The 112,489-nt window shown below is 67.7% G+C and carries 108 protein-coding genes and 2 pseudogenes (2 of these 110 running past the window's edge); 56 read left to right on the forward strand and 54 right to left on the reverse strand.

From position 1 onward, the window contains the following. The 5 genes from F3I62_RS08450 to F3I62_RS08470 all read right to left on the reverse strand — a co-directional run. Positions 1-727, reverse strand: the start of a protein-coding gene (locus F3I62_RS08450) for a sulfite reductase flavoprotein subunit alpha (protein ID WP_160489196.1). 1,646 nt of this gene lie to the left of the window's left edge; 727 of the gene's 2,373 nt are visible here — the first part of the coding sequence; the start codon lies at positions 725-727; its stop codon lies beyond the left edge, outside the window. Positions 728-832: 105 nt separating this feature from the next. Continuing rightward, entirely contained in the window at positions 833-1,939 is a 1,107-nt protein-coding gene (locus tag F3I62_RS08455; RefSeq protein WP_160489197.1) for an alpha-hydroxy acid oxidase, read from the reverse strand. 2 nt (positions 1,940-1,941) lie between these two features. Continuing rightward, positions 1,942-2,619, reverse strand: a complete 678-nt coding sequence (locus tag F3I62_RS08460) for a Fe2+-dependent dioxygenase (RefSeq protein WP_160489198.1) — start codon at positions 2,617-2,619, stop codon at positions 1,942-1,944. A 69-nt stretch (positions 2,620-2,688) separates the two neighbouring features. Further along, entirely contained in the window at positions 2,689-4,983 is a 2,295-nt protein-coding gene (locus F3I62_RS08465) for a catecholate siderophore receptor Fiu (protein WP_160489199.1), read from the reverse strand. A 242-nt stretch (positions 4,984-5,225) separates the two neighbouring features. Then, entirely contained in the window at positions 5,226-6,389 is a 1,164-nt protein-coding gene (locus tag F3I62_RS08470; RefSeq protein WP_160489200.1) for a type III PLP-dependent enzyme, read from the reverse strand. 436 nt (positions 6,390-6,825) lie between these two features. Here F3I62_RS08470 and F3I62_RS08475 point away from each other — a divergent pair, with 436 nt between their 5' ends. Together F3I62_RS08475 and F3I62_RS08480 are read left to right on the forward strand one after the other, a co-directional pair. Then, positions 6,826-8,409: a peptide chain release factor 3 gene (locus tag F3I62_RS08475; RefSeq protein ID WP_160489201.1), complete on the forward strand. Its 1,584-nt coding sequence runs from the start codon at positions 6,826-6,828 to the stop codon at positions 8,407-8,409. A gap of 200 nt (positions 8,410-8,609) precedes the next feature. Next, positions 8,610-9,839, forward strand: a complete 1,230-nt coding sequence (locus tag F3I62_RS08480) for a DUF3422 domain-containing protein (protein ID WP_160489202.1) — start codon at positions 8,610-8,612, stop codon at positions 9,837-9,839. A gap of 33 nt (positions 9,840-9,872) precedes the next feature. On the opposite strand, the gene F3I62_RS08485 is transcribed toward F3I62_RS08480, so the two are convergent. The 5 genes from F3I62_RS08485 to F3I62_RS08505 all read right to left on the reverse strand — a co-directional run bounded on the left by F3I62_RS08485 (position 9,873) and on the right by F3I62_RS08505 (position 15,695). Beyond that, positions 9,873-11,141 (reverse strand): cyanophycinase, encoded by a 1,269-nt coding sequence (locus F3I62_RS08485; RefSeq protein ID WP_178122500.1) that lies wholly within the window; start codon positions 11,139-11,141, stop codon positions 9,873-9,875. 82 nt (positions 11,142-11,223) lie between these two features. Continuing rightward, a complete protein-coding gene (locus F3I62_RS08490; RefSeq protein ID WP_256667714.1) occupies positions 11,224-11,925 on the reverse strand; it encodes a transporter substrate-binding domain-containing protein in 702 nt (233 codons plus the stop codon). Positions 11,926-12,158: 233 nt separating this feature from the next. Further along, complete coding sequence (locus F3I62_RS08495; RefSeq protein WP_160489204.1) at positions 12,159-13,454, reverse strand: OprD family porin; 1,296 nt, start codon at positions 13,452-13,454, stop codon at positions 12,159-12,161. Between the two features lie 63 nt (positions 13,455-13,517). Continuing rightward, positions 13,518-13,841 carry a hypothetical protein gene (locus F3I62_RS08500; protein WP_160489205.1) on the reverse strand — a complete coding sequence of 108 codons (324 nt, stop codon included), beginning with the start codon at positions 13,839-13,841 and terminating at the stop codon, positions 13,518-13,520. Between the two features lie 87 nt (positions 13,842-13,928). Then, positions 13,929-15,695, reverse strand: a complete 1,767-nt coding sequence (locus F3I62_RS08505) for a cyanophycinase (protein ID WP_256667715.1) — start codon at positions 15,693-15,695, stop codon at positions 13,929-13,931. Between the two features lie 553 nt (positions 15,696-16,248). Between F3I62_RS08505 and F3I62_RS08510 the strand changes: the two genes are divergently transcribed. From F3I62_RS08510 to F3I62_RS08525, 4 genes are all read left to right on the forward strand, one after another. After that, positions 16,249-17,025, forward strand: coding sequence for an ABC transporter substrate-binding protein (locus F3I62_RS08510; RefSeq protein ID WP_160489207.1), 777 nt, complete (start codon positions 16,249-16,251; stop codon positions 17,023-17,025). 155 nt (positions 17,026-17,180) lie between these two features. Next, on the forward strand, positions 17,181-18,293 hold the full coding sequence (locus F3I62_RS08515) for a succinylglutamate desuccinylase/aspartoacylase family protein (protein ID WP_160489208.1): 1,113 nt from the start codon (positions 17,181-17,183) through the stop codon (positions 18,291-18,293). A 155-nt stretch (positions 18,294-18,448) separates the two neighbouring features. Then, complete coding sequence (locus tag F3I62_RS08520) at positions 18,449-19,381, forward strand: MurR/RpiR family transcriptional regulator (RefSeq protein WP_160489209.1); 933 nt, start codon at positions 18,449-18,451, stop codon at positions 19,379-19,381. 106 nt (positions 19,382-19,487) lie between these two features. After that, positions 19,488-20,864, forward strand: a complete 1,377-nt coding sequence (locus F3I62_RS08525; protein WP_160489210.1) for an L-serine ammonia-lyase — start codon at positions 19,488-19,490, stop codon at positions 20,862-20,864. A 763-nt stretch (positions 20,865-21,627) separates the two neighbouring features. On the opposite strand, the gene F3I62_RS08530 is transcribed toward F3I62_RS08525, so the two are convergent. The 12 genes from F3I62_RS08530 to hutI form a co-directional block, all read right to left on the reverse strand. Then, on the reverse strand, positions 21,628-22,389 hold the full coding sequence (locus tag F3I62_RS08530; RefSeq protein ID WP_160489211.1) for an ABC transporter permease: 762 nt from the start codon (positions 22,387-22,389) through the stop codon (positions 21,628-21,630). Positions 22,390-22,531: 142 nt separating this feature from the next. Next, on the reverse strand, positions 22,532-23,455 hold the full coding sequence (locus tag F3I62_RS08535) for an ABC transporter ATP-binding protein (RefSeq protein WP_160489212.1): 924 nt from the start codon (positions 23,453-23,455) through the stop codon (positions 22,532-22,534). 239 nt (positions 23,456-23,694) lie between these two features. Then, positions 23,695-24,120 (reverse strand): nuclear transport factor 2 family protein, encoded by a 426-nt coding sequence (locus F3I62_RS08540; protein WP_160489213.1) that lies wholly within the window; start codon positions 24,118-24,120, stop codon positions 23,695-23,697. Positions 24,121-24,138: 18 nt separating this feature from the next. Further along, positions 24,139-24,912, reverse strand: a complete 774-nt coding sequence (locus F3I62_RS08545; RefSeq protein ID WP_160489214.1) for a DUF899 domain-containing protein — start codon at positions 24,910-24,912, stop codon at positions 24,139-24,141. A 74-nt stretch (positions 24,913-24,986) separates the two neighbouring features. Continuing rightward, positions 24,987-25,331: a YciI family protein gene (locus F3I62_RS08550; protein ID WP_160489215.1), complete on the reverse strand. Its 345-nt coding sequence runs from the start codon at positions 25,329-25,331 to the stop codon at positions 24,987-24,989. Between the two features lie 88 nt (positions 25,332-25,419). After that, positions 25,420-26,658, reverse strand: a complete 1,239-nt coding sequence (locus F3I62_RS08555) for an RNA polymerase sigma factor (protein ID WP_160489216.1) — start codon at positions 26,656-26,658, stop codon at positions 25,420-25,422. 92 nt (positions 26,659-26,750) lie between these two features. Continuing rightward, the gene (hutC, locus tag F3I62_RS08560; RefSeq protein WP_178122501.1) at positions 26,751-27,461 is read right to left on the reverse strand and encodes a histidine utilization repressor; all 711 of its coding nucleotides are present in this window, start codon (positions 27,459-27,461) and stop codon (positions 26,751-26,753) included. 91 nt (positions 27,462-27,552) lie between these two features. After that, entirely contained in the window at positions 27,553-28,893 is a 1,341-nt protein-coding gene (locus F3I62_RS08565; protein ID WP_160489218.1) for a Na+/H+ antiporter family protein, read from the reverse strand. Between the two features lie 88 nt (positions 28,894-28,981). Then, positions 28,982-30,517, reverse strand: a complete 1,536-nt coding sequence (gene hutH / locus F3I62_RS08570; RefSeq protein ID WP_160489219.1) for a histidine ammonia-lyase — start codon at positions 30,515-30,517, stop codon at positions 28,982-28,984. Then, positions 30,514-32,196: a urocanate hydratase gene (gene hutU, locus F3I62_RS08575; protein WP_160489220.1), complete on the reverse strand. Its 1,683-nt coding sequence runs from the start codon at positions 32,194-32,196 to the stop codon at positions 30,514-30,516. Before hutU ends, hutH begins: the two co-directional genes overlap by 4 nt. 25 nt (positions 32,197-32,221) lie before the next feature. Continuing rightward, complete coding sequence (gene hutG, locus F3I62_RS08580) at positions 32,222-33,163, reverse strand: formimidoylglutamase (protein WP_160489221.1); 942 nt, start codon at positions 33,161-33,163, stop codon at positions 32,222-32,224. Beyond that, positions 33,153-34,370 carry an imidazolonepropionase gene (hutI, locus tag F3I62_RS08585; protein ID WP_160489222.1) on the reverse strand — a complete coding sequence of 406 codons (1,218 nt, stop codon included), beginning with the start codon at positions 34,368-34,370 and terminating at the stop codon, positions 33,153-33,155. The genes hutG and hutI overlap by 11 nt, the downstream gene beginning before the upstream one ends. 185 nt (positions 34,371-34,555) lie before the next feature. On the opposite strand from hutI, the gene F3I62_RS08590 reads away from it, so the two are divergent. Next, entirely contained in the window at positions 34,556-35,143 is a 588-nt protein-coding gene (locus tag F3I62_RS08590) for a HutD family protein (RefSeq protein ID WP_160489223.1), read from the forward strand. 210 nt (positions 35,144-35,353) lie between these two features. On the opposite strand, the gene F3I62_RS08595 is transcribed toward F3I62_RS08590, so the two are convergent. Then, a complete protein-coding gene (locus F3I62_RS08595) occupies positions 35,354-36,793 on the reverse strand; it encodes a sodium:solute symporter family protein (protein ID WP_160489225.1) in 1,440 nt (479 codons plus the stop codon). A gap of 603 nt (positions 36,794-37,396) precedes the next feature. Between F3I62_RS08595 and F3I62_RS08600 the strand changes: the two genes are divergently transcribed. The 3 genes from F3I62_RS08600 (at position 37,397) to F3I62_RS08610 (ending at position 39,511) form a co-directional block, all read left to right on the forward strand. Further along, on the forward strand, positions 37,397-38,338 hold the full coding sequence (locus tag F3I62_RS08600) for a YbhN family protein (RefSeq protein WP_160489226.1): 942 nt from the start codon (positions 37,397-37,399) through the stop codon (positions 38,336-38,338). A gap of 150 nt (positions 38,339-38,488) precedes the next feature. Then, on the forward strand, positions 38,489-39,019 hold the full coding sequence (locus F3I62_RS08605; RefSeq protein ID WP_160489228.1) for a hypothetical protein: 531 nt from the start codon (positions 38,489-38,491) through the stop codon (positions 39,017-39,019). Between the two features lie 174 nt (positions 39,020-39,193). After that, positions 39,194-39,511, forward strand: a complete 318-nt coding sequence (locus F3I62_RS08610) for a hypothetical protein (protein WP_160489229.1) — start codon at positions 39,194-39,196, stop codon at positions 39,509-39,511. Here the strand turns inward: F3I62_RS08610 and F3I62_RS08615 are convergent. Both F3I62_RS08615 and F3I62_RS08620 read right to left on the reverse strand, forming a co-directional pair. Continuing rightward, entirely contained in the window at positions 39,508-40,590 is a 1,083-nt protein-coding gene (locus F3I62_RS08615; RefSeq protein WP_160489231.1) for a fatty acid desaturase, read from the reverse strand. The two genes, F3I62_RS08610 and F3I62_RS08615, sit on opposite strands and share 4 nt — an antisense overlap. Before the next feature lie 38 nt (positions 40,591-40,628). Beyond that, positions 40,629-41,717 (reverse strand): ferredoxin reductase, encoded by a 1,089-nt coding sequence (locus F3I62_RS08620; RefSeq protein WP_160489233.1) that lies wholly within the window; start codon positions 41,715-41,717, stop codon positions 40,629-40,631. Positions 41,718-41,867: 150 nt separating this feature from the next. Here F3I62_RS08620 and fabR point away from each other — a divergent pair, with 150 nt between their 5' ends. The 7 genes from fabR (at position 41,868) to F3I62_RS08655 (ending at position 46,807) form a co-directional block, all read left to right on the forward strand. Beyond that, on the forward strand, positions 41,868-42,515 hold the full coding sequence (gene fabR / locus F3I62_RS08625) for an HTH-type transcriptional repressor FabR (RefSeq protein ID WP_160489235.1): 648 nt from the start codon (positions 41,868-41,870) through the stop codon (positions 42,513-42,515). Between the two features lie 154 nt (positions 42,516-42,669). Further along, positions 42,670-43,170: an urease accessory protein UreE gene (ureE, locus tag F3I62_RS08630; protein ID WP_160489236.1), complete on the forward strand. Its 501-nt coding sequence runs from the start codon at positions 42,670-42,672 to the stop codon at positions 43,168-43,170. A 66-nt stretch (positions 43,171-43,236) separates the two neighbouring features. After that, positions 43,237-43,911: an urease accessory protein UreF gene (locus F3I62_RS08635; protein ID WP_160489237.1), complete on the forward strand. Its 675-nt coding sequence runs from the start codon at positions 43,237-43,239 to the stop codon at positions 43,909-43,911. Between the two features lie 13 nt (positions 43,912-43,924). Further along, complete coding sequence (gene ureG / locus F3I62_RS08640; protein WP_160489238.1) at positions 43,925-44,539, forward strand: urease accessory protein UreG; 615 nt, start codon at positions 43,925-43,927, stop codon at positions 44,537-44,539. Between the two features lie 20 nt (positions 44,540-44,559). Beyond that, on the forward strand, positions 44,560-45,132 hold the full coding sequence (locus F3I62_RS08645; RefSeq protein ID WP_160489239.1) for a HupE/UreJ family protein: 573 nt from the start codon (positions 44,560-44,562) through the stop codon (positions 45,130-45,132). A 240-nt stretch (positions 45,133-45,372) separates the two neighbouring features. Next, on the forward strand, positions 45,373-45,960 hold the full coding sequence (locus tag F3I62_RS08650) for a TIGR00730 family Rossman fold protein (RefSeq protein WP_160489240.1): 588 nt from the start codon (positions 45,373-45,375) through the stop codon (positions 45,958-45,960). A gap of 79 nt (positions 45,961-46,039) precedes the next feature. Next, positions 46,040-46,807: a tetratricopeptide repeat protein gene (locus F3I62_RS08655; RefSeq protein WP_160489241.1), complete on the forward strand. Its 768-nt coding sequence runs from the start codon at positions 46,040-46,042 to the stop codon at positions 46,805-46,807. Positions 46,808-46,828: 21 nt separating this feature from the next. Here the strand turns inward: F3I62_RS08655 and F3I62_RS08660 are convergent, their stop codons facing one another. Further along, complete coding sequence (locus tag F3I62_RS08660; RefSeq protein WP_160489242.1) at positions 46,829-47,683, reverse strand: mechanosensitive ion channel family protein; 855 nt, start codon at positions 47,681-47,683, stop codon at positions 46,829-46,831. A gap of 166 nt (positions 47,684-47,849) precedes the next feature. On the opposite strand from F3I62_RS08660, the gene F3I62_RS08665 reads away from it, so the two are divergent. The 4 genes from F3I62_RS08665 (at position 47,850) to F3I62_RS08680 (ending at position 52,124) form a co-directional block, all read left to right on the forward strand. Further along, a complete protein-coding gene (locus F3I62_RS08665; RefSeq protein WP_160489243.1) occupies positions 47,850-48,890 on the forward strand; it encodes an extracellular solute-binding protein in 1,041 nt (346 codons plus the stop codon). Further along, a complete protein-coding gene (locus F3I62_RS08670) occupies positions 48,887-50,614 on the forward strand; it encodes a diguanylate cyclase domain-containing protein (protein ID WP_160489244.1) in 1,728 nt (575 codons plus the stop codon). The genes F3I62_RS08665 and F3I62_RS08670 overlap by 4 nt, the downstream gene beginning before the upstream one ends. A gap of 65 nt (positions 50,615-50,679) precedes the next feature. Further along, positions 50,680-51,678 (forward strand): response regulator, encoded by a 999-nt coding sequence (locus F3I62_RS08675; protein ID WP_160489246.1) that lies wholly within the window; start codon positions 50,680-50,682, stop codon positions 51,676-51,678. A gap of 2 nt (positions 51,679-51,680) precedes the next feature. Beyond that, positions 51,681-52,124 (forward strand): PAS domain-containing protein, encoded by a 444-nt coding sequence (locus F3I62_RS08680; RefSeq protein ID WP_160489247.1) that lies wholly within the window; start codon positions 51,681-51,683, stop codon positions 52,122-52,124. 96 nt (positions 52,125-52,220) lie between these two features. On the opposite strand, the gene F3I62_RS08685 is transcribed toward F3I62_RS08680, so the two are convergent. The 3 genes from F3I62_RS08685 to F3I62_RS08695 form a co-directional block, all read right to left on the reverse strand. Continuing rightward, the gene (locus F3I62_RS08685) at positions 52,221-53,543 is read right to left on the reverse strand and encodes a DEAD/DEAH box helicase (protein WP_160489249.1); all 1,323 of its coding nucleotides are present in this window, start codon (positions 53,541-53,543) and stop codon (positions 52,221-52,223) included. A gap of 80 nt (positions 53,544-53,623) precedes the next feature. Further along, entirely contained in the window at positions 53,624-54,223 is a 600-nt protein-coding gene (locus F3I62_RS08690; RefSeq protein WP_160489250.1) for a PolC-type DNA polymerase III, read from the reverse strand. Positions 54,224-54,232: 9 nt separating this feature from the next. Beyond that, entirely contained in the window at positions 54,233-54,742 is a 510-nt protein-coding gene (locus F3I62_RS08695; protein WP_178122502.1) for an NYN domain-containing protein, read from the reverse strand. 89 nt (positions 54,743-54,831) lie between these two features. Here F3I62_RS08695 and F3I62_RS08700 point away from each other — a divergent pair, with 89 nt between their 5' ends. Both F3I62_RS08700 and F3I62_RS08705 read left to right on the forward strand, forming a co-directional pair. Next, complete coding sequence (locus F3I62_RS08700; RefSeq protein ID WP_160489253.1) at positions 54,832-55,506, forward strand: YciC family protein; 675 nt, start codon at positions 54,832-54,834, stop codon at positions 55,504-55,506. A 35-nt stretch (positions 55,507-55,541) separates the two neighbouring features. Beyond that, a complete protein-coding gene (locus F3I62_RS08705) occupies positions 55,542-55,976 on the forward strand; it encodes a VOC family protein (protein ID WP_160489255.1) in 435 nt (144 codons plus the stop codon). Positions 55,977-56,088: 112 nt separating this feature from the next. Here F3I62_RS08705 and F3I62_RS08710 read toward each other — a convergent pair whose 3' ends face one another. Both F3I62_RS08710 and F3I62_RS08715 read right to left on the reverse strand, forming a co-directional pair. After that, on the reverse strand, positions 56,089-56,928 hold the full coding sequence (locus F3I62_RS08710) for an SDR family oxidoreductase (protein WP_160489257.1): 840 nt from the start codon (positions 56,926-56,928) through the stop codon (positions 56,089-56,091). Positions 56,929-56,996: 68 nt separating this feature from the next. Further along, positions 56,997-57,236 (reverse strand): CDGSH iron-sulfur domain-containing protein, encoded by a 240-nt coding sequence (locus F3I62_RS08715; RefSeq protein ID WP_160489259.1) that lies wholly within the window; start codon positions 57,234-57,236, stop codon positions 56,997-56,999. A 92-nt stretch (positions 57,237-57,328) separates the two neighbouring features. Between F3I62_RS08715 and F3I62_RS08720 the strand changes: the two genes are divergently transcribed. Continuing rightward, positions 57,329-58,396, forward strand: coding sequence for an endonuclease/exonuclease/phosphatase family protein (locus F3I62_RS08720; RefSeq protein WP_178122505.1), 1,068 nt, complete (start codon positions 57,329-57,331; stop codon positions 58,394-58,396). 104 nt (positions 58,397-58,500) lie between these two features. Then, on the forward strand, positions 58,501-59,241 hold the full coding sequence (locus tag F3I62_RS08725) for an ABC transporter substrate-binding protein (protein WP_160489261.1): 741 nt from the start codon (positions 58,501-58,503) through the stop codon (positions 59,239-59,241). 3 nt (positions 59,242-59,244) lie between these two features. Here F3I62_RS08725 and hrpB read toward each other — a convergent pair whose 3' ends face one another. Then, on the reverse strand, positions 59,245-61,764 hold the full coding sequence (gene hrpB, locus F3I62_RS08730; RefSeq protein ID WP_160489262.1) for an ATP-dependent helicase HrpB: 2,520 nt from the start codon (positions 61,762-61,764) through the stop codon (positions 59,245-59,247). Positions 61,765-61,900: 136 nt separating this feature from the next. Between hrpB and F3I62_RS08735 the strand changes: the two genes are divergently transcribed. From F3I62_RS08735 to F3I62_RS08760, 6 genes are all read left to right on the forward strand, one after another. Then, positions 61,901-62,317, forward strand: coding sequence for a polyribonucleotide nucleotidyltransferase (locus F3I62_RS08735; RefSeq protein ID WP_160489263.1), 417 nt, complete (start codon positions 61,901-61,903; stop codon positions 62,315-62,317). Next, a complete protein-coding gene (locus tag F3I62_RS08740; RefSeq protein WP_160489264.1) occupies positions 62,317-62,823 on the forward strand; it encodes a DinB family protein in 507 nt (168 codons plus the stop codon). The genes F3I62_RS08735 and F3I62_RS08740 overlap by 1 nt, the downstream gene beginning before the upstream one ends. Beyond that, complete coding sequence (locus F3I62_RS08745; protein WP_160489265.1) at positions 62,820-63,704, forward strand: cation diffusion facilitator family transporter; 885 nt, start codon at positions 62,820-62,822, stop codon at positions 63,702-63,704. The genes F3I62_RS08740 and F3I62_RS08745 overlap by 4 nt, the downstream gene beginning before the upstream one ends. A 351-nt stretch (positions 63,705-64,055) precedes the next feature. Then, positions 64,056-64,535, forward strand: a complete 480-nt coding sequence (locus F3I62_RS08750; RefSeq protein WP_160489266.1) for an Lrp/AsnC family transcriptional regulator — start codon at positions 64,056-64,058, stop codon at positions 64,533-64,535. Between the two features lie 96 nt (positions 64,536-64,631). Next, a complete protein-coding gene (locus F3I62_RS08755) occupies positions 64,632-64,847 on the forward strand; it encodes a DUF2788 domain-containing protein (RefSeq protein WP_160078482.1) in 216 nt (71 codons plus the stop codon). A gap of 87 nt (positions 64,848-64,934) precedes the next feature. After that, the gene (locus F3I62_RS08760; RefSeq protein ID WP_160489267.1) at positions 64,935-65,327 is read left to right on the forward strand and encodes a globin; all 393 of its coding nucleotides are present in this window, start codon (positions 64,935-64,937) and stop codon (positions 65,325-65,327) included. Between the two features lie 21 nt (positions 65,328-65,348). Here F3I62_RS08760 and F3I62_RS08765 read toward each other — a convergent pair whose 3' ends face one another. Continuing rightward, entirely contained in the window at positions 65,349-65,918 is a 570-nt protein-coding gene (locus F3I62_RS08765; protein ID WP_160489470.1) for a pseudouridine synthase, read from the reverse strand. Positions 65,919-66,120: 202 nt separating this feature from the next. On the opposite strand from F3I62_RS08765, the gene F3I62_RS08770 reads away from it, so the two are divergent. Further along, positions 66,121-67,146 (forward strand): NAD(P)-dependent alcohol dehydrogenase, encoded by a 1,026-nt coding sequence (locus F3I62_RS08770; protein ID WP_160489268.1) that lies wholly within the window; start codon positions 66,121-66,123, stop codon positions 67,144-67,146. Between the two features lie 56 nt (positions 67,147-67,202). After that, positions 67,203-67,646: a GNAT family N-acetyltransferase gene (locus F3I62_RS08775; protein WP_160489269.1), complete on the forward strand. Its 444-nt coding sequence runs from the start codon at positions 67,203-67,205 to the stop codon at positions 67,644-67,646. 107 nt (positions 67,647-67,753) lie between these two features. On the opposite strand, the gene amn is transcribed toward F3I62_RS08775, so the two are convergent. From amn to F3I62_RS08795, 4 genes are all read right to left on the reverse strand, one after another. Beyond that, positions 67,754-69,229 (reverse strand): AMP nucleosidase, encoded by a 1,476-nt coding sequence (gene amn / locus F3I62_RS08780; protein ID WP_160489270.1) that lies wholly within the window; start codon positions 69,227-69,229, stop codon positions 67,754-67,756. Between the two features lie 235 nt (positions 69,230-69,464). Then, positions 69,465-71,114 carry an acyl-CoA dehydrogenase family protein gene (locus F3I62_RS08785; protein ID WP_160489271.1) on the reverse strand — a complete coding sequence of 550 codons (1,650 nt, stop codon included), beginning with the start codon at positions 71,112-71,114 and terminating at the stop codon, positions 69,465-69,467. Position 71,115: 1 nt separating this feature from the next. After that, on the reverse strand, positions 71,116-71,751 hold the full coding sequence (locus tag F3I62_RS08790) for a TetR/AcrR family transcriptional regulator (RefSeq protein WP_160489272.1): 636 nt from the start codon (positions 71,749-71,751) through the stop codon (positions 71,116-71,118). A 107-nt stretch (positions 71,752-71,858) separates the two neighbouring features. Beyond that, on the reverse strand, positions 71,859-74,261 hold the full coding sequence (locus tag F3I62_RS08795) for a hybrid sensor histidine kinase/response regulator (protein WP_160489273.1): 2,403 nt from the start codon (positions 74,259-74,261) through the stop codon (positions 71,859-71,861). Between the two features lie 201 nt (positions 74,262-74,462). Here F3I62_RS08795 and F3I62_RS08800 point away from each other — a divergent pair, with 201 nt between their 5' ends. From F3I62_RS08800 to F3I62_RS08815, 4 genes are all read left to right on the forward strand, one after another. Next, a complete protein-coding gene (locus tag F3I62_RS08800; protein ID WP_160489274.1) occupies positions 74,463-75,260 on the forward strand; it encodes a hydroxymethylpyrimidine/phosphomethylpyrimidine kinase in 798 nt (265 codons plus the stop codon). A 10-nt stretch (positions 75,261-75,270) separates the two neighbouring features. Beyond that, positions 75,271-75,906 (forward strand): thiamine phosphate synthase, encoded by a 636-nt coding sequence (gene thiE / locus F3I62_RS08805; RefSeq protein ID WP_160489275.1) that lies wholly within the window; start codon positions 75,271-75,273, stop codon positions 75,904-75,906. A gap of 19 nt (positions 75,907-75,925) precedes the next feature. Then, positions 75,926-77,209, forward strand: coding sequence for a glutamate-1-semialdehyde 2,1-aminomutase (gene hemL / locus F3I62_RS08810; protein WP_160489276.1), 1,284 nt, complete (start codon positions 75,926-75,928; stop codon positions 77,207-77,209). A gap of 153 nt (positions 77,210-77,362) precedes the next feature. Continuing rightward, a complete protein-coding gene (locus tag F3I62_RS08815; protein ID WP_160489277.1) occupies positions 77,363-77,938 on the forward strand; it encodes a tetratricopeptide repeat protein in 576 nt (191 codons plus the stop codon). A 25-nt stretch (positions 77,939-77,963) separates the two neighbouring features. On the opposite strand, the gene F3I62_RS08820 is transcribed toward F3I62_RS08815, so the two are convergent. Further along, positions 77,964-78,287: a DUF1820 family protein gene (locus F3I62_RS08820; RefSeq protein ID WP_160078470.1), complete on the reverse strand. Its 324-nt coding sequence runs from the start codon at positions 78,285-78,287 to the stop codon at positions 77,964-77,966. 133 nt (positions 78,288-78,420) lie between these two features. Here F3I62_RS08820 and miaB point away from each other — a divergent pair, with 133 nt between their 5' ends. From miaB to lnt, 5 genes are all read left to right on the forward strand, one after another. Next, positions 78,421-79,749, forward strand: coding sequence for a tRNA (N6-isopentenyl adenosine(37)-C2)-methylthiotransferase MiaB (gene miaB, locus F3I62_RS08825; protein WP_160489278.1), 1,329 nt, complete (start codon positions 78,421-78,423; stop codon positions 79,747-79,749). 97 nt (positions 79,750-79,846) lie between these two features. After that, on the forward strand, positions 79,847-80,854 hold the full coding sequence (locus tag F3I62_RS08830) for a PhoH family protein (protein WP_160489279.1): 1,008 nt from the start codon (positions 79,847-79,849) through the stop codon (positions 80,852-80,854). Continuing rightward, positions 80,847-81,305, forward strand: a complete 459-nt coding sequence (gene ybeY, locus F3I62_RS08835; RefSeq protein WP_160489280.1) for an rRNA maturation RNase YbeY — start codon at positions 80,847-80,849, stop codon at positions 81,303-81,305. The genes F3I62_RS08830 and ybeY overlap by 8 nt, the downstream gene beginning before the upstream one ends. 52 nt (positions 81,306-81,357) lie before the next feature. Continuing rightward, positions 81,358-82,197, forward strand: coding sequence for an HlyC/CorC family transporter (locus F3I62_RS08840; protein WP_160489281.1), 840 nt, complete (start codon positions 81,358-81,360; stop codon positions 82,195-82,197). Positions 82,198-82,414: 217 nt separating this feature from the next. Continuing rightward, the gene (gene lnt, locus F3I62_RS08845) at positions 82,415-83,953 is read left to right on the forward strand and encodes an apolipoprotein N-acyltransferase (protein ID WP_160489282.1); all 1,539 of its coding nucleotides are present in this window, start codon (positions 82,415-82,417) and stop codon (positions 83,951-83,953) included. 65 nt (positions 83,954-84,018) lie between these two features. On the opposite strand, the gene F3I62_RS08850 is transcribed toward lnt, so the two are convergent. Further along, positions 84,019-84,780, reverse strand: coding sequence for a YdcF family protein (locus tag F3I62_RS08850; RefSeq protein ID WP_160489283.1), 762 nt, complete (start codon positions 84,778-84,780; stop codon positions 84,019-84,021). Positions 84,781-84,825: 45 nt separating this feature from the next. Further along, complete coding sequence (locus F3I62_RS08855) at positions 84,826-85,281, reverse strand: hypothetical protein (protein WP_160489284.1); 456 nt, start codon at positions 85,279-85,281, stop codon at positions 84,826-84,828. A gap of 178 nt (positions 85,282-85,459) precedes the next feature. On the opposite strand from F3I62_RS08855, the gene leuS reads away from it, so the two are divergent. The 8 genes and pseudogenes from leuS to lipA all read left to right on the forward strand — a co-directional run bounded on the left by leuS (position 85,460) and on the right by lipA (position 94,117). Next, positions 85,460-88,072 (forward strand): leucine--tRNA ligase, encoded by a 2,613-nt coding sequence (gene leuS / locus F3I62_RS08860; RefSeq protein ID WP_160489285.1) that lies wholly within the window; start codon positions 85,460-85,462, stop codon positions 88,070-88,072. A gap of 56 nt (positions 88,073-88,128) precedes the next feature. Next, entirely contained in the window at positions 88,129-88,740 is a 612-nt protein-coding gene (gene lptE / locus F3I62_RS08865) for an LPS assembly lipoprotein LptE (protein WP_160489286.1), read from the forward strand. A gap of 37 nt (positions 88,741-88,777) precedes the next feature. Beyond that, a complete protein-coding gene (gene holA, locus F3I62_RS08870; protein WP_160489287.1) occupies positions 88,778-89,812 on the forward strand; it encodes a DNA polymerase III subunit delta in 1,035 nt (344 codons plus the stop codon). An 89-nt stretch (positions 89,813-89,901) separates the two neighbouring features. Beyond that, positions 89,902-90,057: an alternative ribosome rescue factor ArfA gene (gene arfA / locus F3I62_RS08875; RefSeq protein ID WP_160078460.1), complete on the forward strand. Its 156-nt coding sequence runs from the start codon at positions 89,902-89,904 to the stop codon at positions 90,055-90,057. A gap of 45 nt (positions 90,058-90,102) precedes the next feature. Next, on the forward strand, positions 90,103-91,386 hold the full coding sequence (locus F3I62_RS08880; RefSeq protein WP_160489288.1) for a lytic murein transglycosylase: 1,284 nt from the start codon (positions 90,103-90,105) through the stop codon (positions 91,384-91,386). A 238-nt stretch (positions 91,387-91,624) separates the two neighbouring features. Beyond that, positions 91,625-92,344 (forward strand): annotated as a pseudogene (locus tag F3I62_RS20500) (PAS domain-containing protein); the annotation flags it as partial. Positions 92,345-92,449: 105 nt separating this feature from the next. Continuing rightward, positions 92,450-92,884 (forward strand): annotated as a pseudogene (locus F3I62_RS20505) (methyl-accepting chemotaxis protein); the annotation flags it as partial. Positions 92,885-93,064: 180 nt separating this feature from the next. Then, on the forward strand, positions 93,065-94,117 hold the full coding sequence (gene lipA, locus F3I62_RS08890) for a lipoyl synthase (RefSeq protein WP_160489290.1): 1,053 nt from the start codon (positions 93,065-93,067) through the stop codon (positions 94,115-94,117). A gap of 81 nt (positions 94,118-94,198) precedes the next feature. Here the strand turns inward: lipA and lipB are convergent, their stop codons facing one another. The 11 genes from lipB to F3I62_RS08945 all read right to left on the reverse strand — a co-directional run bounded on the left by lipB (position 94,199) and on the right by F3I62_RS08945 (position 104,461). Then, a complete protein-coding gene (lipB, locus tag F3I62_RS08895; protein ID WP_160489291.1) occupies positions 94,199-94,816 on the reverse strand; it encodes a lipoyl(octanoyl) transferase LipB in 618 nt (205 codons plus the stop codon). Further along, the gene (locus F3I62_RS08900; protein WP_160489292.1) at positions 94,816-95,094 is read right to left on the reverse strand and encodes a DUF493 domain-containing protein; all 279 of its coding nucleotides are present in this window, start codon (positions 95,092-95,094) and stop codon (positions 94,816-94,818) included. Before F3I62_RS08900 ends, lipB begins: the two co-directional genes overlap by 1 nt. A gap of 163 nt (positions 95,095-95,257) precedes the next feature. Then, positions 95,258-96,436, reverse strand: coding sequence for a D-alanyl-D-alanine carboxypeptidase family protein (locus F3I62_RS08905; RefSeq protein ID WP_160489293.1), 1,179 nt, complete (start codon positions 96,434-96,436; stop codon positions 95,258-95,260). 102 nt (positions 96,437-96,538) lie between these two features. After that, positions 96,539-97,555, reverse strand: a complete 1,017-nt coding sequence (locus F3I62_RS08910; RefSeq protein WP_160489294.1) for a septal ring lytic transglycosylase RlpA family protein — start codon at positions 97,553-97,555, stop codon at positions 96,539-96,541. Next, positions 97,552-98,574, reverse strand: coding sequence for a lytic murein transglycosylase B (gene mltB, locus F3I62_RS08915; RefSeq protein WP_372240100.1), 1,023 nt, complete (start codon positions 98,572-98,574; stop codon positions 97,552-97,554). The genes F3I62_RS08910 and mltB overlap by 4 nt, the downstream gene beginning before the upstream one ends. A gap of 5 nt (positions 98,575-98,579) precedes the next feature. Next, entirely contained in the window at positions 98,580-99,725 is a 1,146-nt protein-coding gene (gene rodA, locus F3I62_RS08920) for a rod shape-determining protein RodA (protein WP_160489296.1), read from the reverse strand. Beyond that, positions 99,722-101,647, reverse strand: coding sequence for a penicillin-binding protein 2 (mrdA, locus tag F3I62_RS08925; RefSeq protein WP_160489297.1), 1,926 nt, complete (start codon positions 101,645-101,647; stop codon positions 99,722-99,724). The genes rodA and mrdA overlap by 4 nt, the downstream gene beginning before the upstream one ends. Positions 101,648-101,686: 39 nt before the next feature. Continuing rightward, a complete protein-coding gene (gene rlmH / locus F3I62_RS08930; protein WP_160489298.1) occupies positions 101,687-102,154 on the reverse strand; it encodes a 23S rRNA (pseudouridine(1915)-N(3))-methyltransferase RlmH in 468 nt (155 codons plus the stop codon). Between the two features lie 9 nt (positions 102,155-102,163). Beyond that, positions 102,164-102,523: a ribosome silencing factor gene (rsfS, locus tag F3I62_RS08935; RefSeq protein ID WP_160489299.1), complete on the reverse strand. Its 360-nt coding sequence runs from the start codon at positions 102,521-102,523 to the stop codon at positions 102,164-102,166. A 7-nt stretch (positions 102,524-102,530) separates the two neighbouring features. Beyond that, positions 102,531-103,196 (reverse strand): nicotinate-nucleotide adenylyltransferase, encoded by a 666-nt coding sequence (gene nadD / locus F3I62_RS08940; RefSeq protein WP_160489300.1) that lies wholly within the window; start codon positions 103,194-103,196, stop codon positions 102,531-102,533. Continuing rightward, complete coding sequence (locus F3I62_RS08945) at positions 103,196-104,461, reverse strand: glutamate-5-semialdehyde dehydrogenase (RefSeq protein ID WP_160489301.1); 1,266 nt, start codon at positions 104,459-104,461, stop codon at positions 103,196-103,198. Before F3I62_RS08945 ends, nadD begins: the two co-directional genes overlap by 1 nt. A gap of 157 nt (positions 104,462-104,618) precedes the next feature. On the opposite strand from F3I62_RS08945, the gene F3I62_RS08950 reads away from it, so the two are divergent. Together F3I62_RS08950 and F3I62_RS08955 are read left to right on the forward strand one after the other, a co-directional pair. Continuing rightward, on the forward strand, positions 104,619-105,332 hold the full coding sequence (locus F3I62_RS08950) for a DNA-3-methyladenine glycosylase (RefSeq protein ID WP_160489302.1): 714 nt from the start codon (positions 104,619-104,621) through the stop codon (positions 105,330-105,332). Next, positions 105,329-106,645, forward strand: a complete 1,317-nt coding sequence (locus F3I62_RS08955) for a bifunctional DedA family/phosphatase PAP2 family protein (protein ID WP_160489303.1) — start codon at positions 105,329-105,331, stop codon at positions 106,643-106,645. The genes F3I62_RS08950 and F3I62_RS08955 overlap by 4 nt, the downstream gene beginning before the upstream one ends. 18 nt (positions 106,646-106,663) lie before the next feature. Here the strand turns inward: F3I62_RS08955 and F3I62_RS08960 are convergent, their stop codons facing one another. Genes F3I62_RS08960 through F3I62_RS08970 form a run of 3 tightly spaced genes read right to left on the reverse strand, consistent with a single transcriptional unit; the run spans position 106,664 to position 108,340 of the window. Then, positions 106,664-107,254 carry an LON peptidase substrate-binding domain-containing protein gene (locus F3I62_RS08960; protein WP_160489304.1) on the reverse strand — a complete coding sequence of 197 codons (591 nt, stop codon included), beginning with the start codon at positions 107,252-107,254 and terminating at the stop codon, positions 106,664-106,666. Between the two features lie 10 nt (positions 107,255-107,264). Continuing rightward, complete coding sequence (locus tag F3I62_RS08965) at positions 107,265-107,981, reverse strand: LrgB family protein (protein ID WP_160489305.1); 717 nt, start codon at positions 107,979-107,981, stop codon at positions 107,265-107,267. Beyond that, complete coding sequence (locus tag F3I62_RS08970; RefSeq protein WP_160082621.1) at positions 107,978-108,340, reverse strand: CidA/LrgA family protein; 363 nt, start codon at positions 108,338-108,340, stop codon at positions 107,978-107,980. The genes F3I62_RS08965 and F3I62_RS08970 overlap by 4 nt, the downstream gene beginning before the upstream one ends. Before the next feature lie 161 nt (positions 108,341-108,501). Here F3I62_RS08970 and F3I62_RS08975 point away from each other — a divergent pair, with 161 nt between their 5' ends. From F3I62_RS08975 to F3I62_RS08990, 4 genes are all read left to right on the forward strand, one after another. Next, positions 108,502-108,957 (forward strand): MaoC family dehydratase, encoded by a 456-nt coding sequence (locus F3I62_RS08975; RefSeq protein ID WP_160489306.1) that lies wholly within the window; start codon positions 108,502-108,504, stop codon positions 108,955-108,957. A 108-nt stretch (positions 108,958-109,065) separates the two neighbouring features. Continuing rightward, the gene (locus F3I62_RS08980; protein WP_160489307.1) at positions 109,066-110,775 is read left to right on the forward strand and encodes a C13 family peptidase; all 1,710 of its coding nucleotides are present in this window, start codon (positions 109,066-109,068) and stop codon (positions 110,773-110,775) included. A 68-nt stretch (positions 110,776-110,843) separates the two neighbouring features. Continuing rightward, entirely contained in the window at positions 110,844-111,485 is a 642-nt protein-coding gene (locus tag F3I62_RS08985; RefSeq protein WP_160489308.1) for an oxidoreductase, read from the forward strand. A gap of 156 nt (positions 111,486-111,641) precedes the next feature. Then, positions 111,642-112,489: the 5' portion of an acetyl-CoA C-acetyltransferase gene (locus F3I62_RS08990; RefSeq protein ID WP_160489309.1), read on the forward strand. The gene runs 334 nt beyond the window's last position; the window shows 848 of its 1,182 coding nt (coding positions 1-848); the start codon lies at positions 111,642-111,644; the stop codon falls past the right edge of the window.

The raw sequence follows: 112,489 nt of genomic DNA on the forward strand, positions 1-112,489 counted from the left end.
CCTCGCCACGTCCGCCGCGCCGCTCGCCGGGCTTGCCGCCCTGCTGGCCGGCCGGGCTATCGGAGAGCAGGCGGGTCAGGCCGTCGCGGTACCAGTCATAGGACCAGTACAGGCCGGTCAGCGCCGCGCAGAGGTAGAACAGCAGGCACCAGGTACCGAATACCGCGTGCAGGTCCCAGTTGAAGGCACGGCCCTTTCTGGCCCAGTCGAGGGTCAGCCAGGCGCGCCAGTTCAGCGCCTGGCGCGGCCAGCGCAGGTACAGCCCGGACAGGCAGAAGAACAGCAGCGCCAGGGTGCTGGCGGCGGTGATCTGCTTGCCGGTGTCGCCCATGGCCAGGAAGCGGTGCAGCTGCAGCATCAGGCCGAAGAACGCCTGCCCGCTCGGCTCGCCGAGCAGCTCGCCGCTGTAGGGGTCGAAGAAGCGCATCGGGCCGCGGCGCTCGCCCGCTGGCGGGGTGAAGAATACCCGCGCGGCGCGGCCCTCACGCTGGTCGACCCACAGGCCGGAGACCGTCTTGCCCGCCTGCGCCTCGATCTTCGCCACCAGCTCGGCCGGCGCCAGCGGCCCGGTCTCGCGCACCTCGACCCTGAGCACCTCGGGGTTGAGCGCGCTCAGGATCTCGCCCTCGAAGGCGTACAGCGCACCGGTGACGCCCATCAGCGCCAGGACCAGACCGGCGGTGATGCCAAACAACCAGTGCAGTTGGAAAACGATCTTCTTGAACACGACAAATACCTTGATCAGCAGGCCACGCCCGTAACGGCGCACATTCTAGATAGGAACAATTTGCATCTGCTTGGGGTTTACCCAGCCTTTACCTTGGCCCCCGGCTCACAGGTCGCGCAGGCGCACCAGCAGCTCGGGGGATAGCTCCGCCAGCTCGCGACAACCGCACAGGGCCATGCTCACCTCCAGCTCCTCGCGCAGCAGCTTGAGCAGATGCGCCACCCCCAGCGCCCCGGCCGTGGCCAGCGCATAGACATAGGGCCGGCCGATCAGCACCGCGTTAGCGCCCAGGGCAATGGCCTTGAGCACGTCGCTGCCGCGCCGGATGCCGCCATCGACCAGCAGCAGGGCCTCGGTCCCCACGGCCTGGCGCATGGCCGGCAGCATCTTCACGGCCGGCAACTGGCTGTCCAGCACCCGCCCGCCATGGTTGGAGACGATCACCCCGGCGGCGCCGGACTGCATCGCCAGTTGGGCGTCCTGCGGATGCAGGATGCCCTTGAGCAGCACCGGCAGCGGGCTGTGCCGGCACAGCCAGGCCACTTCCTCCCAGCGCGGCGCCACGGCCAGCAGGCCGTCGAACACCGCGCTCTGCCCCGGCTGCAGCTCGGGCAGACGCAACGCCTCATCCACATTCACCGCGCGGACACCCTCCGGCAGGCGGAAGCCGGCGCGCTGCTCGCGGTTGCGTACGCCGCTGACCGGCGCATCCACGGTCAGCACCAGCGCCTGGTAGCCGGAGGCATCCGCCCGCTCGGCCAGCGCCAGGGTGCGCGCGCCATCGCCCTGCCAGTACAGCTGGAACCACAGCGGGCCCTGGGCCACCGCGGCGACCTCCTCCAGGCGGGTCGAGGCGAACGAGCTGAGCACCGCCGCGCCGCCCATCACCCCGGCGGCCATGGCCGTGGCCAGCTCGCCCTCGGCATGGAACAGCCGCTGGTAGGCCACCGGCGCCAGCAGGATCGGGTGCTGCAGCGCCTGCCCCAGCAGGCTGCAGCGGGTATGGCCGCCGCGCAGGTCACGCAGCATGCGCGGCAGCAGCGCCCAGTCCTGCCAGACCTGCAGGTTGGCCTGGCAAGTCAGCTCGTCCGCGGCGCCGCCCTCCAGATAGGCCAGGGCATTCTCGTCCAGCCGCTCCAGGGCATGGCGCCGGTAGTCCGCAGCCGACACCAGGTCGGCGGCAATCGCATTCAGGGGTGGCAGGCGCGCCATGCTCATTCCACCCACTGACGCAGCAGGTTGTGGTAGGTGCTGGTCAGGCCGAGCACTTCCTCCGTATCGCCCAACTGGCCGCGCAGCTTGAGGATGGTCATGTCCAGGTCGAACAGCATCTTGCGCTGCCAGGCATCGCGCACCAGGCTCTGGGTCCAGAGAAAGGCGGCGATGCGCGCCCCGGCGGTCACCGGCTCGACCCGGTGCAGGCTGGTGGAGGGGTAGACGATGGCATCGCCGGCGGCCAGCTTGACCTCGTGCTCGCCGTAGGTGTCCTCGACGATCAGCTCGCCGCCCTCATACTCCTCGGGCTCGCTGAGAAACACCGTGGTCGACACGTCGGTGCGCACCTGCAGGCCGCTGAAGCGATCGCGCTGCAGGGCGTTGTCGACGTGGTTGCCGTACTGCCCGCCGCCCCGGTAGCAATTGAACATCGGCGGCAGGATATGCCGCGGCAAGGCGGCCGAGACGAACAGCGGGTGCCGCGCCAGGGCATCGGCCACGCGCTGCGACAGGCCGGCAAAGGCCGGCGAGTCGGCCGGAAACTGCAGGTTGTGCTTGAGCTGGGCGGCCTGGGCGCCGGAGGTCTGCGCGCCATCGACCCAGTCATGGGCGGCCAGTTCGGCGCGCAGCGCGGCGACTTCCTGCTTGCTCAGTACCTGCGGGAGATGCAGCAACATCGAAAGGCTCCTCGCCCAACGCAAGAAGCCCGCGCAATGGCGCAGGCTCCTTGGCGGGCTTCAGCGGGTTTAGAAACTGAACTCGGTGGTCATCATCGCCGAGCGCGGCGTGCCCAGCACCGCCCGCGCCCCGCTGTTGTTGAGGGTGGCGATGTACTCCTCGTCGAACAGGTTGTAGACGTTCAGGCGCAGGTTGACGTTCTTGTTCAGACGGTAGGCGGCCATGGCGTCGGTCACCCAGTAGGACGGGATTTCCGGCATGTTGGTGGTGCTGCGATCGGCGCCCTCGGCGATCAGGCGATCCTGGTCGGAGACGTAGCGCGCCCCGCCGCCGAGGGTCAGGTCGCCCAGGGTGTAGGAGGTCCACAGGGTGGCGGTCAGGTCCGGCGACCAGCGCACGCCAGTGTTCTCGGTGACCACACCAGTCGTGCTATTGAAGCTGGCCTGGTCCAGCTGCTCGGTGTCCATGCTGGCGATACCGGCCGAGACCTGCCAGAAGTTGGTGATCTGCCCGACCATGCCCAGCTCGACGCCGGTCACGCGGATCTTGCCGTCCTGCTGATAGCTGTCGCTCAGCGCGTCGTAGGACACCTGGTTGGTGTTCTCGGTGCGGTAGACCGCGGCGGTCAGGTTCAGCCGCGCATCCAGCAGGTCCCACTTGGTGCCCAGCTCGACGTGCTCGGTTTCCTGCGGGTCCAGGTTCGGCTGGCTGTCGCTGGACTCGGAGGTGGACAGGGAGAAGTTGGCGCTGCCCGGCGGGGTCAGCGAGTTGGCGTAGGCCAGGTAGATGCTGCCGTTCTCGGCCGGCTTGTAGACGACGCCGGTGTTCCAGCTGGTCAGGTCGTCCGAGCTGTCCAGGTCATAGGGGGTCAGCAGGTAATCGTTGGTGACCGGGGTGCTGGCGATGGATACCAGCGAGGCGCCCTTGGTATCGGTGCGGTAGTGCTCGAAGCGCACGCCGGCATTGACCGACCACTGCTCGTTCAGGTGCAGGGTATCGAAGGCATAGAAGGCCGCGGTATCGGTGGTGCCGTCGCTGTACACCCCGGTCTTGTACGGCTTGCCCATCCCATCGTGGGCATTGGGGTCGTACAGGTCGGCATTCGGCAGCGTTACCGCGGCATAGGTCACCCCATCGATGACCTGCCGAGCCGTCGCGCCAGACTCGGTACGCTGGCTTTCGCGCATGAACTCGACGCCGGTGGCCAGGGTGTTGCGCAGGCCGAAGGTGAAGAACTCGGTGCTCAGGTTGGTCTGGTTGGCGGTGATCTCGTTTTCCTGGTCGGTCAGCTGCCGCGAGCGGCTCACCGTCCAGTCGGCCGGATCGCTCGAGCCGTTGGCCGACAGGGTATTGACCCCGGTGAGGATGCGGTCGGTGGTGGTCTTGCCGAAGCGCGAGGTGTTGCGCAGGGTGGTCACCTCGTTGAAGTCGTGCTCGAACTTGACGCTGAGCATGTCGGCCTCGACATCCTCGTAGTCGTTGTCGCTGCCGTAGTAGTTGTCTTCGTCGACCTTGCCCCCGCGATTCAGGCGCGCGTCGGCATTGTAGAAACCGCTCATGCCGATGGTCGGGATGCCGCCATCCGGCACATTCTCCTGGCGCACGTGCTGGCTGTAGAGGTACAGGCGGGTGTCGCCATCCAGGCCGAAGGCCAGGGCAGGCGCGACGGCGTAGCTGCTGTTCTCCACGTAGTCGCGGCCATCAACGCCGCCGTCGCGACGCATCAGGTTCAGGCGCAGCGCCGAACCCTGACTCATGGTCTGGTTGATGTCGGCGGTCATGGCCGCCTTGTCGGCGGTGCCGTAGCCCAGGGTGCCGCTGATGCTGTCTTCCAGGGTCGGCAGCTTGGACACCAGGTTGATGTAGCCGGACGAGGCGCCCCGGCCGATATCGGAGCCGGCCGCGCCCTTGACCACTTCCACCTGCTCGATGTTGAACACGTCGCGGCTGACCGCACCGAGGTCACGGATGCCGTCGACGAAGGTCGAGGTCTGGGTGGAGAAGCCGCGCATCATGAAGGTGTCGCCGGCGGCGGTGTTGCCGTTCTCGCCCAGCTGCATGGTGATCCCCGGGGTGTTGCGCAGCGCTTCCATCAGGCTGCTGGCGCCCTGCTCGCGGAGCATTTCCTTCTTGATCACCTGCACGGTCTTGGGGGTGTCCAGCAGCGCCTCGGTCATCTTGTCGTTGGCGCTGCGCGTGGCCTTGTACGGCACCTCGGCGGCTGAGGTCACACTGGTAGCCGGCAGGCTCAGTTCTTCCTGCACGCTGTCGCCCTGGGCAGCAAACGCCATGGCGGGAACGGCGGCGGCGATCAGCGCGGCGAGGTGGCTGCTCTTGTGATGCTTGCGGCTACGAATGGACATGGTCTCTCCCCAATTTGAAAGATGCCCCGACTCTCTGTAATGGCTGTTGGCGAGAGGGGGATGATCTAAAGCGGGCGAGATGATAATAATTTACATTTACTGTAGCAATACTTACATAGAATTATTCGCATTTATTTCTTTCGAAGCCCTCAGGCCCGAACAGGCCTGCACCGCGCCCTGGCGGTAAATCGCGGGCACAAAAAACCCCGCCGATGGGCGGGGTTCTTCAGCTGACACACTGCTTACAGATAGTAGGCCTTCAGCGGCGGGAAGCCGTTGAATTCCACCGCGCTGTAGCTGGTGGTGTAGGCGCCGGTGGACAGCCAGTACAGGCGGTCGCCGATCGACAGGTTGAGCGGCAGGCCGTACTTGTAGTTCTCGTACATGATGTCGGCGCTGTCGCAGGTCGGGCCGGCGATCACCACCTCTTCCATCTCGCCCTTCTTCTCGGTCCAGATCGGGAACTTGATCGACTCGTCCATGGTTTCGATCAGGCCGCTGAACTTGCCCACGTCCACATACACCCAGCGCTCCACGGCGGTGCGCGACTTGCGCGCGACCAGCACCACTTCGCTGACCAGGATGCCGGCGTTGGCGATCAGCGAGCGGCCCGGCTCGAGGATGATTTCCGGCAGGTCGTCGCCGAAGTCTTCCTTGAGGAAGCGGATGATTTCCTCGGCGTAGGTTTCCAGGCTGTTGGTGCGGGTGATGTAGTTGGCCGGGAAGCCGCCACCCATGTTGATCAGCTTGAGCTCGATGCCGTCTTCTTCCTTGAGGCGCTCGAAGATCACCTTGACCTTGGCGATGGCCGCGTCCCACACGGAGATGTCGCGCTGCTGCGAGCCGACGTGGAAGGACAGGCCGTAGGGCACCAGGCCCAGGTCGCGGGCGAGGATCAGCAGGTCCATGGCCATGTCGGTCTGGCAGCCGAACTTGCGCGACAGCGGCCAGTCGGCCGTGGTCGAGCCTTCGGTGAGGATGCGCACATAGACCTTCGAGCCCGGCGCGGCCTTGGCGATGTTGCGCAGGTCGGCCTCGGAGTCGGTGGCGTACAGACGCACGCCCTTCTCGTAGAAGTAGCGGATGTCCTTGGATTTCTTGATGGTGTTGCCGTAGCTGATGCGCTCCGGGCCGACGCCGGTGGCCAGCACCTTGTCCAGCTCATAGATGGAGGCGATGTCGAAGTTGGAACCCTTGTCGCGCAGCAGCTCGATGATCTCGACGGCCGGGTTGGCCTTGACCGCGTAGTACACCTTGGCGAACTCGAAACCGGCGCGCAGGTCGTCGTAGGCCTGGCCGATGATCGCGGTGTCGATCACCACGAAGGGGGTTTCGTGCTTGTCGGCGAAGGTCTTCATCTTCTGGAAGGTTTCGCGCGGGTAGTAGTCTTCGACCTTGATCGGCATGCAGGGAACTCCAAATGGGTAAGGCAAGCTATGGGTGCTTAACAGGGATGATGGCTCGTCGAAGAGCCGCGAACGTCTAATCCGTTTCCCCACTTTGGTTCGCCTACTTCCCAAGGCATGTCGCCGAGGATTGCGCCCGGGCGGGTCGGCAACCTCTCGTCGTCAGTACTTGAGCCGGATGGATCGTTTCCAGCATGGACGTTCGGGCGCGAACTTTAGGACCATGGGGCCGTGAGATCAATCAAAAATTGCCGCCGTTTTGCCCCCGATTGTCGCCTGACTGATTGACTGTTTCTAATCCTCAACAAAACGTCAGGAATGCTGCACAAAGCCGCGCCGGCCCTATGCGCCAGCCGGACGCCGCGCAACCCGCGTTTCCCGTTATAATCGCCGCCTTTTTTGACAGACCGACTATCAGTCGACGGGTTCCCCGAGCATGACTATCCAGGCCGCAGAAGTCGCCAAACGCCGTACGTTCGCCATCATTTCCCACCCCGACGCCGGCAAGACCACCATTACCGAGAAGCTCCTGCTGATGGGCAAGGCGATTGCCGTGGCCGGCACGGTGAAGTCGCGCAAGTCCGACCGCCACGCCACCTCCGACTGGATGGAGATGGAGAAGCAGCGCGGCATCTCCATCACCACCTCGGTGATGCAGTTCCCCTACCGCGAGCACATGATCAACCTGCTCGACACCCCCGGCCACGAAGACTTCTCGGAAGACACCTACCGCACCCTGACCGCAGTGGACAGCGCGCTGATGGTGCTCGACGGTGGCAAGGGCGTGGAACCGCGCACCATCGCCCTGATGGACGTGTGCCGCCTGCGCGATACTCCCATTGTGAGCTTCATCAACAAGCTCGACCGCGACATCCGCGACCCGATCGAACTGCTCGACGAGATCGAGGCGGTGCTGAAAATCAAGGCAGCGCCCATCACCTGGCCGATCGGCTGCTACCGCGACTTCAAGGGCGTCTACCACCTCAAGGACGACTACATCATCGTCTACACCCCGGGCCACGGTCACGAGCGCACCGAGGTCAAGATCATCCAGCACCTCGACTCCGACGAGGCCCGCGCCCACCTGGGCGACGAGTACGAGCGCTTCATCGAGCAGCTGGAACTGGTACAGGGCGCCTGCCACGAGTTCGACCAGGAGGAGTTCCTCGCCGGCCAGCTGACCCCGGTGTTCTTCGGCACCGCGCTGGGCAACTTCGGCGTCGACCACGTGCTCGACGCGGTGGTCGACTGGGCACCCAAGCCGCTGGCGCGGGTGGCCAACGAGCGCACCGTGGAGCCGGTGGAGGAGAAGTTCAGCGGCTTCGTGTTCAAGATCCAGGCGAACATGGACCCGAAGCACCGCGACCGCATCGCCTTCATGCGCATCTGCTCCGGCAAGTACGAGAAGGGCATGAAGATGCGCCACGTGCGGATCAAGAAGGACCTGCGCATCGCCGACGCCCTGACCTTCTTCTCCAGCGAGCGCGAGATGCTCGAGGAGGCCTATGCCGGCGACATCATCGGCCTGCACAACCACGGCACCATCCAGATCGGCGACACCTTCAGCGAAGGCGAGGTGCTCGGCTTCACCGGCATCCCGCACTTCGCCCCGGAACTGTTCCGCCGCGTGCGCCTGAAGGACCCGCTGAAATCCAAGCAGCTGCGCCAGGGCCTGCAGGAACTGGCCGAGGAAGGCGCCACCCAGGTGTTCTTCCCCGAGCGCAACAACGACATCATCCTCGGCGCCGTCGGTGTGCTGCAGTTCGACGTGGTCGCCAGCCGCCTCAAGGAGGAATACAAGGTCGAGTGCGCCTACGAGGCGATCAACGTCTGGTCGGCGCGCTGGATCGAGTGCGACGACAAGAAGAAGCTCGAGGAATTCAAGGACAAGGCCTACGAGAACCTGGCGGTCGACGGCGGTGGCCACCTCACCTACCTGGCGCCGACCCGGGTCAACCTGAGCCTGATGGAAGAGCGCTGGCCGGACGTGAAATTCCGCGCCACCCGCGAACACCACTAAGCGCTTCTCCGGGCGTTCCGCGCACCATGGCCCACGTACCGGCTTGCGGTGCGCGCGGCGCACCCTACGGAAAGGTCTGCGCCCCAGAAAGCCCCGCATTGCGGGGCTTTCGCCTTCTCATGCGCGGCACGCTGATGTGACCAGCCGGTCACGCAACGGCGTCATCCAGAAACCCTCTCTTTCTGGCCCGCCCCTTCACCATGCATCCACTGCGCAAAACCCTGCACAACGAACTGCACGCCCGGCCGTCGATCTATTTCCGCGAGCCGTCGCATGTCTACCACCTGGCCTTCGTCGATGCCGAGCAGGCCTGCGTCGAGCTGGTCAGCCAACTTGAACGACTGGCCAGCGAAGTGCTGCCGGCCAACGAGGTCCAGGGGCTGCTGCGCCTGGATGCCGCCACGCTCAAGTGGGAGCGCCACAGCGAGTTCTTCACCCTCACCCTGGTGCAGCCCCGCCCCGCCGGGGGCGAGCCCTGGCCACCGCTGCCCGAGCCGCTGGCCGGCCTGATCCAGCCGTTGCGGCCCCTGCTGATCAGCGCGGTACAGGTGCTGGTGGAAGCCGAGCGCGACTGGGCCGGCAGCGTCAGCGGCTACGGCTTCAAGGACCCCGCCGGCTCCAGCCTGGGCGACGGCGACGCCACCGTCTGGTCGGACTTTCGCCTCGACGCGCATGGCGTCAACCGCCTGCTGCTGGTCAACCGCCGCCTCAACGCCTACCGCCTGGGGCGCATGATCCGCCGCCTGCTGGAGATCGAGACCTACCGCATGATGGCCTCGCTGGCCCTGCCGGTGGCGCAGGACGTCAGCCGCCAGCTGAAGGACTATGACCGCGAACTGGCCGCGCTGTCCGACCGCAACGCCGAGGGCAGCGACAGCGCCAAGGTGCTCTCCGCCGCCATCGCCCAGCTGTCGGCGCGCATCGTCCGTTGCACCGCGCGCACCCGCCAGCGCTTCGGCGCCACCGAGGCCTACGCGCAGATCGTCGGCGAGCGCATCGCCGAACTGCGCGAAAGCCATGTCGACGACTGCCAGCGCCTCGGCGTGTTCATCGAACGACGCTTCCGCCCGACCGTGCGCTACTGCGCCGCCACCGACCAGCGCCTGGTGCGCCTCGGGCAGAGCGTGGCCAATCTCGGCGACCTGCTGCAGGCACGGGTTCAGGTGGAAGTGGAAGAACAGAACTCGGCCATCCTGCGCAGCCTGAACGCCCGCGCCGACACCCAGATCAAGATCCAGAAGGCCGTCGAAGGGCTCTCGATCATCGCCATCAGCTACTACCTGCTGAGCCTGTTCAAGCTGTCCTACGAGGGCCTGCACGGCCTCGGCCTGGCCATCCCGGCGAAGACCGCGATGCTCGCCATGGGCCCGCTGGCGCTGCTGATCCTGCTCGGCATCATGCTGCGCATCCGCCGGGCGCGACAGCACTGAGGACAGCAGAACCCGGCGGAGCAGGAGGAAACCTCAGTTGAGGCGCATATCCACCAGCAGGCGCAGGTAGGAGGTCAGGCTCTGCCCGCCCACGGTGCCCATATAGCCATGGCTGTCGAACTGGCTGCTCTTGATCAGGTCGACGCGGTAGCGCGGGTTGGTCTCATAGGTGCGCCCCAGGGTACTGGTGGAGCGGCTGTTGAACAGGTCGGCACTGACCTTGACGAACTCGCGCGGCTTGCGGCGACCATCGGCCCCGCTGTTGTTCGGGCTGCTGAAGATGTCGCCGGTGGCGGTCAGCGCCGTGCTGTACTGCTCGCGGCCACGCAGGCTGGTCTTGGCGCTGGCGATGACGAACTGGCCGGTCTGCGGCCGGTACTTGTCGCCACTGGTCAGGTAGCTGGCCAGCACATCGTACAGGGCCCAGGTACTGCCGCTGCCCAGCTCGGCATTGCGCAGGTCGAAGACGAACACGCCGCCGGCGCCGATGACTTGCATCTCGATCTGGCCGAGGCTGGCATTGTTCTGCACCAGCAGACCGGTGTTCTCGTCCACGCCGAAGGCGAACGGCACGCTGGTGTAGTCGGCCAGGCGCACGATGCGCCCCTGGCGACCGCGCTCGCTGAAGTGGGTATCCAGCAGGCCATAGGTGAAGAAGCCGAAGCCGCCCTGCGGGTCATACGACAGGTCGTCCCCCGACGGCGTGGTATACGGCCCGTAGCGCAACGCCTCGTAGCTCTCGCCGCCGGTCACCATCGGCCCGTCGACCATGATCGCGGTGCCGGCGCTGGTGCCGGCCAGGACCGCGCCCGCGGCATAGCGCGAGCGGATCGCCGCCAGCGCCGGGGTATCGGCGCGGTTGCTGGTCTGCAGCACCTGGGTCAGGCGCGACTGGTCGCCGCCACCGAAGAAGAAGCCGGTCATGCCATTGATCTGGCTGACCACCGTCGGGTTGCTGCTGTTGGCGATGTTGTCCAGGTCGATGGGAATCCACTGGGCATCGGCCGCGCCATAGGTGGTGCGCAACAGGTTGGCGTAGTACTCGCCATTGGCCCGCGAGTTGGCGGCAGCGGCGGTACCGGCATCCGGGTCCTGGCTTTCCGGAATGGAGGCGGCGGTGATCACGCCGATCCTGGCCTGGCCGGTGCCGCCGGCCAGCTGGATGAAACGCTGATAGATGGCGGCGTTGTCATCCTTGAGGCCGCCGCCGACCAGCAGCAGAGCACCGGCTGCCTGGCCGAGCCCGGGCAACAGGGCGATGAGTAGAACCGCGTAACGCCATACCTTCTTTCTTATCGTCATCGTGATTTCTCCGAGACGTGCAGTTGCCTGCACTGTTGTTGTGGGTTGTCGTAGAACGGAATTGCCTGCCAGGTCTGGCCGCTCAATAAACGCTGAACTGCTTGAAGTACTGCTTCTCGATGCGCGCATACACGCCGTTGTCGAGAATGGTCACCAGCGCCTGGTTCAAGCGGACCTTGAGCGCCTCCTCGCCTTTGCGCAGGGCAATGCCCTGGCCCTTGCCAAAAAACCTCGGTGCCACCACGGCATTGCCGACCCGCTCGAAGCCAGCGCCCTTGGCTGTATCGATGAAACCGAAGTAGCCGGACACCGCATCGTCCAGCACCAGGTCGACGCGCCCCTCGTAGAGCGCCTGGTAGGTGGCCGCCGCACTGTCGAAACGCTCGATCGCCACATGCCTGGCAAAGCGCTCGCTCAGGTAGCGGTCATAGGTGGTGCCGCGCTGCACGCCCAGGCGTTTGCTGCCGATGCGCCGCGGGGTGATGATGACTTCGTTGATGGCGCCTTCGCGGGCGAAAAAGAACGCCGGCGTCTGCGCATATTTCTGGGTGAAGTCCACCTGCTTGAGGCGTTCCTCGGTGATCGACATGGACGCCAGGATCAGGTCCGTGCGCCGTTCCTGCAGGGCCGGGATCAGGTCGTCCCAGGCGAACCGCTGCAACTGGCAGGCGGTTTTCATCTGCTCGCACAAGGCGTTGGCGATGTCGACATTGAAGCCCTTGAGCTGCCCGTTCTGATCGAGCTCCTCGAAGGGCGGAAACTGGCCCTCCATGGCAATTCGCAAGGGCTCCGCCTGGACCGTAAAGGCCAGTAATCCTGCCATTAACAATCCGTATAACAACCCGTACGCACGCATATCCACGCCTCCTTGTTGCAGGTCGGCCGGTACTGCCAGGTGCCCTCTACCGGAAAAAAACGGCGCCATACGGGCGCCGTAAGGTCAAAGGAGCAATCGGAGCAGACCTTAAGAAAAACGGCTGCAGCCCGTGGCTGCAGGGCCACGGGCTGGACGACGCGTTACAGAATGCTCAGCGGGTAGTCGACGATGACCCGGAACTCGTGGAGGTCGCCCTCGCCCTGATCGCCGTTGGCGTAGTGGAACGCCTGACGCAGGCGTACGGAGAGATCCTTGGCCGGGCCTTCCTGGATCACGTACTTGATGTCCAGGTCGGTTTCGCTGTGTTCACCGTCGGCGCCGTAGTAACCGACATAGCCGCCGTTGACGTCGGCGTCGGTGCCATCGATGTCGCTACCTTCGACATAGGTGACCTTGGTGGTCAGGCCCGGCACGCCCATTTCGCTCCAGTCGTAGGCATAACCGATGCGCCAGGACTTCTCGTTCGGCGCGTTGAAGTCGGAGTACTGCATGGAGTTGGCGAGGAAGATCGAGTCGCCGCCGACGTAGTCGAACGGGGTGTCGCCATCGACGGCCTGATAGGCCAGCAGCAGGCTGTGCGAACCCAGGCCGTAAGTAGCCGCCAGGCTCCAGGTGGTGTTGTCGATATCACCCTGCAGCGCCTCGCCGGTATCGCTGGTGCGGTACAAGTTGAAGTCGAAGTTCAGGCTCTGGCCTTCGCTGATCGCCAGGTTGTAGTTGAGGTTGCCGTAGTACTGGTTCCAGGTCTCGTCGAACTGCGAGGCATAGAAGCCGAGATTCAGGTCATCGTTGACGCTGTACCAGCCGCCGGCATAGTCGAGGGTCTTGCCGATCTCGCCGCTGCCATAGTTGAGGTTCAGCTCGTCGTCGCTGTTGGTCGAGTTGCGGTTGTTGTACGCGGTGAAGTGACCGGCTTCGAAAGCCAGGTTCTCGATCTCGCCACTGGCGACGTGGAAACCGGTGGCGGTTTCCGGCAGCAGGCGACTGTGGGCGGTGGCGAACACCGGCGCCTCGGTGCGCATGTCACCGTACTTCAGCACGGTGTCGGAGACGCGCAGCTTCACCGCACCACCGGCTTCGGAGTAATCGTCCTGGGCGCGGCCGTCATCGCCGATCGGCAGCAGGCCGGTGCCGGTGCGGCCACGACCGCTGTCCAGCTTCAGGCCCAGGTAGCCATGGGCGTCGACCCCGAAACCTGCAATGCCCTGGGTGAAGCCGGAAGCGAACTCGGCCATCACGCCGTGCGCCCACTCCTCGCGGTAGCTCTGGCTGTCCGGCTTGTTCTTGAAGTCGCGATTGAAGTAGTAGTTGCGGTTCAGCAGACTCAGCTCGCTGTCTTCGACAAAGCCCTTGGCATCGGCCTGACCAGCCAGTGCCAGCTGGGTGCTGGCGGCACTGATGGCCAGCGCGAGACAACTCAGTTTTACAAGGTTCATGACTTACTCCGTTTAGTGTTATTAGAAAGCCCCTCGCAGGGCTTCAGGTTTTTGCCGACCCGGTCAGACAAACAGTTCCGGTGTGAACACCGCTGGCCGTACGCCCCTGCTGATCACCGCCTCCAGGCACAACGTCGACTCGCCATCCAGCCAGCAGACGAAGTAACCCGCGCTTTTCAGGCGCTTGAGGCGAAACTTCCACTCGCGCTCCAGCAGCTCGCCGGCACTGGCCAGGCGCTGCTGCAGTTGGATCACCGAGTAGAAGCCGGCTGGCGTCTCGACCCGTTCGAGCACCGTGGCGACCGGGCTTTTCAGGGCCTCCACCGCGGGCTCGTGGTCGTGCAGCAGCTTGTCCAGGGCGAACAACTCCAGATTGGTTAATTGCATGAGCACCTTCTCGACTGGCTTTTCTCGGGCACAAAGGGCCCCGCTCGCCCTGCCGCAGCAGGGCGAAATCAACGGTGTTTCAGGGGGTCAGGACGGCTCGGCGAGACCGAGCAGGCGCGCCAGGCTGTAGGCCACCTCCTCGCGACTGACCGTGCGCTGGGGCTCGAAGCGGCCCTGCTCGGCACTCAGCCAGCCGGCGCCGACGGTCAGCGCGGCGGCATCCGCCACGGCCGGATCCAGGCCTTGCACATCCTTCAGTTCGGCACGCTGGACCAGGCTGGTCTTGGCGAAGCCCTCGACCAGCGCCTTGCAGGCCAGGGCCCAGTCCTGGCGAGTGACCGCGCGCTCGCCGTCGAAGCGGCCATCGGCCTGCAGCCAGCCATTGGAGAGCACCACCTCGATCTGCTCGCGCAGCGGATGCTCGGCCGGCACGTCGGCCAGCTTGGGCAGCTTGTCCAGCACCGGCTCGGCGGCCAGGGTCATCTGCAGGGCATTGGCCAGCTCGAAACGGGTCAGTGCGCGCTTGGGTTCGAACCGGTTGTTGGCATCGCTGGTCATCAGGCCGCGGAAGCTCACCGCGCGCACCGCCTCTGGCCAGCGGCTGCTGCCGACATCCTGCGGCGTGCTGCGCGCCGGGTCGCGCAGGGTTGCATCGACCGGGGTGATGTCCAGGCGCACGCCACTGACCGTGTAGTTGGTCAGGGAATCCTGGAAGCGGCTGTGGGCGCTGAAACCCTCGGTTTCGCTGAACTCGAAACGGTAACCGTAGTGGTAACCGTTGGCCGGGTTGTAGCGGGTCATCAGGCCGACCTGACGGGTGGCGGTGTTGTCGGCCAGGCCATAAAGCACGGCACGCGACATGGCCGAGACGGCGGAGAGATCGGTGAGCAGCTGGTTGCCGACCAGGTATTCGTTGCCGGCGGTGATCGCCGCCTTGCCCTCGGCCGGCTGCACCTTGCCGCTGTTCAGGTCGTAGCGATCACCATGGCCGAGCATGGCCAGGCGCACATTCTGCAGGCGCGTGCCGTAGACCCCGAAGTCCTTGCTGGCCTGGCTGGCATCCATCACCGTCAGGTAGCCCTCGCCGAGCACTTCCAGCTGGCCATCGGGCTTGACCCAGATCGCGGTGTTGGTATCCAGGCCGAAACCCTTGGCCGGCTGCTGGCCGACCAGGTAGCTGGCCATGCGCGCGGCACGCCCGCTGCTGGTTTCCTCAATCTGGTCGAAGTGCTGGTCGATGATGCCGGCCTTGAACAGCCCGGCGCCCTTGAGCAGGGCGGTACCGCGCTGGTCGGCCTGCTGCGCGACGCCGAAGTCGAGGGTATCCATGACCACCCCGTAGGCGGTCGGCATGGTCGCGCCGAGGATGCTCGCACCGGCACTGCTGCCCGCCACCACACCGCCCTTGGCGAACACCTGGCGCACCGCCTTGAGGGTCAGCGACTCGCTGCCATCGGGGTTGTACAGGGCGCGGGCGATGCGCGCCTGGTCGCCGCCGACGAACCATACGGCCGTCGCCTCGGTCAGCGGTTTGACCGCGGCCGGGTCGTTCATGCTGGTCTGGTAGTTCTGCTTGTCGATGCCGACGATGCTGATGTGCTCGGCCGGTACACCCAGGGCCTGCAGCTCGCCCTGGAAACGCTTGCTCGAACTGAGGCTGCCACTGGCGGTGGGCATGATGGCGATGCGGGCCTGCTCGGCACCACCGGCCAGCTCGATGAGCTTCTCGTACACCGCCGTGTTGCTGGCGCGCAGCATGCCGCCCACGGCCAGCAGGTTGCCATCGGCCAGGGCCGGCGCGGAAAAACCACAAAGGATCAGGGCGGCGACCAGGGCGCCACGTTTCGGCTGCATTGTCATTCTTGTTGCTCTTCTTGTTGTGAATACCACGGGCCCTGACGGCCCAGCCCAGCAGACCCAGCGCATCCTCCTGATACCCCGGCACGCCAACCGCGCACCGACCACTCCCTTGCCCCGAAACCTGCTCGGCGGGGCGTGACCGCACTGAATGTTTTTTTTCAAATAATCATATTTTTGAAATCTTGTATATCAACAAAAAGCAGCAAGCAACCCCCGACCCAGGTCATTTAACCGACCAATCGATCAGGAAATTACTAATAAAAACACTATTAAACAGCCACTTAATGGAAATTCGTCGGACCACTCAAACAATTCACGGACGAATCCTGATTGACACGTTTTTTTCTTATAAGTACCGTTAACGAACAAAAACGTGTCACTAATTTATCAATTACTGCTGGGCTTGCTGTACCGAGGCAGCCACGACAGGGCAGGCACCCACAAGGTTCCTGCTGCACCTTTTCGCCAGCGTGCGAAGCAGCACCGCCCGCCAGACGGCCACCGGCCGTTCAGGCGAGCTCAATCGCCACTTACAGGAGTCATCACAATGAAAAAAATCGCACTTCTCGGCGCCCTGGCGCTTAGCGCCTTCAGCGCCATGACCCAAGCGGCGGAAGCCGACCTGCGTATCGGTATCGAAGCGGCCTACCCGCCCTTCGCCTTCAAGACGCCGGACGGCAAGATCAGCGGCTTCGACTACGAGATCGGCAACGCCCTGTGCGCAGAGATGCAGGTCAAATGCGAGTGGGTCGAGCAGGCCTTCGACGGCCTGATCCCCTCCCTGAAAGTGCGCAAGGTCGACGCCGTGCTGTCGTCCATGTCGATCACCCCGGACCGCCTGAAGTCGGTCGACTTCACCAAGAAGTACTACCACACCCCCGGCAAGCTGGCGATGAAGGCCGGCAGCGTGGTCAATGACCCGCTGGTCGACCTCAAGGGTAAGAAAGTCGGCGTGCAGCGCGCCTCGACCTATGATCGCTACGCCAGCGACAAATTCGCCGAGGCGGGCATCGAGGTGGTGCGCTACGGCTCGCAGAACGAGGCCTTCCTCGACCTGGCCAACGGCCGTCTGGACGCCACCCTGGCCGACGTGGTCAACATCGGCGAAGGCTTCCTGAAAACCGACTCCGGCAAGGGCTTCGCCCTGGTCGGCCCGGACTTCAACGATCCGAAGTACTTCGGCAATGGCGCCGGTATCGCCGTACGCAAGGGCGACGCCGCTACCGCGGAGAAATTCAGCAACGCCATCGCCGCCCTGCGCAGCAATGGCAAGTACCAGGAAATCCAGGGCAAGTACTTCGCCTACGACATCTACGGCCAGTAACCGCCGCCCAGCACGTGCACCCGGCCCAGCGCCGGGTACACTGCATGCTAGTCCTCCCCATTCACTCGCCGAGCCTGCCCGCCCGCGCACCCGCCAAGTCCTCGCAGAAGGCCCGGCCGCGTCGCGCACAGAGGCACAGGCTCCAAGGAAGCAACATGCAACACCTTGAGTATTCCCTGCCCTGGAGCGGTCTCGGCACACAGCGCAACCTGTCGGTGTTCCGTTACGGCAGCGGTGCGCGCAAGGCCTATATCCAGGCGGCCCTGCATGCCGATGAGCTGCCGGGCATGCGCGTCGCAGTGGAACTCAAGCGGCGCCTGCAGGAGCTGGAAGACGCCGGCTGCCTGCGCGGGGTGATCGAGCTGGTCCCCGCCGCCAACCCCATCGGTCTGGCGCAGATGTTCCAGGCCACCCACCAGGGCCGCTTCGACTTCTCCAGCGGCAAGAATTTCAACCGCGACTTCCCCAACCTGGCCGCGCCACTGATCCACCACCTGCAAGGCCAGCTGGGTGCTGATGCGGACAGCAACATCGAGCTGATCCGCCAGGCCATGCGCCGCGCGATCAGCCAGCTGCCCGAGCCGCAATCGCAGCTCGACGGCCTGCAGCGCCTGCTGTTGCAACACGCCTGCGACGCCGACGTGGTGCTCGACCTGCATTGCGACTTCGAATCGGTGATGCTGCTCTACGCCCTGCCGCAGGCCTGGCCGCGCCTGCAGGGCCTGGCCGCGCGCCTGGAGGCCAAGGCGGTGCTGCTGGCCGAGGACTCCGGCGGCCAATCGTTCGACGAGGCCTGCGCCGCGCCCTGGCTGCAACTGGCCGCGGCCTTTCCCGGTGCCCCCGTGCCACTGGCCTGCCTGACCGCCACCGTCGAGCTGGGCGGCATGGCCGATACCGAACCGCAACGCGCCAGTCGTGACGCCGAGGCGATCCTGGCCTTCCTCGCCGACCAGGGGCTGCTCAGCGGCAACTGGCCGGCCATCCCCGCCAGCCCCTGCAGCGCCACGCCCTTCGCCGGCGCCCAGTACGCCTATGCGCCACACCCCGGCGTGGTCAGCTTCCTGCAACCGCTGGGGGCCCAGGTCAAGGTTGGCGACCCGCTGTTCGAGGTGCTCGATCCGATCAGCGACCGCCGCTCCCTGGTGCGCGCCACCACCGACGGCGTGCTCTACGCCCGCGAACGCCTGCGCTTCGCCCAGCCCGGCCTATGGCTGGCCAAGGTCGCCGGCGCCACGCCGATCCGCACGGGTCGCCTGCTCAGCGACTGACGCAGACGCCTCATGTTTCTGGCAGGGACGCCACCCTCTTCGACTGCGCTGGTGGCCAGCTACAGGCTGGCACTCGGCCACCGGCAACGCGCCTTCGGATACACTGCGGCCTTCTCGTTGTGGTTACCGCCCTTCCCGAACAGGCCTGCACACGCATGACATCCACGCCCAGCAACGTCACCGTCTACGCCTCGCCAGTCATGCGCAAGCTGGCGGCCATCACCCCGGACCTGCAACCCTCGCTGCGCAAGGTGGCCGACTTCATCCTGCGTCACCCGCTGAAAGCCGCGACCCTGACCATCGAAGAACTGGCCCAGGAAACCGCCACCTCCGCCGCCGCGGTCAACCGCCTGGCGCGCGCCATGCAACTGGGCGGCTACAGCGCCCTGAAGTCGGCACTGGTGGCGACCCTGCAGGAACTGGTGTCGCCGGTGGACAAGCTGCGCAACGAGCTGGCCCATCGCCCGGACGGCACCTTCGGCCTGCAGGAGCAGATGCAGATCGCCAGCAGCAACCTGGGCAGCACCGCCAACAGCAACAGCATCGCCGCCTTCGAGGGCTTCGTCGGCAGCCTGACCGCCGCCCGGCGCATCTACATCCTCGGCTTCGGCAACAGCGCCTACATGGCCGGCCTGGCCGCCGCCAACCTGGTGCCCTACTGCGCCGACGCGGTGGCCGTCAGCATGGAGGGCGGCAACGAGAACGCCGCCTATCGCCTGGCCAGCATCACCGAGCACGACGCCCTGCTCGCCATCTCCCTGCCCCGCTACTCGCTGGACACCCTGCAACTGGCGCGCTTCTCCCTCGAACGCGGGGCCAAGGTGCTGGCCATCACCGACTCGCCGGCCTCGCCGCTGGCCGCCATCGCCGACCACTGCCTGTTCGCCCCGGCCAGCCACCCGGTGCTGATCAGCTCCAACACCGCCGTGCTGGCGCTGATCGAAAGCCTGGTAGCGACCGTGATGACACGCAACAAGGAGGCAGTGAAGCTGGCCGCCGAGCTGACCGAAAGCGTGCTGTCCTACCTGCATGTGCCGAGCAGCGAGACGCCGGCACGCAAGCGCCTGCGCAAGCGCAAGGAACGCTGAGACCCTGCCGGGCCAGGCGAAGAAAGGTAACTGCTGGTCGCTTCCTCGACCTTGGAATCGCGCCAGCGGGTGTAAGCTTCTGACTGACCAGTCACAGGAGCACGGCATGGCCCTCAGCGTATTCGACCTGTTCAAGATCGGCATCGGCCCCTCCAGCTCGCACACGGTCGGGCCCATGCGCGCCGCCGCGCGCTTCGTCGAGGGGCTCAAGCGCGAGAGCCTGCTGGCCGCCACGGTCAGCCTCAAGGTCGAGCTGTACGGCTCGCTCGGCGCCACCGGCAAGGGCCACGGCAGCGACAAGGCAGTGCTGCTCGGCCTGGAAGGCGAACAGCCGGACAGCGTCGACACCGCCAGCATCGAGCCGCGCCTGGCGGCCATCCGCGCCAGCGGCGAGCTGAACCTGGGCGGCGAGCGGCGCCTCCGCTTCGTCGAGAAGGATCACCTGGCGCTGATCCGCAAGCCACTGGCCTACCACCCCAATGGCATGATCTTCCGCGCCTTCGACGCCGCCGGCCTGCAGATCCGCGCGCGCGAGTACTACTCGGTGGGCGGTGGCTTCGTGGTCGACGAGGAGGCCGCCGGCCTCGACCGCATCGTCGAGGACCAGACCGTGCTGGCCTACCCGTTCCACAGCGCCAAGCAGCTGCTGGCTCTGTGCGGCGAGCACGGCTTGTCGATCAGCCAGCTGATGCTGGCCAACGAGGCGGCCTGGCGCCCGGAGGCGCAGACCCGCGCCGGGCTGCTGAACATCTGGCAGGTGATGCAGGACTGCGTCGCCGCCGGCTGCCGCAACGAGGGCATCATGCCCGGCGGGCTCAAGGTGCGCCGGCGCGCCGCCGCCCTGCAGCGCCAGCTCAGCGAGCACCCGGAAGCCAGCCTGCGCGACCCGCTGACCGTGCTGGACTGGGTCAACCTCTACGCCCTGGCGGTCAACGAGGAAAACGCCAGCGGCGGCCGCGTGGTCACCGCGCCGACCAACGGCGCGGCCGGCATCGTGCCGGCGGTGCTGCACTACTACCGGCGCTTCGTGCCCGGTGCCAGCGACGACGGCGTGGTGCGCTTCCTGCTCACCGCCGCTGCCATCGGCATCCTGTACAAGGAAAATGCCTCGATCTCCGGCGCCGAAGTCGGCTGCCAGGGCGAGGTCGGCGTGGCCTGCTCGATGGCCGCCGGCGCGCTGTGCGAAGTGCTGGGCGGGACTATCGCCCAGGTGGAGAACGCCGCCGAGATCGGCATGGAGCACAACCTCGGCCTGACCTGCGACCCGGTCGGCGGCCTGGTCCAGGTACCCTGCATCGAGCGCAATGCGATGGGCTCGATCAAGGCGATCAATGCGGCGCGCATGGCCCTACGCGGCGATGGCCAGCACTTCATTTCCCTGGACCGGGTGATCCGCACCATGCGCGATACCGGGGCGGACATGAAGAGCAAGTACAAGGAGACGGCACGCGGCGGCCTGGCGGTGAACATCATCGAGTGCTGAAGCGCTCTCGTAGGGCGGGTGGAACCCGCGCTTATTGAGCGCCCACCCAGGCTGTAACCACCCATTCCAGCCACTTTCTGCGCTGGCAGAAACTTTTGGTTTCGCCCTCCCGGGCGAGTCACTTTCTCTTTGCTCGCGCAAAAGAGAAAGTAACCAAAGAGAAAGCGCGCCCGACATCCGGGTTTCGCTGCGCTCCACTGATTCGCTTCGCTCACCCTTCGGGCCAGCCTTCGGCTGTTACTCCGCTACGCTCCGTTTCCCTCCCTCCGGTGCTGCTCCGGGGGCCGCCTTACAAGGGCCATCCCTGGCCCTTTAAGCCTCTCGCCGCATCCATGCGGCTCGTCCCCCTACGCAACACCTACGCTCGGCCTCCTGACGGGGGATCGGGCTCCGAGCTGCTTGAAGGTTGTGCAATAACAGACGAAGCAACTATCAGGCAGCGCCAAACGCCCCTTCAGGAGGGTGAGCGGAATCGTCGTGGAAGGGGTTGAGCGGCAGGGATGTCGCGAGAGCCGCGATGGGCCAGGGATGGCCCTTCGTCGGGGTGCCGCCCAGGCCGGGCCTCTGGAGCGGCGATGGAGCGAAACGCAGTAACAGCCGAAGGCTGGTCACGAACCCCGCCGCAGGCGGGGCCGGATGCAGGGGCAAGCGTTTTTGCTTACTTTTTCCGCGTCTGGAAAAAGTGAGTCGCCCGGGAGGGCGAAACCAGAAGTATCAGCAAAACTCGATAATCAGCCCGGCCTAGAACCCCATCACCCCAAAGTCACTGCCGCAACCGATACCCGGTCTTGAACATCCAGCTGACGACAGCCACGCACAGCAGCAGAAAGCCCACCGTCATGCCCAGGCTGACCGCCACGTTGACATCGGACACCCCGTAGAAGCTCCAGCGAAACCCGCTGATCAGGTACACCACCGGATTGAACAGGGTCACCTGCTGCCACAGCGGCGGCAGCATGCTGATCGAGTAGAAGCTGCCGCCGAGGAAGGTCAGCGGCGTGACGATCAGCGCCGGCACCACCTGCAGCTTCTCCCAGCCATCGGCCCATACGCCGATGATGAAGCCGAACAGGCTGAAGGTGATCGCCGTCAGCACCAGGAACAGCGCCATGACCAAGGGATGGGCGATCTCGAAGTCGACGAACAGGCGTGCCGTGACCAGGATGATCAGGCCGAGGATCACCGACTTGGTGGCCGCCGCACCGACGAAGCCGATGAGGATTTCCAGGTAGGAAATCGGCGCCGAGAGCAGCTCGTAGATGGTCCCCGAATACTTCGGCATATAGATGCCGAACGAGGCGTTGGAAATGCTCTCGGTCAGCAGCGCCAGCATGATCAGCCCGGGCACGATGAAGGCGCCGTAGCTCACCCCCTGCACCTGGGTCATGCTCGAACCGATGGCCGAGCCGAACACCACGAAGTACAGCGAGGTGCTGATCACCGGGGTGGCGATGCTCTGCAGCAGGGTGCGCCAGGTGCGGTGCAGCTCGAACAGATAGATGGCCTTGATAGCGTGGAAATTCATACGGTGCCCTCATCCGGTCGTTGCAAAGCTACTGCGCTCGGCCAGGCTGCGTTGAAATCCGGTTCGGCCTGCTCATGTACGGTCTGTACACTCCGCGGCCTCACCTGATTTCGCCTTGCCTGACCTTCGCTCGCTACGCTTTTCAACGGCCGGAAACCAGATTGACGAAGATATCTTCCAGCGAACTCTCGCTGGACTGCAGGTCCTTGAAGTCGATGCCGTGCTGGGCCAGGTCCTTGAGCAGTTCGGCGATGCCGGTGTGCTCGCGCTGGGCGTCGAAGGTGAACACCAGCGCGTGGCCGGCGTCGGCCAGCTCCAGGCCGTAGCTGGCCAGCTCGGCGGGCACGCTGGCCAGCGGGTGCTTGAGCTGCAGGGTCAGCTGCTTCTTGCCGAGCTTGTGCATCAGCACGTGCTTGTCCTCGATCAGGATGATCTCGCCCTTGCGGATCACCCCGATGCGGTCGGCCATTTCCTCGGCTTCCTCGATGTAGTGGGTGGTGAGGATGATGGTCACCCCGCGCTCGCGCAGGCGCCGCACCATGTTCCACATGTCGCGGCGCAGCTCCACATCCACCCCGGCGGTGGGCTCGTCGAGGAACAGGATCGACGGCTCGTGGGACAGCGCCTTGGCGATCATCACCCGGCGCTTCATGCCGCCGGACAGTTCGAAGATCTTCGCGTCGCGCTTGTCCCACAGCGACAGGTCGCGCAGCAGCTGTTCCAGATAGACCGGGTCGGGCTTCTTGCCGAACAGGCCGCGGCTGAATTTGACCGTCGCCCACACCGTCTCGAACACGTCGTTGACCAGCTCCTGCGGCACCAGGCCGATCTGCGAGCGGGCCGCGCGGTAGTCGGCCTTGATGTCGTAGCCGGCCACCCGCACCCGGCCCTCGCCCGGATTGACGATGCCGCAGATGATGCTGATCAGGGTGGTCTTGCCGGCGCCGTTGGGGCCGAGCAGGGCGAAGATCTCGCCCTTGTCGATCTGCAGATTGATCTGTTTCAGCGCCGGATGGCCGGACGCATAGGTCTTGCTCAGGTTCTCGACCGCGATCACCGATTCCACGGCAGCTCCTTGGCCAGGCGGCAAAAGGGCGATTGTAGAGCAGGAGTCGCTGCAAGCGCTCGCCAAGCTTGTCGGCAGCGCCAGGTTTTGTGGGAGCGGCTTCAGCCGCGAAGCAGCCAGCCGACAGGCATTTGATCGCCGCTACAGGTGCTCCGCCTCTGCGGGACGCGCAGCGTTCCCGGATCAGGCTCCCACGCAAGCGCGTGGGCGCCATCGGATTGCATCCGGGCTACTCGCCCTCAAGGCTCCAGGCCGAACAGCGCCTGGCCGCTCTGCGGGTCGAACGGCACCGAGAAGTGTTCGTGGGCGATCAGCCAGCGCCCGCCCTGCCTGCGGTAGCCCTGGCTGACGCGCAGCCAGCAGCCCTGGCTCTTGCCCTCGGCGTCGGTGCCGGCGCAGTAGGCGAGGAAGTGGCCGAAGCCCAGCTCGCCGCTGGCTTCCTGCTGCAGTTCGCGAACCTCGAAGGTGGTCGGCCCGGCGCACATCTGCAGGCACATCTGCCAGTGCGCCCGGTAGGCGGCGCGGCCCTTGAATTGCAGCTGGAGGATGGCGTCGAAGGCCAGCACATCCTCGGCATAGTGCTCGATGATGGCGTCCAGGTTCTTCGCCAGGTTGGCGACGACCCAGGTGTCGATCAGGCCGCGCAGTTCGGAATTGCCGCTCATGTCGTTCTCCTTGTGCGTTCAGGCGCAGCAGTCGTGCGGCGCGGAGTGGGACTCGCCATAACGATCATGGTGCCGGTTCCAGAACAGCCCCTTGCCCTCCAGATCGGGCATGCCGTCCCAGCCCTCGCCACGGCCGAACGGCGTGAGGTCGAGGTAGTGGTAGGTGTTCATCAGCATGTCCAGGCCACGGGCGTAGGTGGAGTAGCAGTGGAACACCCGCTCGCCATCGCGCAGGAACACGCTGGCGCCAGGCAGCTCGCCCTTGACGCTATCCAGCTGGCCCAGGCGCTGCAGCTCGGCCCGGTCGCGGTAGTTGTACTCGACCGGCGCCTCGGCCTCGTCGAGGGTCACGTGGAAGTCGTAATTGAAGCGGCTGCCGAACGACGAGTACCAGGGCAGCGTCCAGCCCATGCGCCGCTTGAAGGCCTCCAGCTCGGTCAGGGGCGCCCGCGAGACCAGCACCAGGCGGGTGTCGCGGGCCTGCAGGTGGGCCGGGTGGCCGATGTTGTCGACCAGGAAGGAGCAGCCGGGGCAGCCCTCGCCTTTGTCGCGGTGGTACATGAAGTGGTAGACGATCAGCTGGCGCTGGCCGGCGAACAGCTGGTGCAAGGGCACCTCGCCATCCGGGCCGTTGAACCGGTAGTCCGCCGTGACTTCCACCATCGGCAGCTGGCGGCGCGCGGCGTTGAGCGCATCGCGCTGGCGGGTCAGGGCCTTCTCCTGCTCCAGCAGGGCCAGGCGTGCGGCCAGCCACTGTTCGCGGCTGGCGATCTTCGGGTATTCGGCATTCATGGAGACTCCTCCCGGCAGCAACTGCCGTAGGGTGCGCCGTGCGCACCAGTCAGGGTCCGAGCGCGCGGTGCGCCCTACACCTGCAGCTGGCGCACCGGCCGCACCTCGACGCTGCCGACCCGCGCCGCGGGGATGCCGCCGGCGATCTGCAGCGCCTCGTTGAGGTCGCGCGCCTCGATCAGGTAGAAGCCGGCCAGCTGCTCCTTGGTTTCGGCGAACGGCCCGTCGGTGATGCTCAGCTTGCCGCCGCGCATGCGCACCGTGGTGGCGCTGGCGACCGGCTCCAGCGGCTCGGCGGCGAGCAGCCGGCCGCTCTGCTGGACGCTCTGGAAGTAGTCGAGGCATTCGCCGTCGCGCGGGCTCTCCGGCAGGCTGTGCAGCAGCTTCTCGTCGCTGTAGATCAGACACAGGTATTTCATCGTCGTTCTCCCTGGCAGCATGGAGGAGCTGCCTTACCCAGTAGTCGGGCGGTGCCCGGGCAAATCGACAAGGCCCGCCAAAAACTTTTCAGCCCGCCGGCAACTCGGCCAGGCGGCGTTCGAGGAACTGCCGGTCGGCACCCTGCTGGCTCAGCTGCAGGGCGCGCCGGTAGGCCACGCGCGCCGCCTCCCAACGGCCCAGGCGACGGTTCAGGTCGGCACGGGCGGCATGCGCCAGGTGGTAGTCGGCCAGCTCGCCGCGCGCCAGCAGCGCCTCGATCAGCTGCAGGCCGGCCGCCGGGCCATCGCGCATGGCCAGGGCCACCGCGCGGTTGAGTTCGATCACCGGCGAGGGTGTGGCGCGCAGCAGCACGTCGTACAGGCCGACGATCTGCGCCCAGTCGGTGGCGGCCATGCTCGGCGCCTCGGCGTGCACCGCGGCGATGGCCGCCTGCAGGCTGTAGGGACCAAAGCGCCGCGACTGCAGGGCGGCCAGTACCAGCGCCTCGCCCTCGGCGATCAGCGCCCGGTCCCAGCGGCTGCGGTCCTGTTCCTCCAGCAGGATCGGCTCGCCGGCCGCCGAAGTGCGCGCCGCGCGCCGCGACTCGTGCAGCAGCATCAGCGCCAGCAGGCCCTGCACTTCCGCCTCGGGCAGCAGCTCCAGCAGCAGGCGGCCGAGGCGGATGGCCTCGGCGCACAGGTGCTGGCGGGTCAGCTCCGGGCCGGCGCTGGCGAAGTAGCCCTCGTTGAACACCAGGTAGACCACCTGCAGCACCGCCTGCAGACGCTCGGCCAGCTCGCTGCGCCCCGGCACTTCATAGGGGATGCGCGCATCGCGGATCTTGTGCTTGGCCCGCACGATGCGCTGGGCGATGGTGCTCGGCGTGGCGAGGAAGGCGCGGGCGATTTCCTCGGTGCTGAGGTCGCAGACCTCGCGCAGGGTCAGGGCCACCTGGGCGTCCGCCGCCAGGGCCGGGTGGCAGCAGGTGAACACCAGGCGCAGGCGGTCGTCTTCCAGCAGTTCGCCCTCGCCCACCTCGCCGGCGGCGAGCGGCTCGGGGCTGTCCTCAAGGGCCTGGAAGCGCGCCTGGCGGCGTAACTGGTCGATGGCCTTGAAGCGCCCGGCCGACACCAGCCAGGCGCGCGGATTGGCCGGCACGCCTTGGCTCGGCCACTGCTCCAGAGCGGCGCGGAAGGCCTCGTGCAGGGCCTCCTCGGCCAGGTCGAAATCGCCGAGCAGGCGAATCAGGGTCGCCAGCACCCGCCGCGATTCCTCGCGGTACAGGCCTTCCAGCGTCGTCTCGAATTGCTTCGCTTGTCGATCCATCGCCTCGTCCGTTTGCGCGCTAGAGCCAAGAGCCTAACCACTGCAGCGGCATGATGCAGCTGAGACGACGGGCGGCTGGCGGCACGCCGCCATCAGCGGCGCTTGAGGTTGGAGCGCAGCTTGTAGCGGTCGCCGGGATGGATCAGCCGCGCGTAGCTGATCAGGTGCTCGTCGGACCAGGTGCGCCGGATCATCGACAGGCACGGCGCGGCCGGGTCGATATCCAGCCAGGCGGCGGTTTGCCCATCCACCAGCACGGCCTCGACCACATGCTCGACATCGCTGATCGGGCAGCTGGCCACCAGTACCTCGTTGGGCGTCTGCCTGGCAAAGTCGCTCTGCAGGTAGTGCGGCACCCAGCGCGGGTTGACGAAGCGGTCTTCCAGCTGGATCGGCACGCCGTTCTCGCGGTGCACCAGGATGCTGTGGAACACCTGGGCGCCCAGGCGCAGGCCGAGGCGCAGGGCCACCTCGTCGTCGGCCTCGATGGCTTCGCAGCGCAACACGTCGTTGCTGTAGGCATGCCCGCGGCCGCGCACTTCGGCAGCGATATTGAGCACTTCATGCAGCGAGGATTCGGCCTTGCGGTCGGTGACGAAGGTGCCAAGGCCGGCCTGGCGCACCAGGTAGCCCTGCTGCACCAGGTTGTTGATCGCCTTGTTGGCGGTCATCCGGCTGACCGAGAAGTCCCGTGCCAGTTGCTCTTCCGGGGGAATCTGGTGATTGACCGGATAGTCGCCGCCATGGATACGCTCCAGCAGAAACTCTTCAATCGCCTTGTAGCGCGGGGTGGTACTGCTCACGACGGCTCCTTGAGGTGGTACCCGGTGCGCCGATGATAGCGAGCGCCCATGGGCGGCGCCATCTGCGCAGCCCATGAGCAGCAGGGCCGTGTCAGAGCAGCATGGCGGCAACCCAGCCGGCCGCGAGCAACGGCAGGTTGAAGTGCAGGAAGGTCGGCACCACGGTGTCCCAGATATGGTCGTGCTGGCCATCGGCGTTCAGCCCGGCGGTTGGCCCCAGGGTCGAGTCCGAGGCCGGCGAGCCGGCATCCCCCAGGGCCGCGGCGGTGCCCACCAGGGCGATGATGGCCAGTGGCGAGAAGCCGAAGCTGATGCCCAGCGGCACGTAGATGGCGGCGATGATCGGCACGGTGGAGAAGGACGAGCCGATGCCCATGGTGATCAGCAGCCCCACCAGCAGCATGATCAGCGCCGCCAGGCCGCGGTTGTCGCCGATCAGTTCGACCGAATCGCTGACCAGCCCGGGCAGTTCGCCGGTAGCCGTCATCACCGCGGCGAAGCCGGCGGCGGCGATCATGATGAAGCCGACCAGGGCCATCAGGCGCATGCCCTGGGTGAACACATCGTCCTGCTCGGCCCAGCTGATCACCCCGCTGAGCGAGATCACGGCAAAGCCGATCAGGCCGCCGAACACCATCGAACCGCTCCACAGTTGCACGCCCAGGGCCAGCAGCAGGGCCAGGGCGATCAGGCCGAGCTGGCGCGCGCTCAGCGGCGTGCTACTGGCGCTGAGGTGCTCGCCGGCCACCGCCAGTTCCTCATAGACCCGCTTGCGCCGGTAGCTGTACACCGCGATGAGCAGCCCCAGCACCATGCCCAGGGCCGGGATCAGCATGGCGTGCGGGGCCATTTCGCGGCTGACGGTCAACCCCTGGGCATTGCCGGCCTGGTTGATGTTGCCGATCAGGATGTCGTTGAGAAAGATGGTGCCGAAGCCGATCGGCAGCGACATGTAGGTCACGGTAATGGCGAAGGTGATGGCGCAGGCGGTCAGCCGACGATCCAGCTGCAGGCGGTTCATCACGTGCAGCAGCGGCGGCACCAGAATCGGGATGAAGGCGATATGCACCGGGATGATGGTCTCGGCGGCGAAGCCGGCGAGGATCAGGCTGACCAGCATGCCCCATTTGACCAGGGCCAGCTCACCGGCCTGGTGATGGCTGCGCCCCAGGTGCTCGACCACCCGCGCCGACAGGCGCTGGGCAATGCCGGTGCGCGACAGCGCCACGGCGAAGGCGCCCAGGGTGGCGTAGGCCAGGGCCACCCCGGCGCCACCACCCAGGCCCTTGTTGAAGGCCTCGATGATCGCGCCGATCGGCATGCCCGCCGCCAGCCCGCCGACCACGGCCGCCACCACCAGGGCGAAGACCACGGACACCCGCAGCATCGACAGGGTGACCATGACCAGTACCGCCAATACGATTGAATTCATTGCGACTCCTCTTGTTGTTGTTTTTTGCGCCAAGAAGCCCCCGTGGCCCGTGTCGGAACACGGGCCAGGTGGGTATTGCGGGGAAAGGTCAGCCCAGCGAGGGGAGCATGCCGGCCGGCAGCAGCGGGCTCAGCACGCGGCTGGCCAGCAGCTCGTTGGCCGCGGCGATATCCGGGGCGAAGAAGCGGTCTTCCACGTAGTAGGGCACCTGCTCGCGCAGGGCCCGGCGCGCCTGCTCCAGGGCCGGCGAGCTTGTCAAGCCCTCGCGGAAGTCCAGGCCCTGGCAGGCGCCCAGCCATTCGATGGCCAGCACGCCACGGGTGTTGGCGGCCATTTCCCACAGGCGCTTGCCGGCGGCCGGGGCCATGGACACGTGGTCTTCCTGGTTGGCCGAGGTCGGCAGGCTGTCGACGCTGTGCGGGTGGGCCAGGGCCTTGTTCTCGCTGGCCAGGGCCGCGGCGGTGACCTGGGCGATCATGAAGCCGGAGTTGACCCCGCCATTGGCCACCAGGAACGGCGGCAGCTGCGACATGTGCTTGTCCATCATCAGCGAGATGCGCCGCTCGGAGAGCGAGGCGATTTCGGCGATGGCCAGGGCGATGTTGTCGGCGGCCATGGCCACCGGCTCGGCGTGGAAGTTGCCGCCGGAGATCACGTCGCCTTCGGCGGCGAACACCAGGGGGTTGTCCGACACCGCGTTGGCCTCGACGCCGAGCACTTCGGCGGCCTGGCGCAGCTGGGTCAGGCAGGCGCCCATCACCTGCGGCTGGCAGCGCAGCGAGTAGGGGTCCTGCACCTTGTCGCAGGCCTCGTGGGAGCGCCCCACTTCGCTGCTGGCGCCGAGCAGGTGGCGATAGATCGCCGCCGCGTCGATCTGCCCGCGCTGGCCGCGGGCGGCATGGATGCGCGGATCGAACGGCGCCCGCGAGCCCAGGGCGGCTTCCACGGTCAGGCCGCCGCAGACGGTGGCGGCGGCGAACAGGTCCTCGGCCTCGAACAGCCCGCGCAGGGCGTAGGCGGTGGACACCTGGGTGCCGTTGAGCAGGGCCAGGCCCTCCTTGGCCGCCAGGGTCATCGGTTCCAGGCCGGCGATCGCCAGCGCCTCGCTGGCCGGCAGCCACTGGCCCTGGTGCCGCGCCTGGCTTTCGCCGAGCAGCACCAGGGACATATGCGCCAGCGGCGCCAGGTCGCCGGAGGCGCCCACCGAGCCCTTGAGCGGGATATGCGGGTAGACCTCGGCATTGATCAGGGCGACCAGCGCCTCGATCACCTTCAGGCGGATGCCGGAGCAGCCGCGGGCCAGGCTGTTGACCTTGAGCAGCATGATCAGGCGCACCATGGCATCGTCCAGCGGCTCGCCGATGCCGGCGGCATGGGACAGCACCAGCGAGCGCTGGAGCTTTTCCAGGTCATCGTTGGCGATGCGGGTCGAGGCCAGCAGGCCGAAGCCGGTGTTGATGCCGTAGGCGGTGCGGCCCTCGGCGATGATGGCGTTGACGCAGGCCACACTGGCCTCGATGCCGGCATGGGCGCGCTCATCCAGGCGCAGCGTCAGCGGGCCCTGGTAGGCGGCGCGCAGCTGGGCCAGGCTCAGTTGGCCGGGGGTCAGGGTAAACAGGCTCATGCTTGGGCTCCTTGGTTGGCAGCGATCATCGGCAGGTCGAGGCCCTGTTGGCGGGCGCAATCGACGGCAATTGCATAACCGGCATCGGCGTGGCGCATCACCCCGGTGCCCGGGTCGTTGCGCAGCACGCGGCCGAGACGGGCGCGGGCTTCGGGGGTGCCGTCGGCGACTATCACCACCCCGGAATGCTGCGAGTAGCCCATACCGACGCCGCCACCATGGTGCAAAGACACCCAGGTCGCGCCGCCCGCGGTATTCAGCAGGGCATTGAGCAGCGGCCAGTCGGAGACGGCATCGGAGCCGTCAGCCATGGCCTCGGTCTCGCGGTTGGGGCTGGCCACCGAGCCGGAGTCCAGGTGGTCGCGGCCGATCACGATCGGCGCCTTCAGCTCGCCACTGGCGACCATGTCGTTGAAGGCCTGGGCCAGGCGCGCGCGGTCCTTCAGGCCGACCCAGCAGATGCGGGCCGGCAGGCCCTGGAAGCTGATGCGCTCGCGGGCCATGTCCAGCCAGTTGTGCAGGTGGGCGTCATCGGGGATCAGCTCCTTGACCTTGGCGTCGGTCTTGTAGATGTCCTCGGGGTCGCCGGACAGCGCCACCCAGCGGAACGGGCCGATGCCCTGGCAGAACAGCGGGCGGATATAGGCCGGCACGAACCCGGGGAAGTCGAAGGCGTTGGCCACCCCCTCCTCCAGGGCCATCTGGCGGATGTTGTTACCGTAGTCGAAGGTCGGCACGCCCATCTGCTGGAAGGCCAGCATGGCGCGCACATGCACGGCCATGGACTGCTTGGCGGCCTTGACCACCAGCGCCTCCTCGGTCTTGCCGCGGGCCACGTACTCGTCCCAGCTCCAGCCGATCGGCAGGTAGCCATGGCGCGGGTCGTGGGCGCTGGTCTGGTCGGTGACCAGGTCCGGGCGCACGCCGCGCTTGACCAGTTCCGGAAGGATCTCGGCGGCGTTGCCACACAGGGCGATGGAGATGGCCTTGCCTTCACCGGTGTACTTGTCGATGCGCGCCAGGGCGTCGTCCAGGTCAGTGGCCTGCTCGTCGACATAGCGCGTCTTCAGGCGGAAATCGATACGCGATTGCTGACACTCGATATTCAGCGAGCAGGCACCGGCCAGGGTCGCCGCCAGGGGCTGGGCGCCGCCCATGCCGCCGAGGCCGGCGGTCAGTACCCACTTGCCCTTGAGGCTGCCGCCGTAGTGCTGGCGACCGGCCTCGACGAAGGTTTCATAGGTGCCCTGGACGATGCCCTGGCTGCCGATATAGATCCAGCTGCCGGCGGTCATCTGGCCGTACATGGCCAGGCCCTTGGCATCCAGCTCGTTGAAGTGTTCCCAGGTGGCCCAGTGCGGCACCAGGTTGGAGTTGGCCAGCAGTACCCGCGGCGCGTCCTTGTGGGTCTCGAACACGCCGACCGGCTTGCCGGACTGGATCAGCAGGGTCTGGTGGTCTTCCAGGCGGGTCAGCACCTCGACGATCTTGTCATAGCACTCCCAGTTGCGCGCGGCGCGGCCGATGCCGCCGTACACCACCAGCTCCTTGGGGTTCTCCGCCACTTCCGGGTCGAGGTTGTTCATCAGCATGCGCAGCGGCGCCTCGGTCAGCCAGCTCTTGGCGGTCAGCTGGGTGCCACGGGCGGCGCGGATTTCGGTATCGCGGAAACGGCTCATTGCGGGCTCCTGGGGTTGCTCGGGGTCAGTGAGTCAGGGTCAGTAGATGGATCAGGCGCGCCGCCACCTTGGCGGTACGGCTGTCGATGTCGTGTTCGGGGTTGAGTTCGGCCAGGTCGGCCAGGCGCAGCTTGCCGCTGTCGCGGATGCCCTCCAGCAGCGGTTCGAGCAGCGCCAGGCTTACCCCGCGGGCGGCCGGGGCGCTGACGCCGGGGGCTTCGCAGGCCGGCAGCACGTCGATATCGATGGTCAGGTAGACGGCGTCGCAGGCGGCGACAAAGGCCTGCAGCTCGGCGCCGATGGCGGCCAGACTGGCCTCGCGGATCTCGCGGTCCTCGCGCACCAGCACCTGCAGTTCGGCGGCGCGCTGGAACAGGGCGCGGGTGTTGCTGGCGCGGCTTATCCCTAAGCAGGCATAGGCAAACGGCCAGCCACGGGCAGCACAGTCCTCGGCGATCTGGGCGAACGGCGTGCCGGAGGAATGCACGTGCGCCGGGTCGCGCAGGTCGAAATGGGCGTCGAAGTTGATGATGCCGATGCGCGGCGCCGGCTGGCCCGACAGGTGCTCGGCGATGCCCTGCCAGCTGCCGAAGGCCACCTCATGGCCGCCGCCCAGCACGATCGGCAGGTGGCCGGCATCCAGCAAGGCGCAGACCTGTTCGCCGAGGCGCGCCTGGGCGCCTTCCAGGTCGCCATCGGCGCACAGCACATCGCCGCCGTCGTAGGCCGGGCCCTGGCGATGCCAGGCCAGGTTGGCCAGGGCCTTGCGCATGGCCGGCGGGGCGCCGGCGGCGCCGACGCGGCCGTGGTTGCGGCGCACGCCTTCGTCGCAGGCGAAACCGAGCAGGGCCACGCCCGGCTGGCTGTCCGGGCTCAGCGCCTGGATGCGCTGGTGCCAGCGCGGGCTGTCCGGCTCGGGGTCGATGCGCCCGCTCCAGGCGGCCAGGTCTTGACGATCAGCAGGCATGGGTGAGGTCTCCCTTGAAGATGCGTTGGCGCAGGCGTCCCGGTTGCACGGCGTAGGCCAGTTCGGCGGGCTGCTGGATATCCCACAGGCACAGGTCGGCGGGGGCCCCAACCTCGATCCGCCCCAGGTCGGGGCGGCCGAGGGCGCGAGCGCCATGGGCGGTCATGCCGCTCAGGGCTTCGCGCGGGGTCAAACGGAACAGGGTGCAGGCCAGGTTGAGCACCAGGGTCGGGAAGCAGATCGGTGAAGTGCCCGGGTTGGCGTCGCTGGCCACGGCCATGGGCACGCCGTACTGGCGCAGCAGCTCGATGGGCGGCAGCTGGGTCTCGCGCAGGCAGTGGAAGGCACCGGGCAGCAGCACCGCCACGGTGCCGGCGGCGGCCATGGCCTGCAACCCGGCCTCGTCGAGGAACTCGATATGGTCGGCCGACAGCCCCTGATAACGCGCGGCCAGGGCGCTGGCACCCTGATTGGACAACTGCTCGGCGTGCGCCTTGAGCGCCAGGCCGTGGCGCTGTGCCGCCTGGAACACCAGCTCGCACTGGGCCGGGCTGAAGGCGATGTGCTCGCAGAACACATCCACCGCATCGGCCAGGCCCTCGGCGGCGGCCGCCGGAATCATCTCGTTGCACACCAGGTCGATATAGCCGTCGCTGTCGCCGGCGAACTCCGGCGGCAGGGCATGGGCACCGAGCAGGGTGGTGAGCACCCGCACCGGGCGCAGCTGGCCCAGGCGCCGGGCCACGCGCAGCATCTTCAGCTCGTCGGCGACACTCAGGCCATAGCCGGACTTGATCTCCAGGGTGGTCACGCCATCGGCCAGCAGCGCGTCCAGGCGCGGCAGGCTGGCCTCGACCAACTGCTCTTCGCTGGCGGCGCGGGTGGCGCGCACGGTGCTGAGGATGCCGCCACCGGCCCTGGCGATCTCGGCGTAGCTGACGCCTTCCAGGCGCTGCTCGAACTCGCCGGCGCGGTTGCCGGCGTACACCAGGTGGCTGTGGCAGTCGACCAGCCCGGGAGTCATTACCCCGCCACGGCCACACTCGATGGCAGCCTCGGCCTGACGCTCGTCGAACTCGCCCTGCGGCCACAGGCCGGCCACCCGGCCGTCCTCGACCAGCACCGTCATCGGCGCAGGCCGCACGCACAGGCCGTCAAACAGGGTGACATCACGCCAGAGCCGGCGCAGCTGGGGAGACAGGGACATGGAAGCGCTCTCTCGTTTCAATGTATATACATTAAAAACGAAAAATCCGGCCGTCAAGCCCCTTTCGCTCGCCCAAGACTCAAAGGCTTCGCACAGAAACCCGGAGAAACAGGCGCAGACCAGGGATTGCGGGGCAAGCGCACTCGTCGCAGTATGTATATACATTTAACCGAGGAACGAACGACATGCCGATTCAGCGACTCGACCGCCGCCAGGCGCGGCAGATGCCCTGGAAGAATGGCGGCGGCAGCACCTGCGAGCTGGCCATCTTCCCCGCCGGCGCCAGCCTGGAGGATTTCGCCTGGCGCATCAGCTGCGCCCGGGTCGCCAGCGGCGGGCCCTTCTCCCGCTTCGCCGGGGTCGACCGCAGCCTGGCCGTGCTCGCCGGCGCCGGCCTGGACCTGTGCCTGGACGGCCGGCCGAGGCAGCTGCGCCCCGGCGATCCACCCCTGGCATTCGCCGGCGAAGACCCGGTCAGCGCCGAACTGCTGGCCGGCCCGGTCGCCGACTTCAACCTGATGACCCGGCGCAGCCTGTGGCGCCACCAGTTGCAGCAACTGCGGCTGGACGGTGTGCAGGCCCTGGACAATGACGCCGACATCCTGCTGATCTACTGCCACGGCGGCCGACTCGCCGTGCAACTGTCCGACGGCAGCAGCCAGAGCCTGAGCGAAGGCCAGGGCCTGCTGCTGGAAGACGAGTGCACGAATCTGACATTGCGTGGCGACGCCGGTACGCACCTCTATATCGCCCGCCTGTATCGCCAGCTCTGAGGAGCTACACACGATCTGTTCCAGCCCCTGCAAACGAGGGAGCAGCACTCACGGGCTCCAGAATTTGGGCAGATCCTGCGTAGGGTGCGCCGTGCGCACCAGAGGCCAATGCGCGGTTTGCGGTGCGCACAGCGCACCCTACGGGAGCCGAGCAGGCCCTGAAACGACAAACCCCGCCAAGCGGCGGGGTCTGTCATCCAGCAACCAGCCTTATTCGGGCTGGGTCACCAGGGTCTGCGTACGGTTGCGGCTCCACTGCGGCAGCAGGGTACCGATCAGCATGCCCGCCAGGCTGAACAGCAGGCCGGCCAGCTGCGGCGGCCAGAAGGCTTCGTCGGTCAGGCTGTATTCCAGGTAGATCCAGGAAGTCAGGCCGAAGGCGATGGCGAACAGCGCGCCCTGGGTGGTGGCGCGCTTCCAGAACAGGCCGGCGAACAGCGGCACCACGGCGGCGACCAGGGTCACCTTGTAGGCGTTGCCGACCATCTCGTAGATGCTCGCATCCGAGTACAGGGCGAAGGTCAGGGTGGCGATGGCGCAGACCACGATGGTGATGCGCATGGCCAGCAGGAACTGCTGATCGCTCATCACCGGCACGAAGCGCTTGAGCACGTTCTCGGTGAAGGTCACCGACGGCGCCAGCAGGGTGCCGGAGGCGGTGGACATGATCGCCGACAGCAGCGCGCCGAAGAACATGATCTGGGCGAACAGCGGGGTCTTCTCCAGGATCAGGTGCGGCAGGATCATCTGCGCGTCTTCGGCCAGCCAGCGCTGGACCATCGCCGGGTCGATCATCGAGGCGGCGTAGGCCAGGAAGATCGGCAGCATGCAGAAGCACAGGTAGAAGCCGGCACCGAACATCGAGGCGCGCGCGGCGATGTTCTCGGTCTTGGCCGACATCACCCGGGCGTACACGTCCTGCTGCGGGATCGAGCCGAGCATCATGGTCAGCGCCGCGCCGATGAAGGCGACGATGTCCTTGGCCTCGAAACCGTGGATGAAGGTGAACTTGCCCTCGCTGGCCGCATGGGCGATCACCTTGTCGGCGCCGCCGGCCATGTCACCGATCAGCCAGGTCAGGTAGACCAGGCCGACGACGATGATGATCATCTGGAAGAAGTCGGTCAGCGCCACCGACCACATGCCGCCGAACAGGGTGTACAGCAGCACGATGAAGGTGCCGAGGAACATGCCCTGGGTGGTCGTGATGGCGCCGTCGGAGATGACGTTGAACACCACGCCGAGGGCGGTCAGCTGGGCGGCGATCCAGCCCAGGTAGGAAACCACGATGACCAGGCTGATGATCAGTTCGACATTCGGCCCGAAACGCTTGCGGAAGTAGTCGCCGATGGTCAGCAGGTTCATCCGGTACAGCGGGCGGGCGATGATCAGGCCGACCAGCATCAGGCAACCGAAGGAGCCGAACGGGTCTTCGATGATCCCGGCGAAGCCTTCCTCGATGAAAGTGGCGGGAATGCCCAGCACCGCCTCGGAGCCGAACCAGGTGGCGAAGACCATGGCGGCGACGATGGGGAAGCCCATGCTACGCCCGCCGGCGGCGAAATCGCGGGAGTTGTGTACCCGGGTAGCGGCGTAGAAACCGATCCCCACGGTGACCAGCAGGTAGAGCGCAACGAACCAGATCAGCATGTTTTCCCGTTCCAGAGACTTCAGCCCGCCGCATGCGTGCCCGCACCAGGGCGGCGCGGGATGGAACGACGGACTACAGGTTTTTGTTATTACCCCTCATGACGGGAGGCTGCACGCGCCCATCACGGTCGCGCAGTCTGGCAAATACGTAAAATATGTCAAACAAAAACGACGAATAGTCTGCACATCGGCCTGCCACTCATCCGATCAGGCCGTGTAACAGACTGTAATTGCTGCAGTTGCTGGCAGGGCGCCGAACCGGGGAGTTGTATATTTTTGACAGCCCGGCGCAGGCGTCGGGGCGAATGCCGTCGCCCCGACTGACGGCCGCCACCCGCGCCGGCAGCGCCTGCTACCGAGCAGCCCCGCCCCGCGCATTCACTGACCTGCGGCAAGGCCCCGGCGCAGGCGATATGCTCTGATGTCGTAACAGCTGGTTACGCCCGGCGCATGTGAACTGCTTGAGCCGGGCGCCCGCCTCCCTGATACTGCACCGCGCTTCGCGCCGATCGCCCGCGTTCATGGGGGCATCTGGCAGCCGCACCCCCCCTTTCCGCACCAGCCATCCCAGGATGACGCCCCAGGTTCAAGGAGCCACCGCCGATGATGAAAAGGAGCGACTGGATCTGGACCTTGATCGGTTTGGCCGCAGTCGTGTTTTCCTGCTACCTGCTGTACCAGGAAATCCAGACCATCTCCCTCGACGAGCTCTCCGACAGTCTGCTGGCGATTCGCCCGCACAACTGGTTGATGGCCGCCGGCGCGACCCTGGGCGCCTATTTCGCCCTGGCCTGGTACGACCGCATCGCCATCGCCCACCTGGGCAAGAAGATCTCCTGGTGGTTCATCACCCTGTGCTCCTTCACCACCTACGCCCTGGCCCACAACATCGGCGCCTCGGTGTTTTCCGGCGCGGTGGTGCGTTACCGCGCCTACAGCAGCAAGGGCCTCGGCGCCCATGAAATCGGCCTGCTGATCTTCTTCTGCTCCTTCACCTTCGCCCTCGGCACCCTGCTGTCCGGTGGCGCCGTTCTGGTCTGCCAGCCCGATCTGATCAAGCGCATCGCCGATGTCAGCCCCTGGCTGTCGGTGCTGATCGGCTCGCTGATGCTGGGGCTGGTGGCGCTCTACGTGCTCGGTTCCTGGCGCCATTTCCAGCCGTGGAAATGGGGCAAGCTGCACGTCGAATACCCGCGCCTGGGCGTGGTCGCCAAGCAGCTGCTGGCCGGCCCGCTGGAGCTGGCCTGCGCCGCGGCGATCATCTATTTCGCCCTGCCGGCCGAGAGCAACCCGGGCTACCTGGTGGTGCTCGGCGTATTCCTCGCCTCCTTCTCCCTGGCCCTGCTGTCCCACGCCCCGGGCGGCCTCGGCGTGCTGGAAGTGACCTTCCTCGCGGCCATGCCGGAACTGCCCAAGGCCGACGTGCTGGCCGCGCTCATCGTGTTCCGCGGCTTCTACCTGCTGCTGCCCTTCGCCCTGTCGCTGCTGGTGGTGATGAGCTTCGAATGGGGCCAGTGGACCACCCGGCGCAAGCGCCACAAGTAACCCAAGCGCGCCTGCGGAGCCCGTTGCAGAGCGGCTCGCGCAGCGCATCAAGCGCGTCGATGGTTACTATCAGAAGGGTCAACTTCTGTATTCAAGCTCCGTGAGTAGTATGAGCTCCGTACTCACTTACGCCCCCACAAGGAGCCCAAAATGAAAAAGCACATCCTCGCCAGCCTGATCCTGGCCAGCCTGACCACCAGCGCCTTCGCCCTACCCGGCAAGTTCCAGCCGCCGCTGACCGAACTCAAGCCGGCCAGCAGCAGCGAAACCCTCGGCGAGAACGGCAGCGAGCGCAGCAAGACCCTGCGCGTGGCCGAAGACGGCGCCGAGCGCACCAAGGCCTTCCGTGTCGCCGAAGGCGGTGCCGAGCGCCTGCTCCAGCGGGACGATATCGCCGAGAACGGCGCTGAACGCACCAAATCCTTCCGCGTCGCCGAAGGTGGTGCCGAGCGCCTGCTCCAGCGGGACGAGGTGGCCGAGAACGGCGCCGAACGTACCAAGTCCTTCCGCGTCGCCGAGGGCGGTGCCGAGCGCCTGCTCCAGCGGGACGAGGTGGCCGAAAACGGCGCCGAGCGCAGCCAAGCCTTGCGCGTCGCCGAGGGCGGTGCCGAGCGTCTGCTCCAGCGGGACGAGGTGGCCGAGAACGGCGCCGAGCGCACCGGGGCCTTCCGTGTAGCCTGAAGCCGGCAGGCCTCGCCAGCTGATCGATAGCCGCCAGCCGTAAGGTCCGCCCGTGAAGCAGCACAACCCAACGAGCCGGTGACTGCCCCGCATTCACCGGCTTTTTCATGTCCGCCATTTGCCCCGACTGGGCGCGCCACAGCCGACTGCCTTAGAGTCCCGCCCAGGGCAGCCATGCCCACCATCGGACGGATCTACCCCAAGGATCCCGACCCGCGCCGCCTGCACGACTTCAGCCGCCGCTCGTTCTACGCCCTGTTCCGCCGGAACGGCCTGCGGCCACGGGCGCACGTCGAGCAGGTGCGGTGGTGGCAGTTCACGGGGCTGTTTTCCCGGCGCCCGGACCAGGCCCGGCGGCATCGTTCGCAGGGCGTCGGCAACGCCGTGCTGCACCATTACCGGCGCCGCCCGCTGTACCTGTTCGCCCACCGCGGTTCGATGCTGCGCCAGGGTTTGAGCAACCACTACCTGACCTGCGCCTTCCAGCGCTAGGCCGCGGCGACGGCCGCATTCGGCAGGCGGTACTGCCAGATGCGCCGCAGCACCGTGGCCAGCTGCGCGCCGAAGCCGCCGCAGTTGTAGACCTGGCCGTAGCGCGCGGCGATCTCGCGCACTTCCACCGCCAGCGCCGCATAGCGCCGCGCCGGCAGGTCGGGAAACAGATGGTGCTCGATCTGGTGGCTGAGGTTGCCGGTGAGGATGTGGAACAGCTGGCCGCCGCTCAGGTTGCTCGACCCGCGCAACTGGCGCAGGTACCAGTGGCCGCGGCTCTCGCCCACTACCGAGTCCTTGCTGAACACCGCCGCCTGCTCGGTGAAGTGGCCGCAGAAGATCACCGCGAAGGTCCACAGGTTGCGCAACAGGTTGGCCAGCCCATTGCCGGCCAGCACGGCCAGGGCGTTGGCGCCCAGCAGCAGGGCCAGCAGCGGGAAGCACAGGTAGTCCTTGCCCCACTGGCGCAGCAGCTTGGCAGTGAACTGGCGCAGCAGCGGACGCAGCTCGTCCTTACTCAGCTTGCCCTTGTAGACCTGGTCCAGGCGCAGGTGCTGGATGGCAATCGAGTACTGGAACAGCAGCGCCTGCAGGGTCACCCACAGCGGCTGCCAGCGGTAGAAGGGCTTCCAGCGCTGCTCGGGGAACAGCCTCACCACGCCATAGCCGACGTCGTCGTCCATGCCCAGCACATTGGTCCAGGTGTGGTGCACGTGGTTGTGGGTGTGCCGCCAGAAGTCGGCCGGGCCGGCGATGTCCCACTCGTAGCGGCGCCCGGAAAACTCCGGGTCGTTCATCCAGTCGTACTGGCCATGGATGACGTTGTGGCCCAGCTCCATGTTCTCGAGGATCTTGCCCAGCCCCAGCAACAGCGTGCCGAGCAGCCAGGTCGGCGGGAACCAGCCGAGCATCAGCAGCGCCCGCCCGCTCCAGCAGCACAGCCGCACCGCACCGCGCACCCGGCGGATATAACGCGCATCCGCCGCCCCCAGGTCGGCCAGAGTGCGACTGCGCAGGGCATCCAGTTCGGCGCCGAAGGCATCCAGTTCCGCACTGCTCAGTTGGCGATCGTCACGCATAGTCACCTCGGTTTGCCTGCCGCCACGGCAGGCGGAAATTACAGATCGATGTCCACATCGCCGGCCGGCGCGCTGATGCACAGGCGGATCGGCTGGCCCGGTTCGGCGAACAGCGCGCCGTTGCGCAAATCGCGCACCGCGCCGCCGAGCAGGGTGCAGGTGCAGCTGGCGCAGATGCCCTGGCGACAGCCGTGGGCCGGGCGCAGGCCGGCGGCTTCGGCCTGTTCCAGCAGGCTGCGCGCGCTGTCGCCGGTGACCTGCCGGCGGGTGCGGACGAAGCCCAGGCGCACCGTCGCCCCCGGCTCGACAGGGCGCTCGGGCGCGGTAAAGGCCTCCACCTGCAGCGGGCCATGCCAGTGCTCGGCGACCGTCGCGACGAAGCCGGCCGGCCCGCAGGCCAGCACATGGTGCGGCGCCAGCCCCTGCAGGTGCTCGCCGGTAAAACGCCCGCGCAGTGGCTCATCCGCCGCCGGCTGGCCGGTCAGCGCCCAGCGCACGCTGAGGTTCGGATGGCGCGTCATCAGTTGCTGCAGTTCCTCGACAAAAGGCCGCTGACCCTGTTCGCGCACGTAGTGCAGCAGGCTCACGGGCGCGGCAAAGCCCTTGGCCAGGGCCTCGCGCAGCAGGCCGAGCAGCGGCGTGATGCCGCTGCCGGCGGCCAGCAGCGCCACCCCGGCGGAGTCCTGTGGCCAGTGCAGCTCGCCCTGGGCCTGGCCCAGCTCCAGCACGCCGCCGACGGCCAGATGATCGAGCAGGCGATTGGACAGGCGCCCGCCCGGCTGGCGGCGGATCGCCAGTTCGATGCCGCCAGCCGCGCCGACCCGGGTCAGGCTGTAGCTGCGGCTATGGCGCAAGCCGTCCAGCGCCAGGTACAGCTGCACATGCTGGCCGGCGCGCCAGCCGCGGGCGTTGGCGTTGCAGCGCAGGCGCAGCGCCAGCATGTCCTCGGCCACCCACTCGCGCCCCTCGACCCGGGCGAACACCCGGTTCAGGCGCCAGGCCGGCTGCAGCCAGGCCAGCACGGCATCCACCTCGGACTCGCGCAGCCAGCGGCGCGCCGCCAGCCAGCGCAGCGGCTGCAGCAGAGGACTCAGGACACGCGACCAGCTCAGCGGGATCAGGGTCATGGCGGACTCCAGTGAACACTTGTACACAACAATGGCAGAAGCACCATTTGTCAGTCAACACTCGTTCACTGAAATGGCGGTTCGACGCCTGCGAAGCGCATTTGTTAGAGTGCGGCGCAAACCCGCCCCATAGCGAAACACCGAGTCCCCATGTCGCCACGCGCCGCACAGAAACAGCAGACCCGACATGCCCTGATGGATGCCGCGCGCTGCCTGATGGACAGCAACCGCGGCTTCGACAGCCTGAGCCTGCGCGAGGTCAGCCGGGCCGCCGGCATCGTGCCGACCGGCTTCTACCGGCACTTCCACGACATGGACGAACTGGGCCTGGCGCTGGTCGACGAGGTCGATGCCACCTTCCGCGACACCTTGCGCGAAGTACGACGCAACGAGTTCGAGCTGGGCGGCATCATCGAGGCCAGCACGCGGATCTTCCTCGACGCCATCAGCGCCAACCGCAACCAGTTCCTGTTTCTCGCCCGCGAGCAGTACGGCGGCTCGCAGCCAGTGCGCCAGGCCATCGGCCGGCTGCGCCAGCAGATCACCGACGACCTGGCGGCCGACCTCAAGCTGATGAGCCGCATGCCGCACCTGGACGATGCCGCGATCGACGTGGTGTCCGACCTGGTGGTGAAGACGGTCTTCGCCACCCTGCCGGAACTGATCGACCCGCCGGCCGCCTCTCTGCCGGCCCACCTCACCCCGGAAGCCAAGATGGTTCAGCAGCTGCGCTTCATCTTCATCGGCGCCAAGCACTGGCAAGGCCTGGGCCTGGGCCTGGACCGCGCCGAGAGCTAGGCGCACCAAAAAGCAGCGCACCGCCCGACCAGGCACCAAAGCAAGGCGGCGCCAGCCCCCGTAATCAGGCATGCCGCCGCCAACCGCGGGGCCCGTCCGTTCTTGGCAAGCCCCTTGCTCTAGCACCAGCACACTCTCAGGCCGGAAGCCCGCCATGCTGGTGATTCACCACCGCCTCGAACCCCAGCCGCATTGGGACGAAGAGCTGCACCTGACCTTCGATGCCCGCAGCAAGAGCCGCCTGCGCTGCTTCAGTGCAGCCGGTGAAGACGTCGGCCTGTTCCTCGAGCGCGGCCAGCCGCCGCTGCGCGATGGCGACTGCCTGCGCGCCGCGGACGGGCGCATCGTGCGGGTCTGCGCGCGTCCGGAGGCGCTGCTGCACGTCACCTGCGCCAACGCCTTCGAACTGACCCGCGCCGCCTACCACCTGGGCAACCGCCATGTCGCCCTGCAGCTGGGCGACGGCTGGCTGCGCCTGCTCGACGACTATGTGCTCAAGGCCATGCTCGACCAGCTCGGTGCCAGCACCTGCCCCCTCGAGGCGGCGTTCCAGCCGGAGCATGGCGCCTACGGCGGCGGCCATCACCACTCGCACGCGGGCGACGCCGACTTCAATTACGCGCCGCGCCTGCACCAGTTCGGCGTGCGCCCATGAACCAGGCCTGGGCGCCGCTCCGCCTGGCCAGCGCGCAACAGCCGCATGGCCTGCCGGTTACCGCCCATGAATAACGCCTGGGCGCTCCTCAGACTGGCCAGCCCGCAGCTGCCGATCGGTGGCTACAGCTACTCGCAAGGCCTGGAGCTGGCCGTCGAGCAGGGCCTGGTCGACAGCCAGGACAGCGCCGCGCGCTGGATTGCCGATCAGTTGCTGCTCAACCTGGCGCGCTTCGAGGCACCGCTGCTGCTGGCCCATTGCACGGCCGCCGCCAGCGGCGACTGGCAGGCCCTGGCCGAGCTGGCCGAGCAACACCACGCCAGCCGCGAAACCCGCGAGCTGGCCCTGGAAAGCCGGCAGATGGGCTACTCGCTCAAACAACTGCTCGACGGCCTGCCGGAACTGGATCAGGCCGCCCGCGATTTCCTCGCCGGACCAGGCGAAATCGGCCTGGCACCCGCCTGGGCCCTGGCCGCCCGCGCCTGGCAGATCGAGCCGCAGGATGCCCTCGCCGCCTGGCTGTGGGGCTGGCTGGAAAACCAGCTGGCGGTGCTGATGAAGACCCTGCCGCTCGGCCAGCAAGCCGCCCAGCGCCTGACCTCGCACCTGCTGCCCCGGCTGGAGCAGGCACAGCGCCAGGCCAGCGCACTCGAACCCGCCCACTGGGGCAGCGCCGCCTTCGGCCTGGCCCTGGCGAGCATGGCGCACGAGCGCCAGTACAGCCGTCTATTCCGCTCTTGATAAGGAAGCATCCATGAACAGCCAACCCCTGCGCGTCGGCATCGGCGGCCCGGTCGGTTCCGGCAAGACCGCCCTGACCCTGGCCCTGTGCCTGGCCCTGCGCGAGCGCTACAACATCGCCGTGGTCACCAACGACATCTACACCCAGGAAGACGCCCAGTTCCTGGTGCGCAACCAGGCCCTGGCGCCGGAGCGGATCATCGGCGTGGAAACCGGCGGCTGCCCGCACACGGCGATCCGCGAGGACGCCTCGATCAACCTGGAGGCGGTCGACCAGCTCAACCGGCGCTTCCCCGGCCTCGACCTGATCATCGTCGAATCGGGCGGCGACAACCTCTCGGCCACCTTCAGCCCCGAGCTGTCGGACCTGACCCTTTACGTGATCGACGTCTCCGCCGGCGACAAGCTGCCGCGCAAGGGCGGCCCGGGCATCTGCAAGTCCGACCTGCTGGTGATCAACAAGGTCGACCTGGCGCCGATGGTCGGCGCCTCCCTGGAGGTGATGGACCGCGACGCGCGCAAGATGCGCGGCGACAAGCCCTTCGTGTTCAGCAACCAGAAGGTCGGCCAGGGGCTCGACCAGATCATCGCCTTCATCGAACGCCACGGCATGCTGACTGCCGCCTGAACCACCGCAAGGAGCCCGCCATGAACCTGCGTAAAAGCCTGTATGCCCTCGCCCTGTTCCTCACCCCGGCCGTGGCCTTCGCCCATCCCGGCCACGACCAGGCCGGCCTGCTGGCCGGCCTGAGCCACCCGCTGCTCGGCCTCGATCACCTGCTGGCGATGCTCGCCGTCGGCCTGTGGGCCGCCCAGCAACGGGGCGCCACGCGCTGGGTGCTGCCGCTGGCCTTCGTCGCCAGCATGCTGCTGGGCGGCCTGCTCGGTTTCGCCGGCCTGCGGCTGCCGCTGCTGGAAACCGGCATCGCCGGCTCGGTGCTGGCCTTCGGCCTGCTGGTGGCCGTGGCCGCGCGCCTGCCGCGGGCCATGGCGCTCGGCCTCACCGGCCTGTTCGCCCTGAGCCACGGCGTGGCCCACGGCCTGGAGCTGCCGGCACTGGCCAGCCCCTGGACCTACGCCGCCGGCTTCGTCGCCGCCACCGGTGCCCTGCACGCCGGCGGCTATGCCCTGGTGCGCTACCTGCCGCAGGCGGCGGCACCGCTGGTGCGCCTGGCGGGCGCCGCCACGGCCGGCGCCGGGGTCTGGCTGCTGGCTGGTTGATGGAAGCCGGCGCTATCGCCACGATCGAGACAATCAACCGATCACCTGCGCCGGGAGCGACTAGGCTGCAACTGTAGCCCCCAGGAGATCCACCCATGTCGCTCAGCAGCCTGCTGCACCACCTGTTCGCCGCCTACGCCGCCGGAGCCAGCGGCAACTGCCCGGACGAACACGCGCTGATTTGAACCGTGGCCCTGCCAAGGTCTACCCTGTGCGCCATTTCGCCCACAGGAGCCTTGCATGAGCCTCAAGTCCGTCTGCGTGTTCTGCGGTGCCAGCACCGGCAGCAACCCGCTCTACCGTGAAGCCGCCGTCACCCTCGGCCGCACCCTCGCCGAGCGTGGCCTGACCCTGGTCTATGGCGGCGGAGCCGTGGGCCTGATGGGCGTGGTGGCGGACGCGGCCCTGGCGGCCGGCGGCCAGGTCATCGGCATCATCCCGCAGAGCCTGGAGCGCTCGGAAATTGGCCACAAGGGCCTGACCCGCCTGGAAGTGGTCGACGGCATGCATGCCCGCAAGGCGCGCATGGCCGAACTGGCCGACGCCTTCATCGCCCTGCCCGGCGGCCTCGGCACCCTGGAGGAACTGTTCGAGGTATGGACCTGGGGCCAGCTCGGCTACCACGGCAAGCCGCTCGGCCTGCTCGACGTCAACGCCTTCTACCGGCAGCTCAGCGGTTTCCTCGATCACCTGGTGGCCGAAGGCTTCGTCCGCGCCCCGCACCGCGGCATGCTGCAACGCAGCGAGGCGGCCGGCGAGCTGCTGGACCGCCTGGCCGCCTGGCAGCCGGACGTGGCGCCGAAGTGGGCCGCCAGCACGCCAACCTGAAGCCGGTCACAGACCTGCGCCTGACAGCCCGGCGGGCGCATGATACATAGAAGGCCCTCTCAGCACGGATGCCGAAGCCATGCCCCTGCTCGCCCTGTTACTCATCGCCTGCCAGGTATTCTGCGGTCTGCACGTGGTGCGCAGCGGCCAGGAGCGCTACTGGATCTACCTGATCATCGCCCTGCCCGGCCTCGGCTGCCTGATCTATGCCCTCGGCATCATGCTCCCGGACCTGCTGCGCAGCCGCCGCGGCCGCCGCGCGGTGAATCGGCTGCACGATCGCCTCGACCCCGAGCGCCACCTGCGCGCCCTGCGTAACGACCTGGCGATCAGCGACACCCGCGAAACCCGCGTACTGCTCGCCGACGAGCTGCTGCGCCTGGGCCAGGCCGCAGAGGCCGTCGAGCACTACCGCGCGGCCCTGCGCGGCATCCACGCCCATGCCCCGGACATCCTCCTCGGCCTGGCCCGCGCCCAGTTCGCCCACGGCGAGGCCGCAGCCTGTCGCCTGAGCCTGGAACAACTGCGCGAACACAACCCCGACTTCCGCAGCGCCGACGGCCACCTGCTGTATGCCCAGGCCCTGGCGCAGCAGGGCGAGGTGCTCAAGGCGCAAGAGGAATACCGCGCCCTGCTCGGCTACTTCGCCGGCCCCGAGGCACCCCTGCATTACGCCCTGCTGCTCAAGCAGCTGGGGCGCAGCCGCGAGGCGCGCGAGTTGCTGGAACAGATCGACGGCTACGCCCGCCGCGCGCCCAGGCACTACCGCAACCTGCACCAGGCCTGCCTGGCGCAGGCGCGCAGCGAACTGCAGGAGCTGCGCAGGCCGCTCGACCAGCAGGCCTGACCCGCCGCCAGCGAGGGCCCGTCAGGCGTTCGGCGCCTGCTGCATGATCACCACCTGCGCCGGCATCGGCGCCGGGAAGCCGGCCTCGCCCAGGGCATCCTTGAGCACCTTGTTGCTGTCGAAATAGACCTGCCAGTAGTGGTCGTTATGGCAGTAGGGGCGTACCGCCAGCACCGGGCCGACCAGGTTGAACTCGAGGATTTCCACATCCACCGCGGGCGTGGCCAGCACGTTGTCGATGGCGGCGATGCGCTGCTTGAGCAGGGCCACCGCCGCCTTCCAGTCCGCCGCGCCGGACAGCTGGGCCTGCAGGTCGACCCGGCGGAAGGCGTTGTGCGAATAGTTCTGGATGTTGTCGCTGAAGATCTTGTTGTTGCCGACCAGGGTCAGCACGTTGTCCGGGGTGTTGATCGCCGTGGCGAACAGGCCGATCTCGGTCACCGTGCCGGTGACCCCGCCAGCCGAGATGAAATCGCCGACCTTGAACGGGCGCAGGACGATGATGAAGCCGCCGGCGGCCAGGTTGGCCAGCAGCCCCGACCAGGCCATGCCGATGGCCAGGCCGACCGCAGCGATCAGCGCGGCGAAGGTGGTGGTCTGCACGCCGAAATAGCCGAGGATGCCGATCACCAGAATGATGTTGAGGGTCACGGTGATGAAGGAGCCCAGGTAGCGCAGCACGGTCGGGTCGACCGACTGCTTGCCCAGGGCCTTCTGCACCAGGCCGACGGCAAAGCCGATCAGCCAGCGGCCGATCACCCAGAAGGCGATGGCCGCGAGAATCTTCACGCCGAACGCCGCGCCATACTGGGCGACCAGGTCGAGCAGTTGATTGGCCTTGGCGGTTCCGGCGCTGAGCAGGGCGTTATCTTCCATGGCGGCATTCCTGTAGAAAGTGACTGACCCGGAAAACGCTAGCACGCCCCGCCAGAATTACCCGCCAGGCCCCGCCAAAGCACCGAAAAGGGGCAGCGCAGACGGCTCGGCAAGGCAGATTGCCATCGTATACACTGCAGCAGCTCCCTTGCTCTTGGCCTCGTCCATGACGTACCTGCGCCCGCTGCTGTTCGCCCTGCTCACCGCTCTGGCCCCCGCCCTGGCTCACGCCGGCAGCCAGACGTTGCGCCTGCTCGCCTGGCCCGGCTATGCCGACCCGGACCTGGTGGCCGAGTTCGAGGCCCTGCACGATGTGCAGGTCGAGGTGACCCTGGTCGGCAGCGACGACAAGCTGCGCAGCAAGCTGGCGGAGAACCAGGGCGGCAACTACGACCTGATCGCCGCCAACACCGCGGAAATCGAGTACTACATCGGCCGCCACCTGCTGCAACCGCTGCAGCCGGCGCGCATCGCCAACACCACCCGCCAGCTCTGGCGCTTTCGCGACTACCCGAAGATTCCCGGCATCATGGCCGCCGGCAAGGTCTACGCGATCCCCTACACCTACTCGGACATGGGCCTGATCTACGACCGCCAGCAGTTCGCCGAGCCGCCCACCTCCATCACCAGCCTGTGGGACCCGCGCTACCGGGGCCGCGTGCTGGCCTTCAACGCCAGCAGCCACAACTTTTCCCTGGCCAGCCAGGCCCGCGGCCGCGACCCGTTCAACATCGCCGCCGAGGACTTTCCCCTGGTCACCGAGCAACTGATCGCCCTGCGGCGCAACGTGCTGACCTTCTATGCCCTGCCGGAGGAGGCCGCCAGCCTGTTCCGCGAGCATCGGGTGGCCCTGCTCTTCGCCAACTACGGGCGCCAGCAACTCAAGCAGCTGCGCGATGCCGGCGCCGATGTCGGCTACGTGATCCCGCGCGAAGGCGCCCTGGCCTGGCTCGACTGCTGGGCGATCAGCCGCGGCGTGCGCGACGTGGCGCTGGCCGAGGCCTGGATCAACTTCACCCTGGAAGCCCACGTCAGCCGCGCCCTGACCGAGCGCCAGGGGCTGTCCAACACCCTGGAAGAGCCGAGCGGCACCGACAAGCCTGGGCAACTGATCTGGCTGCGCCCGGTCGAGGACGACGCCCGCCGCGCCGCGCTGTGGCAGCGCATCCTGTCCGGCGAACGGCCGCCGCTGCAGGAGGCGCCATGAAGTTCGGCATCGCCTTCAAGCTGGGCGCCCTGCTGGCCCTGTTCGGCATCCTGGTCTCCGGCCTGACCGGCTACTACTCCTACCACAACAGCCGCGGCCTGCTGCTCAAGGCCGCCGAACGCGACCTGCTGACGGCCGCCCAGGTGCTCGGGCGCAACCTGCGCAGCAGCATCGAGGGGGTTTCCCGCGACGCCCTGCTGCTGGCCAGCGTCGCCCGGGTGCGTGACCTGCCGGCCGGCGCCAGCCAGATCGAACGGGAACACGTGGCAGGCGACCTCGGCGAGCTGTTCCGCTCGCAGCTCAAGGTGCACCCCGAGTACGTGCAGATCCGCCTGATCAGCGCCGCCGACCACGGCCTCGAGCAGGTGCGGGTGGACCGCGACGGCGAGCGCCTGCTGCAGATCGACGGCAGCCAGCTGCAGGAGAAGGGCCACTACGCCTATGTGTTCGACACCCTGCGCCTGCAGCCCGGCGAGGTGCGCCTGTCGCCCATCGTGATCAACCACGAGCAGGGCGCGCACTCCAGCCAGGACCGGCCGACCCTGCACGTCTCCACGCCGGTGGCCGACAGCGCCGGCAAGGTGGTCGCCCTGATCGTGATCAACGTCGACCTCGCCGAGCTGTTCGCCCAGCTGCAAGGCGACCTGCCCGAGCAGTACCGGGTGTACCTGAGCAATCGCTGGGGCGATCTGCTGATCCACCCGCAGCACAACCGCACCTTCGGCTTCGACCAGGGCCGGCGCTGGTTCATCCAGGACGAGTTCCCCGAAGTCGCCCCGCTGCTGGCCGACAACGGCCGCGACAAACTGGTCACCCGCAGCGCCGAACGGGCGCAGCGCGAGCCGCTGGTAGCGGCCTTCGTGCGCCTCTCGGTCAACCCGCAGAGCGCCGAGCGCTTCGTCATCCTCGGCCTCGGCCTGCCGCAGAGCCATGTCCTGGCCGAGGCCAGCGGTCTGGGGCAGCGCATCGCCCAGGTGGTCCTGCTGTTCAGCCTGCTAGCCCTGCTGGTCGCCGTATTCGCCTCGCGCGCCATGACCAGCCCGCTGAAGCTGATGAACCAGGCCGTGCAGCGGTTCTCCCGGGAACGGCGGATCAGCGAGCTGCCGCGCCGCCAGGACGAACTGGGCCAGCTGGCGCACAGCTTCCGCCAGATGCAGGAGGAGATCCTCAGCCACCTCGACGAGCTGACCCGCAGCCGCAGCGCCCTCGAACACCTGGCCCGGCACGACCCGCTGACCGGCCTGCCCAACCGCCGGGTGTTCTTCGAACGCCTCGAGCACGCCCTGGCCACCTCGCGGCGCAGTGGCAAGCAGCTGGCCGTGCTGTTCGTCGACCTCGACCACTTCAAGCAGCTCAACGACAGCCTCGGCCACAGCCTCGGCGACCACGTGCTGCAGGCGGTGGCCAACCTGCTGCGCTCGGCCACCCGCGAGAGCGACACGGTGGCGCGCCTGGGCGGCGACGAGTTCGTCATCCTCTTCGAGGCGGTCGAAGATCCCCAGCAGATCGTCGCCATCCTGGAAAAACTGCACGACCGCTTCCAGCTGCCCATGCTGATCGACGGCCACGAGGTGCGGGTCCAGGCGAGCATGGGCGTCAGCCTGTTCCCGCGCGACGGCGACGACATCGAGGCCCTGGTGCAGCAGGCCGACCGCGCCATGTATGCGGCGAAGAACGCCGGGCGCAACACCTACTCGTTCAACCTCGGCGACACGCCGAACTGACCTCGCCCCTGCCCAGCGGCTATGCTGGGCCTATGCCCAACCAACCTCTGCAGTGTGGTGTTTCGGTGATTCCACTCCTGGTCTGTGACGACTCCGCCATGGCGCGCAAGCAGCTGATCCGGGCCCTGCCGCCCGAGTGGCCGGTGCGCATCAGCCAGGCCACCCAGGGCGAAGAGGCCCTGGCCGCGATTCGCCAGGGCCTCGGCCAGGTGGTGCTGCTCGACCTGACCATGCCGGTGCTGGACGGCTACCAGGTGCTCGCCCGGCTGCGCGCCGAAGGCCTGCACAGCCGGGTCGTGGTGGTTTCCGGCGATGTCCAGGCAGAGGCCTTGCGCCGCGTGCAGGAGCTGGGCGCGCTGGGTTTCATCAGGAAGCCGGTGGCCACCGAGGAACTGCGCGCCACCCTGATCCGCCTGGGCCTGTTCCACCCGCCGGCGCTCCCCGAAACGGCGCCGCCGCGGGCCGAACCGGCGCTCCGGGTCAACTTCCGCGACGCCCTGCGCGAGGTCAGCAACGTCGCCATGGGCCGCGCCGCCGCCCTGCTGGCGCGGGTGCTGAAGGTGTTCGTGCGCCTGCCGATCCCCAACGTCAACATCTTCGAGGTCAGCGAACTGCACATGGCCCTGCTCGACGCCCAGCGCGGCGAACGCCTGAGCGCGGTGTGCCAGGGTTTCATCGGCGACGCCATCGCCGGCGAGGCGCTGCTGCTGTTCCACGACTCGGAAACCGCCGACATCGCCCGCCTGCTCGACTGGCAGCCGCAGGGCGAGCGGGATACCTCGGAGATGCTCCTCGACCTGGCGAGCATCCTCATCGGCGCCTGCCTGTCCGGGATCGCCGAACAGATCGACGTGCGCTTCTCCCAGGGCCACCCGCAGCTGCTCGGCCAGCACGCCTCCATCGAGCAACTGATCAGCCTCAACCAGCGGCGCTGGAAGCAGACCCTGGCAGTGGAGATCAGCTACGGCCTGGAAGGCCACGCGGTGCACTTCGACCTGCTGCTGCTGTTCACCGAAGACTCGCTGCCGCGCCTGACCCAGAAAATCCACTACCTGATGGAGTAGCCATGCCGGCGCAGATCGATATCAAAGAAGTGCATTGGCTGCTCGACATCGTGCAGTGCCTGGATGTCGGGGTCATAGTGCTCGACCGCAGCTACCGCATCGAGGTGTGGAACAGCTTCATGGAGAACCACTCCGGCCTGGGTGCCGACACGGTGCAGGGGCGTTGCCTGTTCGAGCTGTTCGGCGAAATCGACGAACCCTGGCTGCGGCGCAAGGTGGAAACCGTGGTGCAACTGGGCACCCGCGCCTTCAGCCTGTGGGAACAGCGCCCCTACCTGCTGCACTTCAAGAGCTACCAGCCAATCACCGGGCAGGCCGACTTCATGTACCAGAACGTCACCATCCTGCCGCTGGCCGCTGCGCTGGGCGAGATCGAGCATGTCTGCGTGATGCTCTACGACATGACCGATGCGGCCATGCACAAGCTCGGCCACCCAGCCACGTAAGCACGGCGCCACGGCCGCTTTGTAGGGTGCGCCGCGCGCACCAACGACCACGCAAGGGCCCCGGTGCGCAGGGCGCACCCTACGCGGGCAGGTCGCTCAGGGCTTCTTCTTCGGCTTGCCGCCGAAGCTCGGCGCCTTGCGCACCGCTCTGACCACGGGGGCGGCCGGTTCCTCGCTTTCCAGCCACTTGCCCAGGCCGGCCTTGCCGCCGACCACCTTGGGCTTCTTCGGCTTTTTCGGCTTCTTCAGCACCTGGCCGCTGGCGTCGGTCTGCGGCACCCGGTGATCCGGCTCGAAGCCCGGCTCGTCGACCCGGCGCAGGGTCTGGCGGATCAGCACCTCGATGGCCGACAGCAACTGCACCTCGTCGGCGCACACCAGCGACACCGCCTGGCCGCTGGCGCCGGCACGACCGGTGCGGCCGATGCGGTGCACGTAGTCCTCGGCGACGATCGGCAGGTCGAAATTGACCACCAGCGGTAGGTCGTCGATATCCAGACCGCGCGCCGCCACATCGGTGGCCGCCAGCACCCGCACCTCGCCGTCCTTGAAGCGCTGCAGGGCGCGCAGGCGCGACGGCTGCGGCTTGTCGCCATGGATCGAGTCGGCGGCGATGCCCTCGGCCAGCAGCAGTTTCTCCAGCTCGTCGACGCCCTTGCGCGTCTTCACGAACACCAGCACCTGGTCCCAGCGCTGGCTGCGGTAGAGGTGCAGGAACAGTTCGCTCTTGCGCTTCTTGTCCACCGTCACCAGCCACTGCTTGACGCTCTGCGCCGCGGCATTGCGCGGGCTGACCTCGACGCTCAGCGGGTCGTGCAGCAGCTCCTTGGCCATGCTGCGGATGGCTTCGGAGAAGGTCGCGGAGAACAGCAGGGTCTGACGCTTCTTCGGCAGGGCGCAGAACACTTCGTCCAGCTCGCGGGCGAAACCCAGGTCGAGCATGCGGTCGGCTTCGTCCAGCACCAGCACCTGCAGCTGGTTGAACTTCACCGCGTTCTGCCGGTACAGGTCGAGCAGCCGGCCGGGGGTGGCCACCAGCAGGTCGATGCCCTTGCGTAGCTTCATCATCTGCGGGTTGATGCTGACCCCGCCGTACACCGCGTAGGTACGCAGCGGCAGGTTCTGCCCGTACTGCAGGATGCTCTGGTGCACCTGTTCGGCCAGCTCGCGGGTCGGCACCAGCACCAGGGCACGCACCGAGTTGCTCGCCACCTGGCCGCCTTCCATGGTCAGTTTTTGCAGCAGCGGCAGGGCGAACCCGGCGGTCTTGCCGGTGCCGGTCTGCGCCGCGGCGAGCAGGTCGCGGCCCCTGAGCACGGCGGGGATCGCCTCCTTCTGCACCGGCGTCGGGGTGCGGTAGGCGAGGCTGTCGAGGGCGCGCAGCAGGGGGTCGATCAGGCCGAGGGCGGCGAAAGTCATGGCAGGTAACCGGCAAGAGGAGGAACAGGGCGCAAGTTTACCTGCTGCGCACGCTCAGGGCCCAGCTAATGGCTAGCGGGCTACGCCTTGAGCAGGGCGCGCACCTTGGCCGCCGAGAGCTTCTGCAGGCCGCACAGGTAGGCATGGCTGACTTCGGCCACGCCATGCTCGCGCAGGCGCCGGGCCAGCAGCAGGGTCAGGTTGGCCGCCATCTCCGCATCGGCCAGCGCGCGGTGGGCCTGGCCGGTGTCCGGCAGGCTGGCCCAGCGATTGAGGTTGCCCAGCTTGTGGCTGGGCGCCTCCGGCAGCAGGCGCCGGGCCAGCAGCAGCGAGCAGGCGAACTCCTGGCTGCGCCGGCGGCGCAGCAGGGCCAGCTCGGCATCCCAGAACTTCGCGTCGAAGGCGGCGTTGTGCGCCAGCAGCGGCGTGGCCCCGACGAAATCGGCCACCTCGCCCATCACCTGGGCCACCGGCGGCGCGCTGCGCACCATGGCATTGCTGATGCCGGTGAGCTGCTCGATGAACGGCGGAATCCAGGCCCCGGCATTCATCAGGCTCTGGTAGCGCTCGACGATCCGGCCACCCTCGATGATCGCCACGCCGATCTCGGTCGGCCGGGCATTCTGTGCCGGCGACATGCCGGTGGTTTCAAAGTCGATTACGGCGATACGGTCAAGCATCCAGCATCCTCAGTTCTTCAAGAGCAGCGCGCCCTCAACCGGCACATAGCGGTCGGCGGCGCGGATCAGCGAGTTGGCGGTCAGCCCGGGCACGCCATACACGCAGCTGCTCACCCCGTGGGCGCTGCGCAGTTTGTCCAGCAACAGGTCGAAGTCGCCGTCGCCGGAAGCCAGCACCACTTCGTCGACCCGCGGCGCGGCGTCCAGCACGTCGATGCAGATGCCCACGTCCCAGTCGCCCTTGGCCGAGCCGTCGCTGCGCTGGATAAAGGGTTTCAGGCGTACCTGGAACCCCAGGTTACGCAGGATCTGCTGGAACTGGCGCTGCTTGGCGTCGCCGCGGTCGATGGCGTAGGCGTAGGCTTCGACGATCTGCCCGCCGGCGCTGACCTCGGCCCACAGGGCGGCATAGTTGAAGTGGCAGCCATGGGCCTGGCGCACGGTGTAGTAGAGGTTCTGCACATCGGCGAACAGAGCGATTTTCTTCACGAGGGGACCTGCAGGAAAGGCGGCGGCCATTATGCGTCAGCCAGTAGCGATGCGCGTCATGTTCGCCGGCCCCGGTCATCGGCTAAAGTAAAAGTTGAAGTACTGCCGCGAAATCCGCCATGAACCCACTCAGCGTCCTGCGCGATTCATTCATCTTCTTCAGCCGCAACCTGCACAGCATCGCGCCGCTGTGCCTGCCGCTGATCGCCGTGGAGTGCCTGCTGCGCGCCGTGGTCAGCGGCCTGGTGCCGGCCGCGCACTCGCCCACCTACGAGCTGCTGGTCGGCCTGGTGATCTACCCGCTGTACAGCGCCGCGTTGATCCTGTTCCTCGACGCGCGCAGCCAGGGCCGCCGGCCGAGCCTGCGCAACCTGCTGGCGGCCAGCGCGCTGCTGTGGCCGAGCTTCGCCGTGCTGGCCGGGCTGAGTACCCTACTGATCATGCTGGCCGCCAGCGCCTTCGTGCTGCCGGCGCTGTGGGTGATGGTCAAGCTGGCCTTCGCCGAATACCTGCTGGTGCTGCGCGGGCTCACGCCGCTGCAGGCCATGCGCGAGAGCTTCATGCTGACCATCGGCCACTTCTGGTCGCTGCTGGCCTGCGTGCTGCTGGTGATCGTGCCGCTGTGGCTGCTCGACGACTGGACCCTGCAGCTGCTCGGCGAACAGCCGGATGCGGTCGGCAGCCTGCTGCTGGACATCCTCAACGGCTTCCTCCAGCTGTTCTCCACGGTGGTGCTGTTCCGCTGCTTCATGCTCTGCACGCCGCAGCCGGCAGAGGAAAGCCAGAGCAGCTAGGCTAGCCAGAACTGTTTATCCAGGGAGGAACACGCATGTCCGCCAGCAACCCGAGCATCCTGTCGCACGTGTCCATTGGCACCAACCGCTTCGAGCAGGCCGTGGCCTTCTACGACCAGGTCCTGCCGACGCTGGGCTGCAAGCGCATCCTGGCCCATCCCGGCGCGGTGGCCTGGGGCCGCGAGTACCCGGAGTTCTGGGTGCAGACGCCGATCGACGGCCAGCCGGCCAGCGTCGGCAACGGCAGCCACTTCGGTTTCGTCGCCCCGGACAAGGCCTCCGTGCAGGCCTTCTACGCCGCCGCCCTGGAGGCCGGCGCCAGCCCCGACGGCCCGCCCGGTCCACGCCCGGACTATGGTGAGCCCTACTACGGCTGCTTCGTGCGTGACCTCGACGGACACAAGATCGAGGCGGCCTACTGGGACATGGAGCAGGTCTACGAGCTGTACATCGAGCCGCACAACCACTGACACCGGCTTCAGGCTAGCCGCAGGGTGCGCCGTGCGCAGCGGGGCAATGTGCGGGCCTGTTGATGCGCACGGCGCACCCTACGCGAGGCTGGACTGGCCAAGGTGCCCCGCCTTAGCGGCTGGAACCCGGCTTCAAGCCGGACAGGCGCGGCAGCAGCACCCGCTCGAACAGGCGCGGGAAGAAACGCGCCAGCAGGCGCGCCCGCCAGTTGACGTTGGACAGCACCAGCAGGCGCCGGCGGCGCAGGGCGCCGCGGTAGATGGACTCGGCGACATCCTGGGCGGAGGCCACCTTGCCGATCGCCAGCGGCGGTTGCTGGGCCATCGAGCCGTCGCCGACCAGGGCGTTCTTGCGCAGGTCGGTGGCGGTAAAGCCGGGACAGACCAGCATCACATTCACCCCCGAACCCTTGAGCTCGGCGCGCAGGGTCTCGAACAGGCCGTGCAGGGCATGCTTGCTGGCGTTGTAGGCGCTGCGGTAAAGCAGCGGGGCGAAGCCGGACAGCGAGCTGAGCACGATGATCTGCCCGCGCCGCGCCACCAGGCTGGGCAACGCGGCCTTGGTGCAGTGCACGGCGCCGAAGTAGTTGACCGCCATGACCCGCTGGAGCACCGCCAGCTCGGTCTCGGCGAAGGTGCTGCGGTGGGTGATGCCGGCATTGTTGATCAGCACATCGATGCCGCCGAAGCGCTCGCAGGCCTGGGCCACCGCCTGCGCCACCGCCGCCGCATCGGCCACGTCGCAGCACAGGCCGATGGCCTCGCAATTGAGGTTGTCGCGCAGGTGCTGCAACAGGCTGTCGAGCTCCGCCTGCTGCAGATCGAGGATCACCAGGCGCGCGCCGGCCTGGGCCAGGCGCATGGCCAGGGCACGGCCGATGCCGGCACAGCCGCCGGTGATCAGCACCACCTTGCGTTCGAAAACCTTGCTGGCGAATACCTTGCGATACATACGAGCCCCCCATGGTTCTGCAAGCTGCCGCCGCTCAATCGAACAGGCGAGCAGCAACAGCTTATGCGCTACAGATCGTTATGCGTACCGTCGCACAGCGGCGGCGTATGGCTGTGCTTGCAGCCACAGAAAAACAGGGTCTCGCTGCGCTCGGCATGCAGCTTCAGCGGCCGCAGGCCGGTGCCCTGATGCGAGCCGTCACAGAACGGCTGCTTGGCGCTACGCCCGCAGCGACACCAGAAGTAATCCTGCCCGGCGCAGACATCCACCGCGTAGGGGCCTCGTTGCGCGATCCGTACCTCGTCCATTGGCGTCCTCCTCGGTGGCTGCGGGCATGCCCGGGCGGCGCATCTCGGGTATGCTCGGGCACTTTCAGCATAGTCCAGCCCGGCCGATGACCCTGCCCCGCCCCCTGCGCCTTCTCCTGCTCGGCCTGCTGAGCAGCGCCACCGTCCTCGCGGCGCTGGTCTACAGCCTGACCTGGCACCCCGCCGCCCGCGAGCCGGCGCAGCTCGCCTGCCCGGCCAGCACGCCGCTGCTGCAGCCCGGCCAGGCGCTCAAGGTGATGACCTGGAACGTGCAGTACCTGGCCGGCAAGCGCTACGTGTTCTGGCACGACCAGGCCGGCGGCCGCGACCTGCGCCCGACCGCCACCGACCTGGCCTACAACCTCGACGAAGTGGCGCGGGTGATCCGCGACGAACAGCCCGACCTGGTGCTGCTGCAGGAACTGCACGACGGCGCCCGCGCCAGCGACTACCAGAACCAGCTGCAGCTGCTGCGCGAGCGCCTCAACGACCTCTACCCGTGCAGCGCCGCGGCCTTCTACTGGCAGGCGGCATTCGTGCCGCACCCGCAGATCATGGGCAGCGTCGGCATGAAGCTGGCCACCCTCAGCCGCGTGCGCATCGCCCGTGCCGAGCGCCTGCAGCTGCCGCGCCTGCGCGGCAACCCGCTGAGCCGCCAGTTCCAGCCGCAGCACGCCTTGCTCGCCAGCTACCTGCCGCTGGCCAACGGCCAGGAGCTGGCGCTGATCAACACCCAGCTGGCCGAACCCAGCGCCAGCGGCGACGATGCCGCCCGCCAGGTGGCGATGACCGGCAGCCTGCTCGACCAGCTGGAAAGCCAGCGCACGCCCTGGCTGCTCGGCGGCGACCTGAACCTGCTGCCGCCCGGCCAGTACCAGCGCCTGGCTCCCCGGCAGCGCCGGCATTTCCAGCAACCCAGCGAGCTGGCCCCGCTGCTGGCGCGCTACCCGAGCATCCCCACCACCCAGGAAGCCACGCAACCGGCCTGGTACACCCAGCACCCCAACGACCCCGAGCTGCCCGCGGCCGATCGCACGGTCGACTACCTGCTGCACAGCCCGCGCCTGGTGCGCCTCGACGCGCGGGTGCGGGATGCCGATACCCTGGGCATTTCCGACCATCGCCCGCTCAGCGCCCGCCTGCTGCTGCCGCTCGACTGACCGGTCACCCCGACGACTGGACAAAGCCCGCGCCGGCCTCCATGCTCAGGCTGAATCGTCATTCGCAATAACAACAAGACGGCCGCAGAGCCGCGAACTAGACAATGCCAAGATCGCTTTTAGTTGTTCTGCTGAGCTTCCTCTGCTGCGCCTTCGCGCAGGCACAAACCGGCGAAACCCTACGCCCGGTAACCGTAGGCTATTACGAATTCCCCCCCTACTCCTGGACCGGCCGCGACAGCCAGCCGCGCGGCAGCGTGCTGGCCCTGACCGAACGCCTGCTGCGCCATGCCGGCTACCGCGGCGTCTACCGCTCGCTGCCCGGCGCGCGCCTGTATGCCGGCCTGCAGGACGGCAGCGTGCAGCTGTGGCCCGGCGCCGGCGGCAAGAGCGAGCTGGCCGGCCACACCCTGGAGGCGCGCAATCACTTCGGCGAGATCAACCTGGCCCTGTACTACCGCCAGGACACCCCGCCGCCGCAGATCCCCGGCGACCTGGCCGGGCGCGGGATCATCCTGATCAGCGGCTACAGCTACTGGAAGCAGGTCAACGACATGCTCGGCGACCCCAGCCTGGGCCTGACCACCCACCGCACCAGCACCCACTCGGCCGCCCTGGAAATGCTTCTGCGCAAGCGCGGCGACTTCCTCATCGACTACCAGAGTCCGGTGGAACAGGCGCGCAAGGAGCTGGGCATCGCGCCGCTGCCCTTCACCGTGCTGCAGCACCTGCAGCTGCGCCTGATCGCCTCGCGCCACAGCGTCGGCAGCGCCGAGCTGCTGGAGAGCCTGGACCGCGCCTACGAGGAACTGCAGGCCGCCGGCGCCGACCTCGACCTGCAGTAGCCGTCACTTGCGCGGCTTGGCCCGCGCGGTCGGCTCGGCGATCAACGGGTCGTCCGGCCAGTAGTGCTTGGGGTAGCGGCCCTTGAGGTCCTTCTTCACCTCGCCGTAGGTATTGGCCCAGAAGCTGGCCAGGTCCTGGGTCACCTGCACCGGGCGGCGCGCCGGCGACAGCAGGTGCAGCTTGAGCCCCAGGCGCCCGCCGCCGATGCGCGGCGTGGCGGCCAGGCCGAACAGCTCCTGCAGGCGCACCGCCAGCACCGGCGGCTCCTCGCCGTAGTCGATGGCGATCCGCGAGCCGGACGGCACCGTCAGGCTGCGCGGCGCCAGTTCGTCCAGGCGCTGCGGCAGCGGCCAGGGCAGCAGGCCGGCGAGAATGCCGGGCAGGTCCAGGCTGGCGAAGTGGCTGAGCCGGCTGACCTTGCCCAGGTAGGGCAGCAACCAGTCCTCCAGGCTCGCCAGCAAGGCCGCATCGCTGACGTCCGGCCAGTCGCTGTCCGGCTTCTCGGCCAGGTCGAGGCGGCGCAGCAGCGCCACCCGCGCCTGCCACTGGCGCAGTTCGGCCGTCCATGGCAGCAGCTCCAGGCCCTTGCGCCGCACCAGGCCGAGCAGGGCGCGGGCGCGCGCCGCCTCGTCGAGCTGCTGCAGCGGCTCGCGGCTGAGCACCAGCTCGCCGACCTTGCGCTGGCGCTCGGCGCGCAGCACGCCCTCGCGCTCGTCCCACTCCAGCTCCTCGCGGCTGCTGACCTGCTCGGCCAGCACCGTGTCGAACAGCACCGGGTCGAGGTCGGCCGCCAGGTAGATGCGCTCCTCGCGCTGGCCCTGGCGACTGCCGAGGTCGGCGATCACCAGCCACTCGTGTTTCATCAGCGCATCCGGTTCGCCGAACTGGGCGGCGCGGCCGTTGGCCAGGCGATAGTCGCCGCCCCCGGCGCGGCGCTGGCGGGCGACCCGGTCGGGGTAGGCGAAGGCCAGCAGGCAGCCGAGCCAGCGCGGGTGCTCGGGATCGGCCACGGCCTCACGCGCCGGGCCGCGCAGGTAGCCACGGAACTGGCGGGCCAGCTGGCGCGCCCGTTGTACCCCACCTTTAGCGCCGCGCTGGGCCTGCTCCGCACCGCTGAGCAGGGCGATGCGGCTGTGCAGGTCGGCGCCGGCGCCGCGCAGGATGTCGCGCTCGCCGAGCAGCGCGGCCAGGTCGCAGGCCAGCGTGCCGAGGCCCAGGGCCTGGCCGCGCAGCAGCAGATGGGCGATGCGCGGATGGGCCGGCAGTTCGGCCATGGCCTGGCCATGGGTGGTGAGCACGCCGCGTTCGTCGAGGGCGCCGAGGCGGGTCAGCAGGTCGCGGGCCTGGGCAAAGGGCGCGGCCGGCGGCATGTCGAGCCAGGCCAGCTCGTGCGGCTCGACGCCCCAGCGCGCCAGCTGCAGGGCCAGCCCGGCCAGGTCGGCCGCGAGGATTTCCGCGTTGCCGTAGGCGGCCAACTGCTCGTGCTGGGCCTGCGACCACAGGCGATAACACACCCCCGGTTCGAGGCGCCCGGCGCGACCGGCGCGCTGGGTGGCGCTGGCGCGGGAGATGCGCTGGGTGTCCAGGCGGGTCATGCCGCTGGCCGGGTCGAAGCGCGGCACCCGCGCCAGGCCGGCATCGACCACCACGCGCACGCCGTCGATGGTCAGGCTGGTCTCGGCGATATTGGTCGCCAGCACCACCTTGCGCTTGCCCGCCGGCGCCGCCTCGATGGCCGCGCGCTGGGCGGCCAGGTCCAGCTCGCCGTGCAGCGGGCAGAGCAGGATCTCGCCGCGCCCGCTGAGGGCCTCGGCCAGCTGCTCATGCACCCGGCGGATCTCGGCCTGGCCGGGAAGGAACAGCAGCAGGCTGCCCGGCTCGTCGGCCAGCGCCTGCAGCACCGTCTGCACCACCCGCGGTTCCAGCCACTCGCCGGGCTGGAACGGGCTACCCCAGCGGATGTCCACCGGGTACATGCGCCCCGCACTGGACACCACCGGCGCCTCGCCGAGCAGGCGCGACAGGCGCTCGCCCTCCAGGGTGGCCGACATCAGCAGCACCTTCAGCGGCGGCTCCTCGCGCAGCAGCTCGCGGCCGTTGAGGCACAGCGCCAGGGCCAGGTCGGCGTCCAGGCTGCGCTCGTGGAATTCGTCGAAGATCACCAGGCCGACGCCGTCCAGCGCCGGGTCGTCCTGCAGGCGGCGGGCGAGGATTCCTTCGGTCACCACCTCGATGCGCGTGCGCGGGCCGACCTTGCTCTCCAGGCGGATGCGGTAGCCGACCGTTTCGCCGACCGGCTCGCCCAGTTCGCTGGCCAGCCGCTCGGCGGCGGCACGTGCCGCCAGCCGCCGCGGTTCGAGCATGAGGATGCGCTGCCCGGCCAGCCAGGGCTCGGCGAGCAGGGCCAGCGGCACGCGGGTGGTCTTGCCGGCGCCCGGCGGCGCCTCCAGCACGGCCTCGTGGCGTTCGGCCAGGGCGGCGCGCAGGGCCGGCAGTACGGCATCAATGGGTAAGGGGGTCATCGCGGCTCCGAAGCAAGGCGCCGATTATAGAGGAGCCGGCCACTGAACCGAGCACTGCCTGGCGTGGTCTGCAAAGGGGCCATCCAACTGCAATGGCGGGCTTGGTATAGTGCCGGCTGATTTTCTGGAGGTGCGTATGCGCTTGAGTTCCCGTGTCATCGGTGGCGTTCTGGTCGCCAGCCTGTTCAGCCAGCTGACCGCCTGTGGCAGCATTTTCTTTCCCGATCGGCGCGGCCAGATCGAAGGCCGCATCGACCCGCTGGTGGCCGGCCTCAACGCCATCGGCCTGCTGTTCTACGTGATCCCCGGGCTGATCGCCTTCGGCATCGACTTCGCCACCGGCGCCATCTACCTGCCGGCCGGCCAGTACTCGGTGGCTCCCGAGCAACTGCAGGACGCCATCGGCGCCGACGGCCAGATTGATCAGGCCAAGCTCAAGGCCATCATCCTGCGCGAGACCGGCCAGGACCTGCCCCTCGACGACCCGCGCCTGATCCAGCACAGTGGCAGCAGCGCCCAACTGGCCGCCTACGGCCTGCGTCCGGAGGCCTGATGCACAACGTGCTCGCCAATCATCTGCAACGCCTGCTGGCCTATCACGGCTGGGCCTACGCCCGCCTCTGCGGACAACTGGCGGGCCTCAGCGAGGAGCAGTACCGCGCGCCCTGCGGGCTGTTCTTCGGCAGCATCCACGGCACCCTCAACCACCTGGCGGTGGCCGACCGCCTGTGGCTGGCCCGCGCCCGCTTCGAGGTGCATCCGTTCGACCGCCTGGATGTCGAAGTGGCCAGCGAACTCGGCGCCCTGGAAAACTACCTGGAGATCGGCGTCGCCGGCTGGCACGACCTGCTCCACGACCTGGAGGACGCCGACCTGCTGGCCCCCATCGCCTACCGCAACCTGGCCGGCGAACAGCAGCTGCGCCCGCTGACGGACATCATCACGCACCTGGTCAACCACGGCACCCACCACCGCGGACAGATCAGCGCCGCGCTGACCGCCATGGGCCAGCCGGCTCCCGTGCTGGATTACCTCTACGCCCTGCCCGAGCTGCCATGAGAATCGACCCGCAACACGCCCGCCTGCTGCGCCTGGCCACCTCTACCGCGCTGGCGGTGGCCCTGATCCTGGCCCTGGCCAAGGCCGTCGCCTGGTGGCTGAGCGGCTCGGTCAGCCTGCTCGCCGGCCTGACCGACTCGCTGCTGGACGGCGCCGCCTCGCTGCTCAACCTGCTCGCGGTGAACTACGCCCTGCGTCCGGCCGATGCCGACCACCGCTACGGCCACGGCAAGGCCGAGGCCCTGGCCGGGCTGGGCCAGGCGCTGTTCATCGGCCTCAGCGCGGGGCTGGTCGGGGTGCACGGGGTCGAGCGCTTCCTCAACCCGCAGCCACTCAGCACGCCGACCCTCGGCGTGCTGGTGATGCTCGTCTCGCTGCTGCTGACCGCCGCCCTGCTGGCCTTCCAGCACCGCGTGGTGCGGATCACCGGCTCCACGGCGATCCGCGCCGACTCCCTGCACTACCGCTCGGACCTGCTGCTCAACGGCAGCATCCTGCTGGCCCTGGTGCTGGCCAGCTTCGGCTGGACCCAGGTAGACGCGCTGTTCGGCATCGCCATCGCCTTCTTCATCCTGTGGAGCGCCGTGGGCATCGCCCGCGAGGCCTGCGCCGTGCTGATGGACCAGGAGCTGGCCACCGAGCTCAGCGAGCGCATGCTCCTGCTCGCCTGCGGCGTGGACGGCGTGATCGGCGCCCACGACCTGCGCACCCGCCGCTCCGGCATGCACTGGTTCGTCCAGCTGCACGTGGAGATTCCCGGCGAACTCAGCCTGCAGCAGGCCCATGAACTGTGCGAGCAGGTGGAAAACGCCATCCGCGGCGAATTCGCCCAGGCCGAGGTGCTGGTGCACGCCGACCCGCTGGATGTGGTCAAGCGCTGACACCGCGCCTGCGCGAACCCGGCGCCGGCAAATTGCAGGCAAGAAAAAGGGGAGGCCCATGGCCTCCCCTTTTTCTTGTCCGGCACTCGCGCTGGTGGCGCAGCTTTCCTCGCCCGCCTGGTTGGGCGGTGCGGACCCGGGAGCCTGCGCGATCCGGTAGGACCGCCGGCGCCGCGGCACCTGATTGGGCGCCGCGGGTGGACATCAACGTCCGGGCCATGAAACTGGGGAGAAGCTTAACGCTCAGGGCGCGACCAAGGATTGCGAATATTGCTCACAAAAGCATTACTTGCGCAATTTTCACTCACTGATAGAGTGATAGGCGCAATTTGACAACAAGGAAGCCATGGAATGAACAAGCTCGACCGCTACGACCTGCGCATCCTCGCCGAATTGCAGCGCGACGCGCGCATCTCCAACCAGGAGCTGGCCGAGCGCATCGGCCTGTCGCCCTCGCCCTGCTCGCGGCGGGTCAAGCAACTGGAAGACGACGGCTATATCGTCCGCCAGGTGGCCCTGCTCGATCGCAAGAAGCTCGGCCTGAGCCTCACCGCCTTCGTCCTGATCGGCATGGACCGCCACACCCCGGAACGCTTCGAACACTTCCAGGCGGTGATCCGCCAGTGCCCGGAGGTGCTCGAATGCAGCCTGGTAACCGGGATGGACGCCGACTACCAGCTCAAGGTGGTGGTGCCGGACATGGACCACTACCAGAAATTCCTCCTCGGCCAGCTGACCCGCATCGAGGGTGTGACCAGCGTGCGCTCCAGCTTCGTCCTCGATCAGGTACTGGCCAGCACCGAGCTGCCGCTCGAGCACCTGCGCGAGTGACGCGCACGGGGCCGACCAAGGTCTGCTGCCAGCTCGGCCGCAGGCGCGTATAATCGCCGCCCGCTGTCTATCCCAGCCATTGCCGAAGAGGTCGCCGTGGAAACCGAAGAGTTCGAAGCCCTGATGATGTACGTCCTGGTTGGCGGGCTGATGGTGTTCATGGCCTTCATCATCTGGGACCTGGCGAAGAAGTCCAAGGCCGGCCGCCTGGGCACCGCCGTGCTGTTTCTCGGCCTCGGCCTGTGTCTGTTCGGCTTTGCCGCCAAACCGGTGATCACCTACATCATCGAGGTGGCCCGGGGCATCGAGTAGTCCGCCCCGCGCAGCCCCCCACTATTGAGCGCGCTGACCGCAGCCCCCGGCTGCGGCGCCGTCGTTATTCGCTGTTCAGGAGTTTCAATGAAAGCCACCGATCTGGTCATGCAGAGTTATGGACGTTGCTGCGCCAGCGCCACCTTCTTCGACGATTTCTATCGCCACTTCCTCGCCAGCTCGCCGCAGGTGCGCGACAAGTTCACCAACACCGACATGCCGGCCCAGAAGCAGCTGCTGCGCCAGGGCATCCTCAACCTGGTGATGTACGCCCGCGGCATGCCCGACACCAAGCTGCGCGCCCTCGGCGAAAGCCATGCGCGCGGCCGCCTGGACATCCGCCCGGAACTCTACGACCTGTGGCTGGACGCCCTGCTGATGACCATCGCCGCCCACGACGGCCAGTTCAGCGAAAGCATCCGCAGCGCCTGGCGCGAGGTGCTGAACAAGGGCATCGGCGTGATCAAGTCCGGCTACTGAGCCGCGTTTTCCCAGCGCCGCTCAGTCCAGCCGGGGCGGCAATTCGCGCCACTGTCCCGGCTCCAGCCCCTCCAGGCTCCAGGGGCCGATGCGCACGCGCACCAGGCGCAGGGTCGGCAGGCCCACGGCGGCCGTCATGCGCCGCACCTGGCGGTTGCGCCCCTCGCGAATCACCAGCTCCAGCCAGGCCGTCGGCACGCTCTTGCGAAAGCGCACCGGCGGGTGGCGCTCCCACAGTTGCGGCTCCTCCAGCCGGCGCGCCTCGGCCGGCAGGGTCGGCCCGTCGTTGAGCTGCACGCCCTCGCACAACTGGCGCAACTGTTCCTCGCTCGGCTCGCCCTCCACCTGCACCCAGTAGGTCTTGGCCAGCTTGTGCCGGGGGTCGGCGATCTGCGCCTGCAGGCGGCCATCGTTGGTCAGCAGCAGCAGGCCTTCGCTGTCGCGGTCCAGGCGCCCGGCCGGGTAGACGCCGGGCACCGCAACGAAATCCTTGAGGGTGGCGCGGCCCTGCTCGTCGTTGAACTGGGTCAGCACGTCGAACGGCTTGTTCAGCATCAGCAGGCGCGGCGCGGCCGGCGGCGCCTTGGCCACCCGCCGCGGGGCCGGTTTGCCGGCGGGGCGCGGCGGGCTGTGGGGACGGGTTGGACGCGGCATGCGGATTCCAGGCGGAGGAAAAAGAGCGCCAGTTTACCCGAGGCGTAGCCCGCATCATCAGCCCGGCTGATGGACCACCCGCCGGACGCCGACAACGACTAAGCTGCTCGGGTCGCCTTATCTGTCCGAAGGATTCCCCATGAACAGCGAACTCGCCAGCTTCACCGGCTGGGCCGCCACCGCCGCCGGCGCGCCCCTCGAACGCCACCAGTACGATCCGGGCCCGCTGGGCGCCGAGGAAGTCGAGGTGGCCGTGGAATACTGCGGCATCTGCCACTCCGACCAGTCGATGATCGACAACGAGTGGGGCAATGCCCGCTACCCCTTCATCCCCGGCCATGAAGTGGTCGGCACCATCGTCCGCCTGGGCGAGCAGGCGCGCGGCCTCAAGCTCGGCCAGCGGGTCGGCATCGGCTGGTACAAGGGCAGCTGCATGCACTGCGGCTCGTGCATGGAAGGCTCGCACCAGCTGTGTGGCAAGGTGCAGCCGACCATAGTCGGCAGCCACGGCGGCTTCGCCGATCGCCTGCGCGCCCATTGGGCCTGGACCATCCCGCTGCCGGACGGGCTCGACCCGGCGCTGGTCGGCCCGCTGTTCTGCGCCGGCTCCACGGTGTTCGCCCCGCTGCTGGAATTCGACGTCAAGCCCACCGACCGGGTCGGCGTGGTCGGCATCGGCGGCCTCGGCCACCTGGCCCTGCGCTTTCTCAATGCCTGGGGCTGCGAGGTCACCGCCTTCACCTCCTCGCTGAACAAGCAGGAAGAAGCCAAGCGTCTGGGCGCGCACAAGGTGGTGGCGTCCACCGACAGCGCCGCGCTCAAGGCCATTGCCGGCAGCCTGGACTTCCTGCTAGTCACCGCCAGCGCCGACCTGGACTGGAATGCGCTGATCGGCACCCTGGGCGGCAAGGGCCGCCTGCACTTCGTCGGCATCGTGCCGAGCGCGATCCCGGTGCACGTGTTCAACCTGATCCCGCGCCAGCGCAGCCTGTCCGGCTCGCCGGTCGGCTCGCCGGCGAGCATGGCGACCATGCTCGAATTCTGCGCCCGCCACCAGATCCTGCCGCAGGTCGAGCACTTCCCGATGAGCCAGGTGAATGCCGCCATCGACCACCTGCGCGCGGGCAAGGCGCGCTACCGCGTGGTTCTGGACGCCAGCCGATGACAAAGGGGGCTGTTTGGCGGCATGCTCGGCCCGACGTTCAGCCACGCCAGCCGACCATGCCCCAACACATCGACACGCCTACCGCCGCCGACCTGCCCCGCCTGCTGGCGGTGTGGGAGGCGGCGGTGCGCGCCACCCATGACTTCCTCGGCGAGGACGACATCCAGTTCTACAAGCGCATGCTGTGCGAGCAGTACTTCCACCTGGTGCGCCTGGACTGCCTGCGCGACGCCTACGGCCGCGTACTCGGCTACCTGGGCACAGCCGAAGACCGGGTGGAGATGCTCTTCGTCGACCCGCAGGTGCATGGCCGCGGCATCGGCAAGGCGCTGCTGCGCCACGCCATCGAACAGCGCGGCGCGCGCCTGGTCGACGTCAACGAACAGAACCCCCGGGCCCTGGCCTTCTACCTCAGCCAGGGCTTCCGGCAGATCGGCCGCTCGCCGCTGGACGGCGCCGACAAGCCGTTTCCGCTGCTGCATCTGCGCCTGGACGACTGAGGCCTAAACCGTAGGGTGCGCCGCGCGCACCAGAAACCTCCCATGGCCCCCGTGGTGCGCACGGCGCCCCCTACGGCAGGTTCGCCACGGCGCCTTTGAACAGGTTCTTAGCGGAACGGCGGTTCGTCGAAGCTCCTCAGCTTGCGCGAGTGCAGCGAGTCGAGCTGGCAGCGCAGCAGGTCGAGGGCGGCGATGCCGATCGACAGGTGCTGACTGACCGCACGCTGGTAGAAGCCGCTGGCCGAGCCGGGCAGCTTCATCTCGCTGTGCAGCGGCTTGTCCGACACGCACAGCAGGGTGCCGTAGGGCACGCGCAGGCGGTAGCCCTGGGCGGCGACGGTGCCGCTTTCCATGTCCACCGCCACCGCGCGGGCCAGGTTGATCAGCGGCCGCTCGTGGGCCCAGTGCAGCTCCCAGTTGCGGTCGTCGTAGGTCAGCACGGTGCCGGTGCGCAGGCGCTTCTTCAGGGTCTCGCCGCGCTCGCCGGTGACCGTCGCGGCCGCTTCCTGCAAGGCCTGCTGCACCTCGGCCAGAGCCGGGATGGGGATGTGCGGCGGCAGCACGCGGTCGAGTATTCCGTCCCTGCGCATATAGGCGTGGGCCAGCACGTAGTCGCCGATGGTCTGCGACTGACGCAGGCCGCCGCAGTGGCCGATCATCAGCCAGCAGTGCGGGCGCAGCACGGCCAGGTGGTCGGTGATGTTCTTCGCGTTGGACGGGCCGACGCCGATGTTGACCAGGGTGATGCCGTGGCCGTCGGCGGCGATCAGGTGATAGGCCGGCATCTGGTAACGGTGCCAGACCACCGCGTCGGCCACCGCCTGGGCGTCGTCCTCGCTGGTGCCGCGCTCGATGATCACGTTGCCCGGCAGCACCATGCGCACGAAGCGCGGGTCGTCGCGCAGGCGCTCCAGGCCATGGCGGATGAACTGGTCGACATAGCGGTGGTAGTTGGTCAGCAGGATCCACGGCTGCACGTGGCGCCAGTCGCTGCCGGTGTAGTGCTGGATGCGCTTGAGGGAGAAGTCGGTGCGCGCGGCGTCGAACAGCGCCAGCGGCAGGTCGCTGCTGTCGCCCCAGTCGAACAGGCCGTCGGCCACCGAGTCGGTGGCGGCGGACAGGTCGGTGCTGGGAAACACCCGCGCCAGCTCGGCGGCGCTCACCCCGGAGCCGGCCAGTTCGTCGCCCTGCTCGACCACATAGGGATAGGGAATGTTCTGCTGGCTGAGGCCGACCTCGACGGTAACGGTGAAGTCGTCCATCAGCGGGCGCAGCTGATCGAGCAGGTAGCCGCGAAACGCATCCGGGTGGGTCACGCTGACCCGATAGGTGCCGGGCAGCTGCACCTTGGCGTAGGCACGCACGGTGCTCGGCACCTCGCCCTGGCAGTGATAGGTCAGGCGCAGCTCCGGGTAGCGGAACAGGGCGCGCTGGCTGGCGCTGGGCTGGGTGCGTTCCTTGAGGTAGTTCTTCAGCGCCTGGCTCAGCGCCTCGGTGGCCTGGCGGTGCAGGGCCGCGAGGCGCTCGACGGCCTCCTCGGCGGTGGCGACGATGACGAATCCGGCGGGCGAAATAGCGGTCACGGGGGCAGCTTCCTGACTGGAAATACCGCCCTATCTTGCGCCTTCGCCGCCACCGCCCGCCAGCCGGACGATGCTTGCGGCGGCGGTCCCGCCTAGAACCGCTCGCGGATCGTCCGCGCAGCGAAAAGCCCGCCAATGGCCCCGGTGCGCGCGGCGCCCCCTACGCGAAGGCGCCCAAGCGAAGCGGCAACCTGGCGGCTGGCATTGCGCGAGCCGAAAGGGTCGCGAACAGCGCCTAGACCGGGTGCGGCGTGCTGCGCGCGACCAGCGCCGCGACATCCACGCCGCGCGGCAGGGTGCCGTAGACCCGCCCGCCGCCGCCCAGGCGGCTGGCGATGAAGGCGTCGCTCACCGTGGCATTGCCGGCCTCCAGCAGCAGCTTGGCCTGCAGGGCGACGGCCACGTCCTCGGTCAGCTGGCGGGCGCGGTACTGGATATCGCCGGTGTCGCGGAAGGCCGCCTGCAGCTGCTGGATATGCGCCTTGAGGCGGGCATCGCCGTGGCCGTCGCCGAGTTCGGCGAACAGCGCGTCGAGCACGCCCGGCTCCTTGGACAGCGCGCGCAGCACGTCCAGGCACTGCACGTTGCCCGAGCCCTCCCAGGTGGAGTTGACCGGCGCCTCGCGGTACAGCCGCGGCAGGATGGTGTCCTCGACGTAGCCGGCGCCGCCCATGCATTCGGCGGCCTCGTTGATCATCGCCGGCGCGCGCTTGCAGATCCAGTACTTGCCGATGGCGGTGACCAGGCGGGCGAACTTCTGCTCCTGCTCGTCGTGCGGGCGATCCAGGGCGCGGCCCATGCGCAGGGTCAGGGCCAGCGCCGCCTCGCTTTCCAGGGCCAGGTCGGCCAGTACGTTCTGCATCAGCGGCTGCTCGGCCAGCACGCGGCCGCCGACCTGGCGGTAGGCGCAGTGGTGCGCGGCCTGGCTCAGGGCCTGGCGCATCAGGCTGCTGGAGCCGACCATGCAGTCGAAGCGGGTCAGCGCCACCATCTCGATGATGGTCGGCACGCCGCGGCCTTCCTCGCCGACCATCCAGGCCAGGGCGCCACGGAACTCCACCTCGCTGGAAGCGTTGGCCCAGTTGCCCAGCTTGTTCTTCAGCCGTTGCACGTAGAACTGGTTGCGCGTGCCGTCCGGGCGGTGGCGCGGCAGCAGGAAGCAGGTCAGGCCCTTGTCGGTGTAGGCCAGGGTGAGGAAGGCATCGCACATCGGCGCCGAGCAGAACCACTTGTGCCCCACCAGCTCGTAGGCCTGGCCCGGGCCACCGGCCCCCACGGCATGGGCGCGGGTGGTGTTGGCGCGCACGTCGGTGCCGCCCTGCTTCTCGGTCATCGCCATGCCGATGGTGACGCCGGCCTTCTGCTCCATCGGCACGTTGCGCGGGTCGTACTGGGTGGCGAGGATCTTCGGCAGCCAGAGCGCCGCCAGGTCCGGCTGCAGCTTGAGCGCCGGCACCGCGGCGAAGGTCATGGTCAGCGGGCAGCCGCTGGCGGCTTCGGCCTGGCTGTGCAGGTAGGTCAGCCCGGCGCGCGCCACCTGGGCGCCCTCACGCGGGTCGGTCCAGGGCAGCGAAGGCAGGCCGTGTTCGATCGCCGTGCGCATCAGCTCGTGGTAGCTCGGGTGGAATTCCACCAGGTCGATGCGGTTGCCGTAGCGGTCGTGGCTCTTGAACACCGGCTTGTTCTCGTTGGCCAGGAAGCCGGCCGCCATCAGCGGCCCGCCGGCCAGGGCGCCGTAGGCATCCAGGCGGTCCTCGGCCCAGCCGCCACCGAAGCGGCGGACCCACTCCTGCAGGGGCAGGTCGACGCGATAGAGGTTGGCGCCATCCAGGGGCGGCACCTGATTGAACACTTCGTGGGTTTCGGCGAACTGCTGCAGGGACATCTCAGGACTCCGGGGCGCCGACGGCGCGCAGGCAGAAGGTGATCAGGGATTGGCTGACGCTGGCCAGCTCCAGGGTCGGCAGGCCGGCCGCACGGGCGGCGCGGGCCGGTGGCGAGAGTGGGCCGACCAGGGCTTCGGCGATGGCGCCGACCAGGCAGGCGGCGCTGAGGCCGAGCTGCGCCACGCGGAACTCGCCGCGGCGCACGCCCTCGTCGAGCAGCTCGATGAACAGCTCGGCATAGGCCTCGCGGAACAACAGGCGCTGTTCGTCGACTTCCGGGTCGACCGGCTCGGCGATCAGGGCGAAGGCCAGGCGCCGGCTGTGCCAGGCGCGGGCGGCGAACTGCTCGAGGCCGGCGGCCAGGCGCTGGGGCGGCGTGCCGGGGCCGCGGAGGATCTCGCCGAGCACCTCGACCTCGATCCGGCAGGCATTGCTGAAGACTTCCGCGGCCAGCTCGCCCTTGCCGCTGAAGTGGCGGTACAGGCTGCCGGTGGCCACCCCGGCATCGGCGGCCAGGGCCTGCATGGTCAATGCGGCGAAGCCGCCTTCGCTGACCCGCGCCAGGGCGCAGGCGAGGATGCGCTCGCGCATTGCCTGGTCACGGTCGAGGCGGGCCGCGGTCACTCGATAGGTCATGAGCTGAATCCTTGTTCATGAATTCAGTTCAGTGAATCACGATTCAGATCTTGGAAGAAGGTGGTATTCCGGCCAAAAATGCGCCGGAAAATCCTGCTGCGCGCCGTTCAGGCGACCGGCGGCGCATCCACCCGCGCCCGGCACAGCACCCAGTCGTGCAGCAGGGTCTGCAGCTCGACGAACTTCACCGGCTTGGCCAGGTAGTCGCTCATGCCGGCGGCCAGGCAGCGCTCGCGGTCGCCGCTGTGGCTGTGGGCGGTGATCGCCAGCACCGGCAGCTCGGCGCAGCCCGGCAGGGCGCGTAGCGCGCGGCAGGTGGCGAAACCGTCCATCACCGGCATCTGGCAGTCGAGCAGCACCGCGTCGACCGCCTCGCTGCGCAGGTGCTCCAGCGCCTCGACGCCGTTGTCGGCGGTGCGCACGCGGTAGCCGAGCTTGAGCAGCATGCCGCGGGTGACCAGCTGGTTGATCGCATTGTCCTCGACCACCAGCACCGTGCACTGCTCCGGGCGGCGCAGGGGCTGGCCGCCGCTACGCCGGCGCGTGGCGGCCTGCTCGTGGCTCTGCACCGGCAGGTTGAGCTGCAGGTTCAGCTCGAAGACGCTGCCCTGGCCCGGCAACGAGCGGTGCTGCAGGCTGCCGCCGAGCAGTTCGACCAGCTTGCGGCAGATCGCCAGGCCGATGCCCAGCCCGCCGTACTGGCGGGTCATCGAGCCGTCCAGCTGGAGGAAGCGCTGGTACAGGTTGCCTTCGCTCGGCGTGGTGAAGCCGATGCCGCTGTCGATCACCTCGATGCGCAGCGGCATGCACGCCGCCAGCGGCCCGGCCGCGGCGACGCGCAGGGTCACGCCGCCCTGGTGGGTGAACTTGATCGCGTTGTCGAGCAGGTAGCCAAGGCTCTGCGCCAGCTTGCCGGCATCGCCCTCCAGGGTGTCGGGCAGGCTGTCGTCCAGCTCGACGAGGAACCCCAGGCCCTTCTCCATGGCACGCGGCGAGTACTGCGCGCGCAGGCCGTCGAACAGTCCGCGCAGGCTGAACGGCTCGCGCCGCGGGTAGAGCTTGCCGGCCTGCAGTTCGGTGAGGGCGAGGATGTCGTTGACCATGTGCATCATGTCGCGCGCCGAGCTGGCGGCGGTCTTCTGGTACTGCTCCAGTTCCACGTCCAGCTTGAGGGTCTGCATCAGCTCCAGCGAGCCGATCACCCCGTTCATCGGCGTGCGCAGCTCGTGGGTCACGGTGGCGAGGAATTCGTCCTTCAACCGGTTGCTGGTGGCCAGCTCGCGGTTGAGGGCTTCCAGCTCGCGGCCGGCCTCCTGGAGGATGCGCGCGCGCTCTTCCTTCATCGCATTGATGCGGTCGGCCAGGGCCAGGGACAACAGGCCGACCTCCAGCGCCGAGCCGATCTGGCTGGCATACATGGTGAGGAACAGGTTGGGCAGGTAGCCCAGCACCATCAGGGTGTTGACCAGGCCGCCGAGGAGGAAGGCACTCCAGGCGAAGATGAAGTAGCGCGCCACGCGCATGCCGCGCACCCAGGCGAGAATCGCGGCGCTGAAGATCACCACGGTGAAGCCCAGCGCCAGGTAGGTCGCCATGCGCAGGGCCAGGCCGTAGCTGGCGGTGAGGGCCAGGGTCATGACCAGGGCGCCGCAGGCCATCATCAGCAGCAGGGCGCGGTCGACCCAGGGGCTGTGCTCGGCGGTATGCAGGAAGCTGCGCGCGAACTGGCAGCCGAACAGCGCCGCCGAGCCGATCAGGAACGGCGTGGCGGCGTTCGCCCACCAGGGGTTGTTCGGCCAGAAGTACTCGATGCCGGCGCCGTTGACCGAGACCTGGTAGAGGCCGAAGGAAGCGATGTAGAAGATGTAATAGAGGTAGCTGGTATCCCTGACGCTCAAGAAGATGAACAGGTTGTAGATCAGCATCACCAGCAGCACGCCGTAGATGATGCCGAGCACGTAGATGCGCTTGGGCTGTTCTTCCAGGTAAGCCTGCGGCGACCACAGGGTCAGTGGCGCCTGCATCGAGCCCTGGCTTTCCAGGCGCAGGTAGAGGCGCTGGGGCTGCCCCGGCGGCAGGTCGAGGGCGAACAGGTAGTTGTTCTGCTTGATCTGCCGGCTGGCGAACGGCAGGGCGTCACCGGTGCGCTGGGCCAGGCGATAGCCGGCGGCGCCATCGGGCACGTAGAGCTCCAGGTGATCGAGCGGCGGGTAGGCCAGTTCCAGGTACCAGGGCTGCGCCTTGCCGGGCTGGCGCGGCCGGTACTGCAGGTCCAGGCGCAACCAGAACACCGAGCGCGAGTAGCCGGCATTGAGCACCGCCTGCTCGTGCTGGCGAAAGCTGCCCTGCAGGGCCGGCGAGCTGATCTGGGCGATGCTCGCGTCGCCGCGCACATCCTCGAACACGTGCATCACCGCACCGAGCGGCAGGCGCCGGGTGTCTTCGTCGAACTCGACAGCGCCGGCCAGGGCCGGCAGCAGGCATAGGAGCCAGAGGAAAATGCAGCGCATGCCGCTCCGCCAGAGCCCGCGACGACGCCCAGGCCAGCCGGCCCGCAGGCGCCTCCCAGGCACACGATGATTGAGTGTGCCGCACTCTAGCAGCCCGCATACATAACTGAGAAGTCAGGTTGCTACCGCGGCGGTCGCTTATGCGCCTCCGGGGCGATGCCAGGGGCCGGGAGCCCGGGTTTGGTGGTAAGCTCGCGCGCCATGAACAGACATAACTCCCGCCCCGTCGTCCTCTGTCTGTCCGGCCACGACCCCAGTGGTGGTGCCGGCCTGCAGGCGGACATCGAAGCCCTGCTCGCTCAGGGTTGCCACGCCGCTCCTGCCGTCACCGCGCTGACGGTGCAGGACACGGTCAACGTCTCCGACTTCCGCGTGCTCGACCGCGAATGGGTGCTGGCCCAGGCCCACGCGATCATCGCCGACCTGCCGGTGGCCGCCGTCAAGCTGGGCATGCTCGGCTCGGTGCAGATGGTCGACACCGTGGTCGAGATCATGCAGCGGCTGCCGGGCATCCCGCTGGTCTGCGACCCGGTGTTGCGCGCCGGCGGTGGCGGCTCGCTGGGCAAGGACGATGTCGGCTATGCCATGCGCGAACGCCTGCTGCCGATCGCCGCCATCGCCACGCCGAACCTGCCGGAAGCGCGCATCCTCGCCGAACTGCCGGACGGCACGGCCGACCAGTGCGCCGAGAAGCTGCTGCCGTTCTGCCGGCACCTGCTGATCACCGGCGGCCATGGCGACGAGAGCGAAGTACACAACCGCCTGTACGGGCGCGACGGCAGCCGTCACGACTTCACCTGCGCGCGCCTGCCCGGCAGCTACCACGGCTCCGGCTGCACCCTGGCCAGCACCCTGGCCGGGCGCCTGGCCCTCGGCGAGGAAGTGGTCAGCGCCGTGCGCTCGGCCCTCGACTACACCTGGCGCACCCTGCGCGACGCCGAGCAACCGGGCCACGGCCAGTTCGTGCCGCGCCGCCTGCCGCTGGACTTCGCCCTATGAGCCGCCGTTCATGAGCGCGCCGCTGCGCGGGCTGTATGCCATCACCGACAGCCAGCTGCTGGCCGACGGCCGCCTGCTGCCCTATGTCGAGGCGGCCCTGAAGGGTGGCGCCCGCCTGCTGCAGTACCGCGACAAGTCCAGCGACGACGCCCGCCGCCTGCGCGAGGCCGAGGCCCTGCGCGAGCTGTGCGCCCGCTACGGCGCCGAGCTGATCATCAACGACGACGCCGAGCTGGCCGCGCGCCTGGGCGTCGGCCTGCACCTGGGTCAGGGCGACGGTTCGCTGGCCGCCGCCCGCGCCCTGCTCGGCCGCCAGGCGATCATCGGCGCCACCTGCCACGCCCAGCTGGAACTGGCCGAGCAGGCCGTCGCCGAAGGCGCCAGCTACATCGCCTTCGGCCGCTTCTTCAATTCCAGCACCAAGCCCGGCGCGCCGGCCGCCACGCCCGAATTGCTGAGCGCGGCCCGCCAGCGTTTCAGCCTGCCGATCACCGCTATCGGCGGCATCACCCTGGACAGCGCGCCCGCGCTGATCGCCCAGGGCGCCAGCCTGCTGGCCGTGGTCCACGCCCTGTTTTCCGCCCCCTCCACCGCCGAGGTGGAGCAGCGGGCACGCGCCTTCAGCGCGCTGTTCGCCACCGTTTAATCTTCACGAGAGCCCTGCCATGTCCCGTTCGGAAATCCTCTTCAACAACGCGCAGAAACACATCCCCGGCGGCGTCAACTCGCCGGTGCGCGCCTTCCGCAGCGTCGGCGGCACCCCGCTGTTCTTCAAGCACGCCGAAGGCGCCTACGTCACCGACGAAGACGACCGGCGCTACGTCGACTACGTCGGCTCCTGGGGCCCGATGATCCTCGGCCACAGCCACCCGCAGGTGCTCGACGCGGTACGCCAGCAGCTGCAGCATGGCCTGTCCTACGGCGCGCCGACCGCCATGGAAACCGAGATGGCCGACCTGGTGTGCGGCATCGTGCCGTCGATGGAGATGGTGCGCATGGTCAGCTCCGGCACCGAGGCGACCATGAGCGCCATCCGCCTGGCCCGCGGCTACACCGGGCGCGACAACATCATCAAGTTCGAAGGCTGCTACCACGGCCATTCCGACAGCCTGCTGGTCAAGGCCGGTTCCGGCCTGCTGACCCAGGGCGTGCCCAGCTCGGCGGGCGTGCCGGCGGATTTTGCCAAGCACACCCTGACCCTGCCGTTCAACGACCTCAAGGCCGTCGAACAGATGCTCAGCGAAGCCGGCTCGACCGTGGCCTGCATCATCGTCGAGCCGGTGGCCGGCAACATGAACTGCGTGCCGCCGGCTCCGGGCTTCCTCGAAGGCCTGCGCGCGCAGTGCGACCAGCACGGCGTGGTGCTGATCTTCGACGAGGTGATGACCGGCTTCCGCGTCGCCCTCGGCGGCGCCCAGGCTTACTACGGCGTCACCCCGGACCTGTCGACCTTCGGCAAGATCATCGGCGGCGGCATGCCGGTCGGCTGCTTCGGCGGCAAGCGCGCGATCATGGAGTGCATCGCCCCGCTCGGTCCGGTCTACCAGGCCGGCACCCTGTCGGGCAACCCGCTGGCCATGGCCGCCGGCCTGACCACCCTGCGCCTGATCAGCCGCCCGGGCTTCCACGCCGAGCTGAGCGACTACACCAGCCGCATGCTGCAAGGCCTGCAGGATCGCGCCGATGCCGCCGGCATCCCGTTCGTCACCACCCAGGCGGGCGGCATGTTCGGCCTGTACTTCAGCGGCGCCGACGACATCGTCACCTTCGACGACGTGATGGCCAGCGATGCAGAGCGCTTCAAGCGCTTCTTCCACCTGATGCTGGAAGGCGGCGTGTACCTGGCCCCGAGCGCCTTCGAGGCCGGCTTCACCTCGATCGCCCACGGCGAAACCGAGCTGCAACTGACCCTGGACGCCGCCGAGCGCGCCTTCGCCGCACTCAAGTGACGGCCGGCGGCGGGGCAACCCCGCCGCCTTTAGCTGCAGAAAGGCCAGCAAAGACTTTGTAACGGCGTACCGGCTTATCACATAATGTGACGGCCGGCGCGTTCCGCCGGCCGGGCTTGGAGCCCGTCGGTTTCGCGAGGCACTGTAATTTCCATGAAATGCACCGGCCGCACCCTGTTCCTGGGCTGCCTGTTGCTTCTCCCATCCCTGCCGGCCCATGCGGAAGGCGACGCCTTGCTGATCCCCGCGCTCGGCCGCTGCTCGCTGAACACCGCCCCGGAAGACCTACCGCAAGCCCTCGCCGCCTGCCAGCAGGCTGCCCAGCAGGGCGATGCGGCCGCGCAGTACGAACTGGGCGAATTTCATTACGACGGCACGCGCGCACCGCGCGACCTGGCGCAGGCTCTGCACTGGTTCGAGCAGGCCTCGCTGCGGGGTAACGCCCAGGCCCAGCTGCGCCTGGGCAGCATGTTCTTCCGTGGCGAAGGGGTGCCGGCCAACAACGTGCAGGCCTATATCGTGCTGAAGATGGCCGCGATCAACGGCTCGGACGAGGCCATGGACAGTGCCGACCAGGTCGCCGCGCAGATGAACCGCGAAGAATTGCAAGTGGCCAGCCAGGTGCTCGGGCAGATCTTCCGCAACTACCTGCTGGAGCTGCAGAACCTCGACAGCACACCGGCCTTCACGCCGAGCCAGCCCAGCCAGCCCAGCCAGCCCAGCCAATAATAGTGCCGCCGGCGGCCACGCCGCACTACTTGTCCGGCATCGGCATGGGGAACGGCATGACGTTGCCGCTGCCCTTGGCCTCGCTGATCTTCGGCGTACCCAGGCGCTCGACCTCGTCGATGCGAATGATCGCGTGCATCGGCACGAAGCTGCGCACCACGCCGTCGAACTGCGCCTTGAGCTTTTCCTCGCTGGGGTCGACCACCACCTGGGTGCGCTCGCCGAAGACGAACTCCTCCACCTCCAGGAAGCCCCACAGATCGCTTTGATAGATCTGCTTGGCGTACATCTCGTACACCTGGCCCTGGTTGAGGAAAATCACCTTGTAGATCGGTTCACGCTTGCTCATGGACGACGGGGAAACACCGGGAATAAAAGGGGGTGCAAAGCATAGCATAGCCACCGGACAGGCAAGCCTAGGAAGCACGCCGTGCGCGCCCTATAATGCGCGGTTCAATCGAACCACCCGCGACGAAGACCCCATGGCCAAGAAGCTCTATATCGAAACCCACGGTTGCCAGATGAACGAGTACGACAGCTCGCGCATGGTCGATCTGCTGGGCGAACACCAGGCCCTGGAAGTCACGGAGAACCCGGCGGAAGCCGACGTGATCCTCCTCAATACCTGCTCGATCCGCGAAAAAGCCCAGGACCGGGTATTTTCCCAGCTGGGCCGCTGGCGCGAGCTGAAGCTGGAAAACCCCAACCTGGTGATCGGCGTCGGCGGCTGCGTGGCCAGCCAGGAAGGCGCCGCCATCCGCGACCGCGCGCCCTATGTCGACGTGGTCTTCGGCCCGCAGACCCTGCACCGCCTGCCGGAAATGATCGACGCCGCGCGCAGTACCAAGACTGCCCAGGTCGACATCAGCTTCCCCGAGATCGAGAAATTCGACCGCCTGCCCGAGCCGCGCATCGACGGCCCCAGCGCCTTCGTCTCGATCATGGAAGGCTGCAGCAAGTACTGCACCTTCTGCGTGGTGCCCTACACCCGCGGCGAAGAAGTCAGCCGCCCGCTGGACGACGTGCTGGCCGAGATCATCCACCTCGCCGAACACGGCGTGAAGGAAGTCACCCTGCTCGGGCAGAACGTCAACGGCTACCGCGGCCTGACCCGCGACGGCAGCATCGCCGACTTCGCCGAACTGCTCTACCTGGTGGCCGCCATCGACGGCATCGAGCGCATTCGCTACACCACCAGCCACCCGCTGGAGTTCTCCGACGCGCTGATCCAGGCCCACGCCGAGATCCCGGAACTGGTCAAGCACCTGCACCTGCCGGTGCAGTCCGGCTCCGACCGCATCCTCGCGGCGATGAAGCGCAACCACACCGCCCTGGAATACAAGTCGCGCATCCGCAAGCTGAAGGCGGCAGTGCCGGACATCCTGATCAGCTCGGACTTCATCGTCGGCTTCCCCGGCGAGACCGAGAAGGACTTCGAGCAGACCATGAAGCTGATCGAAGAGGTCGGCTTCGACTTCTCCTACTCCTTCGTCTACAGCTCGCGCCCCGGCACCCCGGCCGCCGACCTGCCGGACGACACCCCGGAGGAACTGAAGAAGCAGCGCCTGGCCCTGCTCCAGCACCGCCTCAGCCAACAGGGCTTCGAGAACAGCCGACGGATGGTCGGCAGCGTGCAGCGCATCCTGGTCAGCGACTACTCGAAGAAGGACCCGGGCATGCTCCAGGGCCGCACCGAGAGCAACCGCGTGGTCAACTTCCGCAGCGCCAACCCGGGCCTGATCGGCCAGTTCGTCGACGTGCATATCGACGACGCCCTGCCCCACTCCCTGCGCGGCAGCCTGCTCGACTAATGGCTACCCTGTCTCCGTGCGTCCAGGCTTTCACCCTGAGGCGCGCGGGGTTATTCTTCGACCATCATCCTTGCCGACTGGCGGCCAAAAAACCACATTGAACGCGCCCATAGAACCGCATCGTTTCACCCTCGAACCCTTCGAAGCACGCCGCTTCGCCAACCTCTGCGGGCAATTCGACGAGCACCTGCGCCTGATCGAACAACGCCTGGCCATCGAGATCCGCAACCGCGGCAATCAATTCGAACTGATCGGCGAGCCGCACCATACCCACTCCGCCGAGAACCTGTTGCGCCGCCTGTACCGCGAGACCAAGGGTGCCGAGCTGTCGCCGGACCTGGTGCACCTGTTCCTGCAGGAGTCGGGCATCGAGGAACTCAACAGCGACCCGCGCAACACCGGCGGCGTCACCCTGCGCACCAAGAAGGGCGTGATCAAGCCACGCGGCGCCAACCAGCAGCGCTACGTGAAGTCGATCCTCGACAACGACATCAACTTCGGCGTCGGCCCGGCCGGTACCGGCAAGACTTACCTGGCCGTCGCCTGCGCGGTCGATGCCCTGGAGCGCGAGCAGGTGCGACGCATCCTGCTGGTACGCCCGGCGGTCGAGGCCGGCGAGAAGCTCGGCTTCCTCCCCGGCGACCTGGCGCAGAAGATCGACCCCTACCTGCGCCCGCTGTACGACGCCCTCTACGAGATGCTCGGCTTCGAGCAGGTGGCCAAGCTGATCGAGAAGCAGGTGATCGAGATCGCCCCGCTGGCCTACATGCGCGGCCGCACCCTTAACAACAGCTTCATCATTCTCGACGAGAGTCAGAACACCACCCTCGAGCAGATGAAGATGTTCCTCACCCGTATCGGTTTCGGCTCGACCGCAGTGATCACCGGCGACATCACCCAGGTCGACCTGCCCCGCGGCACCAAGTCCGGCCTGGCCCACGTCATCGAAGTGCTGCGCGACGTGCCCGGCATCACCTTCACCCACTTCAAGCCCAAGGACGTGGTGCGCCACCCTCTGGTGCAACGCATCGTCGAAGCCTACGAGCGCTTCGAGGAGCGCCAGCCGAGCAAGATCGAGCACCGGGACAACCCACGCGATGCTTGAACTCGACCTGCAGAATGCCTCGGCCGCCACGGCGCTGCCGAGCGAGGCGCAATTTCGCCGCTGGTGCGAGCTGGCCCTGCGCCAGCGCACGGCCGACTCCGAGCTGACCATCCGCTTGGTCGACGAAGGCGAAGGCCGCGAGCTGAACCACACCTGGCGGCACAAGGACTACGCCACCAACGTGCTGTCCTTCCCCGCCGATGTGCCAGATGGCCTGCTGGATATCCCGCTGCTCGGCGACCTGGTGATCTGCGTGCCGGTGGTCGAGCGCGAAGCCGCCGAACAGGGCAAAGCCAGCGAGGCGCACTGGGCGCACCTGGTGATCCACGGCTGTCTGCACCTGCTCGGCTACGACCACATCGAGGATGAGGAAGCCGAGGAAATGGAAGCCCTGGAACGGCAATTGCTGGCCGAACTGGGCCACCCCGACCCGTACGCCGCCGACGAATAACCGCCAACACCCGCTAACTGCCAACAACGAAGAAGGTCCTGAGAAACACACCATGAGCGAAGACCGATCGAGCAACGAGCAAAAGTCCTGGCTGAACAAGCTGACCCAGGCTTTTGCTCATGAGCCGAGAAACCGCCAGGAACTGCTGGAAGTGCTGCGCGACGCGCACCAGAACAAGCTGCTCGACAGCGAAGCGCTGGCCATCGTCGAAGGCGCCATCCAGGTCGCCGACCTGCAGGTGCGCGACATCATGGTGCCGCGCTCGCAGATGGTCAGCATCAAGGCCTGCCAGACGCCGCAGGAGTTCCTCCCGGCGATCATCGACTCGGCCCATTCGCGCTACCCGGTGATCGGCGAAAGCATCGACGAGGTGATCGGCATCCTCCTGGCCAAGGACCTGCTGCCGCTGATCCTGCAGGACGGCAGCAAGCCGTTCAACATCAAGGACCTGCTGCGCCCGGCCACCTTCGTGCCGGAGTCCAAGCGCCTCAACGTGCTGCTGCGCGAGTTCCGCGCCAACCACAACCACATGGCCGTGGTCATCGACGAATACGGCGGCGTGGCCGGCCTGGTGACCATCGAGGACGTGCTGGAGCAGATCGTCGGCGAGATCGAGGACGAGCATGACGTCGAGGAAGACAGCTACATCAAGCCGCTGCCGTCCGGCGACTTCCTGGTCAAGGCACTGACGCCGATCGACAACTTCAACGAAGCCTTCGACACCGAGTTCCCCGACGACGAGTTCGACACCGTCGGCGGCCTGGTGATGAGCGCCTTCGGCCACCTGCCCAAGCGCAACGAAATCACCGAGATCGGCGAATACCGTTTCCGCGTGCTCAACGCCGACAGCCGCCGCATACATCTGCTGCGCCTGACCCCGCTGGAGCGCTAGAGCCTGATTACGATCTGCTGCGCGTCGGCCATGCTGCGTTGAAATTGGGCTCGGACTGCTCATTTACACCTCGTAAACTCCGCGTCCTCACCCAATTTCGCCTTGCCTGGCTCTAGCTCGCGAGATCGTAAACAGGCTCTCAGCCATCCATACCCCGCTTCCTGCCTTTTACGGCTTCCAGTACCCTTGCCCGCCTGATTGCATACGAGGACTAGCGATGCGCTGGATCACCCGCCCCGGATGGCCGGGCAACATGCTGGCCCTGGCCGCCGGCGCCGTCACCACCCTGGCGCTCGCCCCCTTCGATATCTGGCCGCTGGCCATCCTCTCCATCGCCCTGCTCTACCTCGGCCTGCGCGACCTGACGCCCGGCCAGGCGCTGCTGCGCGGCTGGTGCTATGGCTTCGGCCTGTTCCTCAGCGGCACCAGCTGGGTCTACGTCAGCATCCACGACTACGGCGCCGCCTCGCCGCCACTGGCGGCAGCGCTGACTCTGGGCTTCGTCGGCGGCCTCGGCCTGCTGTTCGCCTTCAGCAGCTGGCTGTGGGCGCGCTGGCTGCGCCGCAGCGAGGCACCACTGGCCGACGCCCTGGCCTTCGCCGCCCTGTGGCTGGCCCAGGAAGCCTTCCGCAGCTGGTTCCTCACCGGCTTTCCCTGGCTGTATGCCGGCTACAGCCAGCTGCACGGCCCGCTGGCCAGCCTGGCCCCGGTCGGCGGCCTGTGGCTGCTGTCCCTGTGCTTGGCCCTGACGGCCGCCCTGCTGGTCAACCTGCCGCGCCTGCGCGGCAGCAAGGCGCAACTGGCCACGACCCTGGCCCTGCTGCTGGCGCCCTGGGTGGTCGGCCTGGCCCTGCAGGGGCACGACTGGACCCAGCCCAATGGCGCGCCGCTGAAGGTCGCGGCCATGCAGGGCAATGTCGAGCAGAACCTCAAGTGGGACCCGGCCCAACTGCGCGCCCAATTGGAGCTGTACCGCGACCTGACCCTGGGCAGCCAGCCGGCCGACCTGATCGTCTGGCCGGAAACCGCGGTGCCGGTGCTCAAGGAGTTCGCCGAAGGCTATCTGCAGTTCATGGGCCGCGTCGCCCAGGAACGCCAGGCCGCGCTGATCACCGGCGTGCCGATCCGCCAGGCCAACGAACAGGGCGAGAAGCGCTACTACAACGGCATCACCGTGGTCGGCGACGGCCAGGGCACCTACCTCAAGCAGAAGCTGGTGCCGTTCGGCGAGTACGTGCCGCTGCAGGAAGTGTTGCGCGGGCTGATCGCCTTCTTCGACCTGCCGATGTCCGACTTCGCCCGCGGCCCGGCTGACCAGCAGCTGCTGCAGGCCAAGGGCCTGCAGATTGCGCCGTTCATCTGCTACGAGGTGGTCTACCCGGAATTCGCCGCCGGCCTGGCCGCGCGCAGCGACCTGCTGCTGACCATCAGCAACGACACCTGGTTCGGCACCTCGGTCGGCCCCCTGCAACACCTGCAGATGGCGCAGATGCGCGCCCTCGAAGCCGGGCGCTGGATGATCCGCGCCACCAACAACGGCGTCACCGCGCTGATCGACCCGCAGGGCCGCATCACCGCGCAGATCCCGCAGTTCCAGCAGGCCGTGCTGTACGGCGAAGTACAGGCCATGCAGGGCCTGACGCCCTACCTGATCTGGCGTGGCTGGCCGCTGGCCGGGCTGTGCCTGATCCTGCTCGGCTGGGCGCTGTGGGCGCGCCGACGCGAGGAGCGCAACCAGGCCATGAGCCTGGCGTAGGTGGCGGTTGAGCGCAGCCAAGCCCAACACCCTGCATGTTGGGCTTCGGGGCTGCGCCCCTCAACCTACCGATACAGCAGCGGGTAGACCGCCAGCCCCAGTGCCTCGTTGAGCAGCCGGGTGCTCTGCCAGAAGGCCTTGCCTTCCGGCAGCCAGCCGCCCAGCGGCCGCGCATTGGCCACGCCGAGAAAGCCCAGCGGCGCCGCTACCACCTCCAGCCCGGCCCGCTCGAAACACCAGCGCGAACGCGGCATGTGCGCCGCCTGGGTCACCAGCACCACCCGCCCGATGCCCTGCTCGCGCAACAACTGCGCCGTGTATTGGGCATTCTCCCAGGTGGTGCGACTGCGCTCCTCGCGCCAGCGGGTCGCCACACCGAAATCACGCTGCAGCACCTCGGCCATCAACCCGGCCTCGCTCGGCGGTTCGCCGTAATGCAGGCCGCCACTGATCAGCAACGGCAAGCCGGAGGCGCGATGCAGGCGCGCGGCGTAGCGCAAGCGTTCCAGCGCCGTGGCGCTGGGCTGATCGCCGCCCCAGGCCGGGTCGGCCTCTTCGCGGCCGGAGCCGAGCACCACTATCACCTCGCCGCGCTGCGCCAGCGCCGCCCACTGCGCCTCGGCCAGGGCCGGCTCGCGCTCCAGGGCACGTGCGGCGTATTCGACCACCACCGGCAGGCTCATCAGCCACAAGCCCCCGACACCCAGCACCAGCAACACCACGGCCAGGCGCGGACGGGCCGCCGCGCACAACCAGGCCAGCACAATCAGCAACAACAGACCGCCGGGGGGAAGAATCAATTGTTTGAGAATAAAGCGCAGTTCCATGGGCACCTCCGAGTGCCCGCGCAGCCTAGCAGAGGCTCGCCCAGATCAGTGTGCGTGACCGGTGCGAAACAGCTTGGAGCCGCAGGCGCTGCAGGGCAGCACCCCCTCGCCGCGCTGCCACTCGGCCGACACCCCGCACAGCGCGCAGCACAGCTGCTGGCGCCGCTTGAGCAGCGGCCTGAGCTTGGCCTGGGCGCGCAGCGCAGTCTTGCTGGTGCCCGGCGGACGCAGGAGCTTGACCGGACGGGGCGCCGGCATCTGTTCGATCTGCGCCAGCTCCTCGGCGGCCGCATGCCAGCCGCGCAGCCAGTTGAGGTCACGATCCAGGTAGGCGCGGATCAGCTGCAGCTCCGCCGGCGTCAGCCCGCGCAGCTCCAGCTCGACCGGTGCCATGTCGCGCAGACGGGTGGCGGTATCCGCCTCATCCAGAGCCAGGGCGAGACGCTGCAGCAGACGCTCGTAAAGCCCGCCGCCTCCCTCTGCACGTCGCAACTCTGCCATCCGTCACCTCGACCGGGCGCCAGCCAACTCGCCCCTTACAGCCAAGCTTAGCGCCGGACCCGCACCAGACCGCGTGCCGCGACAAACGGCGGCGCACAATCTGGGTTTCCCTAGGTCGCGGGGGGTCATGTATGCTACCGCGTTTCCTGTAAGCCCCCTTTTTGCCAGCCAAGTAGCCATGCACGAACAGTATTCGCCCCGTGATATCGAAGCCGCCGCGCAGTCCCACTGGGACGCGCAGAAATCCTTTGTCGTGAGTGAGCAGCCGGGCAAGGACACCTTCTATTGCCTGTCGATGTTCCCCTACCCCAGCGGCAAGCTGCACATGGGCCACGTGCGCAACTACACCATCGGTGACGTGATCGCCCGCTACCAGCGCATGCAGGGCAAGAACGTGCTGCAGCCGATGGGCTGGGACGCCTTCGGCATGCCGGCGGAAAACGCCGCGATGAAGAACAAGGTCGCGCCGGCCAAGTGGACCTACGAAAACATCGACTACATGAAGACCCAGCTGAAATCGCTGGGCCTGGCCATCGACTGGACCCGCGAAGTCACCACCTGCAAGCCGGACTACTACCGCTGGGAGCAGTGGCTGTTCACCAAGCTGTTCGAGAAGGGCGTGATCTACCGCAAGAACGGTACCGTCAACTGGGACCCGGTGGACCAGACCGTACTGGCCAACGAGCAGGTCATCGACGGCCGCGGCTGGCGCTCGGGCGCGCTGATCGAGAAGCGCGAAATCCCCATGTACTACTTCAAGATCACCGCCTACGCGGAAGAGTTGCTGAGTAGCCTGGACGAACTGGATGGCTGGCCCGAGCAGGTCAAGACCATGCAGCGCAACTGGATCGGCAAGAGCTTCGGTGCCGACATCGTGTTCGACTACGACGTCGCCAGCATCGGCAGCGAAGGCCAGCTGAAAGTCTACTCGACCCGTCCGGACACCCTGATGGGCGCCACCTACGTGGCCGTCGCCGGCGAGCACCCGCTGGCCCAGCGCGCCGCCGCGAAGAACCCGGCCATCGCCGCGTTCATCGCCGAATGCAAGGCCGGATCGGTTGCGGAAGCCGATATGGCGACCATGGAGAAGAAGGGCGTGGCCACCGGCCAGTTCGTCATCCATCCGCTGACCGGCGACAAGCTGCCGGTATTCGTCGCCAACTACGTGCTGTGGGGCTACGGCGAAGGCGCGGTGATGGCCGTTCCGGCCCATGACGAACGCGACTTCGAATTCGCCCACAAGTACGACCTGCCGATCAAGCAGGTGTATGCCGCCGCGGACAAGGCCTACGACGCCAGCCAGTGGCAGGACTGGTACGGCGACAAGGCCGGCCTGACCACCGTCAACTCCGCCAAGTACGACGGCAAGGACTTCAGCGCCGCCTTCGACGCCATAGTCGCCGATCTGGAAGCCAGCGCCCACGGCGCGCGCAAGACCCAGTTCCGCCTGCGCGACTGGGGCATCAGCCGCCAGCGCTACTGGGGCTGCCCGATCCCGATCATCCACTGCGACGCCTGCGGCGACGTGCCGGTGCCGGAAGACCAGCTGCCGGTGGTGCTGCCCGAAGACGTGGTGCCGGACGGCGCCGGCAGCCCGCTGGCGCGCATGCCGGAGTTCTACAGCTGCACCTGCCCGAAATGCGGCGCGGCGGCCAAGCGCGAAACCGACACCATGGACACCTTCGTGGAAAGTTCCTGGTACTACGCCCGCTACGCCTCACCGCAATACACCGGCGGCATGGTCGACCCGCAAGCGGCCAACCACTGGCTGCCGGTCGACCAGTACATCGGCGGCATCGAACACGCCATCCTGCACCTGTTGTACGCACGCTTCTTCCACAAGCTGATGCGCGACGAGGGTCTGGTGTCCTCCAATGAGCCGTTCAAGAACCTGCTGACCCAGGGCATGGTGGTCGCCGAGACCTACTACCGCACCCTGGAAAACGGCGGCAAGGACTGGTTCAACCCCGCCGACGTGATCGTCGAGCGCGACGCCAAGGCCAAGGTCATCGGCGCCAAGCTGGCCAGCGACGGTCTGCCGGTGGAAATCGGCGGCACCGAGAAGATGTCCAAGTCGAAGAACAACGGCGTCGACCCGCAGGCGATGATCGATGCCTACGGCGCCGACACCTGCCGTCTGTTCATGATGTTCGCCTCGCCGCCGGACATGAGCCTGGAATGGTCCGACTCCGGCGTCGAGGGTGCCAACCGCTTCCTGCGCCGCGTCTGGCGCCTGGCCCACAGCCATGTCAGCGGCGGCCTGCCGAGCGCCCTGGGCAAGCACGCCCTGAGCGACGAGCAGAAGGCCGTGCGCCGCGCCATCCACCTGGCCATCAAGCAGGCCAGCAGCGATATCGGTCTGCACCACAAGTTCAACACCGCCATCGCCCAGGTGATGACCCTGATGAACGTGCTGGAAAAGGCCCCGAGCGAGACCACCCTGGATCGCAGCCTGATGCAGGAAGGCCTGCAGACCGTGGCCCTGCTGCTGGCGCCGATCACCCCGCATATCAGCCATGAAATCTGGCGCAGCCTGGGCCATAACGGCGCGATCATCGACGCCCAGTGGCCGCAGGTCGACGAGTCGGCCCTGGTACAGGACAGCCTGACCCTGGTGATCCAGGTCAACGGCAAGCTGCGCGGCCAGATCGAAGTGCCGGCCAGCGCCAGCCGCGAGGAAGTCGAAGCCGCCGCCCGCGCCAACGAGAACGTACTGCGCTTCACCGAAGGCGTGACCATTCGCAAGGTCATCGTCGTACCGGGCAAGCTGGTCAACATCGTTGCCAACTGATTAAGCTCGGCGCCATGCCCGCATGGCGTCGTGACTCTCCAAGGGGATAGAAGAGAATGATGAAACGGAATCTGATGGTAATCGGCCTGGCTGTTATGCTCAGCGCCTGCGGCTTCCAGCTGCGCGGCACCGGCACTGCCGATTTCGCCCTCAAGGAAGTCGACCTGCAGGCACGCAACGCCTACGGCGACACGGTCAAGCAAGTGCGTCAGGTCCTGGAAAACAGCGGCGTGAATGTCCACGCCGGCGCGCCCTACAAGCTGAGCCTGGCCAACGAAAAAGAAACCAAGCGCACCGCCAGCTACACCAGCAACGCGCGCAGCGCCGAGTACGAGCTGACCACCACGCTGGACTACGAGATCCGCGGCGAGAAGAACCTGCTGCTGCTCAACGACCAGCTGGAAGTGCAGACCACCTATGTCCACGACGAGAACAACCTGATCGGCTCCGACCAGGAATCCGGCCAGCTGCGCCAGGAAATGCGCCGCGAGCTGGTGCAGCAGATGATCCTGCGCCTGCAGCTGATCACCCCGGCCCAGCTCGAGCAGCTGCAGCAGGAAGCTGCAGCCCGCGCCCAGGCCGAAGCCGAAGCGACCGCCGCGGCGCGCCGCGCCGAGCAGGAGTCGGCGCCGCTGCAGTCGCCGATCCAGCTGCCGATCAGCCAGTAAGCAGACAAGGGCCGGGTAACCGGCCCTTTTCGCAACGATGAAGCTCAATCCCGCCCAACTCGGCAAACACCTGCAAGGCAGCCTCGCCCCGGTCTACGTGATCAGCGGCGACGAACCGCTGCTGTGCCAGGAAGCCGCCGACGCCATCCGCGCCGCCACCCGCGCCCAGGGGTTCAGCGAGCGCGAGGTGTTCCACGCCGAAGCCAACTTCGACTGGGGCCTGCTCTACGAAGCCGGCGCCAGTATGTCGCTGTTCGCCGAGAAGCGCGTGATCGAGCTGCGCATCGCCAACGGCAAGCCCGGCGACAAGGGCACCGCGGCCATCCTCGAATACCTCGGCCGACCGCCGGAAGACACCCTGCTGCTGATCAGCCTGCCCAAGCTCGACGGCAGCACGCAGAAGACCAAGTGGGCCAAGGCGCTGATCGAAGGGCCAAACAGCCAGTTCCTGCAGATCTGGCCGGTCGAGGCCAGTCAGCTGCCGCAGTGGATTCGCCAGCGCCTGGCCCAGGCCGGCATGAGCGCCACCCAGGAAGCCCTGGAACTGATCGCCGCGCGGGTGGAAGGCAACCTGCTGGCCGCCGCCCAGGAAATCGAGAAGCTCAAGCTGCTCGCCGACGGCAACCAGATCGACATCGCCACCGTGCAGGCCGCGGTGGCCGACAGCGCCCGTTACGACGTGTTCGGCCTGATCGAGGCGGTGCTCGGCGGCGATGCCACGCATGCCCTGCGCATGCTCGAAGGCCTGCGCGGCGAGGGCCAGGAGGCGCTGTTCATCCTGGTCATGCTGGCCCGCGAACTGCGCCAACTGGCCGGCCTAGCTCAACAGATCAGCCAGGGCACCCCCATGGACAAGGCCTTCGCCGCCGCCCGCCCGCCGATCTGGGACAAGCGCCGGCCGCTGGTCAGCAAGGCCCTGCAACGCCACTCCGCGGCACGCTGGAACCAGCTGCTGATCGACGCCCAGCGCATCGACGCCCAGGTCAAGGGCCAGGCCCCCGGCGACCCCTGGAGCAGCCTGGGCCGCCTGGTGCTGCTGATGGCCGGCCAGCGCCTGCCGCTCAGCGAGTAGCCCCGTCCCAGCCCACATCTGGACATTTTTCGTACAACGGCGCATCCTCCGCGCGCTCGCGTACCGCGAGCGATTACCGAGGACATGCCATGGCCAAGAATGCCAAGCGGCCGAACAAGGCCAAATCCCTAGTCGCCCAACCCCTGTTCCGTTGCCGCCAGGAACAGGCGAAGAAAGGCAAAGGCAGCTACCGCCGCGAAGCCTCCCAGCAAAACTGGGAGGCTTCGTGCTTTATGGCGGCGTGAAATGTTAAGGTCGCGCCTTGTTCGCTAAGATCCGAGATTCGCGCAATGCCCCACCTCGCCACCGGCCGCCGGTACTCCCTACTCGTCGCCGCCACCCTCCTCGGCGCCTGCGCCGAAACCCCACCCCAGGTCAGCCAGACGCCGCTAGCCAGCCCAACCGCCACGGTTGCAAGCACCCCCTCCGCGCCGGTCACCACCGCAGCAGAACCGACCCCGGCGATCAGCTTTGCCGACTGGCGCCAGAACTTTCGCGACAAGGCCCTGCGTGCCGGCATCCAGGCCGAGCTGTTCGACCAGGCCTTCAGCGGCATTAGCCCCGACATGAGCGTGGTCCGCGCCGACCGCAGCCAGCCCGAGTTCACCCGCCCGGTGTGGGAATACATCGAGGGCGCCACCTCGCCGATCCGCCTGCGCAAGGGCCAGGCCCTGCTCGCCGAACACGCCGAGACCCTGGCCGCCATCGAGCAGCGCTATGGGGTCGATCGCGAGACCCTGGTGGCGATCTGGGGCATGGAAAGCAGCTTCGGCCAGTTCATGGGCGAGCAGTCGGTGATCCGCTCCCTGGCCACCCTGGCCTACGAAGGGCGCCGTCCGCAGTTCGCCGAAGAGCAGCTGTTGGCGGCCCTGCAGATCCTGCAGAGCGGCGATATCCAGCCCGGGAGCATGCTCGGTTCCTGGGCCGGGGCCATGGGCCAGACCCAGTTCATCCCCACCACCTACCTGACCCACGCGGTGGACTTCGACGGCGACGGGCGCCGCGACATCTGGAACTCCAGCGCCGACGCCCTGGCCTCGGCCGCCCACTACCTGCAGGCCTCCGGCTGGCAGTTCGGCCAGCCCTGGGGCATGGAGGTCGCCCTGCCCAGCGACTTCGACTACGCCCTGGCCGACGAAGCGGTACGCCTGCCGGTAAGCGCCTGGGTCGAACGCGGCGCCAAGGTGCCCGCCGTGGCGGTGCGCCCCGACGCCCAGGCCTACCTGTTGCTGCCCGCCGGCCACCGCGGCCCGGCCTTCCTGGTGCTGGAGAACTTCCGCGCCATCTTGCGGTACAACAACTCCTCGTCCTATGCCCTGGCCGTGGCCCTGCTCGGCCAGCGCTTCAACGGTGGCGGACAGATCCTCGCCGACTGGCCGCGCAGCGACCGCCCGCTGGGCCGCAGCGAGCGCATGCAGCTGCAGCAAGGGCTAGCGGCCAAGGGCTACAGCCCCGGCCCGGCGGACGGCATCATCGGCGCCAACACGCGCAAGGCGATTCGCGCCTTCCAGCAGAGCCTGGGCCTGCCGGCCGACGGCTATCCGACCCCGGCGCTGCTGCAACAGCTGCGCTGACCGCGGCGACCCGCGGACACACCGACACAGGCGGTTTGAGGATTACGCCGAGAGCACGGCTACACTGCAGGAACTGTTGCCTTGGCGACAGCGGCCGATATGGTTGGCAGGCGCACAGGGATGTCTCGCCTCAGATGCGTCATGGATTGTCCTGCATTCACCCCCCCCAGGTGCCCTGCCGATGTTCAACAAAAAACTGAAAGACGAGCTGGCCCGGCTGAGCAATGAGCTGACCAGCATGCGCCAGATCAAGGACTCGTTTTACCGCGAGCTGCTGGTTCTGGAGATCGAACCCGATGGGCGCATCCGCTATGCCAACGACAACTTCCTCGGCGAAATGCTCTACCGAGGTGACGCCCTGCTCGGTCGCCAGTTGGATTCGCTGATACCCGACTCCTTCCGCAGCGAAACCAACTACCAGAAACTGCAGCAGGCCCTGCGCGCCCGCGAGCACCTCAGCGGAGCCTTCCGCCTGCTGCGCGGCAATGGCGAAGAAGCCTGGCTGCGCGCGATCTGGCAGCCGGTGATGAACAGCCGCAGCGAACTGGCCTATTTCACCCTCTGCGCCAACGACCTGACCCGCACCATCAGCACCTCCAGGGAACACGAGGGGCTGATCGGCGCCCTGCTGCGTTCCACCGCAGTGATCGAGTTCAACCTGGGCGGCGAAGTGTTGACCGCCAATGAGCGCTTCCTCGAAGGCATGGGCTATCGCCTGGAGCAGATCCAGGGCAAGCACCACCGCATGTTCTGCGAGCCGGAGGAATACAACTCGCAGGCCTACCGCGAGTTCTGGGCCCGCCTCAATCGCGGCGAGTTCGTTGCCGGGCGCTTCAAGCGCATCGACAGTCATGGCCGCACGGTCTGGCTGGAGGCCTCCTACAACCCGATCCTCGACACGCACAACCGCCTGTACAAGGTGGTCAAGTTCGCCACCGTGATCACCGACCAGGTCAATCGGGAACAGGCCGTGGCCGAGGCGGCGAACATTGCCTACAGCATCTCCCGGCAGACCGACGAGACAGCCAACCAGGGCGCCGCCGTGGTGCGCCAGACGGTCGAGGTGATGCAACGCATCGCCCGCCAGGTGCAGGAGGCCAGCGACGGGATCGAGGCCCTGGACAAGCAATCGCAGCTGATCAGCAGCATCATGCAGACCATTCGCGGTATCGCCGACCAGACCAACCTGCTGGCACTCAATGCCGCCATCGAAGCGGCGCGTGCCGGTGAGCAGGGTCGCGGCTTCGCCGTGGTGGCCGACGAGGTGCGCCAGCTGGCCGGACGCACCAGCCAGGCTACCGAGGAAATCGTCGAGGTGGTGCAGAAGAACCAGAACCTGGCGCAGAACGCGGTAGCCAGCATGGCCAGCAGCAGCGAGCAGGCCGAGCAGGGGGTGGACCTGGCCAACGAGGCCGGCCAGGTGATCGTCGCGATTCAGGACGGCGCCAAGCAGGTGGTACAGGCGGTGGAGCAGTTCGCCAGCCAGCTCAAGACCTGACACCCCATACATCCGCAACAGCGCAGGCGGCTCGCAGGGACGCGGGCCCACTAGCTAGCGTGTCGTGTGGCACCTGGCCTTGCGCCGACAGCCGCAGGCAGTCGCCGCAAATCGTCTATGGTAGACTGCAGCCCGGCCAAAAGCCTGCTACCGATGCCTCCTACCGGAGCCGAGATTCCGATGTCCGACACAGCCCCGCCCAAGCCCGTATCCAGCGGCGAAAAATTTCGCAACCCCCAGGGAATTACCGCGATCAAGGATGGCCAGAAGCGCCGCGCTTCCGCCGAACCCCAGGTCGTCGAACCCAAGCCGAGCTGGTTGCGGGTCAAGGTGCCGAGCGGCAGCCGCTTCGACGCGGTCAAACGCAACGTCGGCGAGCATCGCCTGAGCACCGTCTGCCAGGAGTCACACTGCCCGAACATCGGCGAATGCTGGTCCAACGGCACCGCCACCATCATGTTGATGGGCTCGGTGTGCACCCGTGCCTGCCGCTTCTGTGCGGTCGACACCGGCAACCCGAATGGTTGGCTGGACCCGGAAGAACCGCAGAACACCGCCAAATCGGTGGAGCTGATGGCCCTGCGCTACATCGTCCTGACCTCGGTGGACCGCGATGATCTGCCCGATGGCGGCGCCGCTCACTACGCGGCCTGCGTGCAGGCGATCAAGGCCAATACACCCCAGGTGGTGGTGGAGGCCCTGACGCCGGACTTCGATGGCGATCACGAGGCCATCGCCCGCGTGGTGGATTCCGGCCTGGAGGTCTTTGCCCAGAACGTCGAGACGGTCAAGCGCCTGACCCATGAGGTGCGCGACCCGCGCGCCGGCTACGAGAAGACCCTGCGCGTACTGGAGCACGCCAAGCGCCATCGCCCCACGATCATCACCAAGACCAGCCTGATGCTCGGCCTGGGCGAGACCGACGAGGAAATCCTGGAAACCATGGATGACCTGCGCGCCATCGGCGTCGACATCCTCACCCTCGGCCAATACCTGCAACCCACCCGCAACCACCTGCCGGTGAAGCGCTGGGTCAGCCCCGAGGAGTTCAATCGCTTGCGTGACATCGGCCTGGAAAAAGGCTTCATGGAGGTCGCCGCCGGCCCGCTGGTACGTTCCAGCTACCGCGCCGACCGTGTGTTCGAGAAGAACAACCTGGGCCTGGCCGCCCCCGTCCAGGTGCCCGGCCAGCAGCAGAACGACAGCCTGATTCCGACACTCAATCTGAACTGATAGCGAAAGACCGGAATCGGCGCTAGCAGGCTCGGGGCTCTGGAGCAGAACCCCGAGCCTGCCAGCACTGCAAGCAAACCATCAGACGTAGCCCAGACGCTCGCGCAGAGCACGCTCCAGGCGTTGCGCCACCTCGTCGAGCGCGGGCGGCGTATCGAGCAGATCCCCGAGCTGGACCATCTTCAGGCCGGCGTAACCGCAAGGATTGATGCGCTGGAAAGGCGACATGTCCATATCGACATTCAGCGCCAGGCCGTGGAATGAGCAGCCATTGCGCACCCGCAGGCCCAACGAGGCGATTTTCTCACCCTTGACGTAGACACCCGGGGCATCGGCCTTCGGCGCCGCCTCGACGCCATAGCCGGCCAGCACATCGACCAGCGCCCGCTCCATGGCAGTGACCAGCACCCGCACCCCCAACCCCTGGCGCCGCAGATTGAGCATCAGGTAGGCCACCAACTGGCCGGGGCCATGGTAAGTGACCTGGCCACCGCGCTCGACCTGCACCACCGGAATATCACCCGGGGCCAACAGATGCTCCGGTTTGCCGGCCTGGCCCTGGGTGAACACCCGCGGGTGCTGCAGCAGCCAGATCTCGTCGGGCGTGCTCTCATCACGCTCGGCGGTGAAGCTGCGCATGGCTTCCAGAGTCGGCAGATACTCCACCAACCCCAGGTGACGCACGACGAGCTCTGCCACTAGAGCACCATGTGCACGCGGCCAGTGGCCTTCAGGTCGACGTGGATGGCCTGCAGCTGCTCCACCCCGGTGGCGGTGATCAACACCTGCACGGAAAGGAAGCGGCCGTTGCGGCTGTCGCGCACCACCAGGCTGGTGGAGTCGAAGCCCGGCGCGTGGCGCTGCATCACTTCGATCACCAGGTCGGTGAAGCCGTCGCCCGCCTCGCCGATCACCTTGATCGGGTAGCGCTCGCAGGGGAATTCGATTTTCGGGGCTTGGATATCGGTATCGGTCATGGCTTCGGCAGGCTTTTGGCCTGTAGGCAAGAGCAGGCCCCAGGTCTGGGGCCTTGCGCGGATGGGGCACGCGACGGTGCATGCTCCCTTAATAAGCCCGGCCGAGGTTTTTTCAAGGCCTGCTTGCAGTTTGCGGACGCCCGGTAGGGGCGTCCATGCCACCTCAGTTGAACAGGCCGTAGAAGAACAGGCGGATGCCATCCCACAGGCGGCGGAAGAAGCCACCCTCCTCGACCGCTTCGAGGGCGATCAGATTGGCGCTGTGTACCACCTGGTCACCCAGCTTGACCTCGACTTTGCCGATCACGTCGCCCTCCTTGAGCGGCGCCACCAGCTGCGGCTCGACGGTCATGCTGGCTTGCAGCTGCTTGATCTGGCCCTTGGGCAGGGTCATGGTCAGGTCTTCGGCCAGGCCGGCCTTGACCTGGCGCACGGCACCCTTCCAGACCTGGGCCTGGCTCAGTTCCTGGCCCTTCTTGTAGAAGGTCTGGGTCTCGAAGAAGCGGAAGCCGTAGGTCAGCAGCTTCTGGGTTTCCGCGGCGCGGGCCGACTCGCTGACGGTGCCGAACACCGCGGTGATCATCCGCGCACCTTCACGCACGGCCGAGGACACCAGGCAGTAGCCGGCTTCGTCGGTGTGGCCGGTCTTCAGGCCGTCGACGGTCTTGTCGCGCCACAGCAGCAGGTTGCGGTTGCCCTGCTTGATGTTGTTCCAGAAGAACTCCTTCTGCGAGTAGATCGCGTAGTGCTCGGCGTCCTCGTTGATGATCGCGCGGGCCAGGATGGCCATGTCGTGGGCACTGGAGTAGTGCTCCGGATGCGGCAGGCCGGTGGCGTTCATGAAGTGCGAGTTCTTCATGCCCAGGCGCTCGGCGGTCTCGTTCATCATGTCGGCGAAGGCGTCCTCGCTGCCGGCGATGTACTCGGCCAGGGCGATGCTGGCGTCGTTGCCGGACTGGATGATGATGCCGTGCAGCAGGTCGTCCACCTTCACCTGGCTGTTCAGCGGCAGGAACATGGTGGAACCGCCGGAAGCGGCGCCACCGGTACGCCAGGCGTGCTCGCTGACGGGCACTAGGTCTTCCTCACCGATCTTGCCCTTGCGGATTTCCAGGGTGGCGATGTAGGCGGTCATCAGCTTGGTCAGGCTGGCCGGAGGCAGGCGCTGGTCGCTGTTGTTTTCCACCAGCACCTTGCCGCTGGCGCCATCCATCAGCACATAGGACTTGGCCGCCAGCTGCGGCGGCGACGGGATCGCCTGGTCCTGGGCGGCCTGGGTGAGCGGCGCGCCGAGCAGCAGGGTGAACAGGGAAAGGCATCGGGCAAAGCGGGAGATATTCATCCGTCTCTCTGAAATAGCTATTCAACAATGGCACAGGCGACACCAGGGTCGCCTGCATTCACCGCCTGCCCGAAACGGCTCCGGACGGCGGACGAAGAAGGTTCAGTCGGCCCGCACCAGGGTCGGCTGACCGAGGTTGGCCAGGCGCACGCTGTTCTGCAGCTGCTGCGCCTCACCCGGCGTTTCGATCGGCCCCAGGCGTACCCGGTGCAGAATCTGCTGGTTGCGCACCACCGAGCTGATAAAGGCCTTGGCAGGCACCGTCTCGCTCAGCTTCGCCTTGAGGAGCTCCGCAGCGTCCGGATTGGCGAAGGCGGCCACCTGGAGATACAGGCCAGAGGCTGCGACTGAATCGTTTTTTTTTGCGTCTATCTGCACCGGCAGCACGGCCGCGGCGTGCTGCTCGACGGGCGGCGTGTACTGCTCGATCGGCTGGCTGACCGGCTGGGCCACGGCCAGCGGCTGCGCCGCCGCAGGCTCGGCCATCTTCGGCTGGGCCAGCACCATCGGCACCGGGCGACCCTGCTGGGCCCACCACTCGTGGGGGTCGATGCCTTCGACCTTGACCCGCGCGGTGCCGCTTTCGGCATAGCCGAGCTTCTTCGCCGCGGCGAAGGACAGGTCGATGATGCGGTCGGAGTAGAACGGGCCGCGGTCGTTGACCCGCAGGATCACCGTGCGGCCGTTGTCCAGGTTGGTCACCCGCACGTAGCTCGGCAGCGGCAGGGTCTTGTGCGCGGCGGTCATGCCGTACAGGTCATAGGCCTCGCCATTGGCGGTGGCCTGACCGTGGAACTTGGTGCCGTACCAGGAGGCGGTGCCGGTGGCGTGGTAGCGCCGGGCATCGTTGATCGGGTAGTAGGTCTTGCCCAGCACCGTATAGGGGTTGGCCTTGAGCCGGCCGTAATGCGGCATCGGCACCGCATCGGGGATGCGCGACACGTCGACATCCCACCAGGGCGCGCCGTCGCGGTGCGGGCGGCTGTAGTCGTTCGGCCCCGACACCGGGCCGCCGGCGGGCACCGGCGGGGTCGGCTTGCTGGTGGTGCAGCTGGCCAGGGCCAGACCCAGGGCGGCGAAGGCCAGACTGCGGCGGGCCAACGGCAGGACGCGCCTCATCGGCCGCTCCGCTTGGCCAGCAGCGCTTCGGACAGCTGATGCACGGCCATGGCATACATGCTGCTGCGGTTGTAGCGGGTGATCACGTAGAAGTTGGGCAGGCCCATCCAGTATTCCTCACCCTCGGCGCCGTCGAAGCGAAAGGCGGTGACCGGGATATCGTCGCGCAGCACGTCCGCGCTGGACCAGCCCAGGGCACGCAGCTCGCCGACGGTCTTCACCGGGTCGAGGCCGACGGTCAGGCCGCTGTCGGCCTGCTCGCCCTTGACCTGGGCGCGACTGACCACCGGGTCGCCGGCCACCCAGCCATGGCGCTTGAAGTAACTGGCGACACTGCCAATCGCATCCACCGGGTTGCTCCAGATATTGATGTGGTTGTCGCCATCGAAGTCCACCGCATAGGCGCGGAAGCTGCTCGGCATGAACTGCGGCAGGCCCATGGCCCCGGCGTAGGAGCCCTTCAGGGTCAGCGGGTCGACCTGTTCCTCGCGGCTCAGCAGGAGCAGCTCCTTGAGCTGCTGACAGAAGAACTGCGCGCGCGGCGGGTAATCGAAGCACAGTGTGGACAAGGCATCGAGACCGCGCCAGCTGCCGGTGTTGCCACCGTAGAAGGTTTCCACACCGATGATCGCCACGATCACCTGCGCCGGCACCCCGTACTCCTGCTCGGCGCGGGCCAGGGCCTCGGCGTTCTGGTTCCAGAAGTCCACGCCCTTGCTGATCCGCGCATCGGTGATGAAGATCGGCCGGTAGTCCTTCCACGGCTTGACCTTCTCCGCCGGGCGCGAGATGGCGTCGAGGATCGCCTGCTTGCGCTCGGCCTCGCGGAACAGGGCTACCAGCTGCTCGCCGGCGAACCCGTGGTCGCGGGTCATCTCGGCGATGAACTCGGCCACCTGCGGCGAACCCTCGTAGTCGCCGGCCAGCGCCGTGCCGCTCAGGCCCAGGGCCGCGGCCAGGCCGATCCAATGAGTGCTGCGCACCAGCCAGCCGCGCCATGCCTGTTTCAAATTATTCACTCTTATCAAACCTGTGCGATCCATTTGCGATGGGTCTGGATCGCCATCAAAACCCCAAAACCTGACAACAGCGTCACCAAGTGAGTTCCGCCGTAACTGATGAAGGGCAGAGGCACCCCCACCACCGGCAGCAGTCCGCTGACCATGCCGATGTTAACGAATACGTAGACGAAGAAGGTCATCGTCAGGCTACCGGCCAGCAACTTGCCGAACAGGGTCTGCGCCTGGGCGGTGATCATCAGGCCGCGGCCGATCAGCAGCAGGTAGACCAGCAGCAGGATACACACTCCGACCAGGCCGAACTCTTCGCTCAGGACGGCAATGATAAAGTCCGTGTGGCTTTCCGGCAAAAAATCCAGATGCGACTGGGTGCCGAGCAGCCAGCCCTTGCCCAGCACGCCGCCGGAACCGATGGCCGCCTTGGACTGGATGATGTTCCAGCCGGTGCCCAGCGGGTCGCTTTCCGGGTCGAGGAAGGTCAGCACGCGCTGCTTCTGGTACTCGCGCAGGACGAAGAACCACATGCCCACGGCGATCGGCACGATCGCCGCCAGCGCACCGAGAATCCAGCGCCACTGCAGGCCAGCCATGAACAGCACGAAGGCGCCGGAAGCCAGGATCAGCAGGCCGGTGCCAAGATCCGGCTGCTTCACGATCAGCACGAAGGGGATGACGATCAGCACCAGGCTGACGGCAATGTGCTTGAGCTTGGGCGGCAGGTTGTGCCGCGCCAGGTACCAGGCGATGGTCGCCGGCATGATGATCTTCATGAACTCCGAGGGCTGGAAGCGGATCACCCCGGGAATGTTGATCCAGCGCGTGGCGCCCATCGCCGTGTGGCCCATCACCTCCACCGCCACCAGCAGGCCGACCCCCACCACATAGGCCAGCGGCACCCAGCGCGCCATGAAGCGCGGCTCGAACTGGGCGATGACGATGGCGGCCGCGATGCCCAGGCCGAAGGAACTGGCCTGCTTGATCAGCAGGTCCCAGTTCTTGCCGCTGGCCGAATACAGCACGAACAGGCTGCCGGCGGCCAATACCAGGAGGATCAGCAGCAGCCAGCCGTCGATATGCAGGCGCTGCAGCAGGGTGGCGCGACGCTTGAACACGTCTTCCTGGGACAGGGTGCGGTCAAAGTTACTGTTCATCGGCTGACGCTCGCGGATTCGACGACCGGCTCCGGCGCACGGAACTCGGGCTTGAGCTGGCCGTCCGCGCCGAGCAGCCAGGCATCCATCACCTGCTTGACCACCGGCGCGGCCACGCCGGAGCCGGACTCGCCGTTCTCCACCATCACCGCCACGGCGATCTTCGGATCGGCCGCCGGGGCGAAGGCGACGAACAGGGCGTGGTCGCGATGGCGCTCGGCCACCTTGGAGCGGTCATATTTCTCGCCCTGCTTGATCGCCACCACCTGCGCCGTGCCGCTCTTGCCGGCGATCCGGTACAGCGCCGAGTCGCCGACCTTGCGTGCGGTGCCGCGCGGCCCGTGCATCACCTGCTCCATGCCGAAGCGGCCGTAGTCCCAGAACTTGGGGTCGCGCAGGACGATGTCGGCCGGGGTCTCGACCGCGTCGATGACCTCCTCGTCCATCAGCTGCTGCGAGGTCTTGCCCTCGGCCGTGCGCAACAGGTGCGGGCGGATCCACTTGCCGCGGGTGGCCATCAGGGTCACCGCCTGGGCCAGCTGCAGCGGCGTGGTCTGCATGTAGCCCTGGCCGATGCCGAGGATCAGCGTCTCGCCCGGGTACCAGGGCTGGCGGTAGCGCGCGCGCTTCCACTCGCGCGACGGCATCAGCCCGGGCGCCTCCTCGAACATGTCCAGGGAGACCTTCTGGCCCAGGCCGAAGCGGCTCATGTAGTCGTGCATGCGATCCACACCCATCTTGTGCGCCAGGTCGTAAAAATAGGTGTCGTTGGAACGCATGATGGCGTATTCCAGGTTCACCGCGCCGTCGCCGGTACGGTTCCAGTTGCGGTATTTGTGGCTGTGGCCGGGCAACTGGTAGAAGCCGGGGTCGTACACCCGCGTCTGCGGGGTGACCACGCCGGCATCCAGGCCGGACACCGCGACCATCGGCTTGATCGTCGAACCCGGCGGGTAGAGGCCGCGCAGCACGCGGTTGTACAGCGGCCGGTCGATGGAATCGCGCAACTCGGCATAGGCCTTGAAACCGATGCCGGTGACGAAGGGGTTGGGGTCGAAGCTCGGCTGGCTGACCATCGCCAACACCTCGCCGCTGCTCGGCTCGATCGCCACCACCGCGCCGCGCCGCCCGCCCAGGGCCTGCTCGGCGGCCTGCTGCAGCTTCACATCCAGGCTCAGCACCAGATCGGCGCCCGGCTTCGGGTCGGTGCGCTTGAGCACGCGCAACACCCGGCCACGGGCATTGGTCTCGACCTCCTCGTAGCCCACCTCGCCATGCAGCAGGTCCTCGTAGAACCGCTCGATGCCGGTCTTGCCAATATGGTGGGTGCCGCTGTAGTTGACCGGATCGAGCTCTTTCAGCTCTTTCTCGTTGATCCGCCCGACGTAGCCGACCGAGTGGGCGAAGTGCTCCTTCTGCGGGTAGTGGCGCACCAGCTGGGCCACCACGTCGACGCCGGGCAGGCGGAACTGGTTGACCGCGATCCGCGCGATCTGCTCCTCGGACAGCTCGAACAGGATCGGCACCGGCTCGAACGGCCGCCGCCCCTGGCGCATGCGCCGCTCGAACAGGGCACGGTCGTCCGCCGTCAGCTCCAGCGCCTCGACTACCACATCCAGCACCTGCTGCCAGTCGCCGGCCCGCTCGCGGGTCACGGTCAGGCTGAAGCTCGGCCGGTTGTCGGCGATGATCACCCCGTTGCGGTCGAAGATCAGCCCGCGGGTCGGCGGGATCGGCTGCACATGGATGCGGTTGTTCTCCGCCAGGGTGCTGTGGTGCTCGTACTGGATCACCTGCAGGTAATACAGGCGCGCGATCAGCACGCAGGTCAGCAGCAACACGGCCACGGCACCGACCACCACGCGCCGGCGTACCAGACGGGCGTCCTTTTCGTGGTCCTTGAGGCGGATCGGTTGCGGCATCGGCGACTACTTGAGTGGGCGGTGTTTTATGGGGACCGGCTATTTGTGGTACGGGTGGCCGGACAGCACGGTCCAGGCGCGGTAGATCTGCTCGCCGATGAGGATGCGCACCAGCGGGTGCGGCAGGGTCAGCGGTGATAGCGACCAGCGCTGCTCGCTGCGCGCGCAGACCTCCGGCGCCAGCCCCTCGGGGCCGCCGACCATCAGGTTGACGGTGCGCGCATCCAGGCGCCAGCGCTCCAACTCGGCCGCCAGCTGCTCGGTGCTCCACGGCTTGCCATGGACCTCCAGGGTGACGATGCGTTCCCCCGCCTGCACCTTGCCCAGCATGGCCTCGCCTTCCTGGCGGATCATCCGCGCCACGTCGGCATTCTTGCCGCGGGTGGTCAGCGGAATCTCGACCAGGTCGAGGGCCAGCTCGGGCGGCAGACGCTTGGCATATTCCTGCCAGCCATCCTCCACCCAGCGCGGCATGCGCGAGCCGACGGCGATCAGCTTGATACGCACGTCAGCGACTTACTCCGGCTGGTCCTGGTGGTGGGCGCGGCTCTGCTCGGCGCCCTGCCACAGGCGCTCGAGATCATAGAACTGGCGGGTGGCGACCTGCATCACGTGCACCACCACGTCGCCGAGGTCGAGCAGGGCCCACTCGCCGCCGTCCAGGCCTTCGCTGCCCAGCGGGCGCACGCCCTGTTCCCGGACCTTGTCCAGCACTTCGTTGGCCATCGACTTGACGTGACGGCTGGAGGTACCGCTGGCGATCACCATGAAGTCGGTGACGCTGGTCTTGCCGCGCACATCGATAGTGGTGATGTCCTGGGCCTTCATGTCTTCCAGGGCCGCGATGGCGACCTTGACCAGTTGTTCGTTTTGCATCGTTACCTCATGAATCGGTTTGCCCACGGTACAGTCCGTGGGTTTGGATATAGGCCAGCACGGCATCGGGTACCAGAAAACGTACCGAACGCCCCTCTGCCAGCAACTGGCGAATCTGCGTGGCCGACACCGCCAGGGGCGTCTGCCAGACAAAAGCAATCTGCCCGCTCGGCCCGACCAGGCCTTGCGGGTCACTCACACTGCGCGCCGCGAGCAGGTCACGCAGCGCTTCCGGCGCCTCGCTGTCGGCATCCGGCCGCTGCAGCACGAGGATATGGCAGTGCTGCAGCAGTTCCTGCCAGCGATGCCAGGTCGGCAACCCGCAGAAGGCGTCCCAGCCCAGCAGGAGAAACAGCTGGTCGTCCGCCGCCAACTCGGCGCGCAGCGACTCCAGGGTGTCGAAGGTGAACGACGGCTTGGCCCGCCGCAGCTCGCGGTCGTCCACCGTCAGCCGCGATTCGCCTTCCACCGCCAGACGCACCATGGCCAGGCGCTGTTCGGCGCTGACCAGCGGCGCCTCGCGGTGCGGCGGCCGCGCGCTGGGAATCAGCCGCAGCTCGTCCAGCGCCAGCTGCTCGGCCACCTCCAGCGCAGCGCGCAGGTGGGCGATGTGCACCGGGTTGAAGGTGCCGCCGAGCAAACCGATGCGCCGGGCGCCGCTGCGCTTGGCCATCAGGTACGGATATGCCCGTCGCCGAACACCACGTACTTCTCGCTGGTCAGGCCCTCCAGGCCGACCGGGCCGCGGGCGTGCAGCTTGTCGGTGGAAATGCCGATCTCCGCGCCCAGGCCGTACTCGAAACCATCGGCGAAACGGGTCGAGGCATTGACCATCACCGAGGAGGAATCCACCTCGGTGAGGAAGCGCCGCGCGTCCGAGAAGTTCTCGGTGATGATCGCATCGGTGTGCTGCGAGCCGTATTTATTGATGTGTTCGATGGCCGCATCCAGCGAGTCGACGATGCGAATGGCCAGGATCGGCGCGTTGTACTCGGCGAACCAGTCTTCCTCGGTGGCGACCAGCACGTCGCCGCCGAGCAGCGCGCGGGTCGCCGCGTCGCCGCGCAGCTCCACGCCCTTGCTGCGGTAGATGGCGGCCAGCGGCGGCAACACCCGCTCGGCGATGGCGGCATGCACCAGCAGGGTCTCCATGGCGTTGCACGGCGAATAGCGCTGGGTCTTGGCGTTGTCGGCGACGCGGATGGCCTTGTCGAGGTCGGCGGCGACGTCGATGTAGACGTGGCACACGCCATCCAGGTGCTTGATCACCGGCACCTTGGCGTCGCGGCTGATGCGCTCGATCAGGCCCTTGCCGCCGCGCGGCACGATCACGTCGACGAACTCCGGCATGCTGATCAGCGCGCCGACGGCGGCGCGGTCGGTGGTTTCCACCACCTGCACGGCGGCAGCCGGCAGGCCGGCTTCGGCCAGGCCGAGCTGGATGCAGCGGGCGATCGCCTGGTTGGAATGGATCGCCTCGGAGCCGCCACGCAGGATGGTGGCATTGCCGGACTTCAGGCACAGGCTGGCGGCGTCGATGGTCACGTTGGGGCGCGACTCGTAGATGATGCCGATCACGCCCAGCGGCACGCGCATCTTGCCGACCTGGATGCCGGACGGCAGGTAACGCATGCCCTGGATCTCGCCGATCGGGTCCGGCAGGGTGGCGACCTGGCGCAGGCCTTCGATCATGCTGTCGATCACCGCCGGGGTCAGCGCCAGGCGGTCGACCATGGCCGGCTCCAGGCCAGCCGCACGGGCGGCGCTCAGATCCAGCTGGTTGGCGGCGGTCAGTTCGGCGCGTGCGGCGTCGAGGGCATTGGCGGCAGCCTGCAGGGCGCTGTTCTTCTGCGCGGTGCTGGCGCGGGCGAGCACCCGCGAGGCATCACGCGCGGCGCGGCCCAGGCGGGTCATGTAGTCGAGCACGGACTCGGTCATGGTCTCGGAATGTCTGGCAGTTGGAAAAAGGGGCCGATTATAGCGAGAGCGCGGCCTCAAGCCCAGCGGCGTCGGGCGGATGGTCACTGGAGCCGGCAGTCGAAGGCGGAACTTGTTGCTATGATCGCGCCCGCCACCTTATCCGCAAGCGCCGCCCATGCCCGCCATCCACCCGCCGCTGCCCTGGCCGGAAGCCCGCCCGCTGCCCGCCGAATTCTTCGACCGCGACGCGCAGACCGTCGCGCGCGCCCTGCTGGGCAAGGTGATCCGCCATTGCCACCAGGGCTACTGGCTGGCCGCGCGAATCATCGAGACCGAGGCCTACTACGCCGCCGAGAAGGGCAGCCATGCCTCGCTCGGCTACACCGAGAAGCGCCGCGCGCTGTTTCTCGATGGCGGGCACATCTACATGTACTACGCCCGTGGCGGCGACTCGCTGAACTTCAGCGCCCAGGGCCCGGGCAATGCGGTGCTGATCAAATCGGCCGCGCCCTGGCTCGACCCGCGCTGCGCGCCCGACGCCCTGGCGCGCATGCAGGCCAACAACCCCGCCGCCGATGGCAGCCCACGCCCGGCACACAAGCTGTGCGCCGGGCAGACCCTGCTGTGCCGCAGCCTCGGCCTGAAAGTGCCGGACTGGGACGCCCGCCGCTTCGACCCGCTGCGCCTGTTCGTCGAGGATGTCGGCGAAATGCCCGGCCAGATCATTCAGACTACCCGCCTGGGCATCCCCGCCGGGCGTGACGAACACCTGCTCTACCGCTTCGTCGACGCCGCCTTCGCCCGCCAGTGCACGCGCAACCCGCTGCGCCGCGGCCAGCGCGAAGGCCAGGATTATCACTTGCTACCACCACAGGAGCTGTACCCATGAGCCAATGGTTCGACACCATGACTCTCTGGCTGGAGACCAACCCGGAATGGTTGGGCCTGACCATCTTCATCATCGCCTGCCTGGAGTGCCTGGCCGTGGCCGGGATCCTGATCCCCGGCACCGTGGTGCTGTTCACCCTGGCCATGCTCGCCGGCAGCGGCGCCCTGAGCCTGTGGGAAACCCTGCTGCTGGCCTACACTGGCGGCCTGCTCGGCGACGCGATTTCCTACGGCCTCGGCCGGCGCTTCCACCAGGGCATCCGCCGCCTGCCGGTGCTGCGCGACCACCCCGAATGGCTGGGCGGCGCGGAGAACTACTTCAAGCGCTACGGTGTCGCCAGCCTGCTGGTCGGCCGCTACATCGGCCCGCTGCGGCCGATGCTGCCGCTGGTGGCCGGCATGCTCGACATGCCGTTCGTGCGCTTCGCCCTGGTCAGCATGCTGGCCGCCGCCGGCTGGGCGGTGGCCTACATGCTGCCGGGCTGGGCCACCGGCGCCGCCCTGCGCCTGCCGCTGCCGGAGGGCTTCTGGAGCGCCGCCGGCATCGTCGCCGCGGCCATCGCCCTGATGCTGCTGGTGGTGATGCAGAGCAGCCTGCGCGAACAGCGCTGGGCCACCGGCGTGGCGGCCGGCTGCAGCGGCGCCCTGCTGGCCGCCCTGCTGTTTGCCGTGCCGCATCTGGGCACCCTGGATCAGGGTCTGATGGCCCTGGTCCAGGAGCAGCGCAGCAGCACCATGGACAGCCTCGCCCTGCTGATCACCGGCCTCGGCAACTTCGCCACCCAGGCCGCGGCCGGCGTGCTGCTGACCGTCCTGCTGCTGCTCAGCCGGCGCATCGACGGGGCCCTGCTGGTGGCCGGCTGCATGCTGCTCACCGCCCTGGCCAACACCGGCCTCAAGTACCTGTTCGCCCGCGCCCGCCCGGATGTGCTGCTGCAGCCGCTGGACACCTTCAGCCTGCCCAGCGGGCACAGCTCGGCGGCCTTCGCCTTCTTCCTCGCTCTGGGCATCCTCGCCGGGCGCGGCACCCCGGCGCGCACGCGCCTGACCTGGCTGCTGCTGGCCAGCCTGCCGGCCCTGGCGATCGCCCTGTCGCGGGTGTATCTGGGGGTGCATTGGCCCACCGACATCCTCGCCGGCGCCCTGCTGGCCGGCACCGTCTGCGCCGCCTGGCTGGCCTTCCTGCAGCGGCGCCAGACCCTGGCGCCGCTGAGCCCGCGCGTGTGGCTGCTGGTCCTGCCGGCGAGCCTGGCCCTGCTCGGCGCCGTCAGCGCCTGGGCCCTGCCGGAAGCGCTGCTGCAATACCGCTATTGAATCCGGCGGCCGACCGCCTCAGGCGATCATCTCGCCCTGCAGGCGGTCGAGCAGGTGCTGGATCTGCGCCAGGCGCTGCGCCGGATCGGCCTCGCGCAGCGCCTGCAGCTTCTCCTCGACGCTGAACGGCAGCAGGTAGGCCAGCTGATTGGCCAGGGCCTGTTGCCCGGCGACCGCGCCCGCCATGCCCAGCCCGGAGACCATCGGGTGCTCGTTCAAAGCATTGAGCAGGGCGGCCAGGTCGGCATGCTCGGCCCGCAGCGGCGCATCCGCCTGTTCATCCAGCCAGCGCACCTCGGCCAGGGTCAGCTGGTCGGCCTGCACCGTGCTGCGCTCGACCACAAAGCGCCGGCCACCCTCGACCCGGATGCCCAGCAGGCCATTGGGGCGCTGCTGGAAATCGCGAATCAGCGCCTCGCAGCCGACCTCGGCATGACGCCCGGCGGCCGCGCCGACCTCCCACCCCTCCAGGATGGCGACCACGCCGAAGCCTTCGCCGCGGCGCATGCAGGCGCTGACCATGTCCAGGTAGCGCGCCTCGAAAATCTGCAGATCGAGCATGCAGCCGGGAAACAGCACGGTGTTGAGCGGGAACAACGGGAAACTCATGCAACCCTCCTCAGGCAATCAGCGCCACCACCAGCGGCAGGGCGATGGCCGTGACCACGCCCATCAGGCTCATCGCCAGGGCGGCGAAGGCCCCACTCTCTTCACTTTCCTGCAGCGCCCGCGCCGTACCCACCGCATGGGCGGTGAGGCCGAGGGCCATGCCCTGCGCCGCCGGATGGCGCACGCCGATCAGGCGCAGCAGCTCCGGCCCGCAGATCGCCCCGAGCACCCCGGTGATCAGCACGAACACCGCGGCCAGCGCCGCCACGCCGCCGATCTGCTCGGCCACCAACATGGCGATCGGCGAGGTCACCGACTTCGGCGCCAGGGTCATCAGCATCATGTGGTCGGCACCGAACAGCCAGGCCAGCGCCACGCCCAGCACGGTGGCGAACACGCCGGCCAGCGCCAGGGTGATCAGCACCGGCCAGAACAGCTGGCGGATACGCCGCAGGTTCAGATACAGGGGCACGGCCAGGGCCACGGTGGTCGGCCCGAGCAGCACGCTGAGCAGGAAGGTGCTGTTGCGGTATTCGGCGTAGCTCAGGCCGCACAGCAGCAGCACGCCGATCAATATGGTCATGGACAGCAGCACCGGCTGCAGGAACACCCAGCGGGTCCTTTCGTAGGCGGCCAGGGACAGCTGATAAGCCGCCAGGGTGATGCCGACACCGAACAGCGGATGATGGATCACCGCCTGCACGGCGGCCTGCCAGTCGAGGCTCATGACCGTTCCTCGCGCCGGCTCTGCCGCTCGATCAGCTTCTGCATCAGCCAGCCGGCGAACAGCAGCGACAGCAGCAGCGACAGGCCGAGCGCCCCGGCCAGCGCCCAGAAATCGGTGGCCAGCTGCTCGGCATACACCATCACCCCCACCGCCGGCGGCACCAGCAGCAGCGGCAGGTAGCGCAGCAGGCCGGCCGCTGCCTCGCTCAGCGGCTCGCCCACTTCGCCACGCAGCAGCAGAAACACGAACAGCAGCAGCAGGCCGATGATCGGCCCCGGCAGCATGCCGAGAAACAGGGAATTGAGGGCGGTGCCGAGCAACTGGAACAGCACCAGCCAGGTCAGGCCGCGTAGCAGCATGGAAGTCTCCGGCGGGTTTGCGGCGCCCATTATAGGCATGCCGAAGGGGACGCCATAAACCGCGACTTTCGGCTTGACCCGCCCGCCGAGTCATGCTGATCTAGGGCCAGCAAGGTTCACCACCAAAAACAATAAACTTCTTGCATCCTCAAGGAGGATCTATGCCGTTTGTACCCGTATCGCAACTCAAAGACTACGCAGGCAAAGAGCTGGGACGCTCGCAATGGCTGACCATCGATCAGAACCGCATCAACCAGTTCGCCGAATGCACCGGCGACCACCAGTTCATCCACGTCGACCCGGTCAAGGCCAAGCACACCCCCTTCGGCGGCACCATCGCCCACGGTTTTCTCTCCCTGTCGTTGATTCCGATGCTGATGGAAAGCCTGATGATCATGCCCGAGGGCCTGAAGATGGCGGTCAACTATGGCCTCGACAGCGTGCGCTTCATCCAGCCGGTCAAGGTCGACTCGCGCGTGCGCCTGGCCCTGAGCATCGTCGAGGTCACCGAGAAACGCCCCGGCCAGTGGCTGATCAAGGCCCAGGCCACCCTGGAGATCGAGGGCGAGGAAAAACCCGCCTATATCGCCGAACCGCTGACCCTGTGCTTCGTCTGACACGCGGTCGCTGAACCATCCGAACGGGGCGCGCAAGCGCCCCGTTTGCATTGGAGCGGCAGCAACCCTGCGGCATACTCGGAGCATGCACCGACCAGGACGTCCACCATGCCCCGCCTTTTTGCGCCACTGACCCTTGCCCTGCTGCTCGCCGCCTGTGGCGACGGCGAGCCGCTGCTGCCGCCCGACGCGGTGCTGCCCGACGGCGGCCGCTATCGCGGCGAGGTGGTCGATGGCCTGCTGCAGGGCGAGGGACGCATCGACTATGCCAATGGCAGCTGGTACGCCGGCCAGTTCAAGGACGGCCAGAGCCACGGCCAGGGCGAATGGCAGGGGGCCGGCGGCGAACACTATGTCGGCCACTTCCGCCAGGGCCTGTTCGACGGCCAGGGCACCCTCACCTACAGCGACGGCAGCGTCTACCGTGGTGGTTTCAGGCAAGGCCGCCTGCATGGCGAAGGCCATCTGCAACAGGGCGAGGTGAGCTACCGCGGCGAGTTCCGCGACGACCGCTACCACGGCCTGGGCAGCCTCGAATGGCCGGGCGGCAACCGCTACCAGGGCCGCTTCGTGCGCGGCGAGCTGACTGGCCCGGGCACCCGCAGCGAGAACGGCAACCAGTACAGCGGCACCTTCGACAACGGCGTGCTGCATGGCCAGGGCAGCTATATGGGCGCCGATGGCGAACACTACAGCGGCGGCTTCCGTAACGACCTGTTCCACGGCGCGGGGCGTTTCCAGAACGCCGAGGGCGATGCCTGGCTGGGCAACTTCGTGGACGGCTCGCTGGAGGGCAAGGGCGAATTCACCGGGGCCGATGGCCGCCACTACCGTGGCCAGTTCCGCCACTGGCGCTTCCACGGCCAGGGCGAGCTGACCCTGGCCGACGGCAGCGTCTACCGCGGCCAGTTCGCCGACAACGACTATGCCGGCGACGGCACCCTGGCGCTCGCCGATGGCAGCCGGCGCAGCGGCACCTGGCAAGGCGGCCAGCTGATCCGCGACCGCCACGGCGCGACCCAGCCCGACGCGCTGGAGCTGGGCCTGCTGGAACAGGGACGGCTGCTCGAGCAGGCCATCGCCGCCGTGCCCGCCTCGACCCCGGCCACCGAGCTGTATAGCCTGACCCTGGCCGGCGACGGCAAGCAGAGCGTGTTCCTGCGCGAAGCCGACTACGTCAGCCAGCTGCTCGGCGAGCGCTTCAACGCCCACGGCGGCATCCGCCTGGGCAACCACCGCGACCACCTGGCCGACCGCCCGCTGGCCACCCGCGAGAGCCTGACCCGCGCCGTGCGCGCCCTGGCCGAACGCAGTGGCCCGGAAGACCTGGTGTTCATCTACCTGACCAGCCACGGTTCGCCCGACCACCAGCTGAGCCTGGATCAGCCACGCCTGCAGCTGGACGACCTGCCGGCCGCCGAACTGGCCGCCCTGCTGCAGCCCCTGCGCGAGCGGCACAAGGTGGTGGTGATCTCGGCCTGCTATTCCGGCGGCTTCATTGCGCCGCTCAAGGACGCCAAGACCCTGGTGATGACCGCCGCCCGCGCCGACCGGGTATCGTTCGGCTGCGCCGAGGAAAACGACTTCACCTATTTCGGCCGCGCCCTGTTCGCCGAGGCCTTCGGCGAGACCGACGACCTGCAGCGCGCCTTCGAACTGGCCAAGGCGAAGGTCGCCGAGCGCGAGCAGGCCGAAGACTTCGAGCCCTCGGAACCGCAGCTGTGGGCACCGCCGGCCGTACTCGCCCACTGGAAGGCGATGCGCGCCAGCCAGGCCCGGCTGGCCCTGGAAAGCGCCAGCGCAAATAAAGTCGAATAAAGCGGCATAGCGCGCACACCGGAACGAGCAAAAACTTCTAAGCTGGCAGTATCAGCGGAGTAACCAGCATGTACCTGACACCCCAGCACATCCTGCTCGCCGGAGCCACCGGCCTCACCGGCGAGCACCTGCTCGACCGCCTGCTCAGCGAGCCGACCATCTGCCGCGTGCTGGCACCCAGCCGCCGCCCCCTGGCCGAGCACCCGCACCTGGACAACCCGGTGGGCGAGCTGCACGAGCTGCTGCCGCAGCTGCAGGGTCGGGTCGACACGGCCTTTTGCTGCCTGGGCAGCACCATCAAGCAGGCCGGCTCGCAGGAGGCCTTCCGCGCCGTCGACCACGACCTGGTCGTGGCCTTCGCCCAGCGCGCCCGCGAACTCGGCGCGCGCCACCTGCTGGTGATCAGTGCCCTGGGCGCCGACGCCGGCTCCGCGGTGTTCTACAACCGCATCAAGGGCGAAATGGAACAGGCGCTGACCACCCAGGACTGGCCGCAACTGACCATTGCGCGGCCCTCGCTGCTGCTCGGCACCCGTGCAGAGTTCCGCCTCGGCGAACAACTGGCCGCGCCCTTCCTGCGCTGGCTGCCCGGCAAGTACCGCGGCATCGAGGCCGCCGTGCTGGCCCGCGCGCTGTGGCGCCTGGCCCTGGAAGAAGGCCGCGGCGTACGCATCGTCGAGTCCGACGAGCTGCGCCGGCTCGGCCGCTGACGCACTGGCGCGCGCGGCCGCCAGTCCGCCGCCCTGTTCACACCCCGCCCGGCGCTTTAAACTCGGCCTCCCCGGCATGCCCGCGGCTCGCCGCCGCGACCTGCCCGCCGTGGCGCACGCGCCACAGCCCACCCACTGCCAGACACCGGAGAACACATGCGCGAAGTCGTGATTGTTGCTGCCACCCGTACCGCCATCGGCTCCTTCCAGGGCGCGCTCAGCGCGATTCCCGCCGTCGAGCTGGGCGCCACGGTCATCCGTAGCCTGCTGGCGCAGAGCGGCGTCAGCGCCGAACTGATCGACGAAGTGATCCTCGGCCAGGTGCTCACCGCCGGTGCCGGGCAGAACCCGGCGCGGCAGAGCGTGATCAAGGCCGGGCTGCCGCAGAGCGTGCCGGCCTTCACCCTCAACAAGGTCTGCGGCTCGGGCCTCAAGGCCGTGCAGCTGGGCTACCAGGCCATCGCCTGCGGCGACGCCGAGGTGATCATCGCCGGTGGCCAGGAAAACATGAGCCTGGCGCCCTACGTCCTGCCGCAAGCGCGCACCGGCCTGCGCATGGGCCACGGCAAGGTCGTCGACACCATGATCCAGGACGGCCTGTGGGACGCCTTCAACGACTACCACATGGGCATCACTGCGGAGAACCTGGCCGCCCAGTACGCCATCAGCCGCGAGGAGCAGGACGCCTTCGCCGCCACCTCGCAGCAGCGCGCCAGCGCCGCCATCGAGGCCGGGCGTTTCGACGGCGAGATCACCCCGGTGCTGATCCCCCAGCGCAAGGGTGAGCCGCTGGCCTTCGCCCGCGACGAGCAACCACGCGCCGGCACCACCGCCGAAGCCCTGGGCAAGCTCAAGCCGGCCTTCCAGAAGGACGGCAGCGTCACCGCCGGCAACGCCTCCTCGCTCAACGACGGCGCCGCCGCCGTGCTGCTGATGAGCGCCGAAAAGGCCGCCGAGCTGAAGCTGCCGGTGCTGGCGCGCATCGTCGCCGCCGCCGGCTCCGG

Source organism: Pseudomonas sp. R-28-1W-6 (assembly GCF_009799925.1).
GTDB lineage: Bacteria > Pseudomonadota > Gammaproteobacteria > Pseudomonadales > Pseudomonadaceae > Aquipseudomonas.

Coding starts and splice junctions, on each gene's coding strand:
- F3I62_RS08715 (WP_160489259.1), bottom strand. CDS start 57,236: ATGGACGAGGTACGGATCGCGCAACGAGGCCCCTACGCGGTGGATGTC.
- F3I62_RS08635 (WP_160489237.1), top strand. CDS start 43,237: ATGAATAACGCCTGGGCGCTCCTCAGACTGGCCAGCCCGCAGCTGCCG.
- F3I62_RS08505 (WP_256667715.1), bottom strand. CDS start 15,695: ATGCAGCCGAAACGTGGCGCCCTGGTCGCCGCCCTGATCCTTTGTGGT.
- F3I62_RS08495 (WP_160489204.1), bottom strand. CDS start 13,454: ATGAACCTTGTAAAACTGAGTTGTCTCGCGCTGGCCATCAGTGCCGCC.
- F3I62_RS08590 (WP_160489223.1), top strand. CDS start 34,556: ATGCCGATTCAGCGACTCGACCGCCGCCAGGCGCGGCAGATGCCCTGG.
- hrpB (WP_160489262.1), bottom strand. CDS start 61,764: ATGACCCCCTTACCCATTGATGCCGTACTGCCGGCCCTGCGCGCCGCC.
- F3I62_RS08620 (WP_160489233.1), bottom strand. CDS start 41,717: ATGACCCTGATCCCGCTGAGCTGGTCGCGTGTCCTGAGTCCTCTGCTG.
- F3I62_RS08735 (WP_160489263.1), top strand. CDS start 61,901: ATGCGCTTGAGTTCCCGTGTCATCGGTGGCGTTCTGGTCGCCAGCCTG.
- F3I62_RS08545 (WP_160489214.1), bottom strand. CDS start 24,912: ATGAATGCCGAATACCCGAAGATCGCCAGCCGCGAACAGTGGCTGGCC.
- fabR (WP_160489235.1), top strand. CDS start 41,868: ATGTCGCCACGCGCCGCACAGAAACAGCAGACCCGACATGCCCTGATG.
- F3I62_RS08500 (WP_160489205.1), bottom strand. CDS start 13,841: ATGCAATTAACCAATCTGGAGTTGTTCGCCCTGGACAAGCTGCTGCAC.
- F3I62_RS08820 (WP_160078470.1), bottom strand. CDS start 78,287: ATGAGCAAGCGTGAACCGATCTACAAGGTGATTTTCCTCAACCAGGGC.
- F3I62_RS08725 (WP_160489261.1), top strand. CDS start 58,501: ATGCCAAGATCGCTTTTAGTTGTTCTGCTGAGCTTCCTCTGCTGCGCC.
- F3I62_RS08955 (WP_160489303.1), top strand. CDS start 105,329: ATGAGCCAATGGTTCGACACCATGACTCTCTGGCTGGAGACCAACCCG.
- F3I62_RS08970 (WP_160082621.1), bottom strand. CDS start 108,340: ATGCTGCTACGCGGCCTGACCTGGCTGGTGCTGTTCCAGTTGCTCGGC.
- lnt (WP_160489282.1), top strand. CDS start 82,415: ATGCGCTGGATCACCCGCCCCGGATGGCCGGGCAACATGCTGGCCCTG.
- F3I62_RS08850 (WP_160489283.1), bottom strand. CDS start 84,780: ATGGAACTGCGCTTTATTCTCAAACAATTGATTCTTCCCCCCGGCGGT.
- F3I62_RS08540 (WP_160489213.1), bottom strand. CDS start 24,120: ATGAGCGGCAATTCCGAACTGCGCGGCCTGATCGACACCTGGGTCGTC.
- F3I62_RS08530 (WP_160489211.1), bottom strand. CDS start 22,389: ATGAATTTCCACGCTATCAAGGCCATCTATCTGTTCGAGCTGCACCGC.
- F3I62_RS08595 (WP_160489225.1), bottom strand. CDS start 36,793: ATGCTGATCTGGTTCGTTGCGCTCTACCTGCTGGTCACCGTGGGGATC.
- F3I62_RS08760 (WP_160489267.1), top strand. CDS start 64,935: ATGAAAGCCACCGATCTGGTCATGCAGAGTTATGGACGTTGCTGCGCC.
- mrdA (WP_160489297.1), bottom strand. CDS start 101,647: ATGCCGCAACCGATCCGCCTCAAGGACCACGAAAAGGACGCCCGTCTG.
- F3I62_RS08670 (WP_160489244.1), top strand. CDS start 48,887: ATGAAGTTCGGCATCGCCTTCAAGCTGGGCGCCCTGCTGGCCCTGTTC.
- thiE (WP_160489275.1), top strand. CDS start 75,271: ATGAGCGCGCCGCTGCGCGGGCTGTATGCCATCACCGACAGCCAGCTG.
- lptE (WP_160489286.1), top strand. CDS start 88,129: ATGATGAAACGGAATCTGATGGTAATCGGCCTGGCTGTTATGCTCAGC.
- F3I62_RS08645 (WP_160489239.1), top strand. CDS start 44,560: ATGAACCTGCGTAAAAGCCTGTATGCCCTCGCCCTGTTCCTCACCCCG.
- F3I62_RS08740 (WP_160489264.1), top strand. CDS start 62,317: ATGCACAACGTGCTCGCCAATCATCTGCAACGCCTGCTGGCCTATCAC.
- F3I62_RS08475 (WP_160489201.1), top strand. CDS start 6,826: ATGACTATCCAGGCCGCAGAAGTCGCCAAACGCCGTACGTTCGCCATC.
- F3I62_RS08685 (WP_160489249.1), bottom strand. CDS start 53,543: ATGACTTTCGCCGCCCTCGGCCTGATCGACCCCCTGCTGCGCGCCCTC.
- F3I62_RS08525 (WP_160489210.1), top strand. CDS start 19,488: ATGGCCCTCAGCGTATTCGACCTGTTCAAGATCGGCATCGGCCCCTCC.
- nadD (WP_160489300.1), bottom strand. CDS start 103,196: ATGGCCAAGCGCAGCGGCGCCCGGCGCATCGGTTTGCTCGGCGGCACC.
- F3I62_RS08960 (WP_160489304.1), bottom strand. CDS start 107,254: ATGAGTTTCCCGTTGTTCCCGCTCAACACCGTGCTGTTTCCCGGCTGC.
- F3I62_RS08690 (WP_160489250.1), bottom strand. CDS start 54,223: ATGCTTGACCGTATCGCCGTAATCGACTTTGAAACCACCGGCATGTCG.
- F3I62_RS08770 (WP_160489268.1), top strand. CDS start 66,121: ATGAACAGCGAACTCGCCAGCTTCACCGGCTGGGCCGCCACCGCCGCC.
- F3I62_RS08565 (WP_160489218.1), bottom strand. CDS start 28,893: ATGAATTCAATCGTATTGGCGGTACTGGTCATGGTCACCCTGTCGATG.
- F3I62_RS08665 (WP_160489243.1), top strand. CDS start 47,850: ATGACGTACCTGCGCCCGCTGCTGTTCGCCCTGCTCACCGCTCTGGCC.
- F3I62_RS08705 (WP_160489255.1), top strand. CDS start 55,542: ATGTCCGCCAGCAACCCGAGCATCCTGTCGCACGTGTCCATTGGCACC.
- rodA (WP_160489296.1), bottom strand. CDS start 99,725: ATGAACAGTAACTTTGACCGCACCCTGTCCCAGGAAGACGTGTTCAAG.
- F3I62_RS08460 (WP_160489198.1), bottom strand. CDS start 2,619: ATGTTGCTGCATCTCCCGCAGGTACTGAGCAAGCAGGAAGTCGCCGCG.
- lipA (WP_160489290.1), top strand. CDS start 93,065: ATGTCCGACACAGCCCCGCCCAAGCCCGTATCCAGCGGCGAAAAATTT.
- F3I62_RS08680 (WP_160489247.1), top strand. CDS start 51,681: ATGCCGGCGCAGATCGATATCAAAGAAGTGCATTGGCTGCTCGACATC.
- F3I62_RS08470 (WP_160489200.1), bottom strand. CDS start 6,389: ATGCCGATCAAGGTCGAAGACTACTACCCGCGCGAAACCTTCCAGAAG.
- F3I62_RS08775 (WP_160489269.1), top strand. CDS start 67,203: ATGCCCCAACACATCGACACGCCTACCGCCGCCGACCTGCCCCGCCTG.
- ybeY (WP_160489280.1), top strand. CDS start 80,847: ATGCTTGAACTCGACCTGCAGAATGCCTCGGCCGCCACGGCGCTGCCG.
- F3I62_RS08900 (WP_160489292.1), bottom strand. CDS start 95,094: ATGACCGATACCGATATCCAAGCCCCGAAAATCGAATTCCCCTGCGAG.
- F3I62_RS08880 (WP_160489288.1), top strand. CDS start 90,103: ATGCCCCACCTCGCCACCGGCCGCCGGTACTCCCTACTCGTCGCCGCC.
- F3I62_RS08840 (WP_160489281.1), top strand. CDS start 81,358: ATGAGCGAAGACCGATCGAGCAACGAGCAAAAGTCCTGGCTGAACAAG.
- miaB (WP_160489278.1), top strand. CDS start 78,421: ATGGCCAAGAAGCTCTATATCGAAACCCACGGTTGCCAGATGAACGAG.
- F3I62_RS08950 (WP_160489302.1), top strand. CDS start 104,619: ATGCCCGCCATCCACCCGCCGCTGCCCTGGCCGGAAGCCCGCCCGCTG.
- holA (WP_160489287.1), top strand. CDS start 88,778: ATGAAGCTCAATCCCGCCCAACTCGGCAAACACCTGCAAGGCAGCCTC.
- F3I62_RS08980 (WP_160489307.1), top strand. CDS start 109,066: ATGCCCCGCCTTTTTGCGCCACTGACCCTTGCCCTGCTGCTCGCCGCC.
- F3I62_RS08465 (WP_160489199.1), bottom strand. CDS start 4,983: ATGTCCATTCGTAGCCGCAAGCATCACAAGAGCAGCCACCTCGCCGCG.
- F3I62_RS08515 (WP_160489208.1), top strand. CDS start 17,181: ATGCAACACCTTGAGTATTCCCTGCCCTGGAGCGGTCTCGGCACACAG.
- hutG (WP_160489221.1), bottom strand. CDS start 33,163: ATGCCTGCTGATCGTCAAGACCTGGCCGCCTGGAGCGGGCGCATCGAC.
- F3I62_RS08855 (WP_160489284.1), bottom strand. CDS start 85,281: ATGGCAGAGTTGCGACGTGCAGAGGGAGGCGGCGGGCTTTACGAGCGT.
- leuS (WP_160489285.1), top strand. CDS start 85,460: ATGCACGAACAGTATTCGCCCCGTGATATCGAAGCCGCCGCGCAGTCC.
- F3I62_RS08790 (WP_160489272.1), bottom strand. CDS start 71,751: ATGACCTATCGAGTGACCGCGGCCCGCCTCGACCGTGACCAGGCAATG.
- ureG (WP_160489238.1), top strand. CDS start 43,925: ATGAACAGCCAACCCCTGCGCGTCGGCATCGGCGGCCCGGTCGGTTCC.
- ureE (WP_160489236.1), top strand. CDS start 42,670: ATGCTGGTGATTCACCACCGCCTCGAACCCCAGCCGCATTGGGACGAA.
- F3I62_RS08785 (WP_160489271.1), bottom strand. CDS start 71,114: ATGTCCCTGCAGCAGTTCGCCGAAACCCACGAAGTGTTCAATCAGGTG.
- hutI (WP_160489222.1), bottom strand. CDS start 34,370: ATGTCCCTGTCTCCCCAGCTGCGCCGGCTCTGGCGTGATGTCACCCTG.
- F3I62_RS08795 (WP_160489273.1), bottom strand. CDS start 74,261: ATGCGCTGCATTTTCCTCTGGCTCCTATGCCTGCTGCCGGCCCTGGCC.
- F3I62_RS08455 (WP_160489197.1), bottom strand. CDS start 1,939: ATGGCGCGCCTGCCACCCCTGAATGCGATTGCCGCCGACCTGGTGTCG.
- F3I62_RS08700 (WP_160489253.1), top strand. CDS start 54,832: ATGAACCCACTCAGCGTCCTGCGCGATTCATTCATCTTCTTCAGCCGC.
- F3I62_RS08485 (WP_178122500.1), bottom strand. CDS start 11,141: ATGACGATAAGAAAGAAGGTATGGCGTTACGCGGTTCTACTCATCGCC.
- F3I62_RS08550 (WP_160489215.1), bottom strand. CDS start 25,331: ATGAAATACCTGTGTCTGATCTACAGCGACGAGAAGCTGCTGCACAGC.
- arfA (WP_160078460.1), top strand. CDS start 89,902: ATGGCCAAGAATGCCAAGCGGCCGAACAAGGCCAAATCCCTAGTCGCC.
- F3I62_RS08710 (WP_160489257.1), bottom strand. CDS start 56,928: ATGTATCGCAAGGTATTCGCCAGCAAGGTTTTCGAACGCAAGGTGGTG.
- F3I62_RS08910 (WP_160489294.1), bottom strand. CDS start 97,555: ATGAGGCGCGTCCTGCCGTTGGCCCGCCGCAGTCTGGCCTTCGCCGCC.
- hutU (WP_160489220.1), bottom strand. CDS start 32,196: ATGAGCCGTTTCCGCGATACCGAAATCCGCGCCGCCCGTGGCACCCAG.
- hemL (WP_160489276.1), top strand. CDS start 75,926: ATGTCCCGTTCGGAAATCCTCTTCAACAACGCGCAGAAACACATCCCC.
- F3I62_RS08745 (WP_160489265.1), top strand. CDS start 62,820: ATGAGAATCGACCCGCAACACGCCCGCCTGCTGCGCCTGGCCACCTCT.
- F3I62_RS08510 (WP_160489207.1), top strand. CDS start 16,249: ATGAAAAAAATCGCACTTCTCGGCGCCCTGGCGCTTAGCGCCTTCAGC.
- F3I62_RS08555 (WP_160489216.1), bottom strand. CDS start 26,658: ATGGATCGACAAGCGAAGCAATTCGAGACGACGCTGGAAGGCCTGTAC.
- F3I62_RS08650 (WP_160489240.1), top strand. CDS start 45,373: ATGAGCCTCAAGTCCGTCTGCGTGTTCTGCGGTGCCAGCACCGGCAGC.
- F3I62_RS08945 (WP_160489301.1), bottom strand. CDS start 104,461: ATGACCGAGTCCGTGCTCGACTACATGACCCGCCTGGGCCGCGCCGCG.
- F3I62_RS08615 (WP_160489231.1), bottom strand. CDS start 40,590: ATGCGTGACGATCGCCAACTGAGCAGTGCGGAACTGGATGCCTTCGGC.
- F3I62_RS08520 (WP_160489209.1), top strand. CDS start 18,449: ATGACATCCACGCCCAGCAACGTCACCGTCTACGCCTCGCCAGTCATG.
- F3I62_RS08965 (WP_160489305.1), bottom strand. CDS start 107,981: ATGAGCCTCGACTGGCAGGCCGCCGTGCAGGCGGTGATCCATCATCCG.
- F3I62_RS08610 (WP_160489229.1), top strand. CDS start 39,194: ATGCCCACCATCGGACGGATCTACCCCAAGGATCCCGACCCGCGCCGC.
- F3I62_RS08695 (WP_178122502.1), bottom strand. CDS start 54,742: ATGGCCGCCGCCTTTCCTGCAGGTCCCCTCGTGAAGAAAATCGCTCTG.
- F3I62_RS08905 (WP_160489293.1), bottom strand. CDS start 96,436: ATGAATATCTCCCGCTTTGCCCGATGCCTTTCCCTGTTCACCCTGCTG.
- F3I62_RS08815 (WP_160489277.1), top strand. CDS start 77,363: ATGAAATGCACCGGCCGCACCCTGTTCCTGGGCTGCCTGTTGCTTCTC.
- F3I62_RS08600 (WP_160489226.1), top strand. CDS start 37,397: ATGATGAAAAGGAGCGACTGGATCTGGACCTTGATCGGTTTGGCCGCA.
- F3I62_RS08975 (WP_160489306.1), top strand. CDS start 108,502: ATGCCGTTTGTACCCGTATCGCAACTCAAAGACTACGCAGGCAAAGAG.
- hutH (WP_160489219.1), bottom strand. CDS start 30,517: ATGAGCCTGTTTACCCTGACCCCCGGCCAACTGAGCCTGGCCCAGCTG.
- F3I62_RS08480 (WP_160489202.1), top strand. CDS start 8,610: ATGCATCCACTGCGCAAAACCCTGCACAACGAACTGCACGCCCGGCCG.
- F3I62_RS08800 (WP_160489274.1), top strand. CDS start 74,463: ATGAACAGACATAACTCCCGCCCCGTCGTCCTCTGTCTGTCCGGCCAC.
- rsfS (WP_160489299.1), bottom strand. CDS start 102,523: ATGCAAAACGAACAACTGGTCAAGGTCGCCATCGCGGCCCTGGAAGAC.
- F3I62_RS08750 (WP_160489266.1), top strand. CDS start 64,056: ATGAACAAGCTCGACCGCTACGACCTGCGCATCCTCGCCGAATTGCAG.
- F3I62_RS08655 (WP_160489241.1), top strand. CDS start 46,040: ATGCCCCTGCTCGCCCTGTTACTCATCGCCTGCCAGGTATTCTGCGGT.
- F3I62_RS08985 (WP_160489308.1), top strand. CDS start 110,844: ATGTACCTGACACCCCAGCACATCCTGCTCGCCGGAGCCACCGGCCTC.
- F3I62_RS08660 (WP_160489242.1), bottom strand. CDS start 47,683: ATGGAAGATAACGCCCTGCTCAGCGCCGGAACCGCCAAGGCCAATCAA.
- F3I62_RS08605 (WP_160489228.1), top strand. CDS start 38,489: ATGAAAAAGCACATCCTCGCCAGCCTGATCCTGGCCAGCCTGACCACC.